Annotated in this window: 98 protein-coding genes and 1 riboswitch (1 of these 99 running past the window's edge); of the genes, 37 read left to right on the top strand and 61 right to left on the bottom strand. The window is 52.5% G+C overall.

The window, feature by feature from the left end; translation table 11 throughout:
* The 6 genes from KDM89_RS09870 to KDM89_RS09845 form a co-directional block, all read right to left on the bottom strand.
* Positions 1 to 1,166, bottom strand: partial view of an Hpt domain-containing protein gene (locus tag KDM89_RS09870; RefSeq protein WP_230427784.1) — the beginning only. 5,611 nt of this gene lie to the left of the window's left edge; the window shows 1,166 of its 6,777 coding nt (coding positions 1-1,166); its start codon is at positions 1,164 to 1,166; the stop codon falls past the left edge of the window.
* An 84-nt stretch (positions 1,167 to 1,250) separates the two neighbouring features.
* The gene (locus tag KDM89_RS09865) at positions 1,251 to 3,569 is read right to left on the bottom strand and encodes a methyl-accepting chemotaxis protein (protein ID WP_212687769.1); all 2,319 of its coding nucleotides are present in this window, start codon (positions 3,567 to 3,569) and stop codon (positions 1,251 to 1,253) included.
* A gap of 52 nt (positions 3,570 to 3,621) precedes the next feature.
* A complete protein-coding gene (locus KDM89_RS09860; protein ID WP_212687768.1) occupies positions 3,622 to 4,194 on the bottom strand; it encodes a chemotaxis protein CheW in 573 nt (190 codons plus the stop codon).
* 38 nt (positions 4,195 to 4,232) lie between these two features.
* Positions 4,233 to 4,598 carry a response regulator transcription factor gene (locus KDM89_RS09855; RefSeq protein ID WP_212687767.1) on the bottom strand — a complete coding sequence of 122 codons (366 nt, stop codon included), beginning with the start codon at positions 4,596 to 4,598 and terminating at the stop codon, positions 4,233 to 4,235.
* A 25-nt stretch (positions 4,599 to 4,623) separates the two neighbouring features.
* The gene (locus KDM89_RS09850) at positions 4,624 to 5,025 is read right to left on the bottom strand and encodes a response regulator (RefSeq protein WP_212687766.1); all 402 of its coding nucleotides are present in this window, start codon (positions 5,023 to 5,025) and stop codon (positions 4,624 to 4,626) included.
* A gap of 142 nt (positions 5,026 to 5,167) precedes the next feature.
* The gene (locus KDM89_RS09845; protein ID WP_212687888.1) at positions 5,168 to 5,350 is read right to left on the bottom strand and encodes a rubredoxin; all 183 of its coding nucleotides are present in this window, start codon (positions 5,348 to 5,350) and stop codon (positions 5,168 to 5,170) included.
* Positions 5,351 to 5,475: 125 nt separating this feature from the next.
* Between KDM89_RS09845 and thiD (KDM89_RS09840) the strand changes: the two genes are divergently transcribed.
* Both thiD (KDM89_RS09840) and hemL read left to right on the top strand, forming a co-directional pair.
* Positions 5,476 to 6,345, top strand: a complete 870-nt coding sequence (gene thiD / locus KDM89_RS09840) for a bifunctional hydroxymethylpyrimidine kinase/phosphomethylpyrimidine kinase (protein ID WP_212687765.1) — start codon at positions 5,476 to 5,478, stop codon at positions 6,343 to 6,345.
* Complete coding sequence (gene hemL / locus KDM89_RS09835; protein ID WP_212687764.1) at positions 6,335 to 7,615, top strand: glutamate-1-semialdehyde 2,1-aminomutase; 1,281 nt, start codon at positions 6,335 to 6,337, stop codon at positions 7,613 to 7,615. Before thiD (KDM89_RS09840) ends, hemL begins: the two co-directional genes overlap by 11 nt.
* A 37-nt stretch (positions 7,616 to 7,652) precedes the next feature.
* Here hemL and KDM89_RS09830 read toward each other — a convergent pair whose 3' ends face one another.
* Positions 7,653 to 8,930, bottom strand: a complete 1,278-nt coding sequence (locus KDM89_RS09830; RefSeq protein WP_212687763.1) for an amidohydrolase family protein — start codon at positions 8,928 to 8,930, stop codon at positions 7,653 to 7,655.
* Positions 8,931 to 9,021: 91 nt separating this feature from the next.
* Between KDM89_RS09830 and KDM89_RS09825 the strand changes: the two genes are divergently transcribed.
* Positions 9,022 to 10,032 (top strand): LacI family DNA-binding transcriptional regulator, encoded by a 1,011-nt coding sequence (locus tag KDM89_RS09825; RefSeq protein WP_212687762.1) that lies wholly within the window; start codon positions 9,022 to 9,024, stop codon positions 10,030 to 10,032.
* 17 nt (positions 10,033 to 10,049) lie between these two features.
* Here KDM89_RS09825 and KDM89_RS09820 read toward each other — a convergent pair whose 3' ends face one another.
* A complete protein-coding gene (locus KDM89_RS09820) occupies positions 10,050 to 10,499 on the bottom strand; it encodes a YggT family protein (protein ID WP_438947511.1) in 450 nt (149 codons plus the stop codon).
* Between the two features lie 124 nt (positions 10,500 to 10,623).
* On the opposite strand from KDM89_RS09820, the gene KDM89_RS09815 reads away from it, so the two are divergent.
* Positions 10,624 to 11,553: a hypothetical protein gene (locus tag KDM89_RS09815; protein WP_212687760.1), complete on the top strand. Its 930-nt coding sequence runs from the start codon at positions 10,624 to 10,626 to the stop codon at positions 11,551 to 11,553.
* A 405-nt stretch (positions 11,554 to 11,958) separates the two neighbouring features.
* On the opposite strand, the gene KDM89_RS09810 is transcribed toward KDM89_RS09815, so the two are convergent.
* The 6 genes from KDM89_RS09810 to KDM89_RS09785 all read right to left on the bottom strand — a co-directional run bounded on the left by KDM89_RS09810 (position 11,959) and on the right by KDM89_RS09785 (position 20,826).
* Positions 11,959 to 13,023 (bottom strand): ribonucleotide-diphosphate reductase subunit beta, encoded by a 1,065-nt coding sequence (locus KDM89_RS09810; RefSeq protein ID WP_423839186.1) that lies wholly within the window; start codon positions 13,021 to 13,023, stop codon positions 11,959 to 11,961.
* 124 nt (positions 13,024 to 13,147) lie between these two features.
* Complete coding sequence (locus KDM89_RS09805) at positions 13,148 to 16,057, bottom strand: ribonucleoside-diphosphate reductase subunit alpha (protein WP_212687758.1); 2,910 nt, start codon at positions 16,055 to 16,057, stop codon at positions 13,148 to 13,150.
* 445 nt (positions 16,058 to 16,502) lie between these two features.
* Entirely contained in the window at positions 16,503 to 18,011 is a 1,509-nt protein-coding gene (locus KDM89_RS09800; protein WP_212687757.1) for a sigma-54-dependent transcriptional regulator, read from the bottom strand.
* A gap of 3 nt (positions 18,012 to 18,014) precedes the next feature.
* Entirely contained in the window at positions 18,015 to 19,763 is a 1,749-nt protein-coding gene (locus KDM89_RS09795) for a sensor histidine kinase (protein ID WP_212687756.1), read from the bottom strand.
* A complete protein-coding gene (locus KDM89_RS09790) occupies positions 19,760 to 20,017 on the bottom strand; it encodes a PP0621 family protein (RefSeq protein ID WP_230427783.1) in 258 nt (85 codons plus the stop codon). The genes KDM89_RS09795 and KDM89_RS09790 overlap by 4 nt, the downstream gene beginning before the upstream one ends.
* Positions 20,017 to 20,826, bottom strand: a complete 810-nt coding sequence (locus tag KDM89_RS09785; protein WP_212687755.1) for a cytochrome C assembly family protein — start codon at positions 20,824 to 20,826, stop codon at positions 20,017 to 20,019. The genes KDM89_RS09790 and KDM89_RS09785 overlap by 1 nt, the downstream gene beginning before the upstream one ends.
* A gap of 255 nt (positions 20,827 to 21,081) precedes the next feature.
* Between KDM89_RS09785 and KDM89_RS09780 the strand changes: the two genes are divergently transcribed.
* Positions 21,082 to 23,244 (top strand): S46 family peptidase, encoded by a 2,163-nt coding sequence (locus KDM89_RS09780; protein WP_212687754.1) that lies wholly within the window; start codon positions 21,082 to 21,084, stop codon positions 23,242 to 23,244.
* A 382-nt stretch (positions 23,245 to 23,626) separates the two neighbouring features.
* Here the strand turns inward: KDM89_RS09780 and KDM89_RS09775 are convergent, their stop codons facing one another.
* From KDM89_RS09775 to KDM89_RS09755, 5 genes are all read right to left on the bottom strand, one after another.
* Entirely contained in the window at positions 23,627 to 24,979 is a 1,353-nt protein-coding gene (locus tag KDM89_RS09775; RefSeq protein ID WP_212687753.1) for a sigma-54-dependent transcriptional regulator, read from the bottom strand.
* 5 nt (positions 24,980 to 24,984) lie between these two features.
* Positions 24,985 to 26,811, bottom strand: coding sequence for a sensor histidine kinase (locus KDM89_RS09770; RefSeq protein ID WP_212687752.1), 1,827 nt, complete (start codon positions 26,809 to 26,811; stop codon positions 24,985 to 24,987).
* Positions 26,812 to 26,821: 10 nt separating this feature from the next.
* Complete coding sequence (locus tag KDM89_RS09765) at positions 26,822 to 27,619, bottom strand: ABC transporter ATP-binding protein (RefSeq protein ID WP_212687751.1); 798 nt, start codon at positions 27,617 to 27,619, stop codon at positions 26,822 to 26,824.
* Position 27,620: 1 nt separating this feature from the next.
* Positions 27,621 to 28,439, bottom strand: a complete 819-nt coding sequence (locus KDM89_RS09760) for an ABC transporter permease (RefSeq protein ID WP_189357567.1) — start codon at positions 28,437 to 28,439, stop codon at positions 27,621 to 27,623.
* 69 nt (positions 28,440 to 28,508) lie between these two features.
* A complete protein-coding gene (locus KDM89_RS09755; protein ID WP_212687750.1) occupies positions 28,509 to 29,474 on the bottom strand; it encodes an ABC transporter substrate-binding protein in 966 nt (321 codons plus the stop codon).
* Between the two features lie 347 nt (positions 29,475 to 29,821).
* Here KDM89_RS09755 and ffh point away from each other — a divergent pair, with 347 nt between their 5' ends.
* Positions 29,822 to 31,192: a signal recognition particle protein gene (ffh, locus tag KDM89_RS09750; RefSeq protein WP_212687749.1), complete on the top strand. Its 1,371-nt coding sequence runs from the start codon at positions 29,822 to 29,824 to the stop codon at positions 31,190 to 31,192.
* A gap of 208 nt (positions 31,193 to 31,400) precedes the next feature.
* Positions 31,401 to 31,709, top strand: coding sequence for an SWIB/MDM2 domain-containing protein (locus KDM89_RS09745; protein WP_189357564.1), 309 nt, complete (start codon positions 31,401 to 31,403; stop codon positions 31,707 to 31,709).
* A gap of 100 nt (positions 31,710 to 31,809) precedes the next feature.
* Here the strand turns inward: KDM89_RS09745 and KDM89_RS09740 are convergent, their stop codons facing one another.
* On the bottom strand, positions 31,810 to 32,439 hold the full coding sequence (locus KDM89_RS09740; RefSeq protein WP_438947508.1) for a lytic transglycosylase domain-containing protein: 630 nt from the start codon (positions 32,437 to 32,439) through the stop codon (positions 31,810 to 31,812).
* Between the two features lie 54 nt (positions 32,440 to 32,493).
* Positions 32,494 to 34,221, bottom strand: coding sequence for a proline--tRNA ligase (locus KDM89_RS09735; protein WP_212687748.1), 1,728 nt, complete (start codon positions 34,219 to 34,221; stop codon positions 32,494 to 32,496).
* Between the two features lie 220 nt (positions 34,222 to 34,441).
* On the opposite strand from KDM89_RS09735, the gene KDM89_RS09730 reads away from it, so the two are divergent.
* Together KDM89_RS09730 and KDM89_RS09725 are read left to right on the top strand one after the other, a co-directional pair.
* Positions 34,442 to 35,026: an RNA pyrophosphohydrolase gene (locus KDM89_RS09730; RefSeq protein ID WP_230427782.1), complete on the top strand. Its 585-nt coding sequence runs from the start codon at positions 34,442 to 34,444 to the stop codon at positions 35,024 to 35,026.
* Positions 35,023 to 35,535, top strand: coding sequence for a CNP1-like family protein (locus KDM89_RS09725; RefSeq protein ID WP_212687747.1), 513 nt, complete (start codon positions 35,023 to 35,025; stop codon positions 35,533 to 35,535). Before KDM89_RS09730 ends, KDM89_RS09725 begins: the two co-directional genes overlap by 4 nt.
* 248 nt (positions 35,536 to 35,783) lie before the next feature.
* Here the strand turns inward: KDM89_RS09725 and proB are convergent, their stop codons facing one another.
* The 4 genes from proB to rplU form a co-directional block, all read right to left on the bottom strand.
* Entirely contained in the window at positions 35,784 to 36,902 is a 1,119-nt protein-coding gene (gene proB / locus KDM89_RS09720; protein ID WP_212687746.1) for a glutamate 5-kinase, read from the bottom strand.
* 194 nt (positions 36,903 to 37,096) lie between these two features.
* Positions 37,097 to 38,209, bottom strand: a complete 1,113-nt coding sequence (gene cgtA, locus KDM89_RS09715; protein ID WP_212687745.1) for an Obg family GTPase CgtA — start codon at positions 38,207 to 38,209, stop codon at positions 37,097 to 37,099.
* Between the two features lie 145 nt (positions 38,210 to 38,354).
* Positions 38,355 to 38,612 (bottom strand): 50S ribosomal protein L27, encoded by a 258-nt coding sequence (rpmA, locus tag KDM89_RS09710; protein WP_189357558.1) that lies wholly within the window; start codon positions 38,610 to 38,612, stop codon positions 38,355 to 38,357.
* A gap of 40 nt (positions 38,613 to 38,652) precedes the next feature.
* Complete coding sequence (rplU, locus tag KDM89_RS09705; RefSeq protein ID WP_189357557.1) at positions 38,653 to 38,964, bottom strand: 50S ribosomal protein L21; 312 nt, start codon at positions 38,962 to 38,964, stop codon at positions 38,653 to 38,655.
* Positions 38,965 to 39,230: 266 nt separating this feature from the next.
* Between rplU and ispB the strand changes: the two genes are divergently transcribed.
* The 7 genes from ispB to KDM89_RS09670 all read left to right on the top strand — a co-directional run bounded on the left by ispB (position 39,231) and on the right by KDM89_RS09670 (position 46,278).
* Positions 39,231 to 40,211 carry an octaprenyl diphosphate synthase gene (gene ispB / locus KDM89_RS09700; RefSeq protein ID WP_268977859.1) on the top strand — a complete coding sequence of 327 codons (981 nt, stop codon included), beginning with the start codon at positions 39,231 to 39,233 and terminating at the stop codon, positions 40,209 to 40,211.
* Between the two features lie 562 nt (positions 40,212 to 40,773).
* Positions 40,774 to 42,498, top strand: coding sequence for a type IV-A pilus assembly ATPase PilB (gene pilB, locus KDM89_RS09695; protein WP_212687743.1), 1,725 nt, complete (start codon positions 40,774 to 40,776; stop codon positions 42,496 to 42,498).
* A 14-nt stretch (positions 42,499 to 42,512) separates the two neighbouring features.
* Positions 42,513 to 43,739 (top strand): type II secretion system F family protein, encoded by a 1,227-nt coding sequence (locus KDM89_RS09690; RefSeq protein WP_212687742.1) that lies wholly within the window; start codon positions 42,513 to 42,515, stop codon positions 43,737 to 43,739.
* Positions 43,739 to 44,605: a prepilin peptidase gene (locus KDM89_RS09685; protein ID WP_212687741.1), complete on the top strand. Its 867-nt coding sequence runs from the start codon at positions 43,739 to 43,741 to the stop codon at positions 44,603 to 44,605. The genes KDM89_RS09690 and KDM89_RS09685 overlap by 1 nt, the downstream gene beginning before the upstream one ends.
* A complete protein-coding gene (gene coaE / locus KDM89_RS09680; RefSeq protein WP_212687740.1) occupies positions 44,602 to 45,213 on the top strand; it encodes a dephospho-CoA kinase in 612 nt (203 codons plus the stop codon). The genes KDM89_RS09685 and coaE overlap by 4 nt, the downstream gene beginning before the upstream one ends.
* A 113-nt stretch (positions 45,214 to 45,326) precedes the next feature.
* Entirely contained in the window at positions 45,327 to 46,082 is a 756-nt protein-coding gene (zapD, locus tag KDM89_RS09675) for a cell division protein ZapD (RefSeq protein WP_212687739.1), read from the top strand.
* Positions 46,083 to 46,092: 10 nt separating this feature from the next.
* Complete coding sequence (locus KDM89_RS09670) at positions 46,093 to 46,278, top strand: DNA gyrase inhibitor YacG (RefSeq protein WP_212687738.1); 186 nt, start codon at positions 46,093 to 46,095, stop codon at positions 46,276 to 46,278.
* 343 nt (positions 46,279 to 46,621) lie between these two features.
* Here KDM89_RS09670 and KDM89_RS09665 read toward each other — a convergent pair whose 3' ends face one another.
* From KDM89_RS09665 to KDM89_RS09625, 9 genes are all read right to left on the bottom strand, one after another.
* Positions 46,622 to 48,181, bottom strand: a complete 1,560-nt coding sequence (locus KDM89_RS09665; protein ID WP_212687737.1) for a sigma-54-dependent transcriptional regulator — start codon at positions 48,179 to 48,181, stop codon at positions 46,622 to 46,624.
* Positions 48,182 to 48,211: 30 nt separating this feature from the next.
* Positions 48,212 to 48,772 (bottom strand): helix-turn-helix domain-containing protein, encoded by a 561-nt coding sequence (locus KDM89_RS09660; protein ID WP_212687736.1) that lies wholly within the window; start codon positions 48,770 to 48,772, stop codon positions 48,212 to 48,214.
* Complete coding sequence (locus KDM89_RS09655; RefSeq protein WP_189357547.1) at positions 48,769 to 50,058, bottom strand: D-amino acid dehydrogenase; 1,290 nt, start codon at positions 50,056 to 50,058, stop codon at positions 48,769 to 48,771. Before KDM89_RS09655 ends, KDM89_RS09660 begins: the two co-directional genes overlap by 4 nt.
* A gap of 24 nt (positions 50,059 to 50,082) precedes the next feature.
* Positions 50,083 to 51,210 carry an alanine racemase gene (gene alr, locus KDM89_RS09650; protein ID WP_212687735.1) on the bottom strand — a complete coding sequence of 376 codons (1,128 nt, stop codon included), beginning with the start codon at positions 51,208 to 51,210 and terminating at the stop codon, positions 50,083 to 50,085.
* Positions 51,211 to 51,584: 374 nt separating this feature from the next.
* Positions 51,585 to 52,013, bottom strand: coding sequence for an NUDIX domain-containing protein (locus tag KDM89_RS09645; RefSeq protein ID WP_212687734.1), 429 nt, complete (start codon positions 52,011 to 52,013; stop codon positions 51,585 to 51,587).
* Positions 51,988 to 52,890 (bottom strand): ATP-binding protein, encoded by a 903-nt coding sequence (locus KDM89_RS09640; RefSeq protein WP_438947510.1) that lies wholly within the window; start codon positions 52,888 to 52,890, stop codon positions 51,988 to 51,990. Before KDM89_RS09640 ends, KDM89_RS09645 begins: the two co-directional genes overlap by 26 nt.
* Before the next feature lie 2 nt (positions 52,891 to 52,892).
* Positions 52,893 to 54,131 carry a bifunctional glutamate N-acetyltransferase/amino-acid acetyltransferase ArgJ gene (gene argJ, locus KDM89_RS09635; protein WP_212687733.1) on the bottom strand — a complete coding sequence of 413 codons (1,239 nt, stop codon included), beginning with the start codon at positions 54,129 to 54,131 and terminating at the stop codon, positions 52,893 to 52,895.
* A 159-nt stretch (positions 54,132 to 54,290) separates the two neighbouring features.
* Positions 54,291 to 57,050, bottom strand: coding sequence for a preprotein translocase subunit SecA (gene secA / locus KDM89_RS09630; protein ID WP_212687732.1), 2,760 nt, complete (start codon positions 57,048 to 57,050; stop codon positions 54,291 to 54,293).
* A 185-nt stretch (positions 57,051 to 57,235) separates the two neighbouring features.
* Positions 57,236 to 58,177, bottom strand: a complete 942-nt coding sequence (locus KDM89_RS09625; RefSeq protein ID WP_212687731.1) for a M23 family metallopeptidase — start codon at positions 58,175 to 58,177, stop codon at positions 57,236 to 57,238.
* A gap of 59 nt (positions 58,178 to 58,236) precedes the next feature.
* Here KDM89_RS09625 and KDM89_RS09620 point away from each other — a divergent pair, with 59 nt between their 5' ends.
* Entirely contained in the window at positions 58,237 to 58,737 is a 501-nt protein-coding gene (locus KDM89_RS09620; RefSeq protein ID WP_212687730.1) for a DciA family protein, read from the top strand.
* Positions 58,738 to 58,763: 26 nt separating this feature from the next.
* On the opposite strand, the gene KDM89_RS09615 is transcribed toward KDM89_RS09620, so the two are convergent.
* The gene (locus KDM89_RS09615; RefSeq protein ID WP_212687729.1) at positions 58,764 to 59,315 is read right to left on the bottom strand and encodes a cob(I)yrinic acid a,c-diamide adenosyltransferase; all 552 of its coding nucleotides are present in this window, start codon (positions 59,313 to 59,315) and stop codon (positions 58,764 to 58,766) included.
* Positions 59,316 to 59,470: 155 nt separating this feature from the next.
* Between KDM89_RS09615 and KDM89_RS09610 the strand changes: the two genes are divergently transcribed.
* Positions 59,471 to 60,367, top strand: a complete 897-nt coding sequence (locus KDM89_RS09610; RefSeq protein ID WP_212687728.1) for a LysR substrate-binding domain-containing protein — start codon at positions 59,471 to 59,473, stop codon at positions 60,365 to 60,367.
* Here the strand turns inward: KDM89_RS09610 and KDM89_RS09605 are convergent.
* The 4 genes from KDM89_RS09605 to KDM89_RS09590 form a co-directional block, all read right to left on the bottom strand.
* Complete coding sequence (locus KDM89_RS09605; RefSeq protein ID WP_212687727.1) at positions 60,321 to 62,714, bottom strand: putative bifunctional diguanylate cyclase/phosphodiesterase; 2,394 nt, start codon at positions 62,712 to 62,714, stop codon at positions 60,321 to 60,323. The two genes, KDM89_RS09610 and KDM89_RS09605, sit on opposite strands and share 47 nt — an antisense overlap.
* Positions 62,715 to 63,351: 637 nt before the next feature.
* A complete protein-coding gene (locus tag KDM89_RS09600) occupies positions 63,352 to 64,008 on the bottom strand; it encodes a DsbA family protein (protein WP_212687726.1) in 657 nt (218 codons plus the stop codon).
* A 34-nt stretch (positions 64,009 to 64,042) separates the two neighbouring features.
* The gene (locus tag KDM89_RS09595) at positions 64,043 to 65,197 is read right to left on the bottom strand and encodes an anhydro-N-acetylmuramic acid kinase (protein ID WP_212687725.1); all 1,155 of its coding nucleotides are present in this window, start codon (positions 65,195 to 65,197) and stop codon (positions 64,043 to 64,045) included.
* A gap of 63 nt (positions 65,198 to 65,260) precedes the next feature.
* Complete coding sequence (locus KDM89_RS09590) at positions 65,261 to 66,628, bottom strand: M23 family metallopeptidase (protein WP_189357535.1); 1,368 nt, start codon at positions 66,626 to 66,628, stop codon at positions 65,261 to 65,263.
* A gap of 216 nt (positions 66,629 to 66,844) precedes the next feature.
* Between KDM89_RS09590 and tyrS the strand changes: the two genes are divergently transcribed.
* The 9 genes from tyrS to ruvB all read left to right on the top strand — a co-directional run bounded on the left by tyrS (position 66,845) and on the right by ruvB (position 74,688).
* A complete protein-coding gene (gene tyrS, locus KDM89_RS09585) occupies positions 66,845 to 68,101 on the top strand; it encodes a tyrosine--tRNA ligase (protein ID WP_212687724.1) in 1,257 nt (418 codons plus the stop codon).
* Entirely contained in the window at positions 68,098 to 68,550 is a 453-nt protein-coding gene (gene dtd, locus KDM89_RS09580) for a D-aminoacyl-tRNA deacylase (RefSeq protein WP_189357533.1), read from the top strand. The genes tyrS and dtd overlap by 4 nt, the downstream gene beginning before the upstream one ends.
* A gap of 1 nt (position 68,551) precedes the next feature.
* The gene (locus KDM89_RS09575) at positions 68,552 to 69,208 is read left to right on the top strand and encodes a histidine phosphatase family protein (protein ID WP_212687723.1); all 657 of its coding nucleotides are present in this window, start codon (positions 68,552 to 68,554) and stop codon (positions 69,206 to 69,208) included.
* Positions 69,209 to 69,352: 144 nt separating this feature from the next.
* Positions 69,353 to 70,363 (top strand): tRNA dihydrouridine synthase DusB, encoded by a 1,011-nt coding sequence (gene dusB, locus KDM89_RS09570; RefSeq protein ID WP_212687722.1) that lies wholly within the window; start codon positions 69,353 to 69,355, stop codon positions 70,361 to 70,363.
* Between the two features lie 91 nt (positions 70,364 to 70,454).
* Positions 70,455 to 70,688 carry a Fis family transcriptional regulator gene (locus KDM89_RS09565; protein ID WP_189357530.1) on the top strand — a complete coding sequence of 78 codons (234 nt, stop codon included), beginning with the start codon at positions 70,455 to 70,457 and terminating at the stop codon, positions 70,686 to 70,688.
* A gap of 46 nt (positions 70,689 to 70,734) precedes the next feature.
* A complete protein-coding gene (gene purH / locus KDM89_RS09560) occupies positions 70,735 to 72,300 on the top strand; it encodes a bifunctional phosphoribosylaminoimidazolecarboxamide formyltransferase/IMP cyclohydrolase (protein WP_212687721.1) in 1,566 nt (521 codons plus the stop codon).
* 119 nt (positions 72,301 to 72,419) lie between these two features.
* Positions 72,420 to 72,962, top strand: coding sequence for a crossover junction endodeoxyribonuclease RuvC (ruvC, locus tag KDM89_RS09555; protein ID WP_212687884.1), 543 nt, complete (start codon positions 72,420 to 72,422; stop codon positions 72,960 to 72,962).
* Positions 72,963 to 73,045: 83 nt separating this feature from the next.
* Positions 73,046 to 73,627: a Holliday junction branch migration protein RuvA gene (gene ruvA, locus KDM89_RS09550; RefSeq protein ID WP_189357528.1), complete on the top strand. Its 582-nt coding sequence runs from the start codon at positions 73,046 to 73,048 to the stop codon at positions 73,625 to 73,627.
* Positions 73,628 to 73,641: 14 nt separating this feature from the next.
* The gene (gene ruvB / locus KDM89_RS09545; protein WP_212687720.1) at positions 73,642 to 74,688 is read left to right on the top strand and encodes a Holliday junction branch migration DNA helicase RuvB; all 1,047 of its coding nucleotides are present in this window, start codon (positions 73,642 to 73,644) and stop codon (positions 74,686 to 74,688) included.
* A 282-nt stretch (positions 74,689 to 74,970) separates the two neighbouring features.
* On the opposite strand, the gene KDM89_RS09540 is transcribed toward ruvB, so the two are convergent.
* Together KDM89_RS09540 and KDM89_RS09535 are read right to left on the bottom strand one after the other, a co-directional pair.
* Entirely contained in the window at positions 74,971 to 76,008 is a 1,038-nt protein-coding gene (locus KDM89_RS09540; protein WP_212687719.1) for a porin, read from the bottom strand.
* Between the two features lie 249 nt (positions 76,009 to 76,257).
* Complete coding sequence (locus KDM89_RS09535) at positions 76,258 to 76,998, bottom strand: porin family protein (RefSeq protein ID WP_212687718.1); 741 nt, start codon at positions 76,996 to 76,998, stop codon at positions 76,258 to 76,260.
* A gap of 316 nt (positions 76,999 to 77,314) precedes the next feature.
* Between KDM89_RS09535 and coq7 the strand changes: the two genes are divergently transcribed.
* Both coq7 and KDM89_RS09525 read left to right on the top strand, forming a co-directional pair.
* The gene (coq7, locus tag KDM89_RS09530) at positions 77,315 to 77,947 is read left to right on the top strand and encodes a 2-polyprenyl-3-methyl-6-methoxy-1,4-benzoquinone monooxygenase (RefSeq protein ID WP_212687717.1); all 633 of its coding nucleotides are present in this window, start codon (positions 77,315 to 77,317) and stop codon (positions 77,945 to 77,947) included.
* Between the two features lie 395 nt (positions 77,948 to 78,342).
* On the top strand, positions 78,343 to 79,992 hold the full coding sequence (locus KDM89_RS09525; protein ID WP_212687716.1) for a methyl-accepting chemotaxis protein: 1,650 nt from the start codon (positions 78,343 to 78,345) through the stop codon (positions 79,990 to 79,992).
* Between the two features lie 77 nt (positions 79,993 to 80,069).
* Here KDM89_RS09525 and KDM89_RS09520 read toward each other — a convergent pair whose 3' ends face one another.
* Both KDM89_RS09520 and KDM89_RS09515 read right to left on the bottom strand, forming a co-directional pair.
* Positions 80,070 to 81,332 carry a putative Na+/H+ antiporter gene (locus tag KDM89_RS09520; RefSeq protein WP_212687715.1) on the bottom strand — a complete coding sequence of 421 codons (1,263 nt, stop codon included), beginning with the start codon at positions 81,330 to 81,332 and terminating at the stop codon, positions 80,070 to 80,072.
* Between the two features lie 82 nt (positions 81,333 to 81,414).
* Complete coding sequence (locus KDM89_RS09515) at positions 81,415 to 83,703, bottom strand: UvrD-helicase domain-containing protein (protein WP_212687714.1); 2,289 nt, start codon at positions 83,701 to 83,703, stop codon at positions 81,415 to 81,417.
* 165 nt (positions 83,704 to 83,868) lie between these two features.
* On the opposite strand from KDM89_RS09515, the gene KDM89_RS09510 reads away from it, so the two are divergent.
* A complete protein-coding gene (locus tag KDM89_RS09510; protein ID WP_212687713.1) occupies positions 83,869 to 84,597 on the top strand; it encodes a hypothetical protein in 729 nt (242 codons plus the stop codon).
* 367 nt (positions 84,598 to 84,964) lie between these two features.
* Here KDM89_RS09510 and thiE read toward each other — a convergent pair whose 3' ends face one another.
* The 6 genes from thiE to KDM89_RS09480 all read right to left on the bottom strand — a co-directional run bounded on the left by thiE (position 84,965) and on the right by KDM89_RS09480 (position 91,757).
* Positions 84,965 to 85,588: a thiamine phosphate synthase gene (thiE, locus tag KDM89_RS09505; protein ID WP_212687712.1), complete on the bottom strand. Its 624-nt coding sequence runs from the start codon at positions 85,586 to 85,588 to the stop codon at positions 84,965 to 84,967.
* 15 nt (positions 85,589 to 85,603) lie between these two features.
* On the bottom strand, positions 85,604 to 86,410 hold the full coding sequence (gene thiD, locus KDM89_RS09500; protein ID WP_212687711.1) for a bifunctional hydroxymethylpyrimidine kinase/phosphomethylpyrimidine kinase: 807 nt from the start codon (positions 86,408 to 86,410) through the stop codon (positions 85,604 to 85,606).
* Entirely contained in the window at positions 86,410 to 87,201 is a 792-nt protein-coding gene (locus tag KDM89_RS09495; RefSeq protein ID WP_212687710.1) for a thiazole synthase, read from the bottom strand. The genes thiD (KDM89_RS09500) and KDM89_RS09495 overlap by 1 nt, the downstream gene beginning before the upstream one ends.
* Before the next feature lie 66 nt (positions 87,202 to 87,267).
* A complete protein-coding gene (thiS, locus tag KDM89_RS09490; RefSeq protein WP_212687709.1) occupies positions 87,268 to 87,477 on the bottom strand; it encodes a sulfur carrier protein ThiS in 210 nt (69 codons plus the stop codon).
* Complete coding sequence (thiC, locus tag KDM89_RS09485; RefSeq protein WP_212687708.1) at positions 87,474 to 89,387, bottom strand: phosphomethylpyrimidine synthase ThiC; 1,914 nt, start codon at positions 89,385 to 89,387, stop codon at positions 87,474 to 87,476. The genes thiS and thiC overlap by 4 nt, the downstream gene beginning before the upstream one ends.
* Positions 89,388 to 89,447: 60 nt before the next feature.
* Positions 89,448 to 89,544, bottom strand: a riboswitch (TPP riboswitch).
* A 122-nt stretch (positions 89,545 to 89,666) separates the two neighbouring features.
* Entirely contained in the window at positions 89,667 to 91,757 is a 2,091-nt protein-coding gene (locus KDM89_RS09480; RefSeq protein ID WP_212687707.1) for a tetratricopeptide repeat-containing diguanylate cyclase, read from the bottom strand.
* Between the two features lie 403 nt (positions 91,758 to 92,160).
* Between KDM89_RS09480 and KDM89_RS09475 the strand changes: the two genes are divergently transcribed.
* From KDM89_RS09475 to KDM89_RS09460, 4 genes are all read left to right on the top strand, one after another.
* Complete coding sequence (locus KDM89_RS09475) at positions 92,161 to 95,046, top strand: valine--tRNA ligase (RefSeq protein WP_212687706.1); 2,886 nt, start codon at positions 92,161 to 92,163, stop codon at positions 95,044 to 95,046.
* Between the two features lie 102 nt (positions 95,047 to 95,148).
* Positions 95,149 to 95,592: a DUF2147 domain-containing protein gene (locus KDM89_RS09470; RefSeq protein WP_212687705.1), complete on the top strand. Its 444-nt coding sequence runs from the start codon at positions 95,149 to 95,151 to the stop codon at positions 95,590 to 95,592.
* Positions 95,593 to 95,937: 345 nt separating this feature from the next.
* The gene (locus tag KDM89_RS09465; protein WP_212687704.1) at positions 95,938 to 96,186 is read left to right on the top strand and encodes a YdcH family protein; all 249 of its coding nucleotides are present in this window, start codon (positions 95,938 to 95,940) and stop codon (positions 96,184 to 96,186) included.
* A gap of 237 nt (positions 96,187 to 96,423) precedes the next feature.
* Positions 96,424 to 98,157, top strand: coding sequence for a methyl-accepting chemotaxis protein (locus tag KDM89_RS09460; RefSeq protein WP_329604646.1), 1,734 nt, complete (start codon positions 96,424 to 96,426; stop codon positions 98,155 to 98,157).
* Between the two features lie 442 nt (positions 98,158 to 98,599).
* Here KDM89_RS09460 and KDM89_RS09455 read toward each other — a convergent pair whose 3' ends face one another.
* The 10 genes from KDM89_RS09455 to KDM89_RS09410 form a co-directional block, all read right to left on the bottom strand.
* Positions 98,600 to 99,409, bottom strand: coding sequence for a DUF3025 domain-containing protein (locus KDM89_RS09455; protein WP_329604645.1), 810 nt, complete (start codon positions 99,407 to 99,409; stop codon positions 98,600 to 98,602).
* A 3-nt stretch (positions 99,410 to 99,412) separates the two neighbouring features.
* Complete coding sequence (gene pyrC, locus KDM89_RS09450) at positions 99,413 to 100,462, bottom strand: dihydroorotase (protein WP_212687703.1); 1,050 nt, start codon at positions 100,460 to 100,462, stop codon at positions 99,413 to 99,415.
* Between the two features lie 180 nt (positions 100,463 to 100,642).
* Positions 100,643 to 101,371: an amino acid ABC transporter ATP-binding protein gene (locus KDM89_RS09445; RefSeq protein ID WP_212687702.1), complete on the bottom strand. Its 729-nt coding sequence runs from the start codon at positions 101,369 to 101,371 to the stop codon at positions 100,643 to 100,645.
* Between the two features lie 57 nt (positions 101,372 to 101,428).
* Positions 101,429 to 102,118, bottom strand: coding sequence for an amino acid ABC transporter permease (locus tag KDM89_RS09440; RefSeq protein ID WP_212687701.1), 690 nt, complete (start codon positions 102,116 to 102,118; stop codon positions 101,429 to 101,431).
* An 11-nt stretch (positions 102,119 to 102,129) separates the two neighbouring features.
* Complete coding sequence (locus KDM89_RS09435; protein WP_212687881.1) at positions 102,130 to 102,870, bottom strand: amino acid ABC transporter permease; 741 nt, start codon at positions 102,868 to 102,870, stop codon at positions 102,130 to 102,132.
* 139 nt (positions 102,871 to 103,009) lie between these two features.
* The gene (locus KDM89_RS09430) at positions 103,010 to 103,960 is read right to left on the bottom strand and encodes a transporter substrate-binding domain-containing protein (RefSeq protein ID WP_212687700.1); all 951 of its coding nucleotides are present in this window, start codon (positions 103,958 to 103,960) and stop codon (positions 103,010 to 103,012) included.
* Between the two features lie 157 nt (positions 103,961 to 104,117).
* Complete coding sequence (locus tag KDM89_RS09425) at positions 104,118 to 105,020, bottom strand: amino acid ABC transporter substrate-binding protein (protein ID WP_212687699.1); 903 nt, start codon at positions 105,018 to 105,020, stop codon at positions 104,118 to 104,120.
* Between the two features lie 231 nt (positions 105,021 to 105,251).
* Positions 105,252 to 106,538 (bottom strand): Glu/Leu/Phe/Val family dehydrogenase, encoded by a 1,287-nt coding sequence (locus KDM89_RS09420; RefSeq protein WP_212687698.1) that lies wholly within the window; start codon positions 106,536 to 106,538, stop codon positions 105,252 to 105,254.
* Between the two features lie 188 nt (positions 106,539 to 106,726).
* The gene (locus tag KDM89_RS09415) at positions 106,727 to 107,698 is read right to left on the bottom strand and encodes a LysR family transcriptional regulator (RefSeq protein ID WP_212687697.1); all 972 of its coding nucleotides are present in this window, start codon (positions 107,696 to 107,698) and stop codon (positions 106,727 to 106,729) included.
* A 12-nt stretch (positions 107,699 to 107,710) separates the two neighbouring features.
* Positions 107,711 to 109,576: an ABCB family ABC transporter ATP-binding protein/permease gene (locus tag KDM89_RS09410; protein WP_212687696.1), complete on the bottom strand. Its 1,866-nt coding sequence runs from the start codon at positions 109,574 to 109,576 to the stop codon at positions 107,711 to 107,713.
* A 242-nt stretch (positions 109,577 to 109,818) separates the two neighbouring features.
* Here KDM89_RS09410 and KDM89_RS09405 point away from each other — a divergent pair, with 242 nt between their 5' ends.
* Together KDM89_RS09405 and KDM89_RS09400 are read left to right on the top strand one after the other, a co-directional pair.
* Entirely contained in the window at positions 109,819 to 110,238 is a 420-nt protein-coding gene (locus KDM89_RS09405; protein WP_212687695.1) for an acyl-CoA thioesterase, read from the top strand.
* A gap of 1 nt (position 110,239) precedes the next feature.
* Positions 110,240 to 111,832: an alkaline phosphatase D family protein gene (locus KDM89_RS09400; protein ID WP_212687694.1), complete on the top strand. Its 1,593-nt coding sequence runs from the start codon at positions 110,240 to 110,242 to the stop codon at positions 111,830 to 111,832.
* Between the two features lie 121 nt (positions 111,833 to 111,953).
* Here the strand turns inward: KDM89_RS09400 and KDM89_RS09395 are convergent, their stop codons facing one another.
* Both KDM89_RS09395 and KDM89_RS09390 read right to left on the bottom strand, forming a co-directional pair.
* Complete coding sequence (locus KDM89_RS09395; RefSeq protein WP_212687693.1) at positions 111,954 to 113,630, bottom strand: long-chain-fatty-acid--CoA ligase; 1,677 nt, start codon at positions 113,628 to 113,630, stop codon at positions 111,954 to 111,956.
* A 198-nt stretch (positions 113,631 to 113,828) separates the two neighbouring features.
* Positions 113,829 to 114,752 (bottom strand): NAD(P)-dependent oxidoreductase, encoded by a 924-nt coding sequence (locus tag KDM89_RS09390; protein ID WP_212687692.1) that lies wholly within the window; start codon positions 114,750 to 114,752, stop codon positions 113,829 to 113,831.
* Positions 114,753 to 114,877: 125 nt separating this feature from the next.
* Here KDM89_RS09390 and KDM89_RS09385 point away from each other — a divergent pair.
* Positions 114,878 to 115,343 (top strand): acyloxyacyl hydrolase (locus KDM89_RS09385; protein ID WP_212687691.1); only part of this gene is annotated, 466 nt, incomplete at its 3' end.

The following is a 115,343-nucleotide window of genomic DNA, read 5'->3' as shown; positions in this document are numbered from 1 at the left end:
TTACTACCTTCTTCGGAGTGCGCAACATGTCTGGCAATCCCGCTCAACTCCCGCAAGAGCTTTGACAACGAAGGGGTACTCAGGGATTCACCTGTTTCCGCCAGATCCTTCATTTTCTGGGAGAATTTTTCAGCAAGCCCTTGTTCTCCGTTGGCAATTCGTCCCCAGAGATTCTTTACGGCAGTCAGTTGTTCTTTCGCTGTAGACAATGCACTCGCAGCAACTCTGCCATAATTTTTCTTGTCGTAATCTGCGGGCACTGCATTTTCAAGCGCATATGCCTGACGAATGCTGGCAACCAAAGGTGTCGGTTGCTTTATCTGGGCAATAAAAAATAATGCATCGCGCAGCAAACGCTCGGGAATAGCAGTGCCGCCATCAACCAGACGCCGGATCTGAAGATTTATGCGGCCGAGAATTTGTTTTACGTATTGTTCATTTTGGATGCGCGCCGATTCAACGGCTTCAGTAAACGCACGCATTACTACCCAGAACGCCTTCGCCTGCGGAGTACTTTGCACCTGATCAATTTCTGCAATCAGGTCACGCATCTGCAGAACTGCTTTCAACTGAGCCTCGGCATCCTTGCTGGTCAGCACCGTCAACAGCAATTTTTCAAAACGTTGACGTAAGCCAGTGTATGCAGGTGCAGAGCCGCGATAGCTGAGGGTCAGTTCCGGAATCTTTTCCTGAACAGCAAGTGTAGGAAAGAACAGGTCCGCAGGGTGAATTCGCTCTGCCCCCTTCAGTTCCAGGACAGTACGGTAGTAGGGAAATAAACGAACTGGCTGATGCGGCGCACCAGATAACAAGTCCTCAAGGTAACGCAGTACCGCGTGAAACGCGTCCTGCACACCAGTCACTACTTCTTCGCTGATGACCAATTGTCCGTTCTGTAATCGTTCCAGTACGTCTTCAATTGACTCTGTCAGAAGCGCGACACCATCGATATCGACAATTTGCAGAGCACCGTGAGCCTGATGCAAGAAGTTTTTAGCATGCAACAAAGATGTGGCACGACTTTCCTCATCTTGTTTCAGTGCTTCAGATAATTTTTTCCCGGCCTGATTGATCGCTTCCCTGATGTCTGCGATTACCCAGGACAGAGGTCCGGTATCAAACTGCTCCTGCGGAAACTCCGCCGGACTGGATACGTCGTATGTCATGCATACCCCACAAATGCTGGCCGCGACAGAGCCAGCTCTGTCGCGAAGTAGAAAGATTTGATCATACTTACCGCATCAGCGGCATCAGGCAATTTTGAACCGGGATACCGAGTTCTTCAGTTCTTCCGCGAGCATCGCCAATTGTTTAATCGAGTCAGCAGTTTGCTGCGTACCAGTACGGGTATTATCTGTAATTTCCAAAATGTGCTGAATATTCTGCGCAACACCATTCGCAGATGTGGCCTGCTGTTCGGTCGCAAGCGAAATGCCCTGAATCAGCTCAGCAAGACGGTTAGAAACGCTACGGATTTCTGCCAGCGCAGTACCCGCAGCATCTGACAGTTTCGCTCCCTCAACAACCCCCTGAGTCGATTTTTCCATCGCAGCTACTGCATCGTGGGTATCGGTCTGAATCGTACGAACCAGCGCACCGATCTGTTTGGTCGCTTCAGCGGAGCGTTCCGCCAGTCGCTGAACCTCTTCCGCAACCACCGAGAAACCACGACCTGCTTCACCTGCAGACGCCGCCTGAATCGCCGCGTTCAGCGCCAGTACGTTGGTTTGCTCGGTAATGTCAGAAATCAGTTCGGTAATTTCACCAATTTCCTGAGAGGACTCACCCAGTCGTTTAATACGTTTCGACGTTTCCTGAATTTGCTCGCGAATCTCATTCATACCCTTGATCGCATTTTCCACCGCATGCGCACCCTGCTCTGCCGCAGCAACGGATTGACGTGCAACTTCAGCAGATTCATTTGCAGAGCGGGATACATCGGTAATTTCCGCCGCCATCGCCAGAACCGCCTGACCGGCATCTGTAATTTCCCGGGACTGCTGTTCAGACGCATTCATCAGATCAATAGATACGCTCTGCGCAGATTCAGACGCTGATGTAACTTCTTCCGCTGTTTTGGTAACACGCCCTACCAGACCACGCAACTCTTCCACCGTGTAGTTAACCGAGTCAGCAATCGCACCGGTAATATCTTCCGAAACTGTAGCCTGAATGGTTAAGTCACCGTCCGCAACTTCCTGCAACTCATTCATTAAGCGCAAAATCGCGGCCTGATTTTGATCGTTTGCCTGTTTAGCCTCTTCTTCTTGCTTTTGCGCCTGAAGCATCTGTGCAGCAGCTTCCATACGACGCTCATTCGCCTCTTTAGCGCGATTACGGCTATCCTGCAACAGCACAAGTGCGATACCAACCGCAGAAGCCAGCGCGGCAAGTGCAGACACCATCAGCATCACGAAACTCAGGCTGATCGAATCCTGCTCGTCGGTATACGTTTTCTGCAACTTGGTCAGCTTGGTTTTCAGACTTTCATTTTCATTAAAAATCAGCTGCTCGGACTGTTTCGTCGCAATAAAGTTTTGCAGATTGCTGAGAATCGCACTGACACCGACCTGGTATTCTTCGAAGACTTTTTTCAGTTCCTGTAATTTTTCACGAGTATCGGCATCCTTTGTCGGATTCAGACGCAAAATTTCGCTACCGTTCAGGAAGCCTTCAACCAGATCATGGAAAGTATTTGAGTCTTTACCCAGCAAGAACGCTGTCTCAGGATTCACACCCTCTGATGTCAGGAATTCATTGGCGCTTCGTCCGAGACGCTGTGTAAGCATCACTAACTGACCGGAGGCCGAAATTTCACGCGCAGAACCACCGCCCTGCACCTTCAGCGTGGAGATTTGCTCTGTCAGCTCAAGCAGTGTCGGGGACAAAGCGTTCAGCTTTTGCTGCGTCTGACCGAAACCAGTCAGTTCCTTGCGATACTTCAGGATCGTTTCAGCAGCTTTATTAGACGCCTGCCAGGCTTTGACCGTATCCTCAAGTACCGGAGTCAGCTTGGAATTTGCACTACTTACACTACGCCCCTGATACGAGCCGCCTTCCAGCAGAATTTTCAAATCATTATTAACTTCTTTACGACTGTCTTCGAGCTGTTTAAACGCTTCAGGATTACCCTGAATCGCATTCGGCGCTGCTTTACCGATACGCTGAGAGTGCATCAGTACGTCACCCGCGATCTGCACCTGAGTAGACATCAGCGAGGACTGACTGGCATTCAGAACGACAAACCCTGCACCTGCAAGTAATGAAATACCCATTGCGACAGACAACATACGCAACTGGCGCTGCAACGGTAAATGACCAATGAGTGGCAGACGAATATCACCACCTTTTTCAAGTGCGTCACCGATAAATGTCGCATCAGCATGCTGCTCTGTTGCAGGAGCTGCTTTTGTCGCATCTGAATCAGCTTCCGCCGTCACAATACGTACATTCGCAGCTTCTTCAATCTCTGCCGTGCCGGCATTCAAAGGTGACCTTGCCTCAGCCTCTGTTCCGTCAACTTCCGGATCTTCTTTTCCCTTGGACAAGAACGGTAGATTAAATGCCATTACTAAGTCTCCTAAACGATTGAAAAGCCTGCGGTTGCGTTCGCAAACCGCATTACAACGCAATATGTAAAAAATCCTGATCACGAACGAGAGTCGAAAGACTCAGTTCAGACCAGATGTGTCCATCCTGATCAGAAAAACGACGTGGCAACCATTCCCGGATGGCAACATCACCATCCAGCAATGTCATGTCATTCAGATTCCTTAAGCCGAATACCTGAGAAACAAGCAAGCCTGCGTTAAACATCAGTGCCGGTGCAAACGCAACAATGCGACAGGAAGGATTGACTTCAGTCAGCTCGCTACCCAGAAAGCGGGATAGATCAACAACACTTGTCAGATTCCCCCGGATATTGGATAAACCTTTGTACCAGTCACGCGTAAGCGGAACGGAAGATAAAGTACCAACACTCACAATTTCACCCGCCTCGCGCAAGTCGAGCAGATAACGGCTGCCTCCGATCATGACACCCAACTGACTTAGCTGAACAAATCCACTACGCTGAGCAGCCTGCATACGTTCAACAAGCTGCGCCTGAAACTCTCGCAAACGGGTATGCTTACGTCCATCAGAAGCGCGTACAACCCGGTCTGCCGGGTTTGTTTCATTCACAATCTCTGTCATAACAGGATCCGGGGTCAGAATTCACAGTCAATCGCGCATCAGCCGAGCGCGGCAATTTTCGTCAGTAATTCCTGCGGATCGATAGGCTTAACCAGATAGTCCCTGGCACCTTGCCGCAATCCCCAGATGCGATCCGTTTCCTGATTTTTACTGGTGCAGATGATGACCGGAATATCCTGAGTATCAGGATCTTTAGCGATCGCACGCGTAATCTGAAAGCCATTCTGACCCGGCATAACCACGTCCATCAGAATCAACTGAGGCTTATCAGCTTTGATTTTCAACAGCGCTTCTTCACCATTTTCAGCGGTAGAGACTGAAAATCCATTTTTGACGAGCACGTCTGTCAGAAAATAACGTTCGGTAGGAGAATCATCTACTACCAGAATTTTTTGAATAGCCATCTTAACAATACCTCATAAAAGCTGATTATTTATCTTGCCCGGCTACGGTGTAGTGACGCACAGTTTTCAACAAACTGTCTTTCGTAAATGGCTTGGTCAGATATTCATCTGAGCCGACCATTGCGCCACGCGCACGGTCAAACAAACCATCTTTCGATGAAAGCATAATGACCGGGGTCTCACGGAACCGGGCGCTTTTTTTAATCAGAGCACAAGTCTGATACCCATCGAGCCTCGGCATCAGAATATCGCAGAAAATCAAATCCGGATGCGAGTCATTAATTTTCGCCAGTGCATCGAAACCGTCCTCAGCCAGAACAATCTGATAGCCAGCCTGCCCCAGAAAAATCTCAGCAGAACGACGGATTGTGCTGCTATCGTCGATCACCATGATTCTGACATTTTCATTACCAGTCACTGTTGACATAAACTAATCTCTTCCCGACAAATCCAGACAAGTCATTTTCCTGCGGAAAACTGTAACAGAGATCCCGTTACATAATCCTCTTATTTTCCCCGAATAAACATTCAACACAAGGAAAATCAGACGAATTGCGGACAAATTGCGGTTAAATCACAACCATTTCAAAATCATCCTTGCGCGCACCGCACTCAGGACAGGTCCAGTTCAGCGGCACATCTTCCCAACGAGTACCAGGTGCGACGCCATCTTCAGGCATCCCCTGCTCTTCGTCATAAACCCAGCCACAAATAAGACACATCCAGGTTTTCCACTCTGCTGCACCATTCATATTTTCACTCACGACTTCAACCCTTCAATCAAGTAGAATATTGCGTTGCTACAAACCATACCCAGTGACCAGCGACTATCATGCTCGCGGAGCTTCACTGAGCCGACTATATTAATCTACGAAACGTGCAAAACCAAATTTCACCACTTATCGTCAGCTTTGGTGCCACGGACCCGGTTGGAGCACAAGGACTATTCGCAGATCAGGCATCTTTTGCTGCTATGGGTTGTCACGGGCTACCTGTCGTGACGGCGATTCTCACCGGCGACACTGCACAGACAGACAATCTACATCCCGTTGAGGCAGATTTAGTCGATGATCAGGCTAGAACGGTTCTCGAAGATATGCAGGTCGCAGCCATCAAGGTAGGACTCGTTGGAAGCGTAGAAAATGTGACCGTAATCGCGGAGATTGCTGCTGACTACCCTGACCAGCCACTAATACTGGATCCTGTACATACCGAACTTGACGAGCAAACCCCTGATGCTGAGGATCTGCTGACCGCGATACAGGAGTTACTTTTACCTCAGGCAAGTTTGCTGCTTATTTCTGCAGTTGAACTGGCTCGCATGTCTGATTCGGGCGACGACAATCCGGTTTCCGATGATTTGTCTGTTAGCGTCATGTCTGTCATTGACAGTGGGTGCGAGTATGTCCTGGTAACCGGCACACCGTCAGGTGCAGGAGAAATTGAAAATCAATTATTCGGTCCATCTGGCCTGATAAAAAAGTACGTTTGGCCCCGCGTTCCCGGAACACATTGCGGCGCCGGAAGCACGCTGTCTGCAGCAATCGCAGCGCTGCTCGCCAATGGTATGGACATGACGGATGCCGTGCTTGAAGCACAAGAATATACCCATGCCACACTGAGGCACTCACAGCAGCTCGGTATGGGAAAACGCGTCCCCGACCGTTTCTTCTGGGCGAAAGAAATCGCAGACTCTGCCAAAGATCCACTATCTCAATCTGATTCAATAACCAGTTATGACCAGTAAAAACGAAACTCTGTTTGAACGTGCTCAACGCTCTACACCAGGCGGCGTTAACTCTCCGGTACGTGCATTCCGCTCAGTTGGCGGCACTCCGCGCTTTATCACGCGTGCGGAAGGCCCGTATTTTTGGGACGCTGATGGTAAGCGCTATATCGACTATATCGGCTCCTGGGGGCCTGCAATTGTTGGTCACACACATCCGGAAGTCATACATGCAGTGCAGCAAGCTGCGGCACTGGGACTTAGCTTTGGAGCCCCGACAGAAGCAGAAGTAATCATGGCTGAAGAACTGTGCAGACTAGTTCCGGGTGTTGAACAAGTACGGTTGGTTTCCTCTGGCACAGAGGCAACCATGAGCGCACTGCGTCTCGCAAGAGGCGCAACAAAGCGCGACAAAATAATCAAATTTGAGGGCTGCTACCACGGACATGCAGACTCATTGCTGGTAAAAGCGGGAAGCGGCTTGCTGACATTTGGCAACCCGACCTCTGCAGGCGTTCCAGAAGACTTTAGCAAGCACACTGTTGTTCTCGACTATAACAACAGCGCCCAGTTAGAAGAGGTTTTTGCATCGATCGGCGATCAGATTGCCTGCGTCATTGTTGAGCCTGTCGCTGGCAATATGAATCTTATCCGCGCGACTCAGGGCTTCCTGCAAACCATGCGTGATTTATGCACACGACATGGCAGCATCCTGATTTTTGATGAAGTCATGTGCGGATTCAGGGTCGGTTTACATGGGGCTCAGGCACTGTATAACATCCAGGCTGATCTCGTATGCATGGGTAAAGTTATTGGTGGCGGACTGCCAGTCGCTGCATTCGGCGGACGTGCTGACATCATGGCGCACATGGCACCTGTCGGCGGCGTCTATCAGGCTGGTACGCTTTCTGGCAACCCGGTCGCCGTTGCAGCCGGTCTGGCGACTTTGCGACTAATCCAGCAACCCGGATTTTATGACGTACTGACCAAACAAACATCCCGTCTCGCTTCAGGTCTAGCAGAAGCAGGTCGCGCAGCCGGACACGCTGTCTGTGCAGACTCTGTTGGCGGAATGTTCGGGATTTATTTTAGTGAAGAAGTTCCTGCAAGCTATGCGGCAATGATGTCCAGCGACAAGGATAAGTTCAACCGCTTCTTCCATCTGATGCTGAATGAAGGCGTTTACCTCGCCCCTTCAGCATTCGAAGCCGGATTCGTGTCTATTCAGCATACTGATCAAATAATAGACACCACCCTGGAAGCGGCAAGTTCTGCATTCGCAAAACTTTGATAAGTATATGGGCGCATAATCCGCGTCCAGTATTTACTCAGTCATGGAAACGCCGGCTTATATCGCTGGTGTTTCCATTCATCATCAGCCTTGTTCTCGGTGCTTCAGTTTTCGCAATGACCTGTCCCCGCCGGATAACATAACGCCTGACCGGTCTCAGCCTCAAAGCTTCAACCGGATCACCAACATCGAGTACAACCAAGCTGCCCTCGCAACCAGGCCGCAAGCCAAATTGACTTAACCCCATAATTTCAGCAGGTACAGTTGTTACTGCATCAAAACAGGCGCGCATCCCTTTTTGGGAGGTCAGCTGAGCGACATGTAAGCCCATGCTCGCAACTTCCAGCATATCTCCGCTCCCGAGGCTGTACCACGGATCCATCACGCAGTCGTGACCGAATGCGACTGGTATCTGATAATTCAGCATCTCAGGAACACGCGTCATACCACGTCGCTTTGGATAGGAATCATGCCGCCCCTGCAGAGTAATATTAATGAGTGGATTCGCAATTGCGGCGACACCTGACTCCTTCATCAACGGCAATAATTTACTTACGTAATAATTGTCCATTGAATGCATTGAAGTCAGATGTGACCCAGCCACCTTGCCTTGTAATCTGTAATGAATAGTCTGCTCACATAATGTTTCAATGTGGCGCGATAATGGATCATCTGATTCATCGCAGTGCATATCCACCATCAGTCCACGCTCAGCTGCCAGTCTGCATAAAATCTGAACTGATTCCGCGCCGGCAGACATTGTTCGCTCAAAGTGCGGAATCCCACCAATTACATCCACACCCATATCAAGTGCGCGAATTAACTGCGTATAGGCTCCGCTACTACGCAATAAACCATCCTGCGGGAAGGCGACCAACTGGATATCGATGAGTCCTTTCATTCGTTCGCGAACTTCCAGCAATGCTTCAACTGCAAGCAAACTTGCATCGCAAATATCAACGTGGCTGCGTATCGCCAGCAAACCTTGTGAAATTGCCCACTCACAGTATTTCAGTGCACGTGAAATCAACGCTTCCTTCGTCAGTTGAGGCTTTAACTCACCCCATAAAGAGATTCCCTCAAGTAAAGTTCCAGACTCATTAACCCGAGGCAACCCATAGCTCAAAACCGCATCCATGTGGAAGTGCGCATCAACGAATGGTGAGCAAACAAGATCTCCACCCGCATCAATTTGCGGTATACCATCTGCATAAATCGCCGGACCAATCGCCGAAATTTTTCCATTCCTGATCAGAATGTCGATTCCGCGCTGACCATCAGGTAAACTTGCATTCTTGATCAAGAGATCGTGCATAGCGCATCCTTGTAATGAAGAGAGAGATAAAAATTCTAACCGCAGTCGCGTAACTGCATCATAATCTCGCCCGGAAAGGCAGGAATCATACATGGCAACGATGAAACAGGTGGCTGAAAAAGCCGGCGTCTCTACAACAACCGTCTCACACGTGATTAACAATACACGCGTGGTCAGTGAGGACGCGCGTGAAAGAGTATTGTCGGTCATTCAGGAATTGCGCTATATCCCCAGCGCCGTTGCACGTAGCCTGAAAAATGATCGTACACATACGATTGGCATGATGATTCCGAATAACTCAAACCCGTATTTTGCAGAATTAATTCAGGGAATTGAGGATGCTTCTTTCGAGCTTGGGTACAACATTATTCTATGTAATTCATACGACGATCCGAAAAAACAGGCTGCGTATATCCGGGTGTTAATGGAGAAGCGCATAGATGGCCTGATTCTTGTCTCGTCTGGCTCAGATGAAGATTTGAATATGCTGCTCGCAAATGAAGTTATTCCGAAAGTACTCGTTGACCGGGAGGTAACCGGTGTCGCGGCTGATCTGATTGAAGCTGACCATGTGCAGGGAGCCTATGAAGCGACACGTTATCTGATCAGCCTCGGTCACAAACGCATCGCCTGTGTCGCCGGCCCAGACACACTATTGCCCAGTGGCGGGCGTGTTGCAGGTTATCAAAGGGCACTGAAAGAAGCGGGTATCACTGTCTGTGACGACTTCATTGTGCACAGCGACTTTACCAGTGAAGGCGGCTTTAATGCATTCCAAAAGCTATTGACACTCGATTCGAAGCCAACCGCAATTTTTGCAAGCAATGATCTGATGGCAATCGGTGGCATTTGCGCAGCAAATCAGGCTGGCGTCAAAATTCCCCAGGATCTTTCAGTAATTGGTTACGATGATATTGCACTGGCTAGTTTCAGTACACCACCACTCACGACGATTGCACAGCCAAAGTACCAAATTGGACAGCTGACAGCTAAAACTCTGGTGGAGCGAATCAGTAATCCTGACTCTCAAGTCCGGCGTACCATGCTGACACCAGAGCTGGTAATCAGACAGTCAACATCACGACCTGCCGGAATAAAATAACTCGCTGCTGGCTGGTGTTAAAAAGCAGTCAGCACCATATTAATGGTATTCAGCAAAAGCAGTAGCAGCATCGGTGAAAAATCAATTCCACCAATTGCTGGCACTACGCGCCGGATCGGTGAAAGTAAGGGTTCATTCAATGCGCGAACAAATGGTGCAATCGGTGCATGCGGGTTAACCCAGCTGAAAACAACTTCCAGAATCAACAGCATGAATAAACTGTACAAGATCCACTGCGCTAACTGAATCAAGCCATAGACAATCAGTTGCGCTGGTGCGATCATTAACAGATTCCAGCGGGTAATTGACACCGTCAGCAAAGCTACTAACAAGACAGCGATCAGACTCGCCCAGTCATATCCACGATAACCGGGAACAATACGGCGTATCGGGTGAACAATCCAATCCGTCAACTGGAATATTGCCTGTGCAAGTTGCGCCGGCGGCCTGACTCTTTGCACCTGCATCCAAAAGCGGAGTAACAGGAACCCTGCAAATACGCCTGCGATACTACTGACGATCAAATTCAAAATATTGTGTAACACGGTTCGCCTTCCATAAAAAAATACCCACGGTGCACATCGGTACACAGTGGGTATTTTGCCTGATTCAGATCAGGCATCCAAGCGCAATGCTGATCAGGCAGGACGATTAGCGCTGGTTGGGAAAGGCCACGCAGCCACAGCACTTGCTGCAGACTTAGCTGCTTTCTTTGCAGGCGCCTTTTTCACTGCTGGTTTGGCAGTTGCCTTAACCGCTTTTGCCGCAGTCTTGGCTGGTTTTGCTACTGCTTTAGTGACTTTTGCCGCTGGCTTAGCCGCAACTTTTGCTGCTTTTACTGCAGTTTTAGTTACTGGCTTAGCTGCCTTAGCAGCCGGTTTCACAACTGCTTTAACAGCTTTTACAACTGGCTTAGCGGCGGCTTTTGTTACCTTGGCCGCTGGCTTAACAACAGCCTTCTTAACCGTAGCTTTAGCTGCTGGCTTAGCTGCTACTTTTTTTGCCGTTGCTTTTACTTCCGCTTTTTTTGCAGCTGCCTTAACCGCTTTTGCTGCCGGTTTTGCAATTGCTTTTTTGGCAGTTGTTTTCACTTCCGCTTTTTTTGCAGCTGCCTTTACAGCTTTTGCTGCCGGCTTCGCCACTGCTTTTTTCGCAGTCACTTTTACGTCAGCTTTCTTAGCTGCAGGTTTAGCTGCAACCGTTTTTGCTGCTTTTGCAATTGGCTTAGTTACTGCTTTCTTTACAGCGACTTTTGCTTCTGCCTTTTTAGCAGTTGCTTTCACTGCTGTGGTTTTCGCTTTAGTTACCGCTTTCTCGGCAGCTTTTTTTGCCGGAGCTTTTACAGCTGCTTTCACGGCTGGTTTCACTGCGGCTTTTTTCGCAGCAGGCTTCTCAGCAACTTTCTTCACTGCTGTTTTTTTCTCAGCAGTTTTCACAGCCGCTTTTTTTGCAGTAGTTTTCTTAGCTGGTGCTTTTTTGCCGGATGGTTCTGGTTTGTTATCGCCATCTTTACCTGGTTGAGGTGCTGTTGCCATTTTGTTTCTCCTTCAAGAGATGGAAAAATTCCGAAAAAATTAAATCCGCTCCCGTTTCATCCAAGCGGATTATTCATAGGCACAAACCCTCAGAGAATTTGCACTAATGAATAGGGCACCGGCTGAACTGCTGCACTCCCTCAAGATGCAGCACTTCAGCCATCTGACGATGGCACGGGCTACCACCAGTCAAAAAAAACGCCCGCTGCGGAGCTGGCGTGAATTCACAACGTCTGCAAACCACGACCAAAAGCCGCCTTACCTGAAGATATCAGGTACAGCGGCAGCGACAGTACAAAGCGATAGCGGTTGTAACTGTTCATTCGGTCTGGTGAGCCCACTCTGGTTACTGCTCACATGTTTAAATATCAGTCTGACTGTCTGCTGGGGATTAATCCCAGCTCAGAGCTCCGCCAGTCTGATACTCAATTACACGCGTTTCAAAAAAGTTGCGCTCTTTTTTCAGATCGATCATTTCGCTCATCCATGGGAAAGGATTTTCTTCCTGAGGGAATAAAGCATCCAGACCAATCTGCTGTGCACGACGGTTAGCGATGAAGCGCAAATATCCTTTAAACATCGGCGCATTCAAACCAAGCACTCCACGCGGCATTGTATCCTCTGCGTAGCGATATTCCAACTCCACCGCGCGCGAAAACAACGATTTAATTTCTTCGCGGAACGCCGGCGTCCACAATTGCGGATTTTCCATCTTAATCGTATTAATCAGATCGATACCGAAATTGCAGTGCATCGACTCGTCACGCAGAATGTACTGATATTGCTCTGCAGCGCCGGTCATTTTGTTCTGGCGACCCAACGCAAGAATTTGCGTAAATCCGACGTAGAAGAACAAGCCTTCCATCAGGCATGCGAACACGATCAGCGAACGCAGCAAGGTCTGATCAGCCTCCAGCGTACCCGTACGGAAAGTAGGGTCTGTCAGCACATCAATAAACGGAATCAGGAACTGATCTTTATCGCGAATCGATGGCACTTCATTGTAAGCATTAAATATTTCGCCCTCATCCAGACCCAGTGATTCAACAATATACTGATATGCATGTGTATGAATCGCCTCTTCAAACGCCTGACGCAACAGGTACTGGCGGCATTCAGGTGCAGTGATGTGGCGGTAAGTGCCGAGGACAATATTGTTTGCCGCAAGAGAATCCGCGGTAACAAAGAAACCCAGATTACGTTTAATGACGCGACGTTCATCTTCTGTCAGACCATTAGGGCTCTTCCACAATTCAATATCCCGCTGCATATTGATTTCCTGCGGCATCCAGTGGTTCGCACAACCTGCCAGATATTTGTCCCAGGCCCATTTATATTTAAACGGTACTAACTGATTCACATCGGTCTTCGCATTGATAATGCGCTTGTCAGCTGCGTTTACGCGCTGGCTGGTATCAACATTCGGCATACCACTCGCCACTTCCTGTGTTTGCATCAGCGGTGCTTTTGCAGCCGCAGCCGGCACTTCATCATCCCAACTCAACATTTCACAATTCCTTACATTCTTAAGATATGAAAGACTGCCCGCGAGCTGCAGGCAGTCACTATTCAATCGTCAGTTACTGGCAAGCCTCGCACTCTTCAAAACCCGGATCGCCCGGACGCAGATAACAGGCAGCGCCTTCCTGAATCTCAGGAGCGGCAGTCACCGCCGGTGCTGCACTGATCGCAGAATTCACAGCATCTACCGACACAGCGTTCAGCGCACCCGCTTTTGTCGTCGATTTCTCGAGATGCGTCGCTGCGATGGTGCGCAGGTAGTAGGTCGTTTTCAGTCCGCGCAACCAGGCCAGTTTGTAAGTTTCGTCCAGTTTTTTACCAGAGACACCTGCCATGTAAATATTCAGCGACTGCGCCTGATCAATCCACTTCTGACGACGTGCTGCAGCTTCAACCAGCCAGCTAGGATCTACTTCAAATGCAGTCGCATATAAATCGCGCAAATCCTGCGGAACGCGATCGATACGCGCAAGACTGCCGTCAAAATATTTCAGATCGGCAACCATGACTTCATCCCACAGACCACGGTCCTTCAGATCGCGTACCAGATATTCGTTGATCTCAGTAAACTCACCGGACAAGTTAGATTTCACATACAGATTCTGATAGGTCGGTTCGATACAGGCTGACACACCGATAATGTTGGAAATTGTCGCTGTCGGTGCGATCGCAACACAGTTCGAGTTACGCATGCCATGCTGGCGAATGCGATCTCGTACCACACTCCAGTCCATCGATTCAGAGAAATCTGTTTCCAGATAACCGCCACGCTCTTCTCCGAGCAATTTCAGAGAATCCTGCGGCAGAATGCCCTGATCCCACAAAGAACCTTTATAAGTACTGTAAGTGCCGCGCTCTTCTGCCAGCTCTGTCGATGCCAGATATGCGTAATAGCACACTGCTTCCATCGATGTATCCGCAAACTTGACTGCAGCATCAGAAGCATACGGTACACGCATCATATGCAGACAGTCCTGGAAGCCCATGATACCCATACCGACCGGACGGTGACGCAGGTTAGAGTGACGCGCTTTCTCTACCGCATAATAGTTAATATCAATCACGTTATCCAGCATGCGCATTGCTGTGCGAATCGTTTTTTGCAGCTTGTCGTGATCCAGCTTGCCGTTTTTCATGTGCGCAGTCAGATTGACTGAGCCCAGATTACATACGGCGATTTCACTTTCGTTTGTATTCAGCGTGATCTCTGTACACAGATTTGATGAGTGCACAACACCAACGTGACGCTGAGGAGAACGGACATTGCACGGATCTTTGAACGTAATCCATGGATGACCTGTTTCAAACAACATAGACAACATTTTGCGCCACAGATCCATGGCCGGTACTTTTTTGGACAGCTCGATTTCACCACTGGCTGCTTTGGCTTCATATGCCAGATAAGCCTGTTCGAAATCTTTACCGAATTTGTCATGCAGATCCGGTACGTCGGATGGCGAGAACAGTGTCCAGTCACCTTTTTCCATAACACGCTTCATGAACAGATCCGGAATCCAGTTCGCAGTATTCATGTCATGGGTACGGCGACGATCATCACCGGTGTTCTTACGCAGCTCGAGGAATTCCTCGATATCCATGTGCCAGGTTTCCAGATAGGCACACACTGCGCCCTTACGCTTACCACCCTGATTCACCGCAACCGCTGTATCGTTCACCACTTTCAGGAAAGGCACAACACCCTGAGATTTACCATTCGTGCCTTTAATATGCGCACCCAGTGCGCGAACCGGCGTCCAGTCGTTACCGAGACCACCGGCAAATTTAGCCAACAGCGCATTTTCTTTCAGCGCATCATAAATGCCGGCCAGATCATCTGAAACGGTTGTCAGGTAGCAGGAAGACAGCTGTGAGCGACGCGTACCCGAGTTAAACAGCGTCGGTGTCGAGCTCATGAAATCGAAGCTGGACAGCAGGTTATAAAACTCAATCGCACGTTCATTGCGTTGTTTTTCTTCCAGTGCCAGACCCATTGCCACGCGCATGTAAAACGCCTGCGGCATTTCGATACGGGTACCGCGGATATGCAGGAAGTAACGGTCATACAGCGTTTGCAGGCCAATGTAGCTGAACTGCAGATCACGCTCTGACACCAGTGCGCGTGCCAGACGATCCAGATCAAACTCCGCCAGACGCGGGTCCAGCAACTCAGCATCAATCCCTTTGCTGATGAATTGCGGGAAGTAAGTGATGTACTCCGCGGTTGCATCTGCCTGAGCAACTTCTTTACCAAACACTTCTTTCCGTACTGTATGCAGCAACAGACGGGAAGTCACCTGACTGTAAGCAGGATCTTTTTCCATCAGTGCACGCGCTGCCAGAATGGCAGATTTATGTAATTCCTCAACCGGTACACCGTCGTACAGATTTTTCAGTGTTTCCGTCAGGATCGCTTCAGCATCAGCGAATTTTTCCAGTCCGACACATGCTGCCTGAATCAGTGCACGCACTTTTTCAATATCCAGCTGAACACGCTCACCATCGACCAGCAAATGAATAGTCGGCAGCTCAGCCTGTGCTGCGCGCTGCGCTTCCAGCGCACGCTGACGCTCTTCCTGATGCTTCGCACGATACAGTACGTAAGCACGTGCAACATCATGTTCGCCGGAACGCATCAGAGCCAGCTCAACCTGATCCTGAATATCTTCAATATGGAAAGTGCCGCCTGCAGGCTGACGACGAATCAGTGCGGTAACAACCGTTGCCGTCAGATTTTCAACCAGCTCACGCACACGTGCAGATGCTGCGCCCTGCCCGCCATTCACAGCGAGAAACGCTTTGGTCATCGCAACAGAAATTTTTCCGGGTTCAAAACCAACCACTGCGCCATTGCGGCGGATCACCAGAAACTGGCTGTAATCGGAACTGGTCACCAAAGGTGTTCCCAGTGTACCCGGCACTGCGCTCAGGTCGGATGATTGGTATGTGGTCGTTTCAATAGAAGAGTGCATTGAGCCTCCTGAATTCATCAGATTCGTGTGAGTTTCAGCCGGAAAACCGGACTGAAGGGTTAATTGATCAACGCTTAGGTACTACAGACTGCAAAACGCGGCCCGAAAGCCGCGAAAATTCCTGATATTTAAAACAGAAAACGCCTGAAAGACTGATTTGCGAGAATAGACAACTTGCAACTACGAAACACTATATGTAGTGCAGAAAATTTGAATGACGCTAATTCTAGTGTTACGGAGCGATGTGTGCAACCGCTTCAACACCGATGAATCAGGTATATTTTTTTTACCGGAGGAATTGACTTTAGCAAGCCGTCAAAAAAGCAGTCTTTGCGTGATAGTGAGCACTAACAAAATACCCTGCTAATGAAAAGGGTTGTTTTGCGCTGTCGTAAAACTGTCTGCAGACGATGGAAACAGCCATCCGGCAACCAGATTTCAAACTTCAGACGTCGCTGATTTTCAGCTTCTGAATCTGGTACCGCAGTTGCCTGAAGCTGACACCCAGCAGTTCTGCCGCTTGCGTACGATTGTTACGTGTACGTGCCAGTGCGCGGCGTATCATTTCACGCTCAACATCTTCAAGGAATTGCGGCAAGTCGCACGGCAACACCGGAAAATTGAGAGATGCGGCTTCCGGTTCAGGGGCAGGGAATCCGGGAATCGCGTTAAACACTGCTGCAGAAACTGCCGATACCGGCGCAGGTGTCTGTACTGCCGGAGCAGCGGGAATCGCTGTCGGAGCAGCCGGCGTGATCTGAATCTGATCACTTGGCGAAGTCGGTGTACGTCCACCGCGTAACATCAGGTCGTCCACCTGTATGACGCCCTGATCCGCAAACGCTACCGCACGCTCCAGAATATTTTCCAGCTCACGCACATTGCCGGGAAAATCGTAATTTTGCAGCGCATGCAATGCAGATGCTGATAACTGCACTGTGTGATCCGTCAATTTTCCCAGCAATCCGGCAGATAATTCCGGGATGTCTTCACGTCGTTCACGTAAAGGCGGCAAATGCAGTTCAATGACATTTAAGCGATAAAACAAATCCTGACGGAAACGCCCCTCTTCCACACAACGCGCCAGATTCTGGTGCGTCGCACTGATAATCCGGACATCCACAGATTCCTCCGTGGTCGCGCCGATTTTACGGACACGACGCTCCTGAATCGCACGCAGCAATTTGACCTGCATTGCCAGCGGTAAGTCAGCAACTTCGTCCAGCATCAGTGTGCCGCCGTTTGCGGCCTGAAAAAAACCATCACGATCTTCCGCCGCACCGGTAAATGCGCCCTTGCGGTAACCAAAAAACTCCGCTTCCATCAGGGTCTCAGGAATGGCGCCGCAGTTGACCGCTACAAACGGCTGCTGCGCGCGCGCACTGCAATGATGGATTTCGCGGGCTGCAAGTTCTTTACCGCTACCGGATTCGCCGGTGATGATCACCGGTGCCATACTACGCGCCAGTTTACGGATTTGTGCCCTGACCTGCTGAATACCGGCAGAGCTGCCTATCATCGCGGTCACATGACTAGGCACCGCGATATCTGCTGCGGCAGTGGCAGTTTGCGCTGGCAGGGATTGCATTTCCAGTGCTGAGCGTACCAGCTTACGCAAATGATCCAGTGCGACCGGCTTCGACACATAGTCAAACGCACCGGCCTTCAGCGCAATCACCGCGTTGTCCGCACTGCCAAAGGCTGTAATTACAGCGACCGGCGTGTTCTTATAATGCTGCGCGATATCTTCCACCAGTTCCAGACCAGAACCATCCGGCAGACGCATATCCGTCAGTACCAGCGAATAAGTTTGTTTTTGCAGATACTGTCTGGCAACACTCAGCGACTCTGCACTGTCGACATCCAGCCCCATCTTTATCAGCGTAATTTCTAACAATTCACGCAAATGTGCTTCGTCGTCAACTACCAGAATACGGGGACACGCAGTCGCCATGTTTCAGATTCCTGTTTCAGAAAAATTAATCACAAACCTGCCAGTCGCTTCAGCCTGATCACCATCGCCGCTTTCTACTCTGTACTCGTAATCCAGCAGCGAACGGTTATTCAGACATAATTCGCGTGCCATATACAAACCCAGTCCCGTTCCCTGACGAGATGTTGTGTAAAACGGCTCAAACAAATGGGCGCGTACTTCATAACTGATCGGCGCACCGTCGTCCTGAATATGCAGCTCCTGTTTTCCGGAAGGATTTACCACCGCATATAAACGAATGCTGCCCGGCGTACCACTCGCATAGCGCACAGCGTTTGACAGCAAATTGGTCAGCACTTCAAACAAATGTCCGGGATCGAAGCTGACGTGAAAACTGACTGAATCATCAATCAGGATGCGCTCCGGTGCAACCTGACGCGTCTCGCAAAAATCCTGCACGCATTCACGTACCACCTGAAAAACAGGATAGGGCTGAATATCAGTTTTGGCTTTCCGCGACAAGCGCAGAATATCCTCAATCAGCTGGTTCAGCCGGCCGACATTATCGTCAATAATCCGCAATAAGCGTCTTGCCTGCGGATGAGCGGAGTCTGTCTGTTCGAAATCCTCACTGAGCAAGGATGCCGCGTAGGAAATCGATGACAAAGGATTGCGGACTTCGTGCGCAATACTCGCAGTGAGTCGCCCCATCGATGCAAGCTTCAATTGCTGCGCCTGATTTTCGATATCAGATACATCCTGCAAAAACAAAATGGTGTAATGCGCTGACGTGGTTGACTGATGCAGGATATCTGCCGCATCCACACGAATTACCCGCAATTTTAAGTGATGAATAAAATGGGGTCTTTCGCCGCGCGGCTCACCGGGGACACGACGCACATCTTCATAAAATGAGGGGATTGATACAAAGCTGACATCATCGTCCGGAACACGGCTGCTGTTTGCACGCTGGCGCTCAACCAGATCACTGAGTACTTCCGTCAATGGCCGCAACGCGACGATGTTCGCCAGCTTAATGCCAGCCATATCTTTGGTCAGATGCCCGCCCAGCATTTTTTCAGCCGCCGGATTCATTTCAAAGACACGACCGGAATGATCCAGCACCAGAATGCCGGCATCCATATCTGCAATCACCATACGGTTAATTGCCTGCTGCATTGCCAGTTCATTGCCGCGTTGCTCAGCCAGTTGCTCCTGACTGATCAGATTACTGGCCAGCCGGCTGACGACCCATGCCACCGCAAAATAGCTCGCGCTGAATAAACCAGCTTGAGAAACCAGCGTGCCGTCATTCCACTCCCATGAACGCAGAACTGCATCGGACAGCAGAAACAAAGTCACCAGTGCGCAATAGAACAGGGACAGCACCAGTGGTGCGAGAATGGCCAGTCCTGCCAGTGGAAACAAAAACAGAATACTGAGACCGCCACGACCACCGCCGGAACCGACATATAACGTCGCAATGACACATAAATCGACCAGTACCTGAGACAGCAATTGCGCAACAAAATGGCGCTGATGAAAGAATTTCAGTAAGGCGTAGCCGATACTGATGACCAGATACACGATACAAATATTGCGCGCTGCCAGATGGGTCAGCAGCCAGACTTCACGCGTGCTGCGCAGATTCAGCAGCAGCAACAGACAGGCTGCAACAATAATCCGCGAGATATTGAAAGTCTGGAGTGATCGCCAGAATGAGGGGGGCGGATTACCGAAACCCGCCAGCGTGCTGGTCTGAAACAGGTTCATACCGGATGACTGCCGGCATGTTCCTGACTGCAGTAAATGCGACCTTCATGTACCACTGCCTCAGACTCAGGAAAATACACCTGACATGCAGCGCACTGCACCATGTTTTCAGCAGCAGCGGATGGTGCCGCCTGTGGTGTGCGGGCAGCCTGCGCCTCGTATTCAGCTTGTGCCGCACGCATTTTTTGCGCCGCCTTTTTACGCAGTGCGGCGTAAATCAGTACGATCAGCGCCAGCCAGAATAAAACACGCATTATCCTGCGCTCCTGTGCAAAATCACTTCCAGAACAAAATGGCTGCCGACGTAGGCCAGCAACAGAAAAATGAAGCCGGACAAAGTAAAGGTCAGCACCTTCTTACCACGCCAGCCCTGCCAGTGACGTCCGGCCAGCAATACGCCGAATAACAGCCACGAAAATAAAGACAGCACGACCTTATGATTCCAGCGGAACACCACACCCAGTACCTGCTCAGAAAACAGAACGCCGGACAACACCGTCAGACTCAGCAAGACAAATCCGACGCTTAGTAAACGGAACAAGACTTTTTCCATCGTCATCAGTGCCGGCAACTGATCCAGCAGATGCGCCATCCACGGCTTCAGACTGCGCGCACGCAGGCGGTGTAAATGCTTATCCTGCATCAGCATAATAGCGGCATGGAAAGCCGCAATCGTCAGCGTACTGTAGGCCATCAGCGCAACCGCCACATGCCACGGAAACATCACCGGCTTACCCGCCAGCGCCACCAGATTACCCGGAAATACACCACCGGCAATTGCCGCCAGTGCCGCCGGTGGCAACAGCAAGTATTTGATGCCGCCGAAATGAAAGCCGCGGTTTTCCCAGCTGTATGCGGTAACTGTCATCCACAATGCGGCTGACAGCATCACAGAAAAGCCGACGCGCAGCATATCGCCGGCAAAGACGTGGCTCCACAAGGAAATGCCATGCAGAATCCAGCCGGCACCGGTCAGCCAGCCGGACACGGATGCGCGCTGAAAAGGCAGTGCGACTGCAATCAGATACAGTGCGGCAGCAAGAAAGGAAAGATAAATTAGCATCGGTTTAGTTTACACCATCTGCCCCGCCTTTTTTTGATTTCTGCCAAGGCCTTTCCCTGACCGCGCTATCCGCCGTTTTCTGACAATCATCCGCCCGTGCATAGTCAGCGCCTTTTCCGGCATCACAGAATCTTTGCTGGTTTTCACATATTTCCGGAACTTTTCTGCCATGCACAGATACTAAGACACTCAGCCGGGCTGCCAGCCGGAGTGCAGCGGCCTGTCCTATCCATCAATTTTCTGACCAGAACGATAATGAAAAAGACTTTTCTGACACTCGCTGTGCTGAGCACAGTGTCCGCTGTACAGGCGGACGAGGGGATGTGGATGCCGCAGCAACTGCCACAGGTTGCGAAGCAACTCAAAGCTGCCGGCCTGAAACTGGATCCGAAAGCACTGACCAATCTGACTGAATTCCCGATGGGTGCAATCGTCAGTCTGGGCGGCTGCTCTGCATCGTTTGTATCGCCTGAAGGTCTGGTCGCGACCAACCATCACTGCGTATACAACAGCGTTGCTTATAACTCCAAACCTGGCCGCGACTATCTGGCTGACGGTTTCCTGGCGAAAACACTGGGCGATGAAATCCCTGCAGCGCCGGGTTCCCGCGTGTTCGTAACCAAAGAAGTCCGCAATGTGACTCAGCAAGTAATCGACAAAACCACCGCTGCGCTGGAAGGCAAAAAGCGTGTGGATGCGATTGAGAAAAACGTCAAAGCGATTGTGGCTGCCTGCGAAAAAGAAGAAGGCCATCGCTGCAACGTATATCCGTACTACGGCGGTCTGGAATACTACCTGATCAAACAAATGGAAATCCGCGACGTGCGTCTGGTATATGCTCCGCCAGCCGGCGTGGGTAAATTCGGTGGCGATACCGACAACTGGATGTGGCCACGTCACACCGGTGACTTCGGTTTCTACCGCGCTTACGTCAGCAAAGATGGTAAAGCAGCTGACTTCAGCAAAGACAACGTACCTTACGTACCGAAACATCACCTGAAACTGGCAAAAGACGGCCTGAAAGAAGGCGATTTCGTGATGGTACTGGGCTATCCAGGCCGTACTAACCGTCACCGTCTGCCATCCGAAGTGGATTTCACTTTCAGCTGGGATTATCCGAACTTCGTGAAATCTTCCGGTGAACGTCTGGCGATTATCGGCGAACAAACCAAAACTGATGACGCAGCACGCCTGAAATACGCAGGCATGGTTGCCGGTATCAACAACTACTACAAAAACCGTCAGGGTATGCTGGACAGTTATGCGAACAGCGATTTCCTGGCACGTAAAACCAAAGAACACGCAGAGCTGAAAGCCTGGGTCAACAGCAATCCTGCACGTGCAAAAGAGTACGCAGCAGATCTGGCGACAGTAGAAAAACTGATCGCTGAACGTCAGGAAAAAGCAAAACGTGATGTGAATGTGGATGGCATTTTCCCGCGTCTGCTGGGCACGGCACGTACACTGTACCGTCTGGCGAATGAGCGTACTAAACCGGATGCGGAGCGTAAAGCCGGCTTCCAGGAACGTGATCTGCCGCGCTTTGCTGCAGGCGTTAAATCGGTGGAAGGTACTTACGCTGAAAACGTCGACAAAGCACTGGTCATGCACAGCCTGAAAAAATACGCAGCGCAGCCAGCATCTGAGCACTACGCCGATGTCGATGCAGCACTGGGTATCCGCGCTGGCATGTCGGACGCAGAACTGAGCGCAGCCGTTGATAAACTGTATGCAGGCAGCAAACTGGGTAGCACTGAAGCCCGTACTGCATGGCTGAAAGCGAAACCGGAAGACTTCAAAAACAGCGACGACAGCTTCATCAAAGCCGCTGTAGCAATGTACGAAGGCAGCCTGAAGCGTGAAGCCGAAGGTGAAGAAGAAGCCGGCAAAATGCAACAGGCCTACGCGAACTACATGAAAGCAAAAATCGCATTCATGACCAGCAAAGGCTTGCCAGTGTATCCGGATGCGAACAGCACCCTGCGCGTGACGTTCGGTAAAGTGGCTGGCCGCGACCACGGCACGGCGGATGGTCTGGCATGGGCACCGTTCACCACCGTCAACGGCGTGGTAGCAAAAGCAACCGGTCAGGGCGAATTCAATGCACCGAAAGCACAGCTGGATGCAATCAAAGCCAAAGACTTCGGTAACTTCGTTGATCCTAAGCTGAAAACCGTTCCGCTGGCGTATCTGGCAACACTGGATATCACCGGTGGTAACTCCGGTTCCGCAGCGCTGAATGCAAAAGGCGAACTGATCGGTCTGGCATTCGACGGCACACTGGATTCCATCATTTCTGACTGGGACTTCAATGCAGCGAATACCCGTTCTATCCAGGTGGATCTGCGCTACATGCTGTGGCAAATGAAACATGTGGACAAGGCTGACCGTCTGCTGAAAGAAATGGGCGCACAGTAATTGTGTTCCTGACGCCCCGGCGGCACAGCCGCCGGGGATGACAACAAAACGCCCCCGGTGCTTGCCGGGGGCGTTTTGTTTTGGTCAGCGTTCCGAGATTTATGCGGAGGCTGGTGCGCAGCTTCGTCCTAACCTGAAGCAAACCGGAATGCGGAAGTTCTTGCAACGTCAACGTCGAAACAAAGCTCACCGGAAATACTTAGGATTATGCAGAAGTCCGCATTTCACTTTTACGGAGAGCCTTACTTTCTGCCGACGACCGCCAGATCGCTGTGCAGAACTCCGCAAATGAGCAGAAAATCGTGCTCCGGGAGCCGCTACTGCAGCTCAGGCAGCTCCGGCGACTGGCAGACATGACTGTAAGATCAGCGTGATTGCCGGATCAGGATTCCGCCGCCATTAACTGATACTTGCGCAATTTGTCGTACAGGGTTTTACGCGGCACGCCCAGTGCCTGCGCCGCAGCCGCCACCTGCCCCTGATGCGCTTTCAGCGCGGCGGCAATCAGATCGGCTTCAAACTGCTCTACCCTGCGCGGCAGGCTGAAACCGTGATCGGCGATGTCTGGTTCAGACTGCACCGCCGCCGTATCGTCCTGCGTCATCGACAAGGTCAGCTGATGCGCAAAGTTTTTCAGTTCACGTACATTCCCCGGCCATTCGCGCAACTGCCATTGCTGCATTTGCTGCGGACTCCAGACAGGAGCCGGCAAACCGAAACGCTGCGCTGCCTGCGCAGTAAAGTGTTGCAGCAGCAGCGGAATATCATCGCGGCGATCCTGCAGTGCCGGCAACATCAGTTGCACCACGGCCAGCCGGAAATACAAATCTTCACGGAATTGCTGACGCTGCGATAAAGCGAATAAATCCGTCTTGGTAGCAGCGACCACGCGCAAATCCAGCGGTATCAGCTGATTGCCACCCAGCCTTTCAATCTGTCTTTCCTGCAAAGCGCGCAACAGCTTAACCTGCAAAGCCAGCGGCATACTTTCGATTTCATCCAGAAACAAAGTACCGCCGGAAGCATGCTCCAGCTTACCGATACGACGCTTACCCGCACCGGTAAAAGCGCCCGCTTCGTGACCGAACATTTCGCTCTCAAACACAGTTTCCGGCAGTGCACCGCAGTTCACCGCGACAAACGGCCCCGCTCTGCCGCTGGCATCATGCAAATGCCTCGCCACCACTTCCTTACCGGTGCCTGTCGCACCGTGGATCAGCACATCCACCGGCACAGGACCGATATGGCGTATGCGTTCTTTCAGTTTCAGCATCGATACGCTGTCGCCGATCAGTTGCGGCGTGTCCGGATGCAAAGCCAGCGTCTGACGCAGACGGCGGTTATCCAGCACCAGCCGCCGTTTCTCCAGTGCGCGCTGACAGGTTTCCAGTAAACGTTCGGCCGCAAATGGCTTTTCCAGAAAATCGTAAGCCCCGTCACGCATCGCCTGCACTGCCATGCTGACATCGCCATGACCGGTAATCAGTATCACCGGCAAATCCGGATCGCTGCGCATCAGTTGCGCCAGCAACGTCAGCCCCGACATACCGGGCAAACGCACATCGGTAATGACCATAGCCGCATCACCCGCCTGAATAGCCGGTAATGCCAGCTCAGCCGATTCATACGCAGCAACGCGAAAATCGGCCAGCTCCAGCGTTTGCGTCATTGCCAGCCGGATACTGAAATCATCTTCAATCAGAATTGCGGTCTGACCGCGCATCAACTCTGCCATCCATTTTACTCCGCTGTCTGCATGGATGCGGCATTGTCCGCCAGCGGCAAACGCAGGCAGAAGCAGGCACCATCCGCGCTGCTGCTGACACTGAGATTGCCATCCATCGCTTGTGCAATCGATAAAGAAATCGCCAGCCCCAGACCCAGCCCTTTACCGCTGGGTTTGGTGGTGAAGAAAGGTTCAAACAAATGGGGCAATACCGTTGCGGAGATGCCGGGACCTGTGTCGCGCACCAGTATCTGCACAGCATCGGCGCTGAGTTCGGTTTGCACAGCTAAACAGCGCACAGTCTGCCCTTCCATCGCATCGGCCGCATTGCGCAGCAGATTGATGAGAATTTGTTCAATCCGCACAGGATCAGCACGCACCTGCGGCGCGCCCTGCAAGTCCAGTTGCAAACGGATATCCTGCTGTTCCAGATCATTGCCAATCAGCGATACCGCTGCCTGTATGCAATGATTAAGGTCCGTCAGTTGCAGATGATCTCCGCTCTTACGGGCAAATCCTTTTAACTGGGAAATGATGTTTCCCATACGCTGCACCGCATCGCCGATATGGTGAAGATTCATCGCCGCCGTATCATGGTCACCGCGCTGCAGCAGCAAACGGGCATTATCCGCAAATGCACGAATAGCGGTCAGCGGCTGACTCAGCTCATGGGTGATACCGGCTGCCATTTGTCCCAGCAAGGCCAGCTTGGCGGTTTGTACCAGCTCATCCTGCGATGTGCGCAGCATTTTCTCGGTTTGTTGCAGCGTTTGCAAACGCTGTTCTAATTGCGTATTCGCACCGGTCAGTTCCAGCGTGCGCTGCGCAATCCGGCTTTCCAGTTCCTGTGCTGCCTGCTCAAGTGCCAGCGCAGCCTGCCGGCGTTCACGCAAGCGCTGACGGCGCTGATCAAAAACAGCAGCGGCTGTAGCCAGCAGAATCAGCAGCAAGGTCGTCAGCCCCGCTGCCACCATCGCCGCTTTCCGCGCTTCCGACTGATCCGGAAATAACATCAGTTGCCAGCTTAAACGACCGATGTTGCGGCTGACATAATCACCGAAACCTTCTTTTTCAGAACGCGGTAACACACTGACGGCCTGCACAGGCTTGCCTGCATACTGCAGTGTTGCCTGTAACTCGGCCTGCACTTCATTGTCCAGCGCTTGCAGACTGCGGTACTGCCATGCAGGCCGGTTGCCAAGGAAAATCACGCCGTGTTTATCACTGAGTGCAATCGGTTCCGGATTGCTGCGCCAGGCTTGCTGCATATCGAGCAGGCTGACTTTGACAACAATCACACCCAGCGGCTTGCCTGCCTGTGGATGCAGCGGATCTGCCAGCACCGGGCGGGAAATGAAGTAGCCGGGAATCTGGGTCTTGTTACCGATGGCGTAAAAATGGCCGGTTTGCCCGCCTTCGCGCATCGCATCGCGGAAGTACGGACGGAAGCTGAAATTTTGCCCGATGTAGCTTTGCTCGCTGTCCCAATTGCTGGCTGCCAGCGTTTTGCCCTGCTGATCCATCAGATAGATCGTGGCAACTCTGGCTTGTTTCTGAATATCGGAAAAGGTTTGATTCAGCTGATGAATCAGTTCACTCTGATCCGGATGCTGTAATGCTGCCGACAGAAGCGGCAGATGCGATAAGGTATGCGGCAATATTTCATGGCGTTCCAGCGCTGCATCCAGATCCAGTGCAATCAGTTGCAACTGGCGTTCTGCTGCAGCGCGGTTCGCAGTACTCGCTTGCTGATAAGTGATCAGTGTTACCACGAAAATCAGCGCCATCGCAGCGGCAGTCAGCAAAACAATCACTGCTGAGCGCGGCATTTTCGTGGACATCACATTCTCCTTAATCGACAGCGGCCATCCTGATTTCATCCGTATGATGACGTTGCTGTTCTTCCATCACCAGTATGCCCAGCTCACGTTTTAACGCGGCAAACTCCGGTGAACTGGTGTCACGCGGATGAGGCAGTTCTATCAGCATATCGCGCTTCACCGTACCGGGACGATAGGTCATCACCACGATACGATCTGCCAGATACACGGCTTCTTCAATACTGTGCGTCACAAACACTATCGTTTTGCGGGTGCGCGCCCAGATATCCAGCAATTCATCCTGCAGATTACGGCGGGTTAACGCATCCAGCGCACCGAAAGGTTCATCCATCAGCATCACCGGAGAATCCAGTGCCAGTACGCGCGCAATTGCTACCCGCTGACGCATACCGCCGGACAAATCTTTCGGAAAACGCTGCGCAAAATCCGATAAGCCCAGCATCTTCAGCAAGCCCTGTACACGCTCGCTGATACCCGCTTTATCCATGCCTTTGATTTCCAGACCAAACGCAATATTTTGCGCCACCGTCATCCACGGGAACAGCGCATATTCCTGAAACACCATGCCACGGTCCGGGCCCGGTTCACGAATAATTTGCTGATCAGCCGTGATCGTGCCAGAAGTCGGTAGTGAAAAGCCAGCAATCGCATTCAGCAAAGTTGATTTACCACAACCGGAAGGGCCAAGCAGACAGACAAACTGTCCACGAGGAATCGTCAGTTGTATATCTTTCAGCGCAATCACTTCTTTGTCGGCTGTCTGAAATACTTTATTAACACCATTCACAACAATATGGGCTTCACTCATTTCAGTTCTCCAGACCACGGTGCCAGCGCAGCAAGTAATTATTGATTTTGTTCATGATCAGATCAATGCTGAGGCCCAGCATACCAATCGTGATCATGCCTGCGATGATTTTGTCAGACCAGAAATATTCACGTGCTTCCAGAATGCGGAAACCCAGACCGTTATTCACGGCAATCATTTCCGACACAATCACCACGATGAAGGCGGTACCGATACCGATCCGTACACCGGACAAAATATACGGCACGGCAGCTGGCAGCATCACGCGCCGGAAAATCGTCCATTGCGATGCACCCAGATTACGCGCAGCACGGATATAGATACTGTCAACATGACGCACACCGGCAATCGTATTCATCAGAACCGGGAAAAATGCACCGATGGCAATCAGGAAAATTGCCGGCGGATTACCCAGACCGAACCACAAGATCGATAAAGGAATATAGGCAATCGGCGGAATCGGACGCAGCACCTGCATCAGCGGATTCATGAAGGCATACACACGCTGATTGGCGCCCATCGCGATGCCCAGTGGCAAAGCCAGACCAGCACCCACCACAAAACCGGCGAGTACGCGATACATACTGCCTATCGTGTCACGGATCAGTTCACCCGATACAGCCCATGCCAGCCAGCTCATGGTGGCGGCATCGTAAGCTTCGGTCGGGGAAGCATATTCCAGCCATTTGCGCACCACAGCCATTGGTGCAGGTAATACTTGCGGGTTCACCATTTCTGCGCTGGTGACGATGTGCCAGATTGCGATCAGAATCGCCGGCACCACCAGGCCTGCGCCCGCTTCACGCCATTTTATTTTCATACAGTCTCCGTTATTCACCGGCTGCACCGGCAGCTTTTTCAGCCACCGGTGCGTACACGCCGGATATTTTTATTTGACGTTTAAGGATTTTTTTGCCTGATCCAGCAAATCCGTTTTCACCCATTCTTTGGCAACCGGTGGCTTACTCATTTTGCCGATACCGTATTTCTGCATCAGATCCGTAGTGATTTGAATATGCTCTGCCGTGACATCGTAGCTGTAAGGAGAATTTTCGATCGCATCAGCAAAATCATCATGTGTGATCTGGCCTTTGAACATATTTTCACGCACGTATTTTTCTGCCACTTCCGGCTTGTCGATAAAAGTACGGGTGGCTTCCACAAAGCAGCGCATGAATTTTTCTGCAACCGGGCGGCGTTCTTTGATGAACTTATCCGTCATCACCATCGTACGTACCGGTTCACCAATCGGTGTGTCATAAGGTTTGATAATTTCTTTACCAAAACCTTTGTTAATCGCTTGTGATGAGTAAGGCTCGGATTGCATGATGGCATCGATATTTTTACCCAGCAGTGCCTGATTCAGATCCGGGAAACCAAGGTAAATAATTTGTACATCTTTGCCCGGCTGGTCAGAGAATGTCAGCCCGTTTTGTGCCAGTTCAGCGGCCAGTAAAATATCCTGAATACCGCCGCGCGTGACACCGACTTTTTTACCTTTCAGGTCTTTCACAGAACTGATTTTCAGATCTGCACGTCCAACCAGACGCGCACCGCCTTTGGCAAAACCGGCAACCAGCGTAATCGGCGTACCGCTGGCACGCGCTGAAATCGCGGCTTCGGATGACACCGCGCCCACATCCAGCTCACCGGCAATCACGGCCTGCATCGCATCCAGCCCTTTGGCAAATACACGCTCTTCCACCTTAATACCGCACTTCGGTGCGATTTCCTTGATGTACGATACCGCGCCGTAATGCGCAAACTTCAGATTTCCCAGACGCACCACTTCTTCGGCCTGTGTAACACCGGCCATCGCCAGCAAGCCTGCCAGTACGATCGTTTTTTTCAGCATTGCAGATCTCCTTGATTTTTGATTTATGTCCGCCACGATGTGACGACTGCAGTGTAGTCGCTTGCACAGAGTGTGCCAGCTTCGCTTTCTTCGATAAGTGCTTGATTTTCCGGTATCTGCAGTATCTCAAGTGTATTTTCGTGTGCGGTTTTCCGGAAAAATTCCCGCATCCGGTCTGAAAATCCGCACAAGCGGCGCATGTGTTCTCGCAAATTCCCCGCAGAGTTAGCCGGATGTACGACAGCTTCAGGTAAAATGCACAGGTTAACCGTCCTGCGCTAACGGCGGCCTGTGATGATTCCAGTTGCCTGACGCGGACTTGCCTGAACTCTGAAAGCCTGAAAACTATGCTTGATAATCTGACCCAACGCCTTGCCAAAGTGGTAAAAACCATGCGCGGCGAGGCTCGCCTGACCGAATCCAATACCGCTGAAATGCTGCGTGAAGTACGGATGGCATTGCTGGAAGCCGACGTGGCATTGCCTGCCGTGCGCGATCTGATCGCCCGTGTCAAAGAAAAAGCCATGGGTGAAGAAGTCATCGGCTCACTGACACCGGGCCAGGCACTGGTCGGTGTGGTGCAAAAGGAAATGGCGCACCTGATGGGTGCCGATCTGGGCCCGGAAGCATCGCAACTGAGTTTTGCCTGCCAGCCACCGGCGATTATTCTGATGGCCGGTTTGCAGGGTGCAGGTAAAACCACCACCGCCGGTAAGCTGGCGAAGTATCTGAAAGAACAGAAAAAGAAAAAAGTGCTGACGGTGTCTGCCGACGTGTATCGCCCTGCGGCGATTGCACAGTTGCAATCCGTGACTGAGCAGGTCGGCGCAGACTTCTTCCCGTCTGCTGCCACTGACAAACCTGTGGATATTGCACTGGCCGCACTGGATTACGCGAAAAAACATTATCACGATGTGCTGATCGTCGATACTGCAGGTCGTCTGGGTATTGATGAAGCAATGATGCAGGAAATTGCGGCGATTCACAGCGCACTGAATCCGATTGAAACCCTGTTCGTGGTTGACGCGATGCTGGGTCAGGATGCTGTTAATACCGCAAAAGCATTTAATGATGCGCTGCCACTGACCGGCGTGGTACTGACCAAGCTGGACGGTGATGCACGCGGCGGCGCGGCATTGTCTGTGCGCCATATCACCGGTAAGCCAGTGAAATTCGTCGGTGTGGCCGAGAAACTGGATGGTCTGGAATCGTTCGACCCGCAGCGTATGGCAAACCGTGTGCTGGGCATGGGTGACATTCTGGCGCTGGTGGAATCCGCTCAGAAAAGTATCGACGTCGAAGCCGCACAAAACCTTGCGCACAAAATCAAGGATGGCGGCAAATTCGACATGAATGACTTCAAAATGCAGATCTCCCAGATGAAAAATATGGGTGGTCTGTCCGGTCTGATGGATAAACTGCCGGCGCAGCTGCAACAAGCCGCTAACGGCGCGAATATGGATGTGGCGGAAAAGCAGATTCGCCGCATGGAAGGCATGATCAATGCAATGACGCCTGCGGAACGTGCCAAGCCTGAGCTGATCAAAGCCTCACGCAAACGCCGTATTGCAACCGGTGCCGGTGTGCAGATTCAGGAAGTAAACCGAATGCTGGCGCAATTCGAACAAATGCAGAGCATGATGAAAAAACTGCGCGGTGGCGGCATGATGAAGATGCTGCGCAGTATGAAAGGCATGATGCCGGGTGGCCGTCGCTGATTTTCGGCCCGCCGTGACGGTGGCAGAAACCGGCAAGTATGGACGTTTCCTGCATCAAAAACCCGTGTTTTAGCAGGTTTTCGCGAAAAAAAGCTTGCATCGTGGTTAAATACGCACCACTATTAGCCGTGCGTTAATTTTCACGCTCTAAAAGGGCCGGCAAGTGCAGCCGGCGCCTGTTCAGCAATTCATAAATAGGAGGCCTTTAATGGCAACAGCACCACAAGATCCAAAAGAAAAACCAGGTACAGACGGTAAAGCTGCACGCAAGCCAAACGCTGCGTTCATGAAACCGATGAACATCTCCAAAGAACTGGCTGCTGTGATCGGTTCTACACCAGTACCACGTACTGAAGTGACGAAAAAAGTCTGGGAATACATCAAGAAGCACAACCTGCAAGACGCTGCGAACAAACGCAACATCAATGCAGATGACAAGCTGAAAGTTGTTTTCGGCGGCAAAGCACAAGTCAGCATGTTCGAAATGACAAAGCTGATCTCTGCTCACCTGTCCTGATACCGGAACACCGGCAGATGTGCTGTCAGTGTTGACAGCGCAGATCGCAAAAAGCCCGCATCAGCGGGCTTTTTTCATGGTGATCATAAACACGGTATCATCAGGACTGCGGTTTGTATTCCCAGTTCTTCCAGTTCGACAATACTGCATTCGGATATTCCGGCTTACCACGACTGCCGTTATACCTGCCGAGCGCAAGATACAAATCACCTTTTTCCATGTCGATGTACATGCGCAGAATCGAGCAGCCATAACGCAGATTGGCCTGCATCTGAAACAGCTTGGCCGGATCACCGTCACCGATCACGCGCGACCAGAACGGCATTACCTGCATATAGCCGCGCGCACCAACGATGGATGTCGCATATTTGCGGAAACCCGATTCCACCTGCATCAGGCCCATGACCAGCGCCGGTTCCAGTCCGGCACGACGTGACTCATACCAGATTGTTTCCAGCAATTCGATGCGGGTCTGATAATCAGGGATGCGGCGTTTTAAGCGTGAAGACATTTCACCGAGCCAGTTCAGATACTGAATACGGTCATCGATGCGTTCAAATTTCGGCTTTGGCGGCGCTGCATCAGCAATGGCGCGGGCAAGCGCGAGCCTGACCGAATCCGCCATCGCTTCTTCCTTTTGATTCCCGGCTTGTACCACGCCGGGCAACAGGAATATGCCTGCTGCAGCCAGCGTCAGCTGCGCAGCAAGCTTTGCTACAGAAGTACTCATTCTTGACATCATGCAGCCCCGGTTATGCCAGGGCGTAGCCGGGTTGCTGCATTTTTATTCTGCCAGACGGGCCTGAATGAACGCAGCCATCTCAGCAACCGGTACATGCACAGCCTCGCCGCCACGACGCGCCACATATTCCAGTTTGCCTTCTTTCAGACCACGGTCACCGACCACGACGCGGTGCGGTACACCGATCAGTTCCCAGTCTGCAAACATCGCGCCCGGACGTTCACCACGGTCATCCAGAATCACATCCACACCCGCAGCCAGCAGCGCCTGATACAGGTTCTCTGTTTCTGTACGCACAGCTTCGCTGCGATCCATACCCATAGGGCAAATCACCACTTCAAACGGCGCAATCGCTGTTGGCCAGATGATGCCTTTGTCATCGTAATTCTGCTCAATCGCTGCGCCCAGAATACGGGTCACGCCAATACCGTAGCAACCCATTTGCAGCAATTGTGGTTTACCGTTTTCATCGAGGAAGGTGGCTTTCATATCTTCCGAATAACGGGTACCGAGCTGGAATACGTGACCGACTTCGATACCGCGCTGGATTGCCAGTACGCCTTTACCATCCGGTGACGGATCACCGGCAACGACATTACGCAGATCAGCAACAACTGGTTCCGGCAGATCGCGGCCCCAGTTCACACCGGTCAGGTGATAGCCCTCTTCGTTGGCGCCGCAGACAAAATCTGCCATGTTTGCAACGGTGCGGTCCGCTACCAGATTCACTGGTTTGACCGTACCGACCGGGCCGAGATAACCAGGTTTGCAACCAAAATATTCAACAATTTCAGATTCCGACGCAAAACGGAAATTGGCCAGACCGGCAACTTTGCTGACTTTGACTTCATTCAGTTCATGATCGCCGCGCAGCAGTAACAGCCAGATTTGTTTTTCTTTGCCTTCGTCAGCATCCACTGCCAGCACGATGGATTTCACGGTTGCAGTCAGCGGCAGATTCAGTAATGCAGCGACGTCTTCGCATTTTTCTTTGCCCGGCGTTGCGGTTTTTGTCATTGCTGCAGAGGCGGCAGCGCGGCTGTCGCTGAGCGCCAGCGCTTCTGCTGCTTCCATATTCGCAGCGTAATCCGAGGTCGGGCAGTACACCAGTGCGTCTTCACCGGTTTCTGCGATCACGTGGAACTCATGCGAGCCGGAACCACCGATGGCACCGTTATCCGCTGCAACTGCACGGAACTGCAGGCCAAAGCGCTGGAAAATGCTGGTGTAAGCGTCGTACATGATCTGGTACGATTTTTTCAGGCCGTCGGTATCACGATCAAACGAATACGCATCCTTCATCGTGAATTCGCGGCCACGCATCAGACCGAAGCGCGGACGGCGTTCGTCACGGAATTTGGTCTGGATATGATAGAAGTTCACCGGTAACTGACGGTAAGAGCGGATTTCGCTGCGCACGACATCGGTGATCGCTTCTTCGGAAGTCGGCTGGATGATGAAATCGCGGCCGTGGCGGTCTTTCACGCGCATCAGTTCCGGGCCCATTTTGTCCCAGCGGCCAGTTTCCTGCCACAGTTCAGCCGGTTGCACGACCGGCATCAGCATTTCAATTGCGCCCGCGCGGTTCATTTCTTCGCGGATGATATTTTCCACTTTACGAATAATGCGCAGGCCCATCGGCATGTAGTTATAGATGCCGGAACCCAGACGTTTAATCATACCGGCGCGCATCATCAGTTTGTGGCTGATGATTTCTGCATCAGCCGGTGCTTCTTTTAAAGTTGAAATAAAAAATCGTGTAGCTCGCATGGCAGTGATTCTTTTTAAATGGAAGGTTATAATCAACTCAATTTTAAAGGATTAGTTGGCTAATGCGCCGACTTCTTTACGCGCAACATGATGGAAATTCGGAATTACATGATTGTTTTCAGACCTCCTGAGCACTGGCCGCAGACCTGAACGGCCTGGCCACGCATTACCCGCGTAGAGAAAGTTGCACAATTAGTCACAGAAAGTATTGAGGTTAACTATGCTAGACCGTGAAGGCTTTCGCCCTAACGTAGGCATAATTTTGCTGAACGCCAACAATCAGGTGTGGTGGGGCAAGCGGGTACGTGAACATTCATGGCAATTTCCGCAAGGCGGCATCAAATATGGTGAATCGCCGGAACAGGCTATGTTTCGTGAGCTGGAAGAAGAAACCGGCCTGTTACCACAGCATGTGAAAATCATCGGCCGCACCCGCGACTGGCTGCGCTATGAAGTGCCGGATCATTTCATTAAACGTGAAGTGCGTGGCCATTACCGTGGTCAGAAGCAAATCTGGTTTCTGCTGCGCATGCTGGGACGTGACTGCGACGTGAATCTGCGCGCTTCCGACCATCCGGAATTCGATGCATGGCGCTGGCATGAATACTGGGTACCGCTGGATGTGGTGATTGAATTCAAGCGCGGCGTCTATCAGCTGGCGCTGCAGGAATTATCCCGCTTCCTGAATCGCCCCGATCACGCACGTCAGCGTCGTCAGCACCATCAGCAGCGCACACCGCGCATCCCCACCAATACCAACCGGCCGGTAACTGAGGCCACGCCCGAGGAGGCAGGTCAGGAATGAAATCTTCCCGCTTTTCTGTAATTCGCTGCGCACTGCTGGCAGCTGTATTTGGCGCTGCACTGCAGGTTCCTGCGCAGGCTGAAGATGAAAAAGAATGGACTGAAGCAGCGCTGCAATTACCTGCCGCGCCAGCCGCAGATGCTTTACTGACCTTCCATCAGACCGGCACGATCCAGTTTCAGATTGATGCCAACTCGCTCAGTATCGCAGCAGATGGCACCATCCGTTACACACTGGTTGCCACCAGTTCTGCCGGTGCGCGCAATGTGAGTTACGAAGGCTTGCGCTGTTCCACGTATGAGAAAAAACTGTTTGCGTTTGGTCGCCCTGACGGCAGTTGGTCAAATGCGCGTCGCGCAGACTGGACACGGATTTCACAAACCGATGCGAACAAGCAGCATCATGTGCTGTACACCGAGTATTTATGCGATGGCAATACGATTGCCGGTAAAGTGCCGGAGATGATCCAGCGCTTAAAAGGCCAGCGTTATCCGCAAAAGAAAATCTGACACGGTCGGCAAGACATGTCAGCAAACCGTTCCCGCCTCCGGCCGGAACGGTTTTTTATTGTCGTTATGCGTGCTGACATTATGCAGAACGCCGCATCAGGCATTTACGGAGCGCCAGAGTTTCTGCCGACGACCGCCGGATCGCTATGCCAGAATCCGCATTTGAGGTGTTTTTGGCCGTTTTTTGGCCTTCTTGACCATTACCAGGCAGCTTTCAGTTCGTTCAACAGCTTCCCGGCCTGCCGCCTTTACAGCAACACCAGATTGTCGCGATGGATCAGTTCAGGTTCTTCAATGAAACCCAGTATCGCCGCGATGTCAGACGAAGGTTTGCGCAAAATACGGCGCGCATCCGAACTGGCGTAATTGCATAAACCACGCGCCACTGGCTGCCCCTGACTATCGAGACAAGTCACCACCGCACCGCGGCTGAACTCGCCCTGCACTGCAGTCACGCCGATCGGCAGCAGGGATTTGCCTTCACGCGTCAGCTTGGCAACGGCACCATCATCCAGTGTCAGGCTGCCTGCCGTTTGCAAATGATCTGCCATCCACTGCTTACGTGCCGCCAGTGGTGCAGTCGCTGCATGTAATTGCGTGCCGATCGCCTCGCCGGCCGCCAGTCTTTGCAGCACTGCGGTTTCACGACCACAGGCAATCACCGTACTGGCACCGGATTTCGCAGCACGTTTCGCCGCCAGAATTTTCGTCAGCATGCCGCCGCGTCCGAGGCTGCTGCCTGCGCCGCCGGCCATCGCTTCCAGTGCAGGATCACCGGCACGGCCTTCGCGCACCAGTTGTGCATCCGGCACTTTGCGCGGATCGGCGGTGTACAGGCCGGTCTGATCCGTCAGAATCACCAGCGCATCCGCTTCAATCAGATTCGCCACCAGTGCCCCGAGCGTATCGTTATCACCGAATTTGATTTCATCTGTGACCACGGTATCGTTTTCATTGATGACCGGCACCACACCCAGTCCCAGTAGCGTAAACAGCGTGGAACGGGCATTCAGATAACGTTCGCGGTCTGCCAGATCAGCATGGGTCAGCAGAATCTGCGCGGTACGCATGCCGAATGCAGCGAAACAGGTTTCGTAAATCTGGGCCAGTCCCATCTGACCGACTGCCGCGCAAGCTTGCAATTCATGAATCGCTGTCGGCCTGCGGGCAAACCCCAGCCGCTGCCGTCCTTCGGCAATCGCACCGGAACTGACCAGCACGACTTCTTTACCGGCTGCGCGCAGCGCGGCAATCTGCTGTGCCCAGTTCGCAATCGCTCGCTGATCCAGCCCCTGCCCGTCATTGGTCACCAGTGACGACCCCACTTTAATAATGATGCGTTTTGCCTGCTGTATCACTGCACTCATTGCTCACCTGTTATTGTCTTACTTTATTCAGAAACACCGATTAATTACTGAATTATATTTCAATTTAGCCGAAAATTTTTAGCACAAATTAGAAATCTGCTGCATTCCTGATCATAAAACCGGTGCATTCTGCATGACAGTGGCAATAAAAAACCCGGCACATGGCCGGGTTTTGAAAGTACTGGCAACGAACATCAGTCGTTGATGACTTTGAAGCGGGGATCATCCGGATCAATCGACAGAATGCCCTGCGCTTCTTCACGCATTTTGGTTTCCTGCGCACGGTGCGCAACCGCACGGGTTTCCTGCAGATACAGATAAATTGCCTGTACCAGCTCTTCGCAACCTTCGCGGCTCAGCGCGGAAATTTCAAATACCGGGCCTTTCCAGCCGAAACGTTTGACGAAATCTTTTACACGTTTCTTACGATCATCTGCGCTCAGCACGTCCAGCTTGTTCAGCACCAGCCAGCGCGGTTTATCGTGCAGGCTGTCATCATATTTACGCAATTCTTTGACCAGCGCCTTGGCTTCTTTGACCGGATCCACATCAGCGTCAAACGGTGCCAGATCAACAATGTGCAGCAGCAAACCGGTACGCTGCAAATGCTTCAGGAACTGGATACCGAGACCGGCACCATCGGCAGCACCTTCGATCAGACCAGGAATATCCGCAATCACGAAACTCTTTTCATGACTGACACGCACCATACCCAGATTCGGATGCAGTGTAGTGAACGGGTAATCTGCAATCTTAGGGCGGGCATTCGATACCGCTGTGATGAAGGTCGATTTACCGGCATTTGGCATACCGAGCAGGCCAACGTCAGCCAGCACTTTCAGTTCCAGCTGCAGTTCGCGGCGTTCACCTTCTTTACCTTCCGTCTTCTGACGCGGTGCACGGTTAGTTGAGGTTTTAAAATGGATGTTACCCCAGCCACCTTCACCACCGCGTGCCAGCAACACTTCCTGACCGTGTTCAGTCAGATCAGCAATCACTTCATCGGTGTTGCGGTCAGTAATCAGAGTGCCGACCGGCATACGCAGATACACATCATCTGCGCCACGGCCATAGCAATCCGAACCGCGGCCGTTTTCACCGCGACCAGCACGGTGCAGCTTGGAATAACGGTAATCGACCAGCGTGTTGATATTACGGTCAGCGATCGCATAAATACTGCCGCCGCGTCCGCCGTCACCGCCATCAGGGCCGCCGAAAGGACGGAATTTTTCACGGCAGAAAGAGGCAACACCATTGCCACCATCACCAGCGACGACTTCAATACGGGCTTCGTCAATAAATTTCATAATCTGTACCTAAAAAAGCTTATATAAATCCCTGAACCTGGTAAGCACACCGGATTTATAGAGGATTTCTTAAAACTAAAAAGGCCCTGCACAGGGCAGAGCCTTTTCATTGTAGTGGCTACAGCCGGATCCGGGTATATCCGGATTATGCTGCAACAACGATCGCGTATTGATGCTTTGCAGCACCTTTGATTGCGAACTTCACTGTGCCGTCTGTCAGTGCGAACAGAGTGTGGTCTTTACCCACACCAACGTTTTCACCTGCGTGAACACGTGTGCCGCGTTGACGAACGATAATGCCGCCAGCATTGATTTTTTGGCCGCCGTAAACTTTAACGCCAAGGCGTTTCGATTCTGAGTCACGACCGTTGCGCGTGGTGCCGCCGCCCTTTTTGTGTGCCATTTTTAATTAGCTCCTAAAAATAGTGTGATAACTTGCTGAATTAACCGTTGATAGCAACGATTTGCAGTTCAGTGTAGTTTTGGCGATGGCCCTGACGTTTCTGGTAGTGCTTACGACGACGCATTTTGAAAATACGTACTTTGTCGTGACGACCGTGGCTTACTACTGTAGCCAGCACCGTTGCACCTTCGACCAGCGGAGCACCAAATTTGATGGACTCACCTGCGCCCACTGCGAGCACCTGATCCAGAGTGATTTCGGCGCCGATGTCAGCTGGTATCTGTTCTACTTTGAGTTTTTCGCCAGCAGCAACTTTATACTGTTTGCCGCCGGTTTTTATGACCGCGTACATGGTTAACCTCGTATATAAATAATCTAGAAATTTTTCCTGCCAACAGTAAACTGCTCGCGGGAAAACGCGTGATTATACAGAGCCCAGAAAATCACGTCAAAACAAATTTGCGTATTTTTTGAGCAGTCCTCAGAGAAACCTTGTCGCTGATGTTGGTTTTTCAACCCGCAAACCGGCGAATCGCAAACCTGACGGATGCGAGAAGAGCAATTTTCAGCCCATCGTCGTATAATCTGCGCATTTCGAAATTCTTGCAGGTAAAGACCTTGTCTTCCCCCGTACAACCGAATCCGGTCGCCGATCTTATCGCGCCAGACCTGAATGCCGTGAACCAGGTAATCCGGCAACAACTCCATTCCGATGTCGCACTGGTTAGCCAGATTGCCGAATACATCATCAGCGCCGGCGGCAAACGCATCCGTCCTGTACTGGTATTACTGATGGCCAATGCCTGCAATTATCAGGGCAAGCATCATTATGATCTGGCAGCGATTGTGGAGTTTATCCATACAGCAACACTGCTGCATGATGATGTGGTTGATGAGTCCTCTCTGCGCCGTGGTCGCCAGACAGCCAATGCGCTGTTCGGCAATGCAGCCTCCGTACTGGTCGGCGACTTCCTGTATTCGCGCGCTTTCCAGATGATGGTCAACATCAACAGCATGCGCGTCATGCAGATCCTGGCCGATGCAACCAATGTGATTGCCGAAGGCGAAGTGCTGCAATTGCTGAATATGCACGATCCGGACGTCACTGAAGAGCGTTACCTGAAAGTCATCGAATCCAAAACGGCTAAGCTGTTTGAAGCCGCAGGTGAAATCGGTGCACTGATCGCCGGCGCGTCGGAAGAACAGATTCGTGCCGCCGGTGAATACGGCCGCTGCCTCGGTACTGCGTTCCAGTTGATCGACGATGTACTGGATTATTCCGGCAACTCGGAAGAAATCGGCAAAAACGTCGGCGATGATCTGCGCGAAGGCAAACCAACACTGCCGCTGATTTATCTGATGAAAAACGGTAGTGACGAAGAGCGCCAGCTGGTGCGTGACTGTATTGAGCAAGGCGATGAAAGCCGCTTCGCAGATATTCTGCAAGCCATCACACAATCCGGTGCACTGGATTACACCCGCAAAGAGGCAGAAGATGCGGCCGCACGTGCAGAAGCCGCGGTGTCAGTTTTACCCGAATCCGCATATAAAGATGCGCTGATACGTCTGAGCCGCTTCGCGGTCAGTCGCAATCACTGATTCTCTGGCTTTGAATCGGAAAAGGATGTCTGCGGACATCCTTTTTTATTTCCGTTTTACAAAATATCCGCCGGAAAGTTATTCAGAAAAAATTTCAGCTGCTATTTCTGATAACAGTACTGATCCGCGCTGAATGTGCGCCGATATTGCGTTATTTCACGATCCAGTTGTAAAAAAAAGTAGTATCTCTTTACAAATCCGGGCACTGGTTGCATTATCGTAAGGCAATCCTGCGCCCGCAGCACTCACCCTGTTCAGCAATCCGACCAGCACGGTCTGATCCGTTCTGCGCCTTCAGCGCATGCCATCAGACAGGCTAAACCGGTAGCGAAATGAAAGGCAGTGCCCAGGCGTCAGGCCAGTCCGGTCATTTCATCGCGCCTTAAAACAACCGCTTTGTCAGTACCGGACGACGCTTTTTGGTGATTTCCACATGCGTACCCGAACCGACAAAATTCAGTGCACATACTGCTCAGCTACGCTGCTGAATAAAACAGGCAATAGCGAAACACTAATGCGCCTGGACTTATGCGGCCCGGCTCACTCTTACTGATAGATCATTATGTCTGCCGTCCCACCGAATACCCCGACACAGAACGCAACACCCGGCCTGGCGCGCGCGCTGATGCAGGGCAATCTGCTTAACGCTGCACAGGTTGAAACCATCGTTAAAAAAGCAGGTGCAGAAAAGATTTCCTTTGTAGATGCCATGGTGCAATCCGGCGAATTACCGGCACGCGATCTGGCGACCTTCTGTTCAGAAACCTTCGGGTATCCGCTACTGGACATCAGCGCACTGAATGAAAGTATGCTGCCGGAGAAACTGGTCGAACTGAAGCTGGTGATCTCGCAAAAGATTTTGCCGATTGCAAAAAAAGGCAACAAGCTGTATCTGGCAGTTTCTGACCCAACCAACAATTCCGTGCTGGATCAGGTGAAATTTCAGAGCGGTCTGGCACTGGAACTGGTCATCGTGCATCACGATGTTCTGAGCAAAATTATTGAGAAAATCAGTAAATCTTCAGAACAGGCACTGAATGATTTAGGTAGTGATGATTTCGATGTCGACTTCAAGGAAGAAGATGTTGCCGCCGCCGTACCGGATACGCAGGCGAATGAAGTTGACGATGCACCTATCGTTAAATTTCTGACTAAAATGCTCATCGATGCAATCAATATGGGCGCATCCGATCTGCACTTCGAACCATTTGAAAAGTTTTATCGTATCCGCTTCCGTATTGACGGAGAACTTCGTGAAATCGCTCAGCCTCCGCTTTCCATTCGAGATAAACTGGCTTCACGTATCAAAGTCATTTCTAAATTAGATATTTCAGAAAAACGTGTTCCGCAAGATGGCCGGATGAAGTTAAATCTTGGCAGCAAATCGATCGACTTCCGTGTCAGTACGCTGCCAACGCTGTTCGGTGAAAAAATTGTAATGCGTATTCTGGATGCGTCTCAGGCGCAACTGGGCATTGACGCACTGGGCTATGAACCGTATCAGAAAGAAGTGCTGATGAATGCGATTCAGCGCCCTTATGGCATGGTGCTGGTTACAGGCCCAACAGGCTCGGGTAAAACGGTCTCGCTGTACACCTGTCTGAATGTGATTAATAAACCGGGTATTAATATTTCTACCGCTGAAGATCCGGCTGAGATCAATCTTCCGGGCATTAATCAGGTGAACGTTAACGATAAGGCTGGCCTGACATTCTCTGCGGCGCTGAAATCTTTCCTGCGTCAGGATCCTGACGTGATCATGGTTGGTGAGATTCGTGATCTGGAAACAGCCGATATTGCCATTAAAGCAGCGCAGACTGGTCATATGGTGTTCTCCACACTGCATACCAACGACGCACCGTCTACGCTGACCCGTCTGATGAATATGGGCGTTGCGCCTTTCAACATCGCATCGTCCGTTATTCTGATTACAGCCCAGCGTCTTGCACGCCGCTTGTGCACCTGCAAACAACCGATTGAAGTGCTGGATGAAGTATTGCTTGCCGCCGGTTTTAAAGAGGATGATCTGGATGGTTCCTGGAAGCCTTACGGTCCGGTTGGCTGCGAAAGATGTAACGGAACCGGTTACAAAGGCCGTGTTGGTATCTATCAACTGATGCCGATTTCAGAGGAAATTGAGCGTATCATTCTTTCCAATGGCACAGCGATGGAAATCGAAGAACAGTGTCAACGCGAGGGTGTGCGCAATCTGCGCCAGTCCGGTCTGGTAAAAGTCAAACAAGGCGTTACCAGTCTGGAAGAAGTCCTCGGATGTACTAACGAATAAGCGGAGCAAGGCAAATGGCAACCAATTCCGCCAAACCGGCGCGACAGAGCAAAGAAGTCCTGTACGCATGGGAAGGCAAAGATAAGTTCGGTAAAAAGGTTCAGGGCGAAATGCGCGCCGGTGGTCAGGCCATCGTGAATGCAACATTGCGTCGTCAGGGCATTCTGGTTACCAAACTGAAAAAGAAAAGTTACAGCTCCGGCAAACGTATTTCCGACACGGATATCACGCTGTTCACACGTCAGCTGGCCACCATGATGAAAGCCGGCGTACCGCTGCTGCAGTCTTTCGATATTGTTGCAAAAGGTAACGCCAATCCGTCTGTCTCCAAGCTGCTGATGGACATTCGCGGCGACGTGGAAACCGGTACCAGCCTGAATCAGGCCTTCCGCAAATATCCGCTGTATTTTGATGCCTTGTTCTGCAATCTGGTCGGTGCCGGTGAACAGGCCGGTATTCTGGAAGACTTGCTGACACGTCTGGCGCTGTACAAAGAAAAAACGCTGGCGATCAAAAAGAAAATTAAATCTGCGCTGACGTATCCGATTGCGATTCTGTCCGTGGCGTTTATTGTGACCGCGGTCATTATGATCTGGGTGGTACCAGCATTTAAGCAAGTGTTCACCAGTTTCGGTGCGGAACTTCCTGCGCCGACACTGTTTGTGATGGCATTGTCGGATTTCTTTGTCGCCAACTGGTATCTGATTTTTGGCGGTTTGTTCGGCGCTATTTACTTTTTCTTCCAGAGCTGGCGTCGCTCGGTTCCTATGCAAAGAGCCATGGACCGCATCCTGCTGCAGTTACCGATTTTCGGTGAAGTGATCCGCAAAGCAACGATCGCCCGCTGGACACGTACACTGGCTACGATGTTTGCTGCCGGTGTGCCGCTGGTGGAATCACTGGATTCCGTGGGTGGCGCATCGGGTAACGCGGTTTATCTTGATGCCACGATTAAAATTCAGACTGAAGTCAGTACCGGTACCAGTCTGACTGTTGCCATGCAGAATGCCGCCGTATTCCCGAATATGGTGACGCAGATGGTTGCCATCGGTGAAGAATCCGGTGCGCTGGATGCAATGCTGGGCAAGGTCGCAGACTTTTACGAAGAAGAAGTGGATGAGGCTGTCGCATCTTTATCGAGCCTGATGGAACCACTGATTATGGTGATTCTGGGTGTACTGATCGGTGGTCTGGTGGTTGCCATGTATCTGCCTATTTTCAAACTGGGTCAGGTTGTCTGATGTTCGAAGCTGTCTTTTTTCAGGCGCCGGGCGACTGGCTCAGCGCCATTTCGCTTGGCATCTTTGGTTTGCTGATCGGCAGTTTTCTGAATGTGGTGATACACCGGTATCCGCGCATCATTGATCGCGAATCGGAAAATGCTATTGCAGAATACCGCAATGAACCACTGCCGCATCAGGATGCCTATAACCTGGTAGTGCCGCGCTCTGCTTGTCCGCATTGCGGACATCAGATTACGGCGCTGGAAAATATTCCCGTCATAAGCTATCTGTTCCTGCGGGGAAAATGCAGCGAATGCAAAGCACCGATCTCGGTACGCTATCCGCTGGTGGAACTGGTGACAGGTCTCGCAACCGGCGGTCTGATCTGGATGCTGGGTAGTGGCATCGCCGGTATGGCGGCTGTGCTGTTCGTATTTTTCCTGATCACGCTGACGATGATTGATGCGGATGTGCAGCTACTACCGGACGATATGACCCTGTTGCTGTTGTGGATAGGCTTGCTGCTGAATACACAATCCGTTTTCACAAGTCCCGCAGATGCTGTTCTCGGCGCTGCAGCGGGATATCTTGCTTTGTGGCTGGTGAACGGCACATACAAACTCTTGAAAAAGCAGGATGGCTTTGGTCAGGGCGACTTCAAAATGCTGGCTGCACTCGGTGCATGGATGGGCTGGAAAATGCTGCCGCTGATTATTCTGCTGTCGTCCGCAACCGGTTCTGTGATCGGCATTACCCTGATCCTGATGTCACGTATGGGCTTTTCCACCCGCTTATCTTTTGGTCCATATCTGGCATTTGCCGGTCTGATCGCCTTGTTGTGGGGTGAGAAAATCGTGTCGGCTTATCTCGGAGTATTGCATTGACACGCTTTGCAGTCGGGCTGACCGGTGGTATCGGCAGCGGTAAAACCACGATTGCCAACTGGTTTGCGGATCAGGGTGCGACGCTGATTGATACCGATTTGATTGCGCATAGCCTGACCCGTCCCGGCGGGCTGGCGATGGATGCCGTCCGCCAGCAATTCGGATCGGCGTTTGTCGATGCAGACGGCGCAATGGATCGTGCAAAAATGCGGGAACTGGTGTTTCAACGTCCTGAAGCACGTCAGCAATTGCAAGCTATTCTGCATCCGCTTATCCGCTCCGAATGCGAACGCGAAGCGCTGACGGCAACCGGCGCTTATGTGATTTTTGTTGTGCCGCTGCTGGTGGAATCCGGCGGATGGCGTGAACGTGTTAACCGGATTCTGGTTGTCGACTGTCCTGAAACTTTGCAGCAACAACGCGTCATGCAAAGAAACGGTTTCAGCCGCGAACAGATCGAAGCCATTATGGCGACGCAGGCTCGTCGTACTGAGCGGCTGGCGGTTGCCGATGATGTTGTCGTGAACGATGTCCCCCTGACGGAAAATCTGCCGTTACTGACGAAGCTGCATCAGCATTATCTTGCACTGAGTCAGACAAACGTCTGAATTGAACACGCTCTGTGCAGGAATTCTGCATTGTCGTTTGTATTTTCTGACAGTATGGTTCAGAATCACGTCAGGTTGTGCTTAGCACCTTTTCACTTGTCAGGGATACTATTTTGATCGTCTACGAATACCCATTTAATGAGCGTATTCGCACGCTGTTGCGACTGGAAGACTTGTACGAAAAATTCCGTTTTTTTCTGCGTCAGTCTCACCATTTACAGCATCAGATTGCGCTGTCCACGATTTTCGAGATGCTCGAAGTCGCTGGTCGTGCCGATTTAAAATCGGATCTGCTGCAAGAACTGGAACGCCAGAAATCCACGCTGGTCAGCTTCCGTAATAATCCGAATGTGCAGTCTGAGATGCTGGACAATGTGATCGAAGAAGTCGATCAGGTCAGTTCTGCTTTGATGGCATGTACCGGCAAAACCGGTCAGCATATCCGCGAAAATGAGTGGCTGATGAGCATACGCGGCCGTACCATTATTCCCGGCGGGGCCTGTGAATTTGATTTACCCAGTTATCATGCCTGGCAGCACAAAACCCAGGAACAACGTGTGCGCGACATCGAACATTGGTTTGCGCCGGTTGCGCCATTATTTGCAGCAATTCAGGTCGTGCTGCGCTTGCTGCGCGAATCCGGCACCACGACACGTATGATTGCGCAGGCCGGCAGCTACCAGCAAATGCTGCAAGGCAAGGTGTATCAGCTGGTGCGCGTAACGCTGGCTGAAGATGCTGCTGCGATTCCTGAAATCGCTGCCAATAAATACATGCTGTGGATACGCTTCATGTGTCAGGATGGCGATGAAAAGCCGCGTGTGTTTGAATCCGACACTGCTTTTGATTTAACCCTTTGTAATTTCTGAGTTTTTCCTGATGGCGACTGTCGTTCAATGCCCTTGCTGTAAAAAAGATGTACCGTGGACACCTGAAAGTCTGTGGCGTCCTTTCTGTTCGGAACGCTGCAAGCAAGCTGATCTCGGTGCATGGGCGCAGGAAAAATACAGCATCCCTTCCACTGCTCAGCCTGATCCCGGTGAATTGCCGCCGGAATTGCAATAAGCCGTCATCCTCCCCCGATCTGTTTGCACACTGCAAATACGCAGCGTCTGCTCAGTCATCCGGCGCTGCAACCCACCAGCATTTTCGTACATCACCTGATTCTGCCAGTCAGAAAACTTCTGCTCAGTCTTCACGTCTGTACCACCTGATGATTCCTTGCTCAGTCGCGACAGACTGGCGTGAAGTCCGGAGTCCGCGCAATGCACTGCAGTATGGCTAAAAGTGCCTGAAATGCGGTGTTACGCATAGAAAAAGTGAGTGCTATCGCCGTTGTCGGTGAAAACAGCGGGCCTCCAGACCCCCTGTTATTGAACTGATGCTGATTTCTGCACAGCACTGAGGTTCAGCGGCTGTGCGGGATGCCGTACTTGCGCAGCTTGCCAGCCACCATAGAATGGGAAGTATTCAGACGCGCCGCCAGCTTGCGGCTGGATGGATAGTGCGGATACAACTGCTCCAGCAAACGGCGCTCGTAGCGCGCCATCGCATCGTCCCAGTCTTCATTGTCTGCAATACCGGGCTGATCGGTAGCGATACTGCCTTCCGCCCAGTCCAGATCCTGTGCTTCCAGCGTGCGGCGGTCAGACATCGTAATCGCACGGAACACCACATTCTGCAGTTGCCGCACATTGCCGGGCCAGCGATTCGCCAGCAGCGCGGCACAGGCGGAAGAATGCAGACGGCAGACCGGCTTTTGTGCCTGCGTACAGGCACCTTCGATGAAATGCCGGGCCAGCGGCAGAATATCGTCCGGCCGGTCGCGCAGCGCTGGCATATCCAGATGCAGCACATTCAGCCGGTAAAACAAATCTTCGCGGAACTGCCCTTCTCTGACCATCTGATGCAGGTTACGGTGTGTGGCGCTGATGATGCGCACATTGACGCGGATTTCCTTATCCCCGCCGATACGGCGGAATTTACCGTCATTCAGAAAACGCAGCAGCTTGGCTTGCAGATACAGCGACATCTCGCCGATTTCATCCAGAAACACGGTGCCGCCGTCTGCCATTTCAAACAGGCCGGGCTTGCCGCCTTTTTGCGCACCGGTGAATGCGCCCGGCATGTAGCCGAACAATTCGCTTTCCGCCAGACTTTCCGGCAAAGCCGCGCAATTCAGCTCCAGAAACGGCGCATTCGCGCGCGGGCTTACGCTGTGACAAGCCTGCGCCAGCAATTCTTTACCAGTACCGGTTTCGCCGGTAATCAGCAAAGGTGCATCGACTGCCGCCATCCGCAATGCGCGCGCTTTCAGTGCCCGCATTTGTTCGGAATCGCCGATGATCAGATCAAACCCATCAACGCTGGCATTTTGCAGCGCATGGATGTGACCACCGATACGCGATGGCGCGTGGAAAGTCAGCACCGCGCCGACTAAACGACTGAGCGGCGTTTGCACCGCCAGTTCCGGCTCGGACACCGGTTTCACATCCAGCAGAAACGGCTCGCCGCGCAGCCGGACTTCGCGGCTGGGCAAATGAAAACCGGACTGCAGCAATTCTTCCTGTAAGCCAGGCTCATCCAGAATATCGGCCAGCATCAGCTGACACAGGCTGGATTCCGGCAAACCGGTGACTGCGCTGGCAGCGGCATTTGCGACTACCAGTCTGGCTTGTCCGTCGACCGCCACGACCGGATCTTCCATCACCGCCATCATGGTATCCAGATGCAAACGGCGACGCACACCGGGCATCACATCAATGACTTGCAGGCCGGTCACGCCATCCACCTGCAGACAGGCTGCACGCAGATCATCCAGCATGCGCTCATGCAATTCGGGGCTGTCGATATAGATATGCGGCGGATCCACTTCCACCGCCACCACATTCAGTCTGCGGGTCGCCAGCACCGCCAGAATTTCATGGGCAATCCCTACCCGGTCACGGAAACAGATATCAATGCGCATGCGTTAAGTTCCCGCCGCAGCGGGATCAGCTCAGTAAGGTTCGGCCACGTAAGGGCGCAGGCGGTGTTGCACGCTGCGCGTGGCGGTTGACGCGGCCAGACCGCGCAAGCGGCTCAGATCAAACTGTTCCAGTTGCTGCAGCATGGCGCGGTTCAGAGTCATGCGAACCTGTATCATCAGCAGGTCCACACTTTGCTGGTTTGAACTTCTGGCAGACTCGCCTGCCAACCCGGAAACCGCAGCTTCTTTCTGCGCTTTCCCGGCTGCTTTCATTGCCACGCGGGCTTCCGCTTCCGCAAAACAGCGATAGACATCACCCAGCGTAATCACGCCGTTGCAATCCCGGCAGTGCCAGGCTTCTTTGTCTTTGCTGTCGCGGCTGACCAGTCCGTCCTGACTTAACATGCTCAGAATCGAACGGATACTGCGCGGCGTTTTACCTGTCGCTTCCGCCAGACTGGTCACGGTGATAGCACGCGGCATCACCATCATGACCTGCGCCAGCAATTCGACGGCAGTGTAAAACCGGGTATTCAGACCTGGGTCTGCAAATACCTGCGTGGTTGAAAACAGTTGTTCAGACTGGCTCATGCCAACTCCTTGGGAAGGATCAGCGGGCGGTTGTTGCCGTAACGGTCCATAAACAGACCTTCAGTCGAAATTGCAGGACGCTTACCGGAAACCACATCCGCGATGAACTGGCCGGAACCGCAGGCCATGGTCCAGCCCAGTGTGCCGTGGCCGGTGTTCAGGAACAGATTACGGTAAGGTGTCGGGCCGACCACCGGTGTACCATCCGGTGTCATCGGACGCAGACCCGTCCAGAATTCCGCTTTCGACACATCGCCGCCTGCGGGGAACAGATCGCTGACAGAGAACTCAAGCGTTGCACGGCGATCGGCGCGCAAATTGAGGTTATAACCGGTAATTTCTGCCGTACCACCGACGCGGATACGGTCGCCCAGACGGGTAATCGCTACTTTGTAGGTTTCATCCATGACTGTGGATTCCGGTGCACCGTCCGGATTGGTGATCGGTACGGTAATCGAGTAGCCTTTGATCGGATACACAGGGATACGGATGCCGAGCTCTTTCAGCATCAGCGGCGAATAGCTGCCCAGCGCCAGCACATAGCTGTCTGCGGTCAGCGTACCGGCGGATGTTTTCACACCGGTGATTTTGTCGCCTTCAAACAGCAGGCGTTCAATCTGTACGCCGAACTGGAATTTCACGCCCAGACCTTCAGCCAGCTTGGCCAGATTCTGGGTAAATTTAAAGCAGTCACCGGTTTCATCACCCGGCAGGCGCAGCGCGCCGACGAACTTATCCTGCACTTTGGCCAGTGCCGGTTCCACTTTCAGACAGCCTGCTTTGTCCAGTTTTTCGTATGGCACATCGTAACGTTTCAGAATCGCGATATCGCCCTCAGCGGCTTCCAGCTGTGCTTCATTACGGAACAATTGCAGCGTACCCTGTGTACGCTCGTCGTAACTGATACCGGTATCAGCACGCAATTGCTGCAGTACATCGCGGCTGTACTCAGCCAGACGCAGCATGCGGCCTTTATTCACTTCATAAGCGGAGGTAGTGCAGTTCATCAGCATCTGGAACACCCAGCGCCATGTGTTCGCATCCAGCGTAGGGCGGATTGCCAGCGGGCTGTGTTCCATCATCAGCCATTTAATCGCTTTCAGCGGCACGCCCGGGCCAGCCCACGGCGCGGAATAGCCGGGAGACACTTCACCGGCATTCGCAAAACTGGTTTCCAGCGCCGGTGCGCTCTGACGCTCAATCACTGTCACTTCGTGACCGGCCTTGGCCAGATAATAAGCGGATGCAGTACCGATAACGCCTGAACCTAATACGATAACTTTCATTTTTCTGCTCCTGTGTCCCTGAATTTAAACTGTTTTTGTGAGTGGTTCTGAACCGCTGTACACCCGTGCATAACGGTGTCCGAGGCTGGTCAGGATTTCATAGCCTATCGTGCCGGCAGCACTGGCAACGCGATCGACGGTCAGCTGATCTGACAGCAAATCCACCAGCGCACCTTCAGCCAGTATGTCGTCCGGCAAACCGGTGACATCCAGCGTGATCGTATCCATCGATACATTGCCAACCATTGCCACGTCGTGACCTGCGATTTGCACCGTGCCACGATTACTCAGACTGCGCAGCCAGCCATCAGCATAGCCGACGGCCACAGTAGCGATGCGTGACGGGCGACTGCTGCGCCAGGTACTGCCGTAACCAACGCCGGTATCCACCGGAATATCACGGGTCTGAATAATACGGCCCTGCAAGTGGGCGACTGCACGCATAGGATTCGCTTGTCCGGCGACCGGTGCCACGCCGTACAGCGCTGCGCCCGGACGCGCCAGATCAAAGTGAAAATCCTTGCCCAGAAAAATACCGGAGGAATTTGCCAGCGTTGCTTTCGCCGCCGGAAATAACGCGCGTAATGCACGGAATTTTTCCAGCTGCGCACGATTGACCGGATTCGCCTGATCTTCTGCGCTGACCAGATGGCTCATCACATACTGCACATCAATCGCCGCAAAACGCTGTGGTTCAGCCCGCAGCACATCGACTTCAGCCGGTGACAAACCCATGCGCGCCATGCCGGTATCAAACTGCACAAATGCCGGAAGGCGGGTTTGTTTGTCAGTCGCCAGCGTATTCCAGGCGGCAATCTGTTGCAGGCTGTTCAGCACCGGCGTCAGGCCGTGTGCCAGCAAATCTGCTTCGCAGCCGACCGGCGAACCGTGCATCACGATAATCATCGCATCCGCCGGCAGCAGCGGGCGCAAGACTATGCCTTCTTCCAGATGTGCAACGAAAAAGTGACGACAGCCTTCCAGATACAAAGCCGGCGCTGCTTCTGCAGCGCCGAGACCATACGCATCCGCTTTCACAGCAGCGCCGCAGGCCGCTGATCCCAGTTGCGTTTTCAGTATCTGATAATTGGCTCTCAGTGCCTGCAGATCAATCCGCAGTATTGCACCAGCCCGTCCGGTATTTACTTGCATTATTCAGCACTCCATCGCCAGAGAAATAGCCCTCTGATAGCAATGTGTATGCCACTCAAAAAAGATCAATAAAATTCAAACACTTAGCGCAGAATGAAAAATCCGGCGAATTCCGACTGTACAAAATTCTGTACATCCTGCCTCATCCGGCTTTCAGATTCTGTGGCTTTTCTCTCTGAAGCGTACACATTACATAACAGTGTACACAAATAAATACACTGTATATAAAAAAATACACTTCAGCAAATTAAGCATAAGGATATTCGCAGGAAGCGACAGGCGGCAGCAATAAGTGAAAATACGCAGTGGTTGCGTGAATGTGACAAAGCCACCGGCAGCAAAGCTGGCGGTGGCTTTCAGTGTAGTGCAAGGATTCAGGCTGCGATGCGGTCAGCCTGCAGTAAACCCAGATCTTCCAGTAAAGGAATAGTGGCAGGTAATACCGGCTCTACGGCAACCTTGCCCTGCCATGCAAATGCCTGACCTTCCAGACTTTGCGGCTCGCCTTCCCAGCGGCGGCAAATATAAAAATGCAGTCTGACATGCGCATGGGGATACACATGCTCGACACCAACCCAGGGTTCCGCTTCGAGAACACGCACGCCCAGCTCTTCCAGAAATTCCCGCTTCAGCGCAGCCAGCACATCTTCGCCCGCTTCCACTTTACCACCCGGGAATTCCCAGTAGCCTTCGTACGGCTTGCCGGACGGACGCTGCGCCATCAGCACATCGCCATCAGCCTGCATCAGTATCCCGACCGCCACATCAATCGGGCGTTTATTCAGACTTGCTATTTCCGACATGGTCACGCTCCTTCCATTGTCCTGCATAGTCTTTTGCAAACTGCCACGCAACACGACCGGAACGCGATCCGCGCTGCAAAGCCCAGCGCAACGCTTCCTGTCTCGCTTCCGCAATCTGCGCCTCATCGCATCCGAAACTGCGCAACCAGTGCGCCACGATGCCGAGGTAATCATCCTGCCCGAACGGATAAAATGAAATCCACAAACCAAAGCGTTCAGATAAAGAGATTTTCTCTTCTACCGTTTCGCCCGGATGCAAATCACCATCCTCCGTATGTCGGTAACTTGCGTTATCCGACATTTTTTCCGGCAGCAGATGCCTGCGGTTCGACGTGGCATAAATCAGCACGTTGTCACTGGCGGCAGCGATACTGCCATCCAGTGCGACTTTCAGCGCCTTGTAACCCGCCTCACCTTCCTCGAACGACAAATCATCACAGAAAATAATGAAACGTTCATGACGTGTGGCGACCAGTTCGACAATATCCGGCAAGTCAGCAAGATCTGCTTTATCCACTTCGATCAGGCGCAATCCCTGCGCAGCAAACTCAGTCAGACAAGCCTTGATCAGCGAGGATTTACCGGTGCCGCGTGCGCCGGTCAGCAGCACATTATTGGCCGGTGCACCGTGTACGAACTGACGGGTATTGCGTTCGATCTGCTCTTTTTGCGGACCAATGTGATGCAAGTCCGGCAAACCTATCGTTGCCGCATGGCGCACCACCTGCAGAAAACCGGCACCACTGCGTTTGCGCCAGCGGAATGCAACTCCTGCATCCCAGTCCGGCGCAGCAGACGCCGCCGGCAAAACGGCTTCCAGCCTTGCCAGCACACGCTCAGCGCGCGCCAGCAAGTGTTCCATTGCGGCAGAATTCATCATCAGGAACGGTAGTCCGCGTTGATCGAAACGTAGTCGTGCGACAAATCACAAGTCCAGACAGTCGCTTCCGCATTGCCGCGTGCCAGACGAACGCGGATTGTGATTTCGCTTTGCTTCATCACGCGCTGACCGTCTTCCTCTTTGTAATCAGGATGACGGCCGCCGTTACGGGCGACCCAGACATCATCCAGATACAAATTGAGTTTGCTGACATCCAGATCATCCACACCTGCATAACCAATCGCTGCCAGAATACGGCCGAGATTAGGATCGGAGGCAAAGAAGGCTGTTTTCACCAGCGGTGAATGTGCGATGGAATAAGCAATTTTGCGGCATTCCTCGACGCTGCTACCCTCTTCTACGGCAACAGTAATGAATTTGGTTGCGCCCTCACCGTCACGAATAATCATATGTGCCAGCTTTTGCGCCAGCGCGATGACGGCTGTTTCCAGTTCTGCGTATTCCGGTGTATCAACATCATTGATTTCCAGTGAACCGGCACCGGTGGCAATCAGCATGAACGAATCATTGGTGGAGGTATCACCGTCGATCGTGATGCAGTTAAACGACTTATCTGCGGTACGTTTCACCAGATGATCCAGCACAGGTTGTGCAATGCGGGCATCCATTGCCAGATAGCCGAGCATGGTCGCCATATTCGGCTTGATCATGCCTGCACCTTTGGAGATGCCGGTCATTTGTACGGTTTTGCCACCAATCACAATACTTGCAGACGCCGCTTTCGGCTGAGTATCAGTCGTCATGATGGCTTCTGCTGCGGCAAACCAGTTGTCTTCCTGCAGATTCGCAATTGCCTGCGGCAAGCCGGCGATCAGACGGTCCACTGGCAGCGGTTCCAGAATCACACCGGTGGAAAACGGCAGAATCTGAGAAGCATCACAGCCCAGCAGCGCAGCCAGTGCTTCGCAGGTTTTGTTTGCATTCGCCAGACCGGCATCGCCGGTACCCGCATTCGCATTACCGGTGTTCACAACCAGTGCACGAATCGGACCTGCCTGCATATTGCTGCTTTCCAGATGCGCTTTACAGACTTGCACCGGTGCAGCGCAAAAACGGTTAGTGGTGAACACGCCGGCGACAGTGGCTGTCGGTGCCAGCTCCATGACCAACACATCTTTACGATTTGCTTTGCGGATGCCAGCTTCAGCGTGTCCGAGACGAATGCCTGCCACCGGTTTCAGATCACTTGCGACAGGGATAGGAGAATTCACAGCCATGGTCGTTTCCTTGCGTTCAAATTAAGCCGCCATTGTAGGATATTTGTGCAGTGCAGACGAGAAATCCGCATGCGCTGCACCATAAAAAAACAGGACAGCAATGCTGTCCTGTTTTCATGCATGATGACCAATGGTTTTAGCATTGGCATCGGGTATTGCTTATGCCAGTTTGCCGTGACACTGTTTGAATTTCATGCCACTGCCGCAAGGACAAGGATCATTACGACCGACTTTCAGACCCCAGCTGATTTCTGCATCACCACCCATCGCAACAGGTTCCGGTGCCAGCATTTGTTCAGGCGTTGCATTTTCATCAAATGCATCATGGCGATAGTGAACATTTTCCACCTGTGACTGCTGCATTTGCGCTTCCGCAGATACGGCTTCTTCCGGCGTCTGGATGCGCACCAGTACCAGTGTGCGGGTCACATCGTTTTTAATCTGATCCAGCATCGCTGCGAACAGTTCAAACGCTTCACGTTTGTATTCCTGCTTAGGATTTTTCTGTGCATAACCACGCAGATGAATACCCTGACGCAAATGATCCAGCGCTGCCAGATGCTCACGCCAGTGTACGTCGATGCTCTGCAGCATGACATTACGCTCAAAGCCGCCAAATGCTTCTTTACCAACCAGCGCGACTTTCGCTTCGTAATTGCGATTTACTTCGGCAACCACGCGCTCCAGAATTTCTTCGTCGCTGAGGTTAGGCTCATCTTTCACCATTTGTGTCAGTGGCAGATGAATATTCCAGTCAGAAGCCAGCACGCGCTCCAGCGCAGGGATATCCCACTGTTCTTCTACAGACTCTGCAGGCACATAAGTGCGCACCACATCGTGGAAAACGCCATGACGCAGGGAATCCATCAGTTCGGTGACATCTGTCACTTCCAGCAACTCATTACGCTGCTGATAAATCACCTTACGCTGATCGTTTGCCACATCATCGTATTCCAGCAATTGCTTACGGATATCGAAGTTACGTGCCTCAACCTTACGTTGCGCAGTTTCCAGCGAACGGGTCACCATACCGGCTTCGATAGGTTCACCTTCCGGCATCTTCAGGCGATCCATGATCGCACGGATGCGGTCACCGGCAAAAATACGCAGCAAAGGATCATCCAGCGACAGATAGAAACGGCTGGAGCCAGGATCGCCCTGACGACCTGAACGTCCACGCAACTGATTATCAACGCGGCGGGATTCATGGCGCTCAGTACCGATGATATGCAAGCCGCCTGCGGCGACAACCTGATCGTGCAGAGATTGCCATTCGTTGCGCAAGGTATCTGCCTGCGCTGCTTTGTCAGCCGCGGAGATGGCGTCATTCGCATCGATCAGCTGAATTTGTTTTTCAACATTACCGCCGAGCACGATATCGGTACCGCGACCTGCCATATTAGTTGCAATTGTCACTGCACCCGGACGACCTGCCTGCGCAATAATTTCTGCTTCGCGGGCATGCTGTTTTGCATTCAGCACGTTATGCGGCAAATTCGCTTTATTCAGAATCGAAGACAGCAGTTCCGAGTTTTCAATCGAGGTGGTACCAACCAGCACTGGCTGACCGCGTTTATAGCAATCCTGAATATCCAGCACAATCGCGTTGTATTTTTCCTGCGCAGTTTTATAGACCTGATCGTGACGATCAACGCGCTGAGAAGGGCGATTCGGCGGAATAACGACTGTTTCCAGTGCGTAAATTTCCTGGAATTCGTAGGCTTCCGTATCCGCTGTACCGGTCATACCGGACAGTTTGCTGTACATACGGAAATAATTCTGGAAAGTGATCGATGCCAGCGTCTGGTTTTCGTTCTGAATGCGGACGCCTTCTTTCGCTTCCACAGCCTGATGCAAGCCATCTGACCAGCGACGACCCACCATCATACGACCGGTGAATTCATCAACGATCACGATTTCGCCATCATTAACAACATAATGCTGGTCTTTGAAGTACAGCGCATGTGCGCGCAATGCAGCGTACAGGTGATGGATCAGGGTGATGTGCGACGGGTCATACAAAGATGCGCCTTCCGGCAGCAAGCCCATTTCCGTCAGTATGCTTTCCGCTTTTTCATGGCCTGCTTCCGTCAGCAAAACCTGATGCGATTTTTCATCTTTGGTGTAATCGCCCGGAACTTCAATTTTACCCTTGCCATCAGGCGTTTCTTCGCCGATCTGCAGTGTCAGCAGTTTCGGCACTTCATTCATTTTGTAATAAAGCTCGGTGTGATTCTCTGCCTGACCGGAGATGATCAGCGGCGTACGCGCTTCGTCAATCAGAATCGAGTCAACTTCGTCAACTACCGCAAAGCTCAGACCACGCTGCACACGGTCTTTCGCTTCGAACACCATATTGTCGCGCAGGTAATCGAAACCGAATTCATTGTTAGTACCGTAGGTGATATCCGAACGGTAAGCGCGCTGCTTTTCATCGTGATCCTGCTGAGACAGAATCACACCGGTGGTCAGACCCAGCCAGCCATACAGCTTGCCCATGGAGTCCGCATCGCGCTGTGCCAGGTAATCATTGACAGTCACAACGTGCACACCTTTGCCGGATAAGGCATTCAGGTAAGCAGCCAGTGTTGCCATCAGGGTTTTACCTTCACCGGTACGCATTTCAGCAATTTTGCCGTAATGCAGCACCATACCGCCGATCAGCTGTACGTCAAAGTGACGCATTTTATGCACGCGCTTACTGGCTTCACGGCAAACGGCAAACGCTTCCGGCAGCAGGCTGTCGAGAGTTTCACCTTTGGCAAAACGCGCTTTGAATTCCGCAGTTTTTGCCTGCAATGCCGTATCCGACAAGGCTTCCATTTGTGGTTCCAGTGCGTTGATCTGACGCACGGTTTTTTGGTATTGCTTCAAGAGCCGCTGGTTACGGCTGCCGAATATCTTGGTCAGGAATGACATGCTGGATACGAAAAATGAATTTCTGAAAAACGCCGCGACATAAAATTGTCTTCGCGACAACAAAAAAGATTAACTCTTGATTTTACCACGCAGGCGGGACTTGACCAGAGAATTCCGGGGAAATGCCGATCTGTCGCAGACAGTTGGCGTCGTTTTTCCTAAACACAAGTCCCGTTTATCCGTTATCAGCGTCCCTGATTCGGTTTTATGCCGGAAGAAAGGAATTTATGCGGGTTTTGCGGAACATCGCGCACACGCACCTCGAAATGCAAGTGCGCGCCGGTAGAGCGTCCGGTGGAGCCAATATCGGCAATGTGTTGTCCGCGCTGAACAATATCACCAAGCTTCACATAGACCTTGGAGCTGTGTGCGTAGCGCGTAATCAGATCACCGCCATGGTCAATTTCTATCATGTTGCCGAATTGCGGGTGGTATTCCGAGGCAATTACCACACCGCCGGCTGCGGCTACGATCGGCGTTCCGGTTGGCGCAGAAAAATCGATACCTTCGTGAAAGGCACTGCGACCGGAAAACGGATCGGAACGCCAGCCAAAACCAGAGGCGTTATAAGCGACATTGACCGGCTGCGTGGTTGGTAAAAGCTTGGATTGCAATTTGAACGCCATCAGCTGGGTCTCAACCGCATTCATGTAATCGCTGCGGTGTTCGATATCCTGTCCCAGTTTTTTCAGCAACTCCTGAATCTGGTTTATGCTCAGTTCGGATGCCGGTGCACGGCTGATCTCAGGTCCGCCGCGTCCGGGGGCTTCGCGGAACTGGAACTCCTCCGGTTTAATGCCGGCCAGGCCCTGTACACGCTCACCCAGCGCATCCAGACGAATCAGATGCGCCTCCATCTCGCCGAGTTTAGCCGCCATTGCGGAAAGATTTTCCTGTAAATAGCGATCTTTGCTGCCTGCATCACTGGCCATGGCAGCCGGTAATGGCAACAGACTGCGGAACAGCGGAACATCCGCGCTGGCAAGACGCATACTGAGCGCCGCCATCAGCGCGCCCGTCAGCAACGTCAATACCAGAAAGGCAATCGCAGCAACAACGATATGCGGTGTCCCCAGCGTCAGCGATCTGGCCTGCGTGAAGCGGGAGTGCATAATGATAATTTGCATCGAGTTTCCCCAGATGTGGAATGCTGAATTGCGGCAGGCTTTATGGTAAGGTGCGGGCTATGTCTACCCCACCAGCCCCAAGCTTCCGCAGTTATATCAAACGCGGCAAACCAGTCGCACAGACCAGTGGCGCCTCGGACTTCCTGCGTCTGAATGATCAGATCTCCGCACTGCTGCCTGCAGTGCGGCGGCGCCTGCACTTGCAAAGAGAATGCCAGCGCCTGATGCCGCGTATGTTTGAGTACGCTGAAGTACTTCAGCTACAAGACGGCCAGCTGACCGTGGCAGTACCGAATGCGGCTCTGGCTGCCCGCCTCAAACAAAACCTGCCGACTCTGCAGAATGGTCTGCTGGAAGGCGGCTGGCAGATTAACGCAATCAAAATCAAAGTACAAGTAACGAGCAAAGTCGAAAAAGAAGCGACGCCTAAGCAAATCGCTTTATCCGATTCTGCATTACAAGCCTTCGCCAGTCTGGAACAGACGCTGGACCCGCATCCTCAGAATGCAGGTCTGCGTGACGCACTGGCGCGCTTACTGTCCAACCATCGCAAAGACTGAGCGGTGACTGCGACAGCAGCTACGGTTCAGCGCACGCGTTCCTTTTGCCACAGCACATCCTGCCCGCCGGCATAGCGGTTCAGTACACGTGACAACACAAACAATAAATCGGATAAACGATTCATATACTGACGCGGCGCATCATTCAGCGCTTCCGCTTTACCGACACTGACAATAGCGCGTTCGGCGCGACGGCAAACGGTGCGGCATACATGAGCGATTGCGGCTGCGCGCGATCCGCCCGGCAGAATGAAATCTTTCAGTGGCGGCAGATCGGCATTATATTTTTCCAGCAAACTGTCCAGACGGCTGACCTGCGCATCGGTGATCAACTGAAATCCGGGAATACACAGTTCGCCGCCAAGATCGAATAAATCATGCTGTATCGAAATCAATTCTTCCCGCATGGCTTGCGGTAAGTCTTCGCACAATAAAACGCCGATCTGGGAATTCAGTTCATCAACGTCGCCCATCGCATGTACGCGCAGCGCATCTTTGTCCACACGGCTGCCATCGCCGAGTCCGGTTGTACCTGCATCACCGGTACGTGTCGCAATTTTTGAAAGTCTGTTGCCCATAACGAATGAAATTTGGTCAGAGGCCACAGAGGATAAGCCAAAATGGTGCGGAACGCATCATAATAGAATGTTTTGATCACGACTGTGCACAGTTGCCGGGCAGTACCGGCTGGCTGACCCAGGCTATATCGGCGTAATTTAATTCAGGATGCAGAATGGCAACACGACTTCCTCCGGTGCATGCACTGACCGCCTTTGAAGCGGCCGCGCGCTTTGGTTCCTTTGCTGTGGCGGCAGAAGAACTGTGTATTACGCCGTCCGCACTTTCTCACCGAATTCGCCTGCTTGAAGAGCATCTGGGCGAACGTGTTTTTCTGCGTGAAGGTCGCAGCGTTGCACTGACTGAGTTCGGCCGCCGTTATCTGGACGTGGTACGTGCTGCACTGCGCACTTTATCGGATTTCCCCTTGCCGGGACGCAGCAGCCAGCAACAGATGCGGGTCAAAGTTACGTTGCCACCGACATTTGCGCGCTATATGTTTATGCCGCGTCTGGCGGAGTTCTATGCACTGCATCCGGAAATTGATATTGAAGTCTATTTATTCGTACCGCTGTACGACCTGAGCCTTTCTGAGAGTGATGTCGAAATCCGTTTCGGCGCCGGTGAATATCCGAATCTGGTGACGCGCAAACTGTTTGTCGAACCGAGTTTCGCTGTTGCCAGTCCGGACTATCTGCGCACGATTGCGCCGCTGAAAAAGCCGGAAGATTTGCGCCATGCGCGTCTGCTGCGTTCCGCGCTGGAACCCTGGCAGCCGTGGTTTGAAGTGGCCGGTCTGGACTGGGCAGAACCGGTCAGTGGCTTACGGATTGATGATCTGGGCCTGTTGCTGGAAGCTGTGAAGCATGGACATGGCGTTGGCTTAACGCGCCAGCATTTTGCACAGGAAATGATAGAACGCGGCGATGTGGTTCGCCTGTTTGATGCGCAGGTAGCGACGCCACCGCACGCTTACTATCTCGTCCATGAAGCCATGCCGAGTCTGCGTCCGGAAGTGGAAACCTTTATTCAGTGGATGCTGTCAGCATTCCGCTCTCCGGCGATGGCCTGAGGCTTTCTTCACGGGTGGAAGCAGTTTGCTGCGCCACCCAGTCCTGCAAGGGCAACGGACGTGCAAACAGAAAACCCTGCATGGAATGACAACCGTTTTCAATCAGAAATTCTGCCTGCTCCCGGGTTTCCACACCTTCAGCGACAACCCGTAAACCCAGATGCTGCGCCATCGATAAAATCGACTGAACGATGGCAGTGCCATTGGTATCCTGCGGCGTATCCTGCACGAAACTTTTATCAATTTTTAATTCATACAGCGGCAGACGCTTCAGATAGGAGAAGCTGGAATACCCGGTACCGAAATCATCAATCGAAAAGCGGATTCCCAGTGCGGTCAGTTCCAGCATTCGCGCAATCGTGTCGTGCAGATTATCGATCAGCAAACCTTCGGTGACTTCCAGAATCAGTAAGGCCGGATCAGCTCCGGTATCGATCAGCGCGATTTTGACTTTATCGACAAAATCCGCCTGGCGGAACTGCTTCGGGCTGACATTGATGGAGACGGACATCGGAATACCGGCCGCCTGCAAAGCACAGACAGCCATGCAACCCTGCCGCAACACCCAGTCACCGAGATGAATGATCATCCCGGACTCTTCCGCTAAAGGAATGAATATTGCCGGAGACACCATGCCACGCTGCGGATGATTCCAGCGCATCAGCAACTCACCACCAACCGGTTTGCCGAAGCGGTCAACCTGTGGCTGGATATACATTTGCAATTCTTCATGCTCGATGGCATCACGCAGATCGCGCTCCATTGCCAGACGGCGTACGATTTCAGACTGCATACCGGTTTCGTACAGGATGACCTGATTACGACCGCCTTCTTTGGCGCGGTACATCGCAGTATCAGCCTCGCGCAGTAAATCATCAGGCTTCTGATCAGGGCGCGGCAAAATCGTGACGCCAATGCTGCAAGTGGAGCTGTACAGCAAGCCATCCACATCAAACATATTGGTCATCGCGGAGCGCAAGCGTTCCGCAGTTTCCATCGCGGAATGTACTGCCTGAAGCGCGGAATCTGCCATGCCGGGCAAAACGATCACAAACTCATCACCACCAACCCTCGCCAGCGTATCGTTTTCATCCAGCAAAGCCTGCAGGCGCTGCATCACCTGCAGCAGCAGTGCATCGCCGGTAGTGTGTCCGCGCGCATCGTTGATCAGTTTGAAGTTATCGAGATCGAGATACAGAACCGCACTGTATAAACCGGTGATGCGTGACGATGACAGCAACACCGACAACCTGTCCTGCAGCAAGCGACGGTTGGGCAATCCGGTCAGTAAATCATAGTAAGCAAGCCGGTGAATATGTTCTTCGGACTTTTTACGCTCACTGATATCCCGTCCGGTCGCCACCCAGTGCGTGTAGATGCCTTCTTCGTTTGCCAGCGGAATGACATCTGCTTCCATCCAGAATTCGCTGCCGGAACGGGTGTAAGAAATCAGCTCGACGTGTACTGGCTCGATGTTACGCAGCGCCGTAGCGATCCGGTCCAGTTCCTCCTGCTGGGTACGCGGACCGCTGAGGAAATGCGGCATCCTGCCAAGCACTTCGTCGCGGCTGTAACCGGTCAGACGCTCAAAGGCTTCGTTGACAAACACAATATGCAAATGACTGCGCAGTGCTTCATCTTTATTAACTTCAATAATCAGTACAATATCGTTCAGGCGCGAAACCGCCGCCACCGTCAGACGCAATTCTTCATTCGCAGCTTTCAGCGATTCCTGTCCGAGCTTGAGTGAATTCGCAATCTTTTGCTGATGCTCCAGCGAGTGCTCCAGCCGGTAAAGCAATACGTTGCAACTGACCGATAGCACCGCTGCAATGAAGGTGAAATTCAGGGTGATGATGGCCCAGCGCAGGAACAGAGAAAGCTGGAAGCTGTCAACGTGCAGCGGCGCATCAAAAAAATAGCCGACCAGAAACAGTGTGGCAGACGACAGTACCAGCGCGCGAACTGCTTCATGCAAGCTGTACAGAAACGCGGCAAACACGGGGACTGCCATCAGATAAATCAGTCCGGTGGAACCGATTTTGTAGAGAAACCATGCACCCAGCCCGTAAATCAGTAACAGGAACTGGTTTGCACGCATCCGGAATGACCATCCGGGCATCCAGAGCATAGCAGCCACCCAAAGCACTGCCAGCGTATCGACAACGACGATCGACCACAGTTCATCACGAATCGCCAGCAAAATACTCGGGATTGCTGTCAGCGTGCCCAGTCCCATTGCCACAAACAAAATGGATGCAAGAATCTGTTCCCGCCAGTGCAGCATATCGATGTCTGCAGTGCGGGAAATCAGGTATTTCTGGCGTAGTTGCTGAAAGAAGCGCATTTGCCGTCCGGGTCAAAGAATCTGCGAGAGTGTGCAGGGAGCTGTCAGCTGAAATACCGGGTGGTGAAAAATGCAAAATACTGGGTGAATCTTATACCAACATTTTCCTTTTCACAGGGAAGTCAGAAAAAAATATGAGGAAACTCCGCATCCCGTTTCTGAGCAAACAACATTCTCCGGACTGCCGCTCCGGCATTTTTCGCATCACGAAAATAGCTTCCTTAGCGTGGCTTGTCCGGCTGTTGTCATTACCGCAGTCAATACAGTCTGCGAAACTGAATAACGATGACCTGTGAACATATTGTGTGCCAGTTTCGTCATCAGGTATTTCAAAGCCCCGCTGTTTCTGCGGGCGTCCGCCGAAGGCTGTGCGAAACACCGCATTTGAGACTGAATTGAAGGCTGATTTTAAGGCCGATGCCGAGGCACAGAACGACCTCACCGGCGTTCGCTACCGAAACCAGACGTCAACGTGGCGAAAAATACGGGCAATTATGCAAATATCGTCATCACCGTCCGCGGAAGCCCAGTGTTTCTGCGGGCAACCGGAACATGCTGTGCTGAAAGCCGCATTTGAAGGGTTTCAGAGGGGATTTTGAAGCAAAAACAGGGGCGATCACCACCCCTGAGAAAACATTCAGCCTGCCTGCAGTACGCGGGTAATCTGACTTTGCAACTGTTCTGTGGTGGCGTAGCCGGAACTGAGCATGTGCAGGTTGTTGTCGTGCACCATCAGCAAGGCAGGGAAGGAGCGCACGCCCCATTGCTGGCAAAGCGCGAACTCTTCACGGGTACACTGATGTGCATCCGCTGATTGCAGGGTTTCCAGCAGACTGGCTGTATCGTAGCTGTCTGCACCATCGACTGCGTTCAGTACCGCTGTCAGCACTTCTGCCAGTACCTGTTCATCCGTCACATCCAGCCCGTCGCGGTAGAACGCGGATTGCAGGGCATGGAATACATGCAAACGTTTTTCACCCGGCAAATGCTCAGCCAGTAACTTGACACTGACCATGGCGCGGCTGGCCAGTTCGGTACAGTACACCCAGCCCGGACGCGACATGGCTTCGCGGTCAAACGGCAAACCGCTGACTTCCGCTACCCGATCCCAGTGCCCGAGGATCATCTTGCGCATTTCATCGCTGACCGGTTCGGTTTCATCCGGACGCAAACCGCCGCACAGAATATCCAGCCGCGCTTCCGGCATAGATTGCAGCAGCTGACTAAGCTGAGGGCCGAAGCCATAGCACCAGGAACACATCGGGTCTGCGATATACAAGAGTTGAACTGCCATATTTTTTCCTTTACAGATCAGGTCTGATTAAACGTCAGGCAGGATACCACGCACCCAGAATCCGGGTTCCGGCCGCACCAGTCACTGCGGGCAGATTGCCCGTCACGCCTTCGCAAAAACAATACGCCAGCCAGGCAAAGGCCAGCGCTTCGACTTGTTCCGGCACCACACCCAGCTCCGCAGTCTGACTCAGGCGTGCAGCGCAACCGACAGCAGCTAACTCGGCTGCCAGTCTTCGCATCAGTTCCGCGTTGTACGCGCCGCCGCCACAGACAAACACCGCATCTGCCTGCGGTGCGGATGCGGCAATCGCCTGCGCCAGCGTGCGTGCCGTGTAGGCGCACAGCGTTGCCTGCACATCGGCTGCGGCAATCGCTGGCAGGCTTTGTAAATGCTGCTGCAGCCACGGCAAATGAAATAAATCGCGGCCTGTGCTTTTCGGCGCTGGCAATTGCAGAAACGCTTCCTGCATCAGACTGTCCAGCAAGGCCGTATTCACCTGACCGGATGCGGCAAAGCTTCCGTTCTCATCGTAAGGCGTACCGAGGTGCAATTGCGCCCAGCCATCCATCAGTACATTACCGGGGCCGGTATCAAAGCCGCGCACCGCGCCATCCGGCGGCAGGATGCTGATATTGCTGATGCCGCCGATATTCGCCAGCACCCGGGTTTCCGTTGCTGAACCGAACAAAGCCATATGAAACGACGGTACCAGCGGCGCACCCTGCCCGCCGGCGGCGATATCGCGGCTGCGAAAATCGGCGATCACGTCCAGTCCGCACAATTCCGCCAGCAAGGCCGGATGATTGGTCTGACGGGTATAGCCGAGTTCAGGCCGGTGCCGTATTGTTTGTCCGTGTACGCCGACCGCGCGCACCTCGTCTGCCAGAGGCTGCAACTGCGCCACGCAGTCGGCATACACTTGCGCCAGATGTTGCGACAACAAGGCTTCACGATGAATTTCATCTGCGCCGCTTTGCTGCAAGGCTGCTGCAGCCGCCCGTAAATCCTGAGAAAACGGACAATGCGCCGCGCCCAGAATACGAATTTTCCCGGCACTGATTTCAGAAAAATCGGCGACCACGCCATCCACGCCATCCATACTGGTGCCGGACATCAGACCGATATAGACCGGTACTTCCGGTTTTACTGTTCTCACAGATTCATTCTCCTGCTGTGATTGCGGCATGCCGCGTTCAGCGATAAAAAAAGCCGGACGCGAGCGTCCGGCCTGTTTTTCAGCATCGTCAGATCAGCGCGATGCCAGTTTCATGATTTCGGCCTGACGCTCAGGACGCATTAGCACGAAACGGTGATTCATGTCTGCCACCATCGATTTAAAGCGCGGCATATCCGATGAAGCCAGTGCAGGCGCTTCCGGCACAACGGCTGTCAGCGGATCACGCGGTTCATTGTTGACACGGAATTCGTAATGCAGATGCGGACCGGTAGACCAGCCGGTAGAACCGACATAACCAATCACTTCACCCTGCGATACCCGTGCACCTTTGCGCAGACCTGCAGCAAAGCGGCTCATGTGCGCGTAGGCAGTGCTGTAACCGGAATAATGTTTGACCACTACCAGATTACCGTAACCGCCGCTCGGGCCCACTGAATCAATCGTACCGTCTGCGGTAGCGCGAATCGGTGTGCCGGACGCAGCGGCGAAATCCACACCTTTATGCTGCTTCCACTGACCGGAAATCGGATGTACGCGCATCGAGAAGCCGGAAGAAACACGGGTAAATTCCAGCGGTGATTTCAGGAAGGCTTTTTTCAGGGAACGACCGTCAAAGCTGTAATAACCGCCCTGACCAGCGCCCTCATCGAACCAGACGGACTGAAAGGTTTTGCCAGCGTTGGTGAATTCACCTGCCAGCACACGGCCGGTACGCACCAGCTGACCGTTTTGCCAGAAACTTTCATACACCACATTGAATTTATCGCCACGCTGCAGGCGGCGGAAATCAATGTTGGTTTCAAACATGGCCACGATTTGCGAAGAAATCGCATCGGAAATGTGGGCTTCATCGGTCGCAGCAAACAGCGAGGAACGGATATTACCCGCTGCCATTTCGATACGGCGTTCCAGATTCGCCGTGTTATCGGTCGCGACAAAGCTGCCATCCGGCTGACGACGCACTTCCAGATTGCGGACGGTTTTACCGTCACCGCTGCTGAGCGTGCTTTGCAGCCATTCCAGATCGCCGTCATCATTGGTTTTCACACGAACGGTTTTGTCGGCACGTAACTGCATCAGCTCGCGCGCCACCGGATCGGTTTTCATGAATTTATCAGCTGCACTGTCTTCCACACCCAGACGCAATAACAAGCCGCTCATGGTATCGCCGCGGCGTATGGTTTCTTCACGAACATACTGATGCGACTGTTTCGCAATTTCTGCCAGCTGGTCTTCCAGCGGTGGCAATTCCAGTTGTTCGGTCACACGACGGGAAGGGATATCAGCGGCATCCGGCGCCAGCGGCACAACAGCGGTTGCGCCAACAGCGCATACAGCCAGGCCCAGCGCACTGAACGTTGCAATACGGGAAACACGGGAAGAACCGGTGAACAGTCGGATGCTGGCAATCAAACGAAGTAATTTATCTGTAGGACGCATGCAATAAGTTAAAATTGACTGTTTAACGAAAAACACAAGGTCAGGATACCGGCAACGGAACTGTACTCAGTCATGCACCGGTCAGAGAACCGGCATTATAAAGCAAGCTGATGTGCTCCCGGCCACACAAAACGACCCCGAATCTGACAAAGTGCTGATTATGGAGGCAGATCAAGCTTTCTGACCAGTGCTGTTACAAAAAGACGATGTAAGACTATGACAACTTCTGATCAACAATCTGCCTCTAAAGAATCCACCCTGCTGCCCTTGTCTGATGCTGTTCAGCATGCGCTGGCCGTCACCAAGCGTGGCGTTGACGAATTACTCATCGAATCCGAATTTGCGCAAAAACTGGCACGCAGCGAAAAAACCGGCGTGCCGCTGCGTATTAAATTAGGTCTGGACCCGACCGCACCGGATCTGCATCTGGGCCACACCGTGGTACTGAACAAAATGCGTCAGTTGCAGGATCTCGGCCACACGGTCATTTTCCTGATCGGCGACTTCACTTCCATGATCGGTGACCCGTCCGGCCGCAACGCAACCCGTCCGCCACTGACGCGCGAACAGATCGAAGCCAACGCACAGACTTACTTCAAACAAGCCAGTCTGGTGCTGGATGCGGCAAAAACTGAAATCCGCTACAACTCCGAATGGTGCGATCCGCTCGGCGCGCGCGGCATGATTCAGTTGTCATCTAAATACACCGTGGCACGTATGATGGAGCGTGATGATTTCACCAAACGCTTCAAAGCCGGCACCCCGATTTCCGTGCATGAATTCCTGTATCCGCTGATGCAGGGTTACGATTCCGTCGCACTGAAATCCGATCTGGAACTCGGTGGTACTGATCAGAAATTCAATCTGCTGGTCGGTCGTGAACTGCAGAAAGATTACGGACAAGAACCGCAATGTATTCTGACCATGCCTTTGCTGGAAGGTCTGGACGGCGTGGAAAAAATGTCCAAGTCGAAAAACAATTACATTGCGATCACTGAACCTGCGAACACCATGTTCGCCAAGGTCATGAGTATTTCCGATGAAATGATGTGGAAATACTATGATCTGTTGTCGTTCTGCTCAATCGAACAAATCGCCGCATTCCGCAAAGCGGTGGCTGAAGGTCAGAATCCGCGCGATATCAAAGTAGCACTGGCACAGGAAATCGTTGCGCGCTTCCATGATCAGGCAGCGGCAGAATCTGCACTGCAGGATTTCGTTAACCGTTCCAAAGGCGGCATTCCGGACGATATCGCCGAAGTCACACTGAGCGGCGCACCGGCCGGTATCGGTCATTTGCTGAAGCAGGCGAATTTGTGCGCATCCACATCCGAAGCGAACCGCATGATCGATCAGGGCGGTGTGCGTATCGATGGCACCGTGATTTCTGACAAAGGTCTGAAACTGGAAGCCGGCACTTTCGTTCTGCAAGTCGGCAAACGTAAGTTCGCCCGCGTAACGCTGACCGCATGATCGCGCTGTTACAACGTGTCAGCCACGGCAGCGTCGTGGTTGACGGTCAGACCATCGGCGCAATTGATGCCGGCTTGCTGGTTTTACTGTGCGCTGAGCGCGGCGATACCGAAAAAGAAGCCGATCAGTTACTGAACAAATTGCTCAGCTACCGCGTGTTCAGTGATGAAGCCGGCAAAATGAACCGCAGCCTGAAAGATACCGGCGGCGGTTTGTTGCTGGTGCCGCAATTCACACTGGCTGCCGATACCAACTCCGGCACCCGCCCTTCATTCACACCGGCTGCTGCACCGGATGATGCACGTCGCTTATTCCACTATGCACTGGAACAGGCACGCAAACTCCATCCGGTTGTTGCCAGTGGTCAGTTCGGCGCGGATATGAAAGTGTCGCTGACCAATGACGGCCCGGTGACTTTCTGGCTGCAAACACGTAAGAACGGCAACTGAGATGGAAAGCACTGAAATTCTGCTGATACGGCATGGCGAAACACCATGGAATGCTTTACGCCGTTTGCAGGGGCATACCGATATTCCGCTGAATGCGGAAGGCCGCCGTCAGGCGAAAGCGCTGGCCTATGCCTTATCGAATGAAAAACTGGATGCGGTGTACGCCAGCGATTTGCAGCGCGCGATTCAGACTGCCGGTGAAATCGCCCGTTTGCAGGGCGTCAGCACCCGGCTGGAAGCCGGTTTCCGCGAACGCTGCTTTGGCGCGTTTGAAGGTCAGTTGTACAGCGACTTGCCACATTTACATCCGGAAGCCTATGCCAGCTGGAAATCCGGTGATCCTGATTTTGTGTTCCCGCCCGGTGAGCGTCAGGGTGAAAGCGTGCGTCAGTTTCACGAGCGCGTGATCAGCAATCTGCGTTTTTACGCGAAACGGCATGCCGGTCAGAAAATTGCGGTGGTAGCGCATGGCGGCGTACTCGAGTGCGCTTACCGCGAAGCGAAGCAACTGCCGCTGTCGGCGCCGCGCGAAGTGACGATTTATAACGCCAGCATCAACCGCTTCACGCTGCACGGCGATGTCTTGCAACTGATGCAATGGGGCGATATCGCGCATCTGGATGCCGATGCGATGGATGAACTCGCACCCGACCGCTGATCCTGTCGCCCTTGTCAGACGCACTCTGTCAAGGGCATACAGCCAAAATATCCTGACTTTTTTCGCTTCCGGCCTGCTTATTATTTAAGCAGAGCTCGTGTACAATGGCGTCCCTTTTCAATCTGTTTACTACATCTATTCATCGTGCAGATCGGTCCACACGTTTTACGCAATAATTTGTTTGTCGCACCGATGGCCGGTGTTACGGATCGTCCTTTCCGTCAACTCTGTAAAGAACTCGGTGCCGGTTATGCGGTATCCGAAATGGCGGCATCTGATCCGCGTCTGTGGCAGACCGAAAAAACCTCGCGCCGCCTGAATCACGATGGTGAGATGGAGCCACGTGCAGTACAGATTGCCGGTGCTGACCCGGTCATGCTGGCAGATTGCGCACGTTATAACGCCGACAAAGGCGCCCAGATTATTGATATCAATATGGGTTGCCCGGTGAAGAAAGTCTGCAACGCATGGTGTGGTTCCGCACTGCTACAACATGAACAACTGGTTGGTCAGATTCTGGACGCGGTGGTGCGCGCGGTGGATATTCCGGTCACACTGAAGTTCCGTACCGGCTGGGACCGTGCCAATAAAAACGCACTGACTATTGCAAAAATGGCAGAAGCTGCCGGCATACATATGCTGACCCTGCATGGTCGCACACGTGCGGATGGCTATAAAGGCGAAGCGGAATACGACACGATTGCCGCCGTGAAAGCGGCAGTCAGCATTCCTGTGGTTGCCAACGGCGATATCACCACACCTGAAAAAGCCCGCGATGTCCTCGCTTATACCGGTGCTGATGCAATTATGATCGGCCGCGCTGCGCAGGGCCGCCCGTGGATTTTCCGTGAAATCGCGCACTTTCTGGCAACCGGCGAACATTTGCCGCCACCGGAAATCCGTGAAGTCAAAGCCCTGATGGAACACCATTTGCAAGCCCACTATGCGTTTTACGGTGAATACCTCGGCGTGCGCACTGCGCGCAAACACATAGGCTGGTATGTGCAGGATCTGGTTGGCGGTGAAAGTTTCCGCCAGCACATGAATACGCTGACCGATTGCGAGGAACAACTGAATGCTGTGCGTCATTTTTTTGATTGCATGAGCGGGGAGCGGTTACAATACCGCCCCTTTGAAGAACAAATGGCAGCCTGATGCAAACAATGCAGACAGAAGAGGCGCACGCCATTCTCTGTTTTTTTGCAACGCGCTGTACGGCATAAACGAACTGAATATCAACAAAAGCATGAGCAAAGATAGTATCCAAGAGGCCGTCCATAAAAACCTGGAAAAATATTTCCGCGACCTGGGAGAGCAACCTGCATCAAATATCTACGATATGGTGGTGCATGCTGTGGAAAAACCCATGCTCGAAATGGTCATGAGCCGCGCTGCCAGCAACCAGTCTCAGGCAGCAGATATGTTGGGTATTAACCGTAACACCCTGCGCAAAAAACTGCAGCAGCACGGTTTGTTATAACGCTGATGCAGTCTGACACCGATTTTCTTAACCTTTCATAGTCAACATGATCAAACAAGCTCTTATCTCCGTCTCCGATAAAACCGGTGTTCTGGAATTTGCACGTGAATTGTCTGCACTCGGTGTCAAACTGCTCTCTACCGGCGGTACGGCAAAACTGCTGGCTGACAACGGCCTGCCAGTGACAGAAGTTGCGGATTACACAGGCTTCCCTGAAATGCTGGATGGCCGCGTCAAAACCCTGCACCCGAAAGTACACGGCGGCATTCTGGCGCGTCGTGATCTGCCGGAACACGTGGCAGCCCTGGAACAGCACCAGATCCCGACCATCGACATGGTGGTAGTGAATCTGTATCCGTTCCAGCAAACCGTGGCGAAAGCAGAATGCTCGCTGGAAGATGCGATTGAAAACATCGACATCGGCGGCCCGACCATGCTGCGTTCTTCCGCAAAAAATCACAAAGATGTGACTGTGATTGTCGATCCGGCCGATTACAGCCGCGTACTGACTGAAATGAAAGCCAATGGCAACAAGGTCAGCTACGAAACCAATTTCACACTGGCGAAAAAAGTGTTTGCGCACACCGCACAATACGATGGCGCGATCACCAATTACCTGACCAGCCTCGGTGAAGACAAACAACACACGACCCGCAGCGCTTATCCGCAAACACTGAATCTGCATTTCGATAAAGTGCAGGACATGCGTTACGGTGAAAATCCGCACCAGTCCGCAGCGTTCTACCGCGATCTGGCACCGGCAGCCGGCGCACTGGCCAGCTACACGCAGCTGCAGGGTAAAGAACTGTCTTACAACAATATCGCTGATGCAGATGCGGCATGGGAATGCGTAAAATCGTTCGCCGACAAAGCCTGCGTCATCATCAAACACGCCAATCCTTGCGGCGTAGCAACCGGCGCTTCTGCACTGGATGCTTACAGCAAAGCCTTCCAGACCGATCCGACTTCAGCGTTCGGCGGCATCATCGCATTCAACTGCGAACTGGATGCGCAAGCGGCAGAAGCCGTTGCTAAACAATTCGTGGAAGTGCTGATCGCACCGTCGTTCACTGCAGAAGCCAAAGCGATCTTCGCGGCGAAGCAAAACGTGCGCCTGCTGGAAATCCCGCTGGGCAACGGCATCAATGCGTATGACGTAAAACGCGTCGGCGGCGGCTTGCTGGTGCAGTCTTCCGATTCCAAAAACGTGATGCCGGAAGAGCTGCGTGTTGTTTCCAGCCTGCAACCGACACCACAGCAAATGGCAGACATGATGTTTGCATGGCGCGTCGCGAAATTCGTGAAATCGAATGCAATCGTGTTCTGTGGCAACGGTATGACACTGGGCGTAGGCGCAGGCCAGATGAGCCGTATCGACTCGGCACGTATCGCTTCGATCAAAGCACAGAATGCCGGTCTGACACTGAGCGGTTCCGCTGTAGCATCAGATGCATTCTTCCCGTTCCGTGACGGTCTGGATGTGGTGGTGGATGCAGGCGCTACCTGCGTGATTCATCCGGGCGGTTCTATGCGCGATCAGGAAGTGATCGATGCCGCTAACGAACGCGGTGTTGTGATGGTATTCACCGGCACCCGTCATTTCCGTCACTAATCCGGGTATCGCACAACGCTGCTGACAGCGTTGTGCAGTCCGCATGGGTCATAAGGCCAGTATCTGCGTTGAATCGCTTATACTGGCCTTTTACTTTTCAGGATGTCTGCATGAGCACCATCAGGATACTGGGCATTGATCCCGGCCTGCGTACCACCGGTTTCGGTCTGATTGAAAAAACCGGCCACCATTTGCGCTACGTGGCATCGGGCACGATACAGACCAAAGAAGACAGCCTGCCGGAACGCCTGAAAACCATACTGCACGGTGTCGGAGAAGTGATTCGCACTTATCAGCCGGATTGTGCCGCCATCGAAAAAGTGTTCGTCAACGTCAACCCGCAATCCACATTGTTACTGGGTCAGGCACGCGGTGCCGCGATTTGCGCACTGGTGTCGGCGGATCTGAGTGTGGCCGAATATACCGCGCTGCAAGTCAAGCAAGGCGTGGTCGGTAAAGGCCGCGCTGACAAAACCCAGGTGCAGGACATGGTGCAGCGGCTGCTGAGTCTGAGCGGCAAACCCGGCAGCGATGCAGCCGATGCACTGGGTGTTGCGATCTGCCATGCGCACAGCGGCGACACCTTAGCCACACTGAGCCAGATCGCACCGGAACTGGCTCGCAAAGGCTTGCGCGTTAAAGGTGGCCGCCTGATCGGCTGAGTCGTTTTGGCGGCCGGAATGTCTCGTCAAGCAGCGCGGAATCGTTTACTATCACTGTTTATTCATACAGTACAAGGCAGATCATGATAGGCCGCATTGCAGGAACACTCATCGAAAAAAATCCCCCACAATTGCTGATTGATTGTCAGGGCGTGGGCTATGAAGTCGATGTTCCGATGTCGACTTTTTATCATCTGCCACCGAATGGCGAGAAAGTGGTACTGCTGACGCATCTGGCGATCCGTGAAGATGCGCATGTGTTGTTTGGCTTTGCCACTGCAGAAGAGCGCGCCACTTTCCGTCAGCTGATCAAAATCAGCGGTGTCGGGGCACGGACTGCGCTGGCGATTTTGTCCGGTATGTCTGCGGCAGATCTGGCGCAGGCCGTCAGCCTGCAGGAAGCTGGTCGCCTGACCCGCGTTCCGGGTATCGGCAAAAAAACAGCGGAACGTTTGTTGCTGGAACTGAAAGGCAAACTGGGAGCAGATCTGTTCACCCCGGTCAGTGCAGCCGGTGGCAATGCAGCCCATGGCGATATTCTGCATGCGCTGCTGGCACTGGGTTATTCTGAGAAAGAAGCCAGCGCCGCACTCAAATCGGTCGCAGCGGACGTCGGTGTCTCCGAAGGCATCAAGCTGGCACTGAAAGCCTTGTCTAAATCCTGAATTCCTATTGCGCCATGAGCATCCAGACCGATAACCTGAGCATCGATTTTTCCGAACCGCGTCTGATCACGCCGCAGAATCTGCCCGGCGGCGAGGATGCACTGGAACGCGCCTTACGCCCCAAGCAGCTGGATGAATACGTCGGTCAGAAAAAAATCCGTGGCCAGCTGGAAATCTTTATTCAGGCGGCAAGACAACGCCGCGAAGCACTTGACCACACTTTGTTATTCGGCCCGCCGGGGCTGGGTAAAACCACCTTAGCTCACATCATCGCGCGTGAAATGGGCGTCAATCTGCGCCAGACTTCCGGCCCTGTGCTGGAACGTGCCGGCGACTTGGCAGCGCTGCTGACGAATCTGGAAGCGCACGATGTGTTGTTCATCGATGAAATTCACCGCTTGTCACCGGTCGTCGAGGAAATCCTGTATCCGGCGATGGAAGATTATCAGATCGATATCATGATCGGTGAAGGTCCGGCGGCACGCTCGGTCAAACTCGATCTGCAACCGTTCACACTGGTAGGAGCCACTACCCGCGCTGGTATGCTGACCAACCCGTTGCGTGACCGCTTCGGCATTGTGGCACGTCTGGAATTTTATACTTCTGAAGAGCTGTGCCGCATCGTCAGCCGCTCAGCCACGCTGCTGAATGCGCCGATCGATCCGGAAGGTGCAATGGAAATCGCGAAACGTTCGCGCGGCACGCCGCGTATCGCCAACCGCCTGCTGCGCCGTGTGCGTGATTATGCTGAAGTTAAAGGCAGTGGCACGATTACCAAAGCGATGGCGGATGCTGCACTCAGCATGCTGGATGTAGATGCTGTCGGTTTTGATCTGATGGACAGAAAATTACTGGAAGCGATACTGTTCAAATTCGGCGGCGGTCCGGTCGGTCTGGATAACGTCGCTGCAGCGATCGGTGAAGAACGGGATACGATAGAAGACGTACTGGAGCCGTATCTGATTCAGCAAGGTTATTTGCAACGCACGCCGCGCGGCCGTATGGCAACCGCAATGGCGTATCAGCATTTCGGTGTTGCGATGCCCGATAACACACGTTAAGTCATCCGCTTTTCCTGTTTCTGCCAGAGCGCTGTCCGCTACCTGCGTACAGCGCTTTTTTCATGGTTGAACTGCCTGAAAATGCCTCAAATGCGGTGTTCTGCATAGCGATCCGGCGGTCGTCGGCAGAAAGTCCGGGCCTCCGGAAAACACGAATGACGATATTTGCACAGTGCGTTCCTGACGCAAGCGAAGTTGTCACCCGCTGGTATCTGTCACCGCCGGAAAAACAAAAAGCACCCGAAGGTGCTTTTTGTTGTCTGTGTTCTGAGAAACTCAGAATCAGAACATGTGGCGGATACCAACGTTGTACAGCAACTCAGTCGCGCCGTTACCGGAAGCGATGCCACCTGCGTTCACGTTCTTGTCGTTTTTCAGACGGGAAGCGGAAGTGTACAGGTTAGTACGCTTGGACAGAGAGTGTGTGTAACCGATACCGAAGTAACCAGAGTTTTTGTCAGATGCAACAACATCGTTAGTTACGTAAGAATAAGAAGCGATGATTGCACCAGCTGCGCTGACAGGAACTGTCGCGCCAACGCTCCACAGTTTGTAACCAACGGTGTTGTTGTCAGAACGTACTTTAGTGAAAGACAGTGCGCCTTTTGCTACGCCGAAGTCATAAGTACCACCAACGAAAGCGTGTTTGATTGCGTTCACAACAGCTGCTGTGTCGTTGTCAGCCTGGTAAGCACCAGTCACGAACAGAGGACCTGCTGTGTAAGAAGCAGACAGACCCATACCGCGGCCTTTACCTACGTCACCAGCTTGCTCACCGGCACCGTACTGAACGGAAGCCTGGAAACCGGACAGGTTGTTTGTAGAGTAGTTGATCGAGTTGTTGATGCGTGGGTTTGTTGCGAAAACCAGGTTACCCAGACCAGTTGCGGAAGTAGAAGAACCTGCGTTACCACCGATGATACCGGTGCTGAACGGATCAACTGCATCAACTGCGTCGAAAATTGGTTTGTTTTGACGACCAACCTGAACGGAACCGAAGTCACCGGACAGACCTACCCATGCTGCGCGGCCGAATGCCAGACCACCCTGAGCGGATTTGCCTTCGTCAGCGTTAACGCCCATTTCCAGTTTGAAATTGGCTTTCAGACCGTTACCCAGATCTTCTGTGCCTTTAAAGCCCAGACGGGAACCGGATTGAATGCCACTGTCTACTGCGAATTTGTTGCCAGCAGCGCCAGCACCATTGTGCTCAGCATTGAATGCCATATCCAGAACACCGTACACGGTTACGGAAGATTGTGCTTGTGCAGAACCTGCAACAGCTGCCAGAACTGACAGAGCGATAAGAGATTTTTTCATTGTTTTCTCCAAAGGATGAAAGGGAGTGGATGATGCCGTTTTCGATGCACTGCAACCGGAAACCGGCTACCACTACTGATCACTACTGATTCGGTTTTTAGTTGTAGCCTATTTGACCAAAATTACCACCGCATAGCCAAGCAAAATCGTCCCAGTTGCAGGAAATAAGCAGGAAAATGTCGTTAATTCACAACCAAAATTTACAAAAAAATAACAAAATAAGTATTAACCCTTAGCACTATGCAGAATTCATGTTTCCGCACATTTTTCCGGACAATTCACCCGTTTCAGCGCGACGAATTTCGTCAGAACACATGCTGCATGCCGCTGGCAGCACGCCATGCTGAACGGTAGCCGCTGCCAATGCCGATCAGCCCCAGCGCCAGCATCGTACCCTGCGTGGCGGCAGAACCGGCAATTGCCAGTGTCAGCGAGCCGTACAGAACGGTTCATGTACTGAGGCTGTAATTTGGTAATCAGCAAATATTGCGCAGCCTTGCCGGACAGATCGCCGCTGCGTTGTGACTGGTATGCAGCCACAGTTGATACCAGTTGCGGGGAGTACTGGTAATCAATACCCATGCCAGTCACCGTGATACGCCGCCCGTTTGCATTTGCCTGTGGATTTCCGGACACAGGAATACTGACGTCGCCACGGACAATATCGCCCGCGTAGCTCATGCGGACAGCCCAGTTATCTGACGGACGCCATTTCACACCGGCAGCCCGGGCGTGCAGGCTGGCCGTACCGGTCTGGTCGCGAAACTCGCCGTATGCTAGTGCAACATCATCGCGGCCATTACTGTGAAAGACAGACGCTCCCGCATAAAACGATGTCCGCAGACTCCCAACTTGCTCACAGGCAGGAACCTTCAGGGCAAATCCTGTGCCGTCAGCGACTAGCGAGACATATTTCAACGCATTATTCTGACGCAGTGCTGCACCGCCACAGTTGCTGCCAAATCCGCCATACAAGGCACCGGCGTACATCCCACTGGCAGTACGTTCGGATTGTTCGCTGCATGTACCAGATCCGCCGGATCAGCACGTCCGACCGATTCAACACCCAGAATATTCTGCCTCCCCGCCGTCAGCGTTCCGTAACGACCACTGATGCCCCGCCACGCTGCACGGTCAAATATTGCGATCGAGTTTCCGGTTAGAACCCACTGTTCAGAAATACAAGGCCGGACTGCATTACATTCTTTTGCATGTCTTTTTCCCCTGTTCTTGCGCTGGCGTAAAGGCAGAAAGATGGCTGACTGTTTTAAAATACCGGTTTGCTATTTTTTCGCCGGATACCAACATGAGCAAGCTGTCCGTAGACCGTCTGATTATCGGATTTGACCGCGCATTGCGCACGATTTCCGCGCAACACCTCAGTTCACGCCCCGACCCGGATGCCGGTATTGCCGAGACCGGACTCAGTGATGAAGAAAAACGTCACGCTGCCGGACTGATGCGCGTCAACCATGTTGGTGAAATCTGCGCACAAGCACTGTATGACGCGCAGGGCGCGTTTTCGCAAACGCCTGAAGTGGCCAGAGAATTGGCACATTGCGGCATTGAAGAAGAAGACCACCTTGCCTGGACAGCGCGCCGCCTGAAAGAACTGAATTCGCGCCCCAGTCTGCTGAATCCGCTCTGGTATGCCGGTGCGTACACATGCGGCGTGATTGCAGCGAAATGCGGCGATGCAGCCAGCCTCGGGTTTGTCGTGGAAACAGAAAAACAGGTCGAAGCCCATCTGGCCGGGCATTTATCTGAATTGCCGGAACAGGATCTGAAATCACGCGCCATCGTTGAACAAATGCGGGTTGATGAAATATCGCATGGTGCAACTGCGCAATCGCTGGGCGCATCCGAAACACCGCTGCCGGTACGCATGCTGATGAAAGGCATGGCCAAAGTGATGACGACCACGGCGTATCATTTGTAACCACACATCATTCAACACCCGCTGCAGAGACGTCGCTGCAGCGGCATCCCCACATCCTCGCTATCTGCGGCAATTCCCTGCCAATACTGCCTACCGGTATAGCAACCGTCTATACCTGCATTTCATATTTGAATAAGTCTTCGCAACAAAAAGTTGCCGCACAGAACTTTTTTCTTTGCTTCTGTGTTTTAATAAGCGCCTTGAAAAATTCTGATCTTCACTCCCGCCTCAGTCTGATACGCTGACAGTCAGGCACGGATACGCAATATGCGATATGCGCGCAGCACTGCATGAGTTTCGGTAAAAACTCAGGGCGACGAATATCGCTACGTGTACTAAGCTGTGACTGAACAGCCATGACATGCGGGCAGTGACGCATTGACCCGGAGACACCTATGCGCATCAACACGCCAGTGACAGGCAAAGAAATTGTCATGGCGGATGGCCAGTCCATCGTATCCAAGACAGACCTCAAAGGCCGCATCACTTACTGTAACCCTTACTTCATCGAGATCAGCGGATTTACCGAAGAAGAACTGATCGGTAAGCCGCACAATCTGATCCGTCATCCCGATATGCCGCCCGCCGCATTCGGTGATTTGTGGGACACCATCAAAAACGGAATGCCGTGGACCGGACTGGTCAAAAACCGTTGTAAAAACGGTGATCATTACTGGGTCAAAGCGAATGTCACACCACTGATTGACGACGGTCAGGTGACTGGTTATATGTCGGTACGAACCCGGCCCGCCCGCGCAGAGATTGATGCTGCTGAGCATCTGTACCGGCTGATGCGGGAAGGCAAACCGACGGGCCTGTTGCTGCGTAACGGACATTTACTGCCGGACACGCTGACAGCCCGTCTATGGCGCAAAATCAGTCTGGCAGCAAAACCACGTCTTGCGCTGGGCATGAGTGTCAGTCTCGCTGGTTTGCTTGGTTTCGGCGCTGCCTATATCGCGGAAGCGGGGCTCAGCATGACAAACGCCGCTGCGCTGGGATTCCTGAGTTTTGTGCTGCTGTATCAGTGGTACGTCATCCATACCCGTTTGCTGAACCCGGTACAGAATGCAGTGCGCGCAGCACGTGCGATTGCGGGCGGCGATCTGACGCATGAAATTCCGCCGGGCGACCAAACCGAAATGGGGCAGCTGCAACAGGCATTGCGTCAGATGCACATCAATCTGCATTCAATCGTGATTGATGTTTCGCGTAATGCGAGTGAGATTCGTACCGGCACGGAAGAAATTGCTGCCGCGAATATGGACTTATCGGGTCGCACCGAATCGCAGGCATCCAGTCTGGAAGAAACCGCGACCAGCATGGAACAGTTTGCCGACACCATACGCCAGAATTCTGAAAGCGCAGCAGAAGCCAGCCGGCTTGCCGATGCCACTACGGAAGTTGCTGCCAAAGGTGGTGAGATGGTCAGTAAGGTCGGTGAAACCATGCAGGAAATCAGTCAGTCTGCGCGTCAAATCGAAAGCATTATCAGCCTGATTGACGGCATCGCGTTTCAGACCAATATCCTCGCACTGAATGCGGCGGTGGAAGCTGCGCGTGCCGGCGAACAGGGGCGCGGCTTTGCCGTTGTGGCGAATGAAGTACGGAGTCTGGCGCAGCGCTCTGCCGGTGCTGCCAAGGATATTAAAACGCTCATTGATACTTCCGTCAGCAAAGTCAGCAGCGGTAACAAAATTGTGGAAGAAGCCGTGACCACCATGCAGCAACTGGTCAATTCCGTCAAACAAGTGAATGCGGTGCTGCATGAAATTTCAGTCGCCAGTCTGGAGCAGCGTGAAAGTGTTGATCAGATGAACAGTGCGATGGGGCTGATGGATGAAGTAACGCAGCAAAACGCGGCAATGGTGGAACAGGCAGCGAATGCAGCGGCAAACCTCGCCACGCAAACGGTACAGCTGGAGCAGGCAATCAGCGTGTTCAAACTGGAACCGCACGGCACAATACCTGCCGGCATCCGTGCCGCACGTCCGGCCAGTGTATCTGCCGGAACAAAGACTTCACGTCATCCGCGCCTGCACTGAAACGGTTTGGATTCACAAACAAAAAACGCTGCTCACCGCAGCGTTTTTTTTAGCAAAATGCAGGAGAAAATGCTGAATCAGAACATCAGGAAGAAAAATGCCGCTACCGCTGTTGGTACCAACGCGGATAACAAAAGCCATAAAGGACTGACTGCCTGATCTTCAAATTCTGATTTCAGAATCGCATAACCAGCCGGATTCGGTGCATTTGCCACCACAGTTAAACCGCCGCCGGTCACTGCACCGGCAACCAGCGCGTATTGCGCACTGGCTGGTAAGCCTTCCACCAGCGAACCCAGATATGTCAGCGCCGCATTATCAGTCAAAGCGGTCAGTGACACCGCACCGAAGAATAAAACTTTGTCGTTCATACCAGCCAGCAAGGGCTGCAGCCACCATTGCTGCAAACCACCGAGCACTACCAGTCCGGCCAGAAAGAAAGCCACCAGCAAACCTTCACGCAGCATCAGTCTGTCCTGATAACGCTGATAAGCTTCAGTGAAGCCGAGGAAAAATAAGAACAAACCTATGTACACCACCGGATAGTGGGCAAATACCACCGTCGCAGCCATAAATCCCAGATGCACTACCACTACGGACAACGGAATACCTTCCTGATTTGCATCCTGCTGTTCACGCTGCAGTGTCAGCAATTCTTTTTTAAAGAAAAATGTTAATAACAAGCCATTCAGAAATACTGCACAGGCTGCTTTCCAGCCGAATACCGACGCCATAAACGGCGTGCTCCAGCCCCATTTTTCAGCCACCATCAGCACTGGTGGTGCTGCAAATGATGTTAGCACACCGCCAATCGAAATATTCACAAACAGCGTTGCCAGTGTCAGATACTTCATACGCTGACTGACATTCTGCTTAAAAATACGGTCGCGCAGCATCAGCGCTGCCAGCGTCATTGCCGCCGGTTCGGTGATCAGCGAACCCAGCAGTGGTACCAGTGTCAGGCAAAGTAAATATGCAGATAAGGCCGGATGAAACGGCAGCACAGCGCTGATCCGGTTCACCATGGTTTCCACCGTCCACAAAATCGGACGGGTACCGGCAATCACCAGAATCGCGAACACGAACAAGGGTTCTGTGAAATTCTGGCCTTCCAGATAATGCACTGCATCGGCCGGCGTTTGCAGCAAAGCCATGCTGCCAACCAGAATAAATGCCCAGAAGCCGAACACCACTTCGACTTCGCCGAGCAAGTGGAATAAACCTGCGTGGTGACGGCTTTTGTGTGCCAGTTCCAGAAAGTATTTGGTGGAGAAAGTATGCAATAGCGCGAGCCCGAAAATAGCGGCGGCGGTGTATTGCATGACAGGGGTAAAACTCATAACAAGGCTCCTTTCCTGTGCGGCACTGCGCCGCAAGGCGGCAGGCCGTGACAGACAGACACGACCTGCTTCAGCCGTGCTGTCAGATTTTTTCGAGTTTGGCTACGCTGAGATCCAGCAGCTTCATCCCGAATTTTCCAAAATTGATATGGGCGCGTGCCTGACTGCCGCTGCCTTCCAGCTGCACGATCACACCTTCGCCGAATTTCGGATGTGATACGTTTTGCCCCGGACGCCAGCCATTGTCCTGTCCGCCCTGCTTGCGCATCTGGCTGGCAATCTGATTCACACCGCTGGCCGGATTATCATCCCATGCAGCTTTACGCGGTGGCGAGAACCAACCCGGTTTTGTCTGTGGCGACAGCCATTTCAGCGATTCTTCCGGCAATTCATCCAGGAAGCGGGAACGCAGGTTATAGCGGGTCTGACCATGCAGCATACGGGTTTGCGAAAAGCTCAGATACAAACGGCGACGTGCACGCGTAATCGCGACATACATCAGGCGGCGCTCTTCTTCCAGTCCGGCTTCTTCCTGCGCACTGTTTTCATGCGGGAACAAACCTTCTTCCAGACCGGTGATGAACACATTATTAAATTCCAGACCTTTGGCGGAATGCACTGTCATCAGTTGCAAGGCATCCTGACCAGCCTGCGCCTGATTATCACCGGCTTCCAGCGATGCATGCGACAGGAAAGCTGCCAGCGGCGACATCACTGCCGGTAACGCGGCTTCCGCATCAACGATCTGCACATCGCCACTGCTGATGACGGTGATGTTTTCTGCGCGCGGACCGGCAAAGGCCGGCGCATCTTTACCGAAACCTTCTTCAGTAACAAACAGTACCGCCGCATTGACCAACTGCTCCAGATTTTCTACGCGGTCGGCACCTTCTTTTTCGGTCTGATAATGCTGTTTCAGCTGACTGCGGTCCAGCACCATGTCCACCATTTCCGGCAGCGGCATGCTTTGGGTTTCAAAGCGTGTGCTTTCGATCAGACGCACAAACTGGCCCATGGTCGCGCCGGCTTTACCGGCCACATACGGCACGGCGGCGTACAGCGATAACTGATGCTGACGCGCTGCATCCTGCAATTGCTCAAGTGAGCGGGCACCGATGCCGCGGGCCGGGAAATTCACCACCCGCAGAAAAGCCGCATCATTGTGCGGGTTATCCATCAGTTGCAGATACGCGATGGCGTGCTTGATCTCGGCACGTTCGAAGAAGCGCAAGCCGCCGTACACGCGGTAAGGCATATTCGCGCTGAACAAGGCATGTTCGATCACGCGCGACTGCGCATTGGAACGGTACAGCACCGCGATTTCATTGTAGGGCGAGCCTTCGCGTACCAGACTGCGCACTTCATCCAGAATCCAGTTCGCTTCCTGAATATCGCTGCTGGCTTCCATCACGCGCACCTGTTCGCCTTGTCCGGCATCGGTGCGCAGATTTTTACCCAGACGCTTACTGTTGTTCGCAATCAGGATATTCGCGCTATCCAGAATATGACCGTGCGAACGGTAGTTTTGTTCCAGCTTAATCAGATTTTCGACCGCAAATTCCTGCTCGAACGCGGTCATATTGCCGACGTTTGCGCCACGGAAAGCGTAAATACTCTGATCATCATCACCGACCGCAAACACCGCAGCCGGTGTGCGCGTACCGACACCGGCCAGCAGCTTCAGCCAGCGGTATTGCAGGTCATTGGTATCCTGAAACTCATCGACCAGAATATGGCGGAAACGCGCCTGATAATGCTCGCGCAGCGGCTGGTTGTGTACCAGCATTTCATAGGTGCGCAGCAGCAACTCCGCAAAATCCACCACGCCTTCGCGCTGACATTGCTGCTCATACATTTCGTAGATCTGTACCAGCTTGCGGTTGAACTCATCGTAAGCATCGACTTCACGCGGACGCAGGCCCTGCTCTTTGGCGCTGTTGATGAAATACATCAGCGTTTTCGGCGGGAATTTCTCATCATCAATCTGATTCGCTTTCAGCAGGCGCTTGATGAACGCCATCTGATCAGCAGAATCCATGATCTGAAAGGTTTGCGGCAAACCGGCATCGCGGTGATGGGCGCGCAGCAAGCGGTTACACAAGCCGTGGAAAGTGCCTATCCACATGCCACGGGTATTTACCGGCAGCATCGCCGACAAACGCACCAGCATTTCCTTGGCGGCTTTGTTGGTAAAAGTCACCGCCAGCACGCCGCCGGAAGAAATCTGACCGGTCTGGATCAGCCACGCAATGCGCGTGGTCAGCACCCGGGTTTTGCCGGAACCGGCACCCGCCAGAATGAGTGCAGACTGGGCCGGTAAAGTCACGGCCTGCAGCTGCTCCTGATTGAGATTGTGAAGTAAATTTTGCATAAGCCCGATTATACGTTCAGACGAGGACTACTGGACATTTACACAGGTGAAATGCGGATTTTTGCCGCATGATTTCGCGCTCGCCGGCAGGAACTCCGGGCTTTCATTGGCGTCAGATGCAGAAAGCAGCATAATACCCGTTCAATCTTTTCACCCGGAACTTCCATGCGTCAGATTCTTTCCCTCGTGGCTGCCAGCCTGATTTCCCTGATTCCCGCCGCCAGCCAGGCGATGACGATACTGCGTCTGGATACCAACCTGATTCTATACGGCCCGGTTGTACGTGAAGATCTGGCGCCGTTCCGTCAGGAATTGTCGCGCGCACCGGTCAAGCATGTGGTGCTGGCGGAAAGCCGTGGCGGCGATCTGACCGCGGCCTACGGTATTGCTGACCTGATCCGCAAAAACAATATCAATACCTCGGTCAAAGGTTTTTGCGTATCGTCCTGTGCGGTGATGTTCATGGCAGGCACGGAACGTCAGATTATCGAAGAAAAGAATTACAAAAAAACCATACTCGGTTTCCATGCGCCGCATAACAAAGAGACCAAAGAAGTCAGTGTGGATGGCGTACCGAAGTTACGTAACTATCTGCTGAAAACCAGCGGCGGCAAGTTCCCGCCGGAATTGCTGGATAAGGCGATGAATATCCGCGACGCATCCGACATGCTGATTTTCTATTATCCGGAAGAAGGCAAACAAAGTGTCTGGTTCTGTCCGGCCGGTGCGAAGCCGCGTCCGAAAGGGTGTGAAAAACTGGAAGGCGATGCGCTGAGCGCCGGTGTGCTGACCACGCTCGATCGTCTGAACGTGGCAACGCTGGACCCGAAACCATCGAAAACTGAAGAAGGCAAGGAACCGGAAGATCCGGTCAACAGTGCCAGCGAAAAGTAATCAGCGCGTTTTCAGCGCTGCAGATTGTGCAAATATCGTCATCTGCACTTTTCTGAGACCCGGACTTTCTGCCGACGACAGGCGGATCGCTATGCTGAACACCGCATTTGAGCCGAAATCGGGTGCTTTTGGACGCTTCGGGCGCTGTCCGGTGCTTTCGGGTGCATTCAGAGACTGTCTCCGCCGTGATGGCAAGCTTGTCTCGCAGCCGGGTCAGCGTACGCTCAGACTGCGGGAACGAAGCAAACAGCGCAAAGCAAAAAGCACGGAACGCCGCTAACGGCATCCGTGCTTTTTTCATACTGTAATGACGCGAATCTGAGGGCTTACCTGCGTCTCAGTTTCAGCGCAACATTCAGCGCCAGCGTCAGAACAGCGCCGCAAATGCGCGTGCTGCCGCTTGCGGATCTTCTTCAAAATACACACTGCTGATCGCCGCCACCATTTCACTGCCACGCTGCACCAGCGGCTGGCAATTTTCCAGCGTCATCCCGCCAATCACCACGCGCGGCAAACCGATACCGGCGGCATCGCTGACGATATCGTACCCGGTACGAAAATCGTATTTTTTGATACGCGACGGATAAAAACCACCAAAGGCAATGTAACTGGCACCGGCAGCAGCGGCATCTTTTGCACGCTGCAAATCACCGTAGCAGGATGCGCCGACAATTTTGTGCCCGCCCAGCGCAGCCCGTGCAGCAGCCACATCAATATCCGTACCGCCAACATGGAGGCCATCCGCATCCAGCGCCTGACATAAATCCAGATGATCATTGATGATCAGCGGTTTCTGATACTGACGGCACAGGCTCAGCAAAGCGGCGGCCTGCTCCATACGCTGCAATGGTTGCGCCGTTTTATGACGGTACTGCACAAGCGCTGCCCCACCCTGCAAAGCCTGTTCGGTCACTGTCAGCAAACGCGCAGTATCGTCCCAGTCCGGTGTCACGATATACAAACCACGCAGGGTTTGATGTTGTTGTTCCATATTTCAATTATCCACTTAAGATCTGGCCGGAATTTTTTGTCCGGCACCGACGGAAAACGCCCGTTCCAGTGTGCGCTGCGTATACGCCTGCGCACGGCTCAGCGCTTCCGGCATTGCCGCGCCGCCAGCCAGTTGTCCGGCAATCGCGGCTGCCAGCGTGCAACCGCTGCCATGAAATTCACCAGGCAAACGCGGCCACTGCCATTCCTGCGACGGCTGATAATCTGACTGGCAATCCCGCTGACGGAACCAGACATTGCGCACAGCCTGTTCATCGCTGTGTCCGCCTTTAACCAGCACATCCGCAGACTGTGATGGCATCCACGCCGCCAGTTGCGTACGCCAGTCTGCCTGTGGCATTGCACTAAGCCTTGCCAGCTCCGGCAGATTCGGTGTCAGCAGCGTCGCCTGTTGCAGCAAAGGCTGCAACGATTGCACTGCGTCATCCACACCCAGTCTGTCACCGTGCCCGCTGCCGAGCACGGTATCCAGCACCACCGGCAAATCCGCTTGCTGTGCGCGCAGTTGTGCAATCCGCTGCGCCAGCATCACCGCCATCGCCGCACTGCCGACGATCCCGATTTTGATCGCTGCAAAACGATAGCAGCGGCTGAACACATCGAGCTGATGCGCAACGATCTCCGGCGACACCGGATGCACCGCATACACGCGATTATGATCCTGCACCGTCAGAGCCGTAATCACAGTCAGTGCATGCGCGCCCTGCGCTGCAATCGCTTCCGCATCCGCCATGATGCCGGCACCGCCGCCGGGATCATGCCCGGCCAGCACCAGTACCAGCGGCTTGTCGCTGCTGTGCATCAGACCACGCGGCCTGCCATCGGTGACGATGGCGATGCAGCGAATTTACGCGGCATACGACCGGCGAGGAAAGCTTCGCGGCCACCTTCAACCGCCAGCTTCATCGCACGTGCCATGCGCACCGGATCTTTGGCACCGGCAATCGCGGTATTCATCAGCACGCCATCGCAACCCAGTTCCATCGCGATAGCAGCATCCGACGCCGTACCGACACCGGCATCCACCAGCACCGGTACTTTTGCCTGCTCGATGATCAGCGACAGATTCCACGGATTCAAAATACCCATACCGGAACCGATCAGCGATGCCAGCGGCATCACCGCAACGCAACCAATGTCTTCCAGCATACGCGCCTGAATCGGATCATCGCTGCAATACACCATCACATCGAAACCATCTTTAACCAGCACTTCGGCAGCCTTCAGGGTTTCCGGCATATTCGGAAACAGGGTTTTCTCATCACCCAGCACTTCCAGCTTGCACAGCTTGTGGCCACCGAGCAATTCACGCCCTAATTGCAAAGTGTAGATCGCATCTTTCGCGTTATAGCAACCGGCGGAATTCGGCAGGATGGTGTAACGGCTCGGAGGTACAGCATCCAGCAAACTCGGTGCATTCGGGTCCTGACCGATGTTCACACGACGGATTGCCACCGTGATGATGTCTGCGCCGCTGGCTTCAGTCGCCAGACGGGTTTGCTCCAGATCTTTGTATTTACCACTGCCCACCAGCAGGCGGGACTGATAGGTTTTACCGGCAATCGTTAAGCCGGTGTCTGCCTGAGTATTCATTCATCTGTTCCTTATCATTGGTCTGCATACTGCGGGCAGGCAAGCACCTGCCCGCAGTGTCAGTGATTAACCACCACCGATGGCACGCACGATATCGACCTGATCACCGGCTTGCAGCTGATGTTCCTGCCAGCGGGCGCGGGTGACGATTTCGCGGTTCACGGCCACCGCCACCGCCTTATTCGTCAGTTGCAGCTCCGCAATCAGTGCTGCCACCGGCGCAGTCGCATCCCAGCTGCGCGCTTCACCATTCAGTTGTATCGTGATCGTGCTCATTGTTTTTTGTAGATTTCAGCGCCGTTTTTCACAAACTCCACCGCTTTCACTTCCATGCCTTTTTTCAGCGCATCGGTTTCGCTGACACCATTGGCAGCAGCGAATTCGCGCACTTCCTGCGTGATTTTCATGGAACAGAAATGCGGGCCGCACATCGAGCAGAAATGCGCGACCTTGGCGGAATCTTTCGGCAGGGTTTCATCATGGAATTCACGCGCTTTATCCGGGTCCAGACCCAGATTGAACTGATCTTCCCAGCGGAATTCAAAACGTGCTTTGGATAAAGCGTTATCACGGATTTGCGCACCCGGATGACCTTTCGCCAGATCGGCTGCATGCGCCGCAATTTTGTAAGTGATGATGCCGTCTTTGACGTCCGCTTTATTCGGCAGACCCAGATGTTCTTTCGGTGTCACGTAGCACAGCATCGCCGTACCGTACCAGCCGATCTGCGCCGCGCCGATACCGGAAGTGATGTGGTCGTAACCCGGTGCGATATCCGTCGTCAGCGGGCCCAGCGTGTAGAACGGTGCTTCGTGGCAGTGTTCCAGTTGCAGATCCATATTTTCTTTAATCATCTGCATCGGTACATGGCCCGGACCTTCGATCATGACCTGCACATCATGCTTCCATGCGATCTGAGTCAGTTCACCCAGCGTACGCAATTCGCCGAGCTGCGCTTCATCATTCGCGTCATACACAGAACCCGGACGCAAGCCGTCACCCAGACTGAAAGACACGTCATAGGCTTTCATGATTTCGCAGATGTCTTCGAAATGGGTGTACAGGAAATTTTCTTTGTGATGCGCCAGACACCATTTCGCCATAATCGAACCACCGCGTGACACGATACCGGTCAGACGTTTCGCGGTCAGCGGCACATATTGCAGACGGACACCGGCGTGGATGGTGAAGTAATCCACACCCTGCTCTGCCTGTTCGATCAGCGTGTCACGGAAAATTTCCCAGGTCAGGTCTTCCGCTTTGCCATTCACTTTTTCCAGCGCCTGATAAATCGGCACGGTACCGATCGGCACTGGCGAGTTGCGGATAATCCATTCGCGGGTTTCGTGGATATGCTTACCGGTGGACAGATCCATCACGGTATCGCCACCCCAGCGTATCGCCCAGGTCATTTTTTCAACCTCTTCACCGATCGACGATGTCACCGCCGAGTTACCGATGTTCGCATTGATTTTGACCAGGAAATTACGGCCGATAATCATCGGTTCAATTTCCGGATGGTTGATGTTCATCGGAATAATTGCACGGCCGCGCGCGATTTCATCACGTACAAATTCTGGTGTGATTTCAGCAGGAATCGCGGCACCGAAAGACTGACCCGGATGCTGACGTCCCATCAGATCGGCAGTGCGCTCGCCCATAGGGCCGGAAGCGCGCAGGTTTTCTAAATATTCACGACGACGCAGATTTTCGCGGATCGCCACATATTCCATTTCCGGTGTGATGATGCCCTGACGTGCATAATGCATCTGGGTCACGTTTTTACCGGCCAGTGCACGGCGCGGTTTGCGGCTCAGGTTAAAACGCAGCTCAGCCAGTTTCGGGTCTTGCAGACGTTCGATACCGTAAGCCGAGCTTGGGCCAGCCAGTTCTTCGGTATCCGCACGTTCTGCAATCCACGCAGCGCGCAGCGCAGGCAGACCGGAACGGATATCAATACTGGCATCAGGATCAGTATAAATACCGGAGGTGTCATACACATACACCGGCGGATTTGTTTCTGCGCCGAAACTGACCGGTGTATCTGCCTGAGAAATTTCGCGCATAGGAACGCGGATATCCGGACGGCTGCCGGTGACATAGACTTTACGGGAATTCGGCAGTGGCTTGACTGCGGCTTCATCCACCTTCGCGGTAGACGATAAGAATTGCGGATTGGCGTTCAATTTGGCTCCTTTGCGGTTGGCATGGAGCCAGCAAAGGAATTCCGGAGACGGCCTGAGAACAGGACTAAAACGGTGCTTCCCTTCGCTGGCATTATCCAGATCAGGTTCGAGGGTATTTCTCACCCGCCGCAATGCGGCAGGACCCCTAGCAATCACGCATTGCGGGTAGCAATGCGCGCCGAATTATAACGGGAATTTTCAGAAGAGAGTCAGACTTATGCACAATTCATGTGCGATTTATTTGCACTTCACGGGAGTCAGCGATGCTGCTGTGCAGTATCAGTGTGGTTCAAATTGTGCAAAACCGGTTGCTTCAAAACGGGCAGGCCCATGCACTTCCGCCATTTCCACCATGCCGGTTTTAATTGCTGCAGCCAGATCCTGTTCCAGTACCTGAATCATGGCTTCAGAACGGGTTTTCAGACCGGCGATACCGTAAGCACGGTTACGTCCGTTCGCTTTACCCAGATACAACGCCATATCAGCGATCTGCAATGCTTTTTCCCAGCCACAAACCGATTCATCCAGACCAGCAAACGGCAAGGAAATAAAGCCCGCCGTCACGGTGACCTGAATTTTACGGTCACCTGCCTGTATCTGGGTTTCACCAATCGCATTCAGCACACGCTCGACAAGCACGGCAATTTGGTCCGGTGTGGCATGCGGGGTAAAAATCAAAAATTCCTCACCACCCCAGCGCAATACCATATCGGATTCACGCACAGTTTCCCGTAAGCGACGGGCGACTTCAATCAGCACCGCATCACCGGCGGCATGGCCGAGGATATCGTTGATTTGTTTAAAGTGATCGATATCCATCAGAATCAGGCCGTCCGGATATTCGATACGGGCTTCGCGTCGCTCCGTTTCGGTTTGCTGAGTGCGCTTCTTCATCAGATCGACAAAAGAGCGGCGATTGAACAACCCGGTCAGCGGATCACGCACGGCATGAAATTCAAGCTGACTGTTGACTTCCACCAGCTTCTGATTCACGCGCTGTACCCTGCGGTACAACAAGTAAACGAAGACACCGGCCATGAGCGCAATCACAACTCCAAGCGCCATCACGACTTGCTGTAAACGACGATTGTGCAACTCCGCATCTTTCAGATCATTTTCCCGTGCCAGCAATTCAATTTTTTTCTGGCGCTGATCAGCATGGAACTGTTCCTGCAAAGCAGCGACAGCCTTGGCACGGTCTGAGCGGAATAATTCTTCGGATAATTTTTGCTGCTGACGCACGGTCGCCAGTGCTTCTTTGTACCAGCCGTTGCGCTCGTACATACCTGCCAGCTCACCAAGGATCGCTTCTGCGTCAACCTTCTGATCGGAATCAATCAGCGGTTTCAGCACCAGTTCGATCATTTCCGCACCTTGCTGCACCTTACCCTGTCCGCCCAGCGCCAGCCCGATATTCACGCGCGCCACTACAGCAGATGCTTTATCACTGAGTACTTCTGCTTTTTGCAAAGCTTCACGCGAATACTGTTCTGCCTTTTTGTAGTCGTGTTTGCTCAGGTAGTAATCACCGATATTTGCCAGACACAGCAATTCAAACAGAGGCATTGATGCTTCACGGGCGATTTTCAGGGTACGCTGATATGCCTGCATCGCCTCATCATTTTTCCCTTGCAATGACAACGCGAAACCTTCGCTCATCGATAAGGATGCATAGGTTTTCGGCGCACGTGCCAGCGGAGAAAGCTCCAGCGCTTCATGAATTGTCGCCAGCGCTTTTTCGGGATCTTTCATGTTCGCATACAACTTGGCGAGCGCATCCAGCGCATAAATCCGGCGCTGCATTTTACGGAATACAAGATCATCGGTTTTTTTCAGCGCATCCAGGTAATAACGCTGTGCCGATTCAAAATTTCCGGTCTGGTAATACGCAAGTCCAAGCGCACTGCTGAGACGGAAGCGGACTTCCGGCTCAATTCTGGCGGACATTTTTTCTTCGAGATTTTTCAGCAGCTTCAGCGCCTGTTGCGGATGACCGGATTCCATGATTTCACCGGCGCGCATGATATCGGCGATCATCAGCGCATTATCGTCGCCCATTTCTGCAGCCAGTTGCTGGAGTTCCCGCATCATTTCATCGGAAACCTGCACTTTGCCAGCGTCATAATACAATCCGCTGAGCGCCCTTAATGTTTCCAGTTTGACACGCTTGCTGGTTTTATCGTTTTGCTCCGCCTTGAAGGCTTCGAGCTGCCGCAGGGCTTCCTGATTATCGGAATCGGCCAGCGTCACGATTTCGGTAATCCGTGCAATGCCTTTTGCATCATTTGCCCGTGCGGATACCGGCAGTTGCAGAGCAAGCGCCAGCATCAGAACAGAAATTCGACGGGAAGTAACAAAATGATCAGACATAAAACACGTTTCTTTATGAGCAGAGCCCGCACCAGTAAAGGTGGCAACCTGACACGACTTTTACACAAAGTATTGACGTGAAACTGCACAGGAAAGTCCGTCCTGTGCTATCAGGAAAAATGCTAATAGCATCACTTTAATGGTAAAAACCGTTTTCCGGCGATAAAACTGGCTTTCCCAAGGGTTAATTTCTGCAAACCATTGTAATTAGTTGTTACGAATCAACAATAAAAACAGTTCAGAAACCACTTACTCCGCTACCCGGCATCCCGAGGTAATGAACGCCTCCCGGTCATTCGCGGGTCACACCGGTAAAATTTCGCCGCCCTTTCCCGATTTTGCGGCGGGCGGGCTGCCCTCTCATTTATAATCAACGGTTTAGCACACTAAACAACAGATCATCATGGAATTAGCGAAATCTTTTGAACCTGCCGATATTGAAAAGCACTGGCGTGCCGAATGGGAAAGCCGCGGTTATTTTGCCGCCACCATGGATGATGCCAAACCGTCTTTTTCGATTCAGCTGCCGCCACCGAATGTGACCGGTACGCTGCACATGGGCCATGCATTCAACCAGACCATCATGGATGGCCTGACCCGCTACTACCGTATGCGCGGCCATAACACTGCCTGGATTCCGGGCACTGACCATGCCGGTATCGCTACCCAGATCGTGGTGGAACGCCAGCTGGATGCACAAAAGATTTCGCGCCATGATCTGGGCCGTGAAAAATTCCTGGAAAAAGTCTGGGAATGGAAAGAAAAATCCGGTTCAACCATTACCGGTCAGATGCGCCGTATCGGCGCGTCCGCTGACTGGGACCGTGAATACTTCACCATGGATGCAGAGCGCTCCAAATCGGTGACCGAAGTATTCGTGCGTCTGGTGGAACAAGGTCTGATTTACCGTGGCAAACGTCTGGTGAACTGGGACCCGGTACTGGGCACAGCCGTATCCGATCTGGAAGTGGTTTCCGAGGAAGAAGACGGTTCCATGTGGTATATCCGCTATCCGTTTGCGGATGGCAGCAGCTACCAGTTCCCGGTCGCATTTGATGAAGCCGGCAATGCCACTGAGTGGGAAGACCGTAATTACATCGTAGTTGCAACCACCCGTCCTGAAACCCTGCTGGGTGACGTCGCGGTCGCGGTGGATCCTACCGATACCCGCTACAGTGCGCTGGTTGGCAAACTGCTGAAACTGCCACTGACAGGCCGTGAAATTCCGGTGATTGCTGACACCTATGTGGATAAAGCTTTCGGTACCGGCTGCGTGAAAATCACACCGGCACATGACTTCAACGATTACGCCGTCGGTCAGCGCCATCAGCTGGAAATGATTTCCATCCTGACGCTGGATGCCAAAATCAGTGACAACGCGCCGGAAACCTACCGCGGCATGGATCGCTTCGAAGCCCGTAAGCGCATGGTTGCTGATCTGGATGCACAAGGCTTGCTGGCTGAAGTCAAACCGCACAAACTGATGGTGCCGCGCGGTGACCGTACAGGCGTCGTGATTGAACCGATGCTGACCGACCAGTGGTTTATGGCAATGAGCAAACCGGCACCGGAAGGCACTTTCTTCCCGGGTAAATCGATTGCTGAAGTCGCGCTGGAAAAAGTGAATAACGGCGAAATCAAATTCGTACCGGAAAACTGGACAAATACCTATAACCAGTGGCTTAACAATATTCAGGACTGGTGTATTTCCCGTCAGCTGTGGTGGGGTCATCAGATTCCGGCATGGTACGGCGATAACGGCGAAGTTTTCGTTGCACGCAATGAAGCCGATGCACGCGCTAAAGCCGATGCAGCCGGTTATCAGGGCAATCTGAAGCGTGACGACGACGTACTGGACACATGGTTCTCGTCCGCACTGGTTCCGTTCTCCACACTGGGCTGGCCGGAACAAACACCGGACATGCGCCACTTCCTGCCATCGTCAGTACTGGTGACCGGCTTTGACATCATTTTCTTCTGGGTGGCGCGTATGGTCATGATGACCCTGCACTTCACCGGTCAGGTACCGTTCAACACTGTGTACGTACACGGTCTGGTGCGTGATTCCCAAGGTCAGAAGATGTCGAAGTCCAAAGGCAATACTTTAGATCCGATTGATCTGATCGACGGTATTCAGCTGGAAGATCTGGTTGGCAAACGTACTGTGGGTCTGATGAATCCGAAACAGGCAGCCAGCATCGACAAAGCAACCCGTAAAGAATTCCCGGACGGCATTCCTGCCTATGGTACGGATGCGCTGCGTTTCACGATGGCCAGCTACGCTTCGCTGGGTCGCAATATCAACTTCGATCTGGGTCGCTGCGAAGGCTATCGCAACTTCTGCAATAAGCTGTGGAATGCCACCCGCTTCGTGCTGATGAATACCGAAGGCAAAGACTGCGGTTTTGGTGCCGACATCACCGATGCTGATCTGTCTTATTCCGACGCTGACCGCTGGATCATTTCCACCCTGCAGCGTGCGGAAATGGAAGTGGAAAAAGGCTTCGCCGACTACCGTTTCGACAACATCGCTTCTGCCATCTACAAATTCGTCTGGGATGAATACTGTGACTGGTATCTGGAAGTCGCTAAAGTACAAATTCAGACCGGCAGCGAAGCACAGCAGCGTGCGACCCGCCGTACCCTGTTGCGCGTGCTCGAAGTCGTACTGCGTCTGGCACATCCGGTGATTCCTTTTATCACCGAACAGTTGTGGCAAACCGTTGCACCGCTGGCAGGCAAAACCCTGAAAGCAGATGGCGATACCATCATGCTGCAGCCATTCCCGCTGCCGGTGGCAGAAAACATCAGTGAAGAAGCTGAAGGCTGGATGGCAGCACTGAAATCGATGACTGACGCCTGCCGTAATCTGCGCGGTGAAATGCAACTCTCGCCTGCTCTGCGTGTGCCACTGTTGCTGGAAGCGTCGAATGCTGAAGACAAAGCCCGTCTGCTGTCATTCGCTCCGTATCTGCAGGCACTGGCGAAATTGTCCGAAGTACAGGTGCTCGATACGCTGCCGGAATCCCCGGCCCCGGTATCCGTGGTCGGTACTTCGCGTCTGATGCTGAAAGTGGAAATCGATGTGGCGGCAGAACGTGAGCGTCTGAGCAAAGAGATTGCCCGTCTGGAAGGTGAAATCGCTAAAGCGCAAGCCAAACTGGGCAATGAAAGCTTTGTGGCCCGTGCACCGGCTGCGGTTGTCGAGCAGGAAAAAGCCCGTCTGAGCGCGTTCTCGGCGACACTGGATAAGCTGCGTGAGCAGTTCTCCCGTCTGCCAGCTGCGTGAACCGCACAGTTAAAGCCTGAGCTCTAAAAATTTGTACGTGGTGATTAAATTCACCACGTACAATCCTGTCACATAAAGCTGCTTTTTTGACAGGAGACAAAAATGAAACGTATTACCCTGCTCGCGGTTCTGAGTGCTGTTCTGATCGCTCCCTTCGCCCACGCAGACGATACCCCGGTTGGTCTGTGGAAAAATATCGATGATAAAACCGGCAAGCCAAAAGCCCTGATCCGTATCACCGAAAACGGTGGCGAGTACAAAGGCAAAATCGAAAAACTCTTCCTTGAACCCGGCGCGGACCAGAATCCGAAATGCACCGAATGCGACGGCGCAAACAAAGACCAGCCAGTCATCGGCATGACCATTCTGTTTGGCCTGAAAAAAGACGGTGACGAATACAATGGCGGCAAAATTATCGACCCAGCCAATGGTAAAACTTACAGTAGCAAACTGACCGTGGTGGATAACAATAAAAAACTGAATGTACGCGGCTACATCGGTACACCTTTCCTCGGTCGTTCACAGACCTGGGTACGTGAGCAGTAAATTGGCAGCACCGGATTAGTACGCCGGATCGCCATCATCGATGAAAACAAAGGGAGCAGATGCTCCCTTTTTTTGTTTGCCTTGCAAGTCCGTGCCATTAGCAAGAGTAAGCATACCAGTCGAAAACATGAGCGTCTGAAAAGCCGCAGATTGTCAGACAAAATCAGCATCCCGAATTCATCTGACTTGATATACATCATTATGAATTAAGCCTATAGGAATACGATGAATGTAACAAAGTTTTCTTAACTGAAAGAAATGAGAAACTGATTGCGTACATCATTCGTACAGCAAAGTTTCCGCTTTTTTCACCATGCAATCCTGACTGATTTTATAGGAGTCGTTATGCAAGTTGAACATCATCCCCTGGCAGCTGAATTCCCTGAACACAAAGATGCGATTCATCATCTGAAAATGAACAATGCGCATTTCGCAAAACTGTTCGGCGAATATGACGACACAGACAAAGCGATTGTTCGCGCAGAAACCGGTGTTGATCATTTGGGTGACGCGGATCTGGAAAATCTGAAAAAAGTTCGCATCAGCCTGAAAGACCAGTTATTCCATATTCTGCAAACTGCAGGAAACGCCTGATACTTCAGGCAGGCGGATACCGGAAACGCGGTATCCGCTTTCTTTTACCGGGGTTCCTGTCCCGGCTCTTTCTGTCCCTCCGTTTGACATCGCAGTACTTGTTGTGAAGACTTGCCCGGCCGAAGCACGGCATGGCAGTTAAGCCAGAACCCTTCGCCACACGCAATACCACCTTACCCCGGCAGAAAGAACCGCAACCGGTTCATATTACGCATGGTCCGATGACGGGAACATTCAGTGCGTAAAGCTTTGACTCTGTATCCGGGGCTGACCATGAAGTTTAAGCATTTGAAAATCAGTACACGACTGGCATTGTGTTTCGCCGGCATTCTGGCGTTGTCCTTTTTTGCCACGGCGATTGCCCAGTGGCGTCTGCAGCAAACCGCTGAACAAACCCGCCAGATGATGGAACAACCCATCGCAAAAGAACGCCTGATTTCCGACTGGTACCGTTACATTCAGGTCGGCGTACGTCGTACATCAGCGATCGCCAAAAGTAACGATACTTCGCTGGTGACTTTCTTTGCCGATGATGCGGCCGTGACCTCGCGCAAAGCATCTGAAATGCAAAAATCTGTGCAGGACATGCTGAGTAATGACAGCGAAAAAACGGTGTTCGACGCGATTGCAGCGGAACGTAAAATCTATACCGCCGCCAAAGATGAGATCGTTGCCGCCAAAGAAGCGGGTGATACGATGAAGGCAGAAAAGCTGATCGAAACCGTGTTTCTGCCTGCAGCCAACCGTTATCAGGCCAAAGTGCAGGAATTGCTGGAGCTGCAGCGTACCAATATGAATCAGCTGGCACTGAATATTCAGCAGCATTATGAAAGCAGCCGCTGGATACTGGCCAGCCTGTCGCTGGCAGCCTTACTGTGCGGCGCTTTATTCACCTGGCTGCTGGCGCGTAATCTGCGCGGCGAACTCGGGGGCGAACCTGCGTATGCAGCCGATATCGCCCGCCGCATCGCCAGCGGTGATCTGGCAACCGAAGTCATGCTGCACGACAGTGACCGCGACAGCTTATTATTTGCGATGAAATCGATGCGCGACAGTCTGGCGGAAATCGTCAGTCAGGTACGCGCCGGTACTGAAACTATCGCCACCGCATCTGATCAGATTGCAGCCGGTAATATGGACTTGTCCAGCCGCACCGAAGCGCAAGCCAGCGCGCTGGAGCAGACTGCGGCCTCGATGGATGAACTGAATTCCACTGTCAAACAAAATGCCGACAATGCACGTCAGGCGAACTCTCTGGCCGGATCAGCATCCAGTGTCGCGCAACGCGGTGGTGATGTGGTCACGCAGGTGGTGCAAACCATGCACGGCATCAACACTTCCGCTGGCAAAATCACGGAAATCATCAGTGTGATTGATGGCATCGCATTCCAGACCAATATTCTGGCGCTGAATGCTGCAGTTGAAGCTGCGCGCGCCGGTGAACAGGGTCGCGGGTTTGCAGTAGTCGCCACCGAAGTCCGTAATCTGGCGCAGCGCAGTGCGGCGGCTGCAAAAGAAATCAAAGCGCTGATCAGCGATTCTGTCGATCAGATTCACGCTGGCGGTAAACTGGTGGAAGAAGCCGGTACGACCATGCAGGATATCGTGCACAGCGTGCAGCAGGTTGCCAGCATCATGGCGGATATTACCCATGCCAGCGAAGAACAGAGTCTGGGCATTGCGCAAGTGAATCAGGCGATTCTGCAAATGGATAACACCACGCAGCAAAACGCCTCGCTGGTGGAAGAAGCCACGACTGCCTCGATTTCCATGCAGGATCAGGCCAAGGCGCTGGCGGATATGGTGGCGGTATTCCGTCTGGATGCGCAGCGGGCTGATCAGCATGCGCGTCAGAGTGCGCAAACCTATCAGATGAAAAAAGCTGCGGCACGTCAGCAGCATCTGGATAACAGCAACAGCGCTCGCCCGCTTGCGCTGCGCAGCAATGGTCGCGGTCGCGAAGCTGCTTAAGACTTCAGGCATCAGGGCTGGCGGCAGAACGTGCTGCCAGCCTTTCGGACTTACTTCCCTCAGTTTCCCCGCCAAAAGCTTTCCGGTGCCTGTCAGCAGCCCCAAAACAGCAAAAAATGGCTCAAATGCGGAGTTCAGCATAGCGATCCGGCGGTCGTCGGCAGAAAGTCTGGCTGTCACAAAATCACAGATGACGATTTCTGCATGACCGGAAGAAAAAAACGATGCCAGTGCATCGTTTTTTTATGTGGCGACTCTGTACAAGGGCGTGTTCCGCTCAGGTCTTGCCAGTTTCAGACACGCTAAACGCCGCAGCCAGCCTCAAATGCGGCGTTCAGCACAGAAAATAACGGGCTTTTGGCGGACGTCCGCGAAAACAGTGGCGCTCCGGCCTGCCTGTTTTACGGCCCGATGCGGATTCTTGCACAGTACAACTGAGGACTCAGGCAGCAATCACTCTGCGCGGACGAAATACCTGGGTATCGGCGTAAAACGCGCTGTCCTGTCCCTCCCACCAGCCGGGTACGCCCAGTACCGGCAGCGGATGGTAATCCTGATTCAGCAGCGGTGCCTGCTGCAACTGTTCACACATAGTGCCGTCTATCCACTGACGGCGCTGCGCATGGCTGAGTTGCCAGTAGGTGGCCGGTGCACGCAGTACACGGGTGTGGGTGGTGATTGCTTTGTACGGCGCAACCAGCTTTTCCATCAGCGCATGGCCGAATGCCCACAGCTCTGCATGCTGCAGGAACCAGTCGCGCTGGGTCAGCAGACATGTACTCCACGCATGCTGACGCCAGGCTGCAATCCAGTCATCGCCAGCTTGCCCTTCCGCCACCACCAGAATCGCGGCGTTTTCGTCGAAGATGGTAGCGGCATCACGTGCAGGGCCACGGGATTTACCGATACCCAGCGCGACGATCTGTGCCGCCTGCAGGGCATTCAGTATTTGCTTGGTACGCGGAAAACTGAGCCAGACCAGCGCATTGAAATAATCGTGCAGATTGGAACGGGTCGGCACGCCGCCGGTAGCGCTGATATGCGCTTCGTAAGCCGTGCCTTCCGGCAAATCTTCCTGTGCGATGAAATGCAGCGGCAAATCGCGGTGGTTACGCAAACCAGCCTGCTGCGCCGCCTGATTCAGGCAGGCGCGCCAGTCGCTGCGCTCACGAATCAGCGCAGCAGCGTCCTGTATGCTGTGCAGCCACGGACGCTGCCAGTCAATCACACTGTAAAAATCATCCTGCGTCACAGCTTAAGCCTGATGCAATTTCCAGGAGATCTGTTCACCCTGATTCAGCGGCACGATTTCAGTTTCAGCAAACGGCAGCGCATCCGGAATCTGCCATTGTTCGCGGCGCAGCGTGACCTTGCCTTCATTACGCGGCAAGCGGTAAAAATCAGGACCAAAGAAGCTGGAGAAGCCTTCCAGTTTGTCCAGTGCACCTGCCTGATCAAACGCCATTGCATACAATTCCATCGCATGCAGCGCGGTGTAGCAACCAGCGCAACCGCAGGCATGTTCTTTCATGCCACGGGCATGCGGCGCGGAATCGGTACCGAGGAAAAAACGCGGGCTGCCGGATGTCGCTGCCTTCAGCAAAGCCAGACGATGGGTTTCGCGTTTCAGTACCGGCAGGCAGTAATAATGCGGACGAATGCCGCCTTTGAAAATTTCATTGCGGTTATACAGCAAATGATGAGCGGTAATCGTCGCCGCAATCGGGCCTTCCGCTTCCGCCACATAGCTGGCGGCATCGCTGGTAGTGATATGTTCAAACACCACGCGCAGTTCCGGCATGGCTTTGCGCAGCGGCTGCATCACTTGCTCGATGAACACTGCTTCACGGTCAAACAAATCGATGTCAGCGTGCGTAACTTCACCGTGCACCAGCAAAGGCATACCGACTTCCTGCATCACTTCCAGCGTTTTATAGCATTTCTTCAGGTCAGTCACACCGGCATCCGAATTGGTGGTGGCACCGGCCGGATACAGTTTCACCGCATGCACCAGACCGCTGTCTTTGGCGCGACGGATTTCATCGCCCGGCGTGTTATCGGTCAGATACAGCGTCATCAGCGGCTCAAACTGCATGCCTTCCGGCAGCGCAGCCAGAATACGTTGACGGTAAGCCAGCGCCTGCTCGGTTGTTGTGACCGGCGGTTTCAGATTCGGCATCACAATCGCGCGGCCAAACTGGGCAGCGGTATGCGGCAACACGCTGGCCAGTGCTGCGCCATCGCGCAGATGCAAATGCCAGTCGTCAGGGCGGGTAATCGTCAGGGAATCAGGTGTGAGGGTCATGATGCGCGGCTTTCTTGAGTCAGACAATAGGCGGCATTGTACCTGCCGTCACAGTGCGAGCAAAGCAAAGCCGCCATGACTCAACGCAGACAGCCGTTTGTCTTGCCGGATCGCAAATAAAAAAAGCTGATCCGCAAGGGATCAGCTTTTTCATTCTGCTGAAAAGTAAAATCAGCGCGATCAGTGTGTGATGATTTTCGCCAGGAAGTCACGTGCGCGTTCAGAACGGGCATTGTTAAAGAATTCATCCTTAGCGCAATCTTCAACAATCTTACCGGCATCCATGAATACGATACGGTTGGCGACTTTTTTCGCGAAGCCCATTTCATGTGTAACCACCATCATGGTCATACCTTCCTGCGCCAGCCCGACCATTACATCCAGTACTTCGTTAATCATTTCCGGATCGAGTGCCGATGTCGGTTCATCGAACAGCATCGCGACCGGGTCCATCGACAAAGCACGGGCAATCGCCACACGCTGCTGCTGACCACCGGATAATTGTCCCGGGAATTTATCTTTGTGTGCCAGCAAACCGACACGGTCGAGGTATTTCAGGCCACGTTCAGTCGCTTCATCTTCGGAACGTCCGAGCACTTTCACCTGCGCCAGCGTCAGATTCTGGCGAATCGACAAATGCGGGAACAGTTCAAAGTTCTGGAACACCATCCCGATATGGGAACGCAGTTTGGACAAATTGGTTTTCGGATCGGTGACAGACTGGCCATTGACGATGATCTCGCCTTTTTGTACCGGCTCCAGACCATTGACCGTTTTGATCAGCGTCGATTTACCGGAACCGGACGGACCGCAGACCACCACTACTTCGCCTTTGGAAACCGAGGTTGTGCAATCGGTCAGTACCTGAAACTGACCATACCATTTACTGACGTTTTTAATTTCGATCATTCTTATCTCCTTCATTATGTTTGCCCGGCGCTGTGGCAGCCTGAGCGCAATTCGGTATCAACGGATAATCGCAATCCGTGCATGCAGTTTCTTCACCATGCTCGACAGGCAGAAGCACATGATGAAATACACGACGGCAGCAAAGCTGTACATTTCCACCAGACGTCCGTCACGCTGCGCCACTTTGGCTGCGGAACCGAAGAAGTCTGCAATCGACAGAATCGATACCAGCGACACGTCCTGAAACAGCACGATGGTTTGCGTCAGCAATACCGGAATCATGTTACGGAATGCTTGTGGCAGCACGATATGCGCCATGGTCTGCCAGTAATTCATGCCCATTGCGTAACCAGCCCAGATCTGACCGCGCGGAATGGACTGAATACCGGAACGCATAATTTCGCAGTAATACGCAGCCTCAAACATCACGAAGGTAATCAGGCAGGATGCAAACGCGCCAACCTGTACCGGTTCGTTACTGCCGGTCAGCCATGCACCGATAAATGGTACGAGGAAGTAAAACCAGAAAATCACCAGCACCAGCGGCACCGAACGCATCAGGTTCACATAGCCGGAGGCAATCAGATAAATGATTTTATTACCGGACAAGCGCATCATCGCCAGTAGCGTACCGAAAATGATGCCGCCGGTCATGGCCAGCAAAGTCAGTTTCAGTGTGAACACCATGCCGACCTGGAACAGGTAAACCCAGGAGCGCTGAATTACATCAAAGTCAAAATTTCCCATGCTTCGCTCCCTTATTTCGCACTACCGGCAGCGATAAAGCCCGGCACACGCAGCGTTTTTTCCAGCAGATTCGACAGCAGAATCGCAATCACCGACACGATCAGATAAATCAGGGTTGCTGCGCTATAGGCTTCAAACGTTTGAAAGCTGAATTCCTGCATAGAACGCGCACTGGCGGTCAGCTCAATCAGACCAATCGACAATGCAACGGAACTGTTTTTGATGATCGCCGCCACTTCATTGGTCAGGGACGGAATAATGATGCGGAATGCCATAGGCAACAGCACATAACGATAGGTTTGCGGCAGTGTCAGTCCCAGTGCCACGCCCGCCATACGCTGGCCGCGCGGCAAAGCCTGAATACCGGTTGACACCTGTACCGCAACACGGGCAGATGTGAAAAAGCCAAGACTTAATGCAGCAGTGATAAACGGTGCATTCGGCATTTGCTTCAGTGCATCGCCCCAAGCCGTCGGCAGCACTTCAGGAAAAACGAAGTACCACATAAACATTTGTACGATCAGCGGAATGTTGCGGAACAATTCCACATAAGCATTCGCCAGACGCACCAGCCATTTGTTCGGTACGGTACGCAGCGTACCGATCACCAGACCGATCAGCAGCGCGATCACCCAGCCAGTACCTGCAGTCGCCAGCGTCCATTTCAGGCCGGCAAACAAAGAGTCCAGATAGGTTCCGGCTCCATCCGGCGCATCTTCAAAAAAGATATTCCAGTTCCAGTTGTAATTCATCATCACCTCCTCAGACATCTGCTTCACCGTTTTCAGGGCGAACAAAGCCCCGGACGGCGTTACAGCATCCTAAGTAAAACGGGAGGCGAGTCCACCCCCCGTTTTTTTGAATTGTCTTTTGCGCTGACGCGCTCAGACTTTATTTTTTGCTTTTCTTGAGTACGGCTTTTTGTGCTTCCGGTACCACTGCGTAAGCAGAAGGCTCACCGGAATCCGTTGGCTTGGCGATCACCGCTTTTAACTGATCAGACATCGGCACATTCAGCGTGATGCCTTTTGGCGGAATCGGTTGCATGAACCATTTGTTATAAATCTGATTGATATCGCCGGAGCGCATCAGATTCGCCACCGCTGTATCGACTGCTTTTTTGAATGCAGGGTCATCTTTACGCATCATGATGCCGTAAGGCTCAACCGACAGCGCTTCTTTGCTGACTTCGTAGTCCGCCGGGTTTTTGGATTTTGCTGCATGCGAAGCCAGCAGAATATCATCCATCACCCACGCCACTGCACGACCAGTTTCCACCATCAGGAATGCTTCCGCATGGTCTTTCGCTGTCAGGATGTTGATGCCCAGATTCTGATCTGCATTCAGTGTCGTCAGTTGCTTCAGATTAGCAGTACCGGAAGTAGACACCACCGATTTGCCTTTCAGATCTGCCAGTGTTTTGATGTTGGCGGATTTTTTGGAAAGGATACGGTTTGCCGTCACGAACGTTGTCGGTGCAAATGCAACCTGCTTCTGACGTTCCATGTTGTTCGTTGTGGAACCGCACTCCAGATCAATCGTACCGTTCGCCATCAGAGGAATACGGGTCGCAGAGGTCACCGGATTCATTTTGACTTTCAGTTCGCTCATACCCAGGGAATTGCGAACCTGACCAACTACTTTCATACAGATATCGATCGAGTAGCCCTGATAGGACTGCTTGTCATCCAGATAGGAAAACGGATCAGAAGAGTCGCGCACACCCAGCGTGATCACGCCGGTTTCTTTAATTTTTTTCAGTGTGCCACTTTCCTGTGCGGACGCTGCACCGGCAATCACACCTGCACCTACCATCACAGCGAGGATTTTCAACAATTTCATACTGTCTCCTGATAATGAACCGAGAAAAACTTAAACACCAGTTTAACAAAAGCTGTTTTCAACAGTGCCCTCATCAGGCCCGAAAGCCTAAGTAAAAACACGTAAAACCAGCGCATTTTTCAGTAAATCGCACAAATTTACAACATTCTGTTTGCGCTTAATCAGCAACTTTATCGGTTGGGAAGCGAATCGTATCGCGCAGCAGGTAATTCATCGGCATATTCAGCACCGTGTTTTTCGGTGGAATCGGTTTTTTAAACCATTTGTCGTAGAGCTTGTTAATTTCACCGTCTGTCATCAGATGCGAAATTTCTCTGTCAACCAGATCTTTAAATGCACGATCATCTTTGTGGATCATCATACTATAAGGCTCCATCGACAACGGTTCACCAACGACCACATACTTTTCAGGGTCTTTTGCAGTTGCACGGAATCCGAACAGCAATACGTCATCCATCGCAAATGCATCCGCCTGAAATTTTTCAACCATGCCAAACGATTCAGCGTGATCATTCCCCTCCATCAGCCGCACATTCAGGCTACGTACACGATCACGCTCTGTCAGCAGCTTAACCGTCGTGGAACCGCGTGTCGTCACCACTTTTTTATCTTTCAGATCAGTCCAGTTTTTAATACCGGAATCTGCACGCACAATCATACGTGTCGTCGAAAAGAAATGAGGAATCGTGAACGATACCTGTTTGCGGCGCTCCGCATTATTGGTGGTAGAGCCGCATTCAATATCTGCCTTACCGTCCATAATCGCCTGAATACGATTATTTGAACTGACTGGCAAATAATTCACCTTCAGATTCGGCAATTTCAGTTCTTTCTTAATTGCGTCAGCGATTCTCAGACAAATGTCCACAGAATAGCCTGTCGGCTGCTTTGCTCCTTCGGGAATATAAGAAAACGGCACAGAGCTCTCGCGGTGTGCAATCGTCAGGGTTTGTGTTTCTTTGATACGCGACAAGGTATCTGCCGCACCCGCCAGACCAGAAATACTGCTCGTTAGCAGTAAAAGTGCCACGCTGCAGGCACGTCCGAAACTCACCTTCATAACACCTCCTAATTCTAAAAACGCTCAGGATGGTAATGACATACGGCAACAATTGAAATAGCGTTTAAGCACGGTTACAAAATTTCGTTCCGGATTCGTTATCTGAAACTTAATTTACATGAACAATTCACTAACTTTGCCAATAAAAAACCCATCATCCGCTGTGCTTATACTCAGCTTAGATGATGGGTGATTGATTTGCCACTCAACAAAGCGGCATATCTTTACTGATTATGGATACAGACCACGCACTTCACGTGCCTGCAGTACACGGGTACATGCAATCACGAACGCTGCCGTACGCAGGGAAGTGTTTTTCTCTTCAGATACCTGCCATACAGAACTGAATGCTTCCGTCATAATGCGGGTCAGACGCTGATTGATTTCTTCTTCAGTCCAGAAATAACTGGAGAAATCCTGCACCCATTCAAAGTACGACACAGTCACACCACCGGCATTGGCGATCACATCCGGCACAACCAGCACGCCTTTGTCGCGCAGAATGTCGTCCGCTTCCGGTGTGGTCGGACCATTTGCACCTTCCAGAATAATTTTTGCGCGGATCTGATCTGCATTACGCACAGTGATTTGCTGTTCCAGCGCAGCAGGAATCATGATGTCGCAATCCACTTTCCAGAAATCTTCCGGTGCCATCGTCGCTTCGATACCTTCGAAGCCGGCAACGCTGCCGTGACGTGCAACGTGATCCAGCAGTTTTGGCACATCCAGACCGTTGGAATGGAAAATCGTGCCACCGTGATCCTGTACAGCAACCACTTTTGCACCTGCTTCTGCAAACAGACGTCCAGCGATACCACCCACGTTACCGAAACCTTGTACGGCAATTTTCGCACCTTCGATGTTCATGCCGCGTTTTTTTGCAGCTTCACAACCAACGACGAATACACCACGGCCAGTCGCTTCACGACGACCCAGACTACCGCCCAGAGAAATCGGCTTACCGGTCACAACACCAGTCGATGTGCGGCCTTCGTTCATGGAGTAGGTATCCATCATCCACGCCATGGTTTGCTCGTTGGTATTAACGTCCGGAGCAGGAATATCTTTATCCGGGCCAATGATGATACCGATTTCCGAAGTATAACGACGCGTCATACGCATCAGTTCGCCACGGGACAGCGTTTTCGGATCAACACGGATACCGCCTTTTGCACCACCGTAAGGAACGTTGACTGCGGAGTTCTTAACTGTCATCCATGCAGACAATGCCATCACTTCAGACAGAGTCACATCCTGATGGAAGCGCACGCCACCTTTGCCCGGACCACGGGAAGTATTGTGCTGAACACGGTAACCTTCGAAGTGCGCGATAGTGCCATCGTCACGTTCAATCGGCACATCCACTACCAGAATACGCTTAGGGCGTTTCAGTGTTTCCACCCAGCGCGACAGATTGCCGAGGTAAGGTGTAACACGGTCGATTTGTTCGAGGTAAACGCCCCACGGACCTGTTTCGGTCGGGTGCAGATAAGATGGGATCGCATGCTGACTGGACATAATACGGCCTCCTGAATATTCAAATAATGTGCTTTGATATGTTTTGGTGCAAAAATTTCCGTGACGCACCAAAAAGGTGACGCATGGTAGCGCCACGCTCAGGATTTCAGCCAATGCTTTGTTTGCATCTAACTATGCATTTTTTGCATAGTTAGATGATTGGTCTGCTTGAAACCAAATTTTTCCTTTTATCTCAGACTACTTCTCCGTGCTTTATTCTGTCTCGCACCACGATTTTCAGCTGCTATCTGCTCAAGATACTCCCACAAGCGTGACACAAGTGGTTTTCCCGGGCGCTGAATCGATGGTCGTTCACGGTAGAGACGGATCTCCATTGTCACTTCCCATTCCGCACCGTTCTGGTCAGCGCGGGCCAGCTGTTTTTGCTTCAGTTCGCGGGTCACGGCAGACTCCGGCAGAAAGGCAACACCCATTCCTTTCAGCGCCATCATTTTCAAACCTTCCGCCATATCTGTTTCATAACGCTTATTCAGATGTAAAGGCTGTCGTGCATCATTCATAATCAGATCAACCATACGCCCGAGATAGGCATTGTTTGCATATGCAAGAAATGGCAAAGGCTGATCTTCGGTACCGGGGAACAAGAATTCAGGCTGGCCATCACGGTCACATCGGGTATAAGGCCTTAATGCCTCGGTACCCATGCTGATCATGTCGTACTGACTCGCGTCCAGTAACAAGGGCTGACGCGGATGGTGATAACACAGTAGTAAGTCACAACCGCCTTCCACCAGAGTCATCACAGCATCGTGTACATTCAGTGCCAGCAAACGGCTGTTGATATCACCAAAAGCATCTTCCAGTTCATTTAACCATCGCGGCACATAAGTCAGCGACAAAGTATGCGGAACGGCAAAATCCACTGTGGTTTGCGGGCTGGCACGTTTTCCGCGTAACAGCGCCCGTGCATTATTAATTTGCCCGAGCATCGCCAGTGCCTGCTCATAAAAAATTTCACCTGCATGTGTCAAACGAGTCGGATATGACGTACGGTCAATCAGATCACTGCCAAGCCATGCCTCCAGCGACTGAATGCGGCGTGAAAATGCCGGTTGCGTTACATGCCTGAGTTCTGCAGAGCGACTGAAACTTTTAGTTTCTACCAGCGAGACAAAGTCCTCCAGCCATTTGGTTTCCATCGTCTTCGTCCTTTACGCTATCTGCAGGCCACTGACCGCGGACTGCTTATCCGCATCGTCATCTTCGGGCAATCCGCTTTGCTGACGCTCCCACATTCTTGCATACAGACCACGCAATGCGAGCAACTCGTGATGGGTTCCGCGTTCGGTGATTTCCCCTTTATCCATCACCAGAATCTGATCCGCATCTGCGATTGTTGATAAACGGTGTGCGATGACCAGTGAAGTCCGGTGTTTCGCAATTTCTTTTAACTGCGCTTGTATCATTTGCTCGGAATGAGAATCCAGCGCCGAGGTCGCTTCATCCAGAATCAGTACAGGCGGATTTTTCAGCAGCGTACGTGCAATCGCAACCCGCTGTTTTTCGCCACCCGACAATTTGAGTCCACGCTCACCAACCTGTGTCTGATATCCGTCAGGCAGAGACATGACGAAATCATGAATATACGCAGCTTTAGCAGCTGCGATGATTTCATCTTCGCTCGCATCCGGACGTCCGTATGCGATGTTATAAGCGATTGTGTCGTTAAATAAAACCGTGTCCTGCGGAACAATGCCAATCGCACTGCGCAGACTGGCTTGAGTCAGCTGTCGAATGTCCGTTTGTTGCAAACGGATACTACCCTGCTGGATATCATAAAACCGGAACAGTAAGCGGGCGAGCGTAGATTTACCCGAACCGCTGTGTCCGACCACTGCCGTTGTTTTCCCAGCCGGAATCACAAAACTGATATCCGATAAAATCTGGCGCTTTTCATCATAATAAAAATAAACATGATCAAACCGGATTTCAAGTCCCTGCTGCGTGACTGACTGTAACGGCTTTGCATCAGGTTCATCGGCAACCTCACGATTCTGATCCAGCAACGAAAACAGCTTCTCCATATCTGCAAGGCTTTGCTTAATTTCACGGTACAGCACACCCAGAAAATTCAGCGGTACATAAAGCTGCAGCATGAAAGCATTCACCAGCACCAGATCACCAAGACTCATCGTTCCGTTCATGACACCTTGCGTGGCGCGCCAGAGAATCAGCGTTACGGCGATTGCGATGATGACGGACTGTCCGCTGTTCAGCATGGACAATGAGCTTTGCGCGCGCAATGCAGCACTTTCGTATTGCTGCAATCCGTCGTCATAACGTTTCGCTTCATATTCTTCGTTACTGAAATACTTCACTGTTTCGTAGTTCAGCAAAGAATCGATCGCCCGCGATTGTGCCTTTGAATCCAGTTCATTCATTGTCCGGCGAAAACGTGTACGCCATTCAGTCACTGAAATTGTGAACGTAATATAAGAAACCAGTGCAACAAAGGTAATGCCGGAGAACCAAATATCATAATGAGTCACCAGATACAGCAATACCAGAGAAATTTCCAGCAAAGTCGGAAAAATACTGAACAAGGCATATGACACCAGTGAAGAAACAGCACGTGTTCCTCGCTCAATATCCCGGGTGACTCCACCAGTCTGACGACTCAGATGAAAGCGTAACGACAACGCATGTAAATGACGAAATACTTTCAGAGCAATCGTTCTGACCGCACGCTGAGTAACACGGGCAAATACAAATTCGCGCAATTCTGTAAATACAGTTGTTGAAATCCGCAGCGCACCGTAAGCAACTAACAAACCGGCAGGCAGTACAATGACGGCAGCGGGATTTCCCGGCGCCACCGACATCGCGTCCACCAGATGTTTAAGCACCACGGGTACGCCGATATTCGCGAGCTTCGCCCCTACCAGCAGACACAAAGCGAATATCACCCTTGCTTTGTACGCCCACAGGTAGGGCAGTAATGTTTTAACTGTGGTCCAGTCACCTCCACCCTGTGCGGAGGCTCTCTGGTCGGATGAAGATATTTCTCTGCGTCTCATAAATGTCCTGAATAACGAATTGTGAACTTGCCGGAAAAACATTTCCCCCGGCAGTTCAAATCCTGTGCGGGTAACGGCCATTCTGCCGGTCGCATTCGTTCTGCGCTATGATGTCCGGAAAGTGAATCCGGCACAGTCATTGCTTATGAAAAATGACAGCGTTTTCTGTCGTTTTTCTCATTAAAAGTCTGCATAGCGTTGATGCTGTCTGTTTGAAATTGTAACGTTTTAAGGAAGTCCCGATGTCTGAATCTGTACAAACCACCCTCCCTAACCGCATGCCTACGCTGCGAGTCATGCCTATGCCGGCAGATGCAAACATCCATGGAGACGTGTTTGGTGGCTGGATTATGTCGCAGGTCGATATTGCCGGTGCGATTCCTGCAGCACGACGCGCCAATGGCCGTGTAGCAACCATTGCGGTGAATTCTTTCCTGTTCAAACAACCTGTTTTTGTCGGGGACTTACTGTCGTTTTACGCTGATATCGTGCGCGTCGGCAAAACTTCTATCACTATCTCTGTCGAAGTATACGCCGAACGTAACCGCTTGCAGGCTGAAACTGTCAAAGTGACTGAAGCAACGCTGACCTACGTTGCCACTGACGAACAACGCAAGCCACGTCAGATTCCGGTACTGGACGCGATTTCTCAGCAAGTCTGACATGGCATCGCGCCGCGTCTTTATGCAGCGCTTGCTGCAGCTGAGCTCGCTTGCAGCTTTGTCGCATGCGTTTCCCGGTTATGCCGCTGAAAAAAGCCAGGCGTATCCATTCACTCTGGGCGTTGCATCCGGCTCTCCGCGCAGCGACAGCGTTGTTTTATGGACGCGCCTGCTCGCAGATGCACTGAGTACGACACCGCTGGCAGCAGTACCACTGAAAGTATTGTGGGAAATTGCCGAAGATGAGCAATTCCGCCAGATAGTAAATAAAGGTGAGGTCACTGCTTTACCTGAACTGGCGCATAGCGTGCATGTAGAGGCGACAGGTCTGAAGCCGGGACGCTGGTACTGGTACCGGTTTATGCATGGTGATGCCGTTAGCCCGGCCGGTCGCACACGCACAACGCCGGAAGCCGACAGTATGACGGCTTGCAAAGTCGCACTGGCATCCTGCCAGCACTGGGAATTTGGTGAATTTGCAGCGCACCGGCACATCGCAGCCACACATCCTGACCTGATCGTTTTTAACGGAGACTACATTTATGAATGGGGTCCGTACGATCTGAAGCACCCGGCACAACCGCGTCGTCGCGACATCGAAAGTTTCACGCTGTCAGAGTACCGTGCGCGTTACGCTCAGTACAAATCCGATCCGCACTTACAAGCCGCCCATCTGGCTGCGCCCTGGCTGGTGACCTGGGATGATCATGAAATCGCGAATGACTATGCCAATGACCGTGACGAGCGACTGGATCTGCGCTTTACTGAAAGGCGTGCTGCGGCGTATCAGGCATTTTACGAACACATGCCTGTACGCCTGCAACAGGCAATACCAAAGGGCAATGAATTCGCTGCGCTGAGAATCTACGATCGCTGTGACTGGGGAAGACTCATTCGCTTCCATGTTCTCGATGCACGTCAGTACCGGAGCTACCAGGCTTGCACGCCGCATCAGCGCGGCGGATCTGCGATGATTTCACCGGGCAACTGCAGTGATCTGCGCGATCCTACCCGCACTATGCTGGGTTATGAACAGGAGCAATGGCTGTCGCGAGGACTGGCCAAGTCAACGGCTCGCTGGAATACAGTCGTTCAGCAAACGCTGATGGCGCAGTGTCGCCGCCAGAATGTCGTAAACCCGGCAAACAACACCAGTGATTTCAAAGTCTGGACCGATGGCTGGGATGGCTATCCGTTAGCGCGCCAGCGGCTGCTGCAAAGCCTGCAATCCAGCAAAGCACAGAATCCGGTGATCTGGTCAGGCGATGTTCATACCTTTTATGCCGCCAGTCTGCGCGCGGATTTTAATAAATCGGTTTCAGCGGAAAATCCGGTACTGGCATCCGAGTACTGCGTCACATCGGTGACATCGAATTCCATGCCACAGGAAGAAACCGAACAGTTGGTCGCACATAATCCGCATCTGCATTTTGGTCGTAGTGATGCACGTGGTTTTATTGTTGCTGATTTCAGTGAACACCGTATGCAGGTACAAATGATGGCTTTACAGGATGTCAGCAAAGCAGACAGCGGTGTCAGCGTACTCAAAACCTTTATCACCGAGGATGGAAAACCCGGTGTGATTGCTGCGTAATCAGCGTCACACCGGCTGTTTATACCCACAACCGAGAAACCGGTGTAATCTGAAGTTGCATAAAAAAAGGAGACCGTGGTCTCCTTTTTCATTACCGCAAATGCCTCACAGTAAATGCTTTTTATGACGCTTTTTTATCACGCAGTTCGCGGCGCAGAATTTTACCGACATTAGTTTTCGGCAAATCCATACGGAACTCGATGTACTTCGGTTTTTTATAGCCTGTGAACTGTTGCTTGCAATAATCCATCATCTGATCCACGGTCAGATTCGGATCTTTTTTCACCACAAACAGTTTTACTGCCTCACCGGAGTTTGCATCCGGTACACCGATACAAGCACATTCCAGTACACCCGGATGTTGCATGACAACTTCTTCGATTTCATTCGGATACACATTAAAACCGGAAACCAGAATCATATCTTTCTTACGATCCACGATCTGTGTATAACCGCGGAAATCCATAATGCCCACGTCACCGGTTTTAAAGAAACCGTCCGGTGTCATGACTTTTTCGGTTTCTTCCGGACGATTCCAGTAGCCAGCCATCACCTGCGGTCCGCGAATCGCAATTTCACCTGCATGCCCCAATGGCAGCGGATTGCCATCGTCATCCAGAATCGCCAGTTCAGTGTTCGGCAAAGGCAAGCCGATGGTGCCAGTGTATTCTGTAGAATCTGGCGGATTGCAACTTGCCACCGGCGATGTTTCCGATAAGCCGTAACCTTCGATAATGGCGCAACCGGTCATCTTGAACCAGCGTTCCGCAACTGCACGTTGCACCGCCATACCACCGCCGATACTGATTTTCAGGCCGGAGAAATCCAGTGATGCGAAATCCGGATGATTCATCAGGCCGTTATACAGTGTGTTAACAGCCGGAAAAATATTAACACGGGTCTGACGCAATTCTTTAATAAATCCCGGAATGTCACGCGGATTCGGAATCAGCAAATTCATTGCACCGATACGTGTTCCGAGCAAACTGCAGGCTGTCAGCGCAAAAATATGGTAAAGCGGCAATGCACAGACAAAAACCTGGGCTTCGTTTTCATGCCCTTTCAATGCCGGAGCCAGCCACGCATCGACCTGCAAAACATTCGCGACGATATTGCGATGCTGCAGAGTTGCACCTTTTGACACGCCAGTCGTACCGCCGGTGTACTGAAGAAATGCCACATCAGTCGCATCGATACTGACCGGTTTAAAACTGAATTGCTGCGCTTCTGACAGCATAGTGTTAAAACGAATCGAACCGGGCAATGAAAAAGCCGGCACCATTTTCTTCACACTGCGCACAACAAAATTAATCAGGCTGCCTTTCAGCAAGCCATGCAGATCACCCATGCTGGCAACAACCACATGGCGCAGACCTGTTTTGGAAATGACCTGCTGCAATGTCGATGCAAAATTTTCCAGAATGAAAATCGCTTCAGCACCGGAATCATTTAACTGATGCTCGAGTTCGCGCGGTGTGTACAAAGGATTCACATTCACCACGGTGTAACCGGCGCGAAGAACCGCAGCCATGATCACCGGGTAATGCAGTACGTTTGGCATCATAATGGCAACGCGCGCACCCTTTACCAGACCTTTACTCTGCAACCAGGCACCAATGCGCAGCGATAACTGATCTACTTCGCGGTAAGTAATACTTTTGCCCATACACGCATAGGCTTTGCGCGCTGCAAAGCGCCGGAACGAGTCTTCCAGTAATGCGACCAGCGACTGATACTGATCGACCTGCACTTCGGCAGGGACCTCTTTCGGGTAGGATTTGAGCCAAAACTTATCCATTGTTCTCCTCGTCGCTGATTATTGGTACTAGTGATAGTAAACGGCAGAAAAGCATGACCGTTCGTTTTAAAATTTGTCTTCCCCAAGGGGCGATGCTAGCGACTTCATGCATGCAAGGCAAGCACGTTCACCAAAAACTGACGGTCGGCTCTAACATGTGCACTGTTTGCGCAATTGCTGTGCGTTAAGCTGCCTTGTTTAGGGGAGTAACGTAGGACCATTACCGAGACGATGCGCTGAATTCCGTTGCTCCAGTTCCAGTATCGCCGCAGAATGATCTGCATCCGGCTGATGTTGTAACAGCTTAGCAAAAATATCTGACACCATTTCGGTGACGGGTAAGGCAACGCCAGCATCTTCTGCTGCTGCAAGAATATTCTGCATATCCTTATGTTGTGTTCTGACTTTGCCACCTGGCAGAAAACTGCGGTCCAACATACGCTGCCCATGCACTTCCAGAATGCGACTTTCGGCGAATCCGCCGCGTAAAGCAGCGCGAACCGCCGCAGGATCCGCACCTCCGGCCTGCGCCAGTAATAAAGCCTCCGCCACAATTTCTATTGTGCCGCCGACGATCAACTGGTTACACAACTTTGCCAGCTGACCACTTCCATGACCGCCTACACGTACTGGCCGACCGAATACACTAAGCAGGCTTTTCATACGCGCAAACACTTCTGCATCGCCGCCTGCCATCAATGCCAGCGTCCCATGCTCTGCACCGATGACACCGCCGGATACCGGACAATCCAGCATCTGTACACCGGCATTACGAAGCATGGCTGCAATTTCCACCGCCTCACTTTGTTTAGTCGAACTCATATCGATCAGCACCATACCCGGATGCAGGTATGGCAGCAGACCGTGAACGATTTCCAGAACAGCCGGCCCTGCATCCAGCATCGTAATCAGCACCTGTGCCTGCCAGTCCTGATCTGACACCAGTGTTTCCGGCATACTCACAGCTCCGACACCGTATTCCTGCAATGCTGCAGCTTTAGTATAAGTTCTGTTCCATGCACGCACAGAATACCCATGTATCGCAAGACGACGCGCCATCGGCGCCCCCATTAATCCGGTTCCGATAAAGCCAATTGCAGGTAATGATTGTGCGTTTTCCATCCTGATCCTTATTAAATACAGCAAATCCAGCCAGTACTGTTTCGCCGCAAAGTACCTCAGCACTCACACGGGAGCCTGTACCGGGATTGTGATAGTCTACTGATTTTTCTCATTCGGGTCAGAAAATGCAAAAGCGTTTTATTCAACTATCGCTGATCAGCCTGCTGACAGCAGTATCAGCCAGCAGTCATGCCGTCGACAGCTTTTCCGGTGAATTTGCCTCCGGCAACAAATCCCAATTTGTGCGTGCCGGCTTGCAGTGGAACTGGGATCAGCAATGGCTGAAATCTAACAGAAGTTTTGTTGGCGGCTACTGGGATGCAACCCTGACACAATGGCGCAATAATGCTTACAACGGTGTTAATGGCGATACACAGAACATTACGGATATCGGTTTCACCCCGGTTTTCCGCTGGCAGCAAAACAACCGCAAAGGTCTGTACGGCGAAGCTGCCGTGGGCGTGCATTTGTTCAGCCATGTGTATAACAATAACGGCCGCCGTTTTTCAACGGCGTTCCAGTTTGGCGATCACCTCGGTGTCGGCTATGTGTTCGACAACGGGCTGGACGTTGGCCTGAAGGTGCAGCATT

This window comes from Cognatundibacterium luofuense (genome assembly GCF_018139685.1).
Lineage (GTDB): Bacteria > Pseudomonadota > Gammaproteobacteria > Burkholderiales > Burkholderiaceae_D > Undibacterium > Undibacterium luofuense.
The sequence above is the reverse complement of the archived record's forward strand: the minus strand, read 5'-3'. Positions and strand labels throughout refer to the sequence as shown.

Bases quoted from the DNA above. Each gene is read 5' to 3' on its own strand.
- KDM89_RS09865 (WP_212687769.1), bottom strand. From the start codon at position 3,569: ATGGCATTTAATCTACCGTTCTTGTCCAAGGGAAAAGAAGATCCGGAA.
- KDM89_RS09860 (WP_212687768.1), bottom strand. From the start codon at position 4,194: ATGACAGAGATTGTGAATGAAACAAACCCGGCAGACCGGGTTGTACGC.
- KDM89_RS09855 (WP_212687767.1), bottom strand. From the start codon at position 4,598: ATGGCTATTCAAAAAATTCTGGTAGTAGATGATTCTCCTACCGAACGT.
- KDM89_RS09850 (WP_212687766.1), bottom strand. From the start codon at position 5,025: ATGTCAACAGTGACTGGTAATGAAAATGTCAGAATCATGGTGATCGAC.
- KDM89_RS09845 (WP_212687888.1), bottom strand. From the start codon at position 5,350: ATGAATGGTGCAGCAGAGTGGAAAACCTGGATGTGTCTTATTTGTGGC.
- hemL (WP_212687764.1), top strand. From the start codon at position 6,335: ATGACCAGTAAAAACGAAACTCTGTTTGAACGTGCTCAACGCTCTACA.
- KDM89_RS09830 (WP_212687763.1), bottom strand. From the start codon at position 8,930: ATGCACGATCTCTTGATCAAGAATGCAAGTTTACCTGATGGTCAGCGC.
- KDM89_RS09825 (WP_212687762.1), top strand. From the start codon at position 9,022: ATGGCAACGATGAAACAGGTGGCTGAAAAAGCCGGCGTCTCTACAACA.
- KDM89_RS09820 (WP_438947511.1), bottom strand. From the start codon at position 10,499: ATGCAGGTGCAAAGAGTCAGGCCGCCGGCGCAACTTGCACAGGCAATA.
- KDM89_RS09810 (WP_423839186.1), bottom strand. From the start codon at position 13,023: ATGCAAACACAGGAAGTGGCGAGTGGTATGCCGAATGTTGATACCAGC.
- KDM89_RS09805 (WP_212687758.1), bottom strand. From the start codon at position 16,057: ATGCACTCTTCTATTGAAACGACCACATACCAATCATCCGACCTGAGC.
- KDM89_RS09800 (WP_212687757.1), bottom strand. From the start codon at position 18,011: ATGGCGACTGCGTGTCCCCGTATTCTGGTAGTTGACGACGAAGCACAT.
- KDM89_RS09795 (WP_212687756.1), bottom strand. From the start codon at position 19,763: ATGAACCTGTTTCAGACCAGCACGCTGGCGGGTTTCGGTAATCCGCCC.
- KDM89_RS09790 (WP_230427783.1), bottom strand. From the start codon at position 20,017: ATGCGTGTTTTATTCTGGCTGGCGCTGATCGTACTGATTTACGCCGCA.
- KDM89_RS09785 (WP_212687755.1), bottom strand. From the start codon at position 20,826: ATGCTAATTTATCTTTCCTTTCTTGCTGCCGCACTGTATCTGATTGCA.
- KDM89_RS09780 (WP_212687754.1), top strand. From the start codon at position 21,082: ATGAAAAAGACTTTTCTGACACTCGCTGTGCTGAGCACAGTGTCCGCT.
- KDM89_RS09775 (WP_212687753.1), bottom strand. From the start codon at position 24,979: ATGGCAGAGTTGATGCGCGGTCAGACCGCAATTCTGATTGAAGATGAT.
- KDM89_RS09770 (WP_212687752.1), bottom strand. From the start codon at position 26,811: ATGTCCACGAAAATGCCGCGCTCAGCAGTGATTGTTTTGCTGACTGCC.
- KDM89_RS09765 (WP_212687751.1), bottom strand. From the start codon at position 27,619: ATGAGTGAAGCCCATATTGTTGTGAATGGTGTTAATAAAGTATTTCAG.
- KDM89_RS09760 (WP_189357567.1), bottom strand. From the start codon at position 28,439: ATGAAAATAAAATGGCGTGAAGCGGGCGCAGGCCTGGTGGTGCCGGCG.
- KDM89_RS09755 (WP_212687750.1), bottom strand. From the start codon at position 29,474: ATGCTGAAAAAAACGATCGTACTGGCAGGCTTGCTGGCGATGGCCGGT.
- ffh (WP_212687749.1), top strand. From the start codon at position 29,822: ATGCTTGATAATCTGACCCAACGCCTTGCCAAAGTGGTAAAAACCATG.
- KDM89_RS09745 (WP_189357564.1), top strand. From the start codon at position 31,401: ATGGCAACAGCACCACAAGATCCAAAAGAAAAACCAGGTACAGACGGT.
- KDM89_RS09740 (WP_438947508.1), bottom strand. From the start codon at position 32,439: ATGAGTACTTCTGTAGCAAAGCTTGCTGCGCAGCTGACGCTGGCTGCA.
- KDM89_RS09735 (WP_212687748.1), bottom strand. From the start codon at position 34,221: ATGCGAGCTACACGATTTTTTATTTCAACTTTAAAAGAAGCACCGGCT.
- KDM89_RS09730 (WP_230427782.1), top strand. From the start codon at position 34,442: ATGCTAGACCGTGAAGGCTTTCGCCCTAACGTAGGCATAATTTTGCTG.
- KDM89_RS09725 (WP_212687747.1), top strand. From the start codon at position 35,023: ATGAAATCTTCCCGCTTTTCTGTAATTCGCTGCGCACTGCTGGCAGCT.
- proB (WP_212687746.1), bottom strand. From the start codon at position 36,902: ATGAGTGCAGTGATACAGCAGGCAAAACGCATCATTATTAAAGTGGGG.
- cgtA (WP_212687745.1), bottom strand. From the start codon at position 38,209: ATGAAATTTATTGACGAAGCCCGTATTGAAGTCGTCGCTGGTGATGGT.
- rpmA (WP_189357558.1), bottom strand. From the start codon at position 38,612: ATGGCACACAAAAAGGGCGGCGGCACCACGCGCAACGGTCGTGACTCA.
- rplU (WP_189357557.1), bottom strand. From the start codon at position 38,964: ATGTACGCGGTCATAAAAACCGGCGGCAAACAGTATAAAGTTGCTGCT.
- pilB (WP_212687743.1), top strand. From the start codon at position 40,774: ATGTCTGCCGTCCCACCGAATACCCCGACACAGAACGCAACACCCGGC.
- KDM89_RS09690 (WP_212687742.1), top strand. From the start codon at position 42,513: ATGGCAACCAATTCCGCCAAACCGGCGCGACAGAGCAAAGAAGTCCTG.
- KDM89_RS09685 (WP_212687741.1), top strand. From the start codon at position 43,739: ATGTTCGAAGCTGTCTTTTTTCAGGCGCCGGGCGACTGGCTCAGCGCC.
- KDM89_RS09670 (WP_212687738.1), top strand. From the start codon at position 46,093: ATGGCGACTGTCGTTCAATGCCCTTGCTGTAAAAAAGATGTACCGTGG.
- KDM89_RS09665 (WP_212687737.1), bottom strand. From the start codon at position 48,181: ATGCGCATTGATATCTGTTTCCGTGACCGGGTAGGGATTGCCCATGAA.
- KDM89_RS09660 (WP_212687736.1), bottom strand. From the start codon at position 48,772: ATGAGCCAGTCTGAACAACTGTTTTCAACCACGCAGGTATTTGCAGAC.
- KDM89_RS09655 (WP_189357547.1), bottom strand. From the start codon at position 50,058: ATGAAAGTTATCGTATTAGGTTCAGGCGTTATCGGTACTGCATCCGCT.
- alr (WP_212687735.1), bottom strand. From the start codon at position 51,210: ATGCAAGTAAATACCGGACGGGCTGGTGCAATACTGCGGATTGATCTG.
- KDM89_RS09645 (WP_212687734.1), bottom strand. From the start codon at position 52,013: ATGTCGGAAATAGCAAGTCTGAATAAACGCCCGATTGATGTGGCGGTC.
- KDM89_RS09640 (WP_438947510.1), bottom strand. From the start codon at position 52,890: ATGAATTCTGCCGCAATGGAACACTTGCTGGCGCGCGCTGAGCGTGTG.
- argJ (WP_212687733.1), bottom strand. From the start codon at position 54,131: ATGGCTGTGAATTCTCCTATCCCTGTCGCAAGTGATCTGAAACCGGTG.
- secA (WP_212687732.1), bottom strand. From the start codon at position 57,050: ATGTCATTCCTGACCAAGATATTCGGCAGCCGTAACCAGCGGCTCTTG.
- KDM89_RS09625 (WP_212687731.1), bottom strand. From the start codon at position 58,177: ATGCAAATTATCATTATGCACTCCCGCTTCACGCAGGCCAGATCGCTG.
- KDM89_RS09620 (WP_212687730.1), top strand. From the start codon at position 58,237: ATGTCTACCCCACCAGCCCCAAGCTTCCGCAGTTATATCAAACGCGGC.
- KDM89_RS09615 (WP_212687729.1), bottom strand. From the start codon at position 59,315: ATGGGCAACAGACTTTCAAAAATTGCGACACGTACCGGTGATGCAGGT.
- KDM89_RS09610 (WP_212687728.1), top strand. From the start codon at position 59,471: ATGGCAACACGACTTCCTCCGGTGCATGCACTGACCGCCTTTGAAGCG.
- KDM89_RS09605 (WP_212687727.1), bottom strand. From the start codon at position 62,714: ATGCGCTTCTTTCAGCAACTACGCCAGAAATACCTGATTTCCCGCACT.
- KDM89_RS09600 (WP_212687726.1), bottom strand. From the start codon at position 64,008: ATGGCAGTTCAACTCTTGTATATCGCAGACCCGATGTGTTCCTGGTGC.
- KDM89_RS09595 (WP_212687725.1), bottom strand. From the start codon at position 65,197: ATGCCGCAATCACAGCAGGAGAATGAATCTGTGAGAACAGTAAAACCG.
- KDM89_RS09590 (WP_189357535.1), bottom strand. From the start codon at position 66,628: ATGCGTCCTACAGATAAATTACTTCGTTTGATTGCCAGCATCCGACTG.
- tyrS (WP_212687724.1), top strand. From the start codon at position 66,845: ATGACAACTTCTGATCAACAATCTGCCTCTAAAGAATCCACCCTGCTG.
- dtd (WP_189357533.1), top strand. From the start codon at position 68,098: ATGATCGCGCTGTTACAACGTGTCAGCCACGGCAGCGTCGTGGTTGAC.
- KDM89_RS09575 (WP_212687723.1), top strand. From the start codon at position 68,552: ATGGAAAGCACTGAAATTCTGCTGATACGGCATGGCGAAACACCATGG.
- KDM89_RS09565 (WP_189357530.1), top strand. From the start codon at position 70,455: ATGAGCAAAGATAGTATCCAAGAGGCCGTCCATAAAAACCTGGAAAAA.
- purH (WP_212687721.1), top strand. From the start codon at position 70,735: ATGATCAAACAAGCTCTTATCTCCGTCTCCGATAAAACCGGTGTTCTG.
- ruvA (WP_189357528.1), top strand. From the start codon at position 73,046: ATGATAGGCCGCATTGCAGGAACACTCATCGAAAAAAATCCCCCACAA.
- ruvB (WP_212687720.1), top strand. From the start codon at position 73,642: ATGAGCATCCAGACCGATAACCTGAGCATCGATTTTTCCGAACCGCGT.
- KDM89_RS09540 (WP_212687719.1), bottom strand. From the start codon at position 76,008: ATGAAAAAATCTCTTATCGCTCTGTCAGTTCTGGCAGCTGTTGCAGGT.
- KDM89_RS09535 (WP_212687718.1), bottom strand. From the start codon at position 76,998: ATGTACGCCGGTGCCTTGTATGGCGGATTTGGCAGCAACTGTGGCGGT.
- coq7 (WP_212687717.1), top strand. From the start codon at position 77,315: ATGAGCAAGCTGTCCGTAGACCGTCTGATTATCGGATTTGACCGCGCA.
- KDM89_RS09525 (WP_212687716.1), top strand. From the start codon at position 78,343: ATGCGCATCAACACGCCAGTGACAGGCAAAGAAATTGTCATGGCGGAT.
- KDM89_RS09520 (WP_212687715.1), bottom strand. From the start codon at position 81,332: ATGAGTTTTACCCCTGTCATGCAATACACCGCCGCCGCTATTTTCGGG.
- KDM89_RS09515 (WP_212687714.1), bottom strand. From the start codon at position 83,703: ATGCAAAATTTACTTCACAATCTCAATCAGGAGCAGCTGCAGGCCGTG.
- KDM89_RS09510 (WP_212687713.1), top strand. From the start codon at position 83,869: ATGCGTCAGATTCTTTCCCTCGTGGCTGCCAGCCTGATTTCCCTGATT.
- thiE (WP_212687712.1), bottom strand. From the start codon at position 85,588: ATGGAACAACAACATCAAACCCTGCGTGGTTTGTATATCGTGACACCG.
- thiD (WP_212687711.1), bottom strand. From the start codon at position 86,410: ATGCACAGCAGCGACAAGCCGCTGGTACTGGTGCTGGCCGGGCATGAT.
- KDM89_RS09495 (WP_212687710.1), bottom strand. From the start codon at position 87,201: ATGAATACTCAGGCAGACACCGGCTTAACGATTGCCGGTAAAACCTAT.
- thiS (WP_212687709.1), bottom strand. From the start codon at position 87,477: ATGAGCACGATCACGATACAACTGAATGGTGAAGCGCGCAGCTGGGAT.
- KDM89_RS09480 (WP_212687707.1), bottom strand. From the start codon at position 91,757: ATGTCTGATCATTTTGTTACTTCCCGTCGAATTTCTGTTCTGATGCTG.
- KDM89_RS09475 (WP_212687706.1), top strand. From the start codon at position 92,161: ATGGAATTAGCGAAATCTTTTGAACCTGCCGATATTGAAAAGCACTGG.
- KDM89_RS09470 (WP_212687705.1), top strand. From the start codon at position 95,149: ATGAAACGTATTACCCTGCTCGCGGTTCTGAGTGCTGTTCTGATCGCT.
- KDM89_RS09465 (WP_212687704.1), top strand. From the start codon at position 95,938: ATGCAAGTTGAACATCATCCCCTGGCAGCTGAATTCCCTGAACACAAA.
- pyrC (WP_212687703.1), bottom strand. From the start codon at position 100,462: ATGACCCTCACACCTGATTCCCTGACGATTACCCGCCCTGACGACTGG.
- KDM89_RS09445 (WP_212687702.1), bottom strand. From the start codon at position 101,371: ATGATCGAAATTAAAAACGTCAGTAAATGGTATGGTCAGTTTCAGGTA.
- KDM89_RS09440 (WP_212687701.1), bottom strand. From the start codon at position 102,118: ATGGGAAATTTTGACTTTGATGTAATTCAGCGCTCCTGGGTTTACCTG.
- KDM89_RS09435 (WP_212687881.1), bottom strand. From the start codon at position 102,870: ATGAATTACAACTGGAACTGGAATATCTTTTTTGAAGATGCGCCGGAT.
- KDM89_RS09430 (WP_212687700.1), bottom strand. From the start codon at position 103,960: ATGAAATTGTTGAAAATCCTCGCTGTGATGGTAGGTGCAGGTGTGATT.
- KDM89_RS09425 (WP_212687699.1), bottom strand. From the start codon at position 105,020: ATGAAGGTGAGTTTCGGACGTGCCTGCAGCGTGGCACTTTTACTGCTA.
- KDM89_RS09420 (WP_212687698.1), bottom strand. From the start codon at position 106,538: ATGTCCAGTCAGCATGCGATCCCATCTTATCTGCACCCGACCGAAACA.
- KDM89_RS09415 (WP_212687697.1), bottom strand. From the start codon at position 107,698: ATGGAAACCAAATGGCTGGAGGACTTTGTCTCGCTGGTAGAAACTAAA.
- KDM89_RS09410 (WP_212687696.1), bottom strand. From the start codon at position 109,576: ATGAGACGCAGAGAAATATCTTCATCCGACCAGAGAGCCTCCGCACAG.
- KDM89_RS09405 (WP_212687695.1), top strand. From the start codon at position 109,819: ATGTCTGAATCTGTACAAACCACCCTCCCTAACCGCATGCCTACGCTG.
- KDM89_RS09400 (WP_212687694.1), top strand. From the start codon at position 110,240: ATGGCATCGCGCCGCGTCTTTATGCAGCGCTTGCTGCAGCTGAGCTCG.
- KDM89_RS09395 (WP_212687693.1), bottom strand. From the start codon at position 113,630: ATGGATAAGTTTTGGCTCAAATCCTACCCGAAAGAGGTCCCTGCCGAA.
- KDM89_RS09390 (WP_212687692.1), bottom strand. From the start codon at position 114,752: ATGGAAAACGCACAATCATTACCTGCAATTGGCTTTATCGGAACCGGA.